The organism is Actinomyces radicidentis, assembly GCF_001553565.1.
In the GTDB taxonomy this organism is placed as follows: Bacteria; Actinomycetota; Actinomycetes; order Actinomycetales; family Actinomycetaceae; genus Actinomyces; species Actinomyces radicidentis.
Window position 1 is genome coordinate 2,874,086 of record NZ_CP014228.1, and the last position, 115,343, is coordinate 2,989,428.

General features: G+C 72.2%; 94 protein-coding genes, 2 tRNA genes and 6 pseudogenes (2 of these 102 running past the window's edge). 44 read left to right on the forward strand and 58 right to left on the reverse strand.

The genetic code is table 11. The features are described 5' to 3' along the window. Window positions 1–1,167, reverse strand: a pseudogene (locus tag AXF14_RS12160) (ISL3 family transposase) (its annotated part extends 22 nt beyond the left edge of the window); the annotation flags it as partial. 114 nt (window positions 1,168–1,281) lie between these two features. On the opposite strand from AXF14_RS12160, the pseudogene AXF14_RS12165 reads away from it, so the two are divergent. Both AXF14_RS12165 and AXF14_RS14935 read left to right on the forward strand, forming a co-directional pair. After that, window positions 1,282–2,043: pseudogene (locus tag AXF14_RS12165) on the forward strand (IS30 family transposase); the annotation flags it as partial. Then, window positions 2,040–2,393: an integrase core domain-containing protein gene (locus tag AXF14_RS14935; protein WP_211260095.1), complete on the forward strand. Its 354-nt coding sequence runs from the start codon at window positions 2,040–2,042 to the stop codon at window positions 2,391–2,393. The pseudogene AXF14_RS12165 and the gene AXF14_RS14935, both read left to right, overlap by 4 nt. 355 nt (window positions 2,394–2,748) lie before the next feature. On the opposite strand, the gene AXF14_RS12175 is transcribed toward AXF14_RS14935, so the two are convergent. Beyond that, a complete protein-coding gene (locus AXF14_RS12175) occupies window positions 2,749–3,126 on the reverse strand; it encodes a DoxX family protein (protein ID WP_084355563.1) in 378 nt (125 codons plus the stop codon). 355 nt (window positions 3,127–3,481) lie between these two features. On the opposite strand from AXF14_RS12175, the gene AXF14_RS12180 reads away from it, so the two are divergent. The 4 genes from AXF14_RS12180 to AXF14_RS14690 all read left to right on the forward strand — a co-directional run bounded on the left by AXF14_RS12180 (window position 3,482) and on the right by AXF14_RS14690 (window position 7,318). Continuing rightward, complete coding sequence (locus AXF14_RS12180) at window positions 3,482–4,747, forward strand: NAD(P)/FAD-dependent oxidoreductase (RefSeq protein WP_067943588.1); 1,266 nt, start codon at window positions 3,482–3,484, stop codon at window positions 4,745–4,747. Further along, window positions 4,744–6,144 (forward strand): cryptochrome/photolyase family protein, encoded by a 1,401-nt coding sequence (locus tag AXF14_RS12185; protein ID WP_067943590.1) that lies wholly within the window; start codon window positions 4,744–4,746, stop codon window positions 6,142–6,144. Before AXF14_RS12180 ends, AXF14_RS12185 begins: the two co-directional genes overlap by 4 nt. A 168-nt stretch (window positions 6,145–6,312) precedes the next feature. Next, the gene (locus AXF14_RS12190; RefSeq protein WP_067943592.1) at window positions 6,313–6,789 is read left to right on the forward strand and encodes a pyridoxamine 5'-phosphate oxidase family protein; all 477 of its coding nucleotides are present in this window, start codon (window positions 6,313–6,315) and stop codon (window positions 6,787–6,789) included. A 160-nt stretch (window positions 6,790–6,949) separates the two neighbouring features. Further along, entirely contained in the window at window positions 6,950–7,318 is a 369-nt protein-coding gene (locus AXF14_RS14690) for a DUF3253 domain-containing protein (protein ID WP_257721797.1), read from the forward strand. A 48-nt stretch (window positions 7,319–7,366) separates the two neighbouring features. Here the strand turns inward: AXF14_RS14690 and AXF14_RS12200 are convergent, their stop codons facing one another. Continuing rightward, window positions 7,367–7,978, reverse strand: coding sequence for a CPBP family intramembrane glutamic endopeptidase (locus tag AXF14_RS12200; protein WP_169798272.1), 612 nt, complete (start codon window positions 7,976–7,978; stop codon window positions 7,367–7,369). Between the two features lie 148 nt (window positions 7,979–8,126). On the opposite strand from AXF14_RS12200, the pseudogene AXF14_RS12210 reads away from it, so the two are divergent. Continuing rightward, window positions 8,127–9,371: pseudogene (locus AXF14_RS12210) on the forward strand (IS3 family transposase). Window positions 9,372–9,432: 61 nt separating this feature from the next. Here AXF14_RS12210 and AXF14_RS14940 read toward each other — a convergent pair. Then, window positions 9,433–9,771, reverse strand: a pseudogene (locus tag AXF14_RS14940) (VOC family protein); the annotation flags it as partial. A 120-nt stretch (window positions 9,772–9,891) separates the two neighbouring features. Between AXF14_RS14940 and AXF14_RS12215 the strand changes: the two are divergent. After that, window positions 9,892–10,173 (forward strand): hypothetical protein, encoded by a 282-nt coding sequence (locus tag AXF14_RS12215; RefSeq protein WP_067943602.1) that lies wholly within the window; start codon window positions 9,892–9,894, stop codon window positions 10,171–10,173. A gap of 203 nt (window positions 10,174–10,376) precedes the next feature. Here the strand turns inward: AXF14_RS12215 and AXF14_RS12220 are convergent, their stop codons facing one another. Then, a complete protein-coding gene (locus AXF14_RS12220) occupies window positions 10,377–10,718 on the reverse strand; it encodes an ArsR/SmtB family transcription factor (RefSeq protein WP_236755660.1) in 342 nt (113 codons plus the stop codon). Window positions 10,719–10,827: 109 nt separating this feature from the next. Between AXF14_RS12220 and AXF14_RS12225 the strand changes: the two genes are divergently transcribed. Genes AXF14_RS12225 through AXF14_RS12235 form a run of 3 tightly spaced genes read left to right on the forward strand, consistent with a single transcriptional unit; the run spans window position 10,828 to window position 14,128 of the window. Then, window positions 10,828–12,396, forward strand: coding sequence for a glycosyltransferase family protein (locus AXF14_RS12225; protein WP_067943604.1), 1,569 nt, complete (start codon window positions 10,828–10,830; stop codon window positions 12,394–12,396). Further along, window positions 12,393–12,932, forward strand: a complete 540-nt coding sequence (locus tag AXF14_RS12230; RefSeq protein ID WP_067943605.1) for a hypothetical protein — start codon at window positions 12,393–12,395, stop codon at window positions 12,930–12,932. Before AXF14_RS12225 ends, AXF14_RS12230 begins: the two co-directional genes overlap by 4 nt. A 41-nt stretch (window positions 12,933–12,973) precedes the next feature. After that, window positions 12,974–14,128, forward strand: a complete 1,155-nt coding sequence (locus AXF14_RS12235; RefSeq protein ID WP_067943606.1) for an MFS transporter — start codon at window positions 12,974–12,976, stop codon at window positions 14,126–14,128. A gap of 287 nt (window positions 14,129–14,415) precedes the next feature. On the opposite strand, the pseudogene AXF14_RS14635 reads toward AXF14_RS12235, so the two are convergent. The 9 genes and pseudogenes from AXF14_RS14635 to AXF14_RS12280 form a co-directional block, all read right to left on the reverse strand. Then, window positions 14,416–15,845: pseudogene (locus tag AXF14_RS14635) on the reverse strand (IS256 family transposase). After that, window positions 15,805–16,368, reverse strand: coding sequence for a hypothetical protein (locus tag AXF14_RS12245; protein WP_211260097.1), 564 nt, complete (start codon window positions 16,366–16,368; stop codon window positions 15,805–15,807). The pseudogene AXF14_RS14635 and the gene AXF14_RS12245 overlap by 41 nt, the downstream one beginning before the upstream one ends. Window positions 16,369–16,390: 22 nt before the next feature. Next, window positions 16,391–16,463 (reverse strand) — tRNA-Ala (locus tag AXF14_RS12250). Window positions 16,464–16,502: 39 nt separating this feature from the next. Further along, window positions 16,503–16,575 (reverse strand) — tRNA-Ala (locus AXF14_RS12255). Between the two features lie 134 nt (window positions 16,576–16,709). Continuing rightward, window positions 16,710–17,354, reverse strand: a complete 645-nt coding sequence (locus AXF14_RS12260) for a histidine phosphatase family protein (RefSeq protein WP_067943608.1) — start codon at window positions 17,352–17,354, stop codon at window positions 16,710–16,712. 10 nt (window positions 17,355–17,364) lie between these two features. Next, complete coding sequence (gene rsfS / locus AXF14_RS12265) at window positions 17,365–17,760, reverse strand: ribosome silencing factor (RefSeq protein WP_067943609.1); 396 nt, start codon at window positions 17,758–17,760, stop codon at window positions 17,365–17,367. Window positions 17,761–17,816: 56 nt separating this feature from the next. Further along, the gene (locus tag AXF14_RS12270) at window positions 17,817–18,653 is read right to left on the reverse strand and encodes a prolipoprotein diacylglyceryl transferase (RefSeq protein ID WP_067943611.1); all 837 of its coding nucleotides are present in this window, start codon (window positions 18,651–18,653) and stop codon (window positions 17,817–17,819) included. Continuing rightward, complete coding sequence (nadD, locus tag AXF14_RS12275; RefSeq protein ID WP_067943613.1) at window positions 18,650–19,363, reverse strand: nicotinate-nucleotide adenylyltransferase; 714 nt, start codon at window positions 19,361–19,363, stop codon at window positions 18,650–18,652. Before nadD ends, AXF14_RS12270 begins: the two co-directional genes overlap by 4 nt. A 126-nt stretch (window positions 19,364–19,489) precedes the next feature. Further along, entirely contained in the window at window positions 19,490–20,725 is a 1,236-nt protein-coding gene (locus tag AXF14_RS12280) for an MFS transporter (protein WP_067943615.1), read from the reverse strand. A gap of 356 nt (window positions 20,726–21,081) precedes the next feature. On the opposite strand from AXF14_RS12280, the gene AXF14_RS12285 reads away from it, so the two are divergent. The 10 genes and pseudogenes from AXF14_RS12285 to AXF14_RS12330 all read left to right on the forward strand — a co-directional run bounded on the left by AXF14_RS12285 (window position 21,082) and on the right by AXF14_RS12330 (window position 32,986). Continuing rightward, window positions 21,082–21,549 carry a lacto-N-biose phosphorylase central domain-containing protein gene (locus tag AXF14_RS12285; RefSeq protein ID WP_084355564.1) on the forward strand — a complete coding sequence of 156 codons (468 nt, stop codon included), beginning with the start codon at window positions 21,082–21,084 and terminating at the stop codon, window positions 21,547–21,549. 255 nt (window positions 21,550–21,804) lie between these two features. Continuing rightward, a complete protein-coding gene (locus AXF14_RS12290) occupies window positions 21,805–22,998 on the forward strand; it encodes a glycosyltransferase family protein (protein WP_067943624.1) in 1,194 nt (397 codons plus the stop codon). Then, entirely contained in the window at window positions 22,995–24,203 is a 1,209-nt protein-coding gene (locus AXF14_RS12295) for a glycosyltransferase family 4 protein (RefSeq protein WP_067943626.1), read from the forward strand. Before AXF14_RS12290 ends, AXF14_RS12295 begins: the two co-directional genes overlap by 4 nt. Window positions 24,204–24,205: 2 nt before the next feature. Continuing rightward, window positions 24,206–25,363: a glycosyltransferase family 4 protein gene (locus tag AXF14_RS12300; protein ID WP_067943631.1), complete on the forward strand. Its 1,158-nt coding sequence runs from the start codon at window positions 24,206–24,208 to the stop codon at window positions 25,361–25,363. 121 nt (window positions 25,364–25,484) lie between these two features. Beyond that, window positions 25,485–27,218 (forward strand): ABC transporter ATP-binding protein, encoded by a 1,734-nt coding sequence (locus AXF14_RS12305; protein ID WP_211260183.1) that lies wholly within the window; start codon window positions 25,485–25,487, stop codon window positions 27,216–27,218. After that, entirely contained in the window at window positions 27,215–28,357 is a 1,143-nt protein-coding gene (locus AXF14_RS12310) for a phosphotransferase family protein (RefSeq protein WP_067943644.1), read from the forward strand. Before AXF14_RS12305 ends, AXF14_RS12310 begins: the two co-directional genes overlap by 4 nt. Continuing rightward, window positions 28,354–29,445, forward strand: a complete 1,092-nt coding sequence (locus tag AXF14_RS12315) for a phosphotransferase (protein WP_084355565.1) — start codon at window positions 28,354–28,356, stop codon at window positions 29,443–29,445. The genes AXF14_RS12310 and AXF14_RS12315 overlap by 4 nt, the downstream gene beginning before the upstream one ends. Next, a pseudogene (locus AXF14_RS12320) lies at window positions 29,436–30,753 on the forward strand (UDP-glucose dehydrogenase family protein). Before AXF14_RS12315 ends, AXF14_RS12320 begins: the two are co-directional and overlap by 10 nt. Window positions 30,754–30,854: 101 nt before the next feature. Then, window positions 30,855–32,324: a sensor histidine kinase gene (locus AXF14_RS12325; protein WP_236755668.1), complete on the forward strand. Its 1,470-nt coding sequence runs from the start codon at window positions 30,855–30,857 to the stop codon at window positions 32,322–32,324. Further along, window positions 32,321–32,986 (forward strand): response regulator transcription factor, encoded by a 666-nt coding sequence (locus AXF14_RS12330; protein ID WP_067943645.1) that lies wholly within the window; start codon window positions 32,321–32,323, stop codon window positions 32,984–32,986. Before AXF14_RS12325 ends, AXF14_RS12330 begins: the two co-directional genes overlap by 4 nt. Before the next feature lie 82 nt (window positions 32,987–33,068). On the opposite strand, the gene AXF14_RS14230 is transcribed toward AXF14_RS12330, so the two are convergent. Together AXF14_RS14230 and AXF14_RS12340 are read right to left on the reverse strand one after the other, a co-directional pair. Continuing rightward, window positions 33,069–33,422 (reverse strand): hypothetical protein, encoded by a 354-nt coding sequence (locus AXF14_RS14230; RefSeq protein WP_067943647.1) that lies wholly within the window; start codon window positions 33,420–33,422, stop codon window positions 33,069–33,071. Window positions 33,423–33,440: 18 nt separating this feature from the next. Beyond that, window positions 33,441–34,736: a glutamate-5-semialdehyde dehydrogenase gene (locus AXF14_RS12340; protein ID WP_067943648.1), complete on the reverse strand. Its 1,296-nt coding sequence runs from the start codon at window positions 34,734–34,736 to the stop codon at window positions 33,441–33,443. Between the two features lie 204 nt (window positions 34,737–34,940). On the opposite strand from AXF14_RS12340, the gene AXF14_RS12345 reads away from it, so the two are divergent. Together AXF14_RS12345 and AXF14_RS12350 are read left to right on the forward strand one after the other, a co-directional pair. Continuing rightward, the gene (locus AXF14_RS12345; protein WP_067943650.1) at window positions 34,941–36,101 is read left to right on the forward strand and encodes an AAA family ATPase; all 1,161 of its coding nucleotides are present in this window, start codon (window positions 34,941–34,943) and stop codon (window positions 36,099–36,101) included. Further along, window positions 36,098–36,709 (forward strand): hypothetical protein, encoded by a 612-nt coding sequence (locus AXF14_RS12350; protein WP_067943652.1) that lies wholly within the window; start codon window positions 36,098–36,100, stop codon window positions 36,707–36,709. Before AXF14_RS12345 ends, AXF14_RS12350 begins: the two co-directional genes overlap by 4 nt. A gap of 12 nt (window positions 36,710–36,721) precedes the next feature. On the opposite strand, the gene proB is transcribed toward AXF14_RS12350, so the two are convergent. The 5 genes from proB to AXF14_RS12375 all read right to left on the reverse strand — a co-directional run bounded on the left by proB (window position 36,722) and on the right by AXF14_RS12375 (window position 43,587). Further along, a complete protein-coding gene (gene proB / locus AXF14_RS12355) occupies window positions 36,722–37,855 on the reverse strand; it encodes a glutamate 5-kinase (protein WP_067943654.1) in 1,134 nt (377 codons plus the stop codon). Beyond that, a complete protein-coding gene (obgE, locus tag AXF14_RS12360; protein ID WP_067943656.1) occupies window positions 37,852–39,426 on the reverse strand; it encodes a GTPase ObgE in 1,575 nt (524 codons plus the stop codon). The genes proB and obgE overlap by 4 nt, the downstream gene beginning before the upstream one ends. Window positions 39,427–39,569: 143 nt before the next feature. Beyond that, window positions 39,570–39,827, reverse strand: a complete 258-nt coding sequence (rpmA, locus tag AXF14_RS12365) for a 50S ribosomal protein L27 (protein WP_067943658.1) — start codon at window positions 39,825–39,827, stop codon at window positions 39,570–39,572. Between the two features lie 50 nt (window positions 39,828–39,877). Then, on the reverse strand, window positions 39,878–40,198 hold the full coding sequence (rplU, locus tag AXF14_RS12370; RefSeq protein WP_067943661.1) for a 50S ribosomal protein L21: 321 nt from the start codon (window positions 40,196–40,198) through the stop codon (window positions 39,878–39,880). Between the two features lie 206 nt (window positions 40,199–40,404). Next, entirely contained in the window at window positions 40,405–43,587 is a 3,183-nt protein-coding gene (locus AXF14_RS12375; protein WP_084355567.1) for an Rne/Rng family ribonuclease, read from the reverse strand. A 511-nt stretch (window positions 43,588–44,098) separates the two neighbouring features. Here AXF14_RS12375 and AXF14_RS12380 point away from each other — a divergent pair. The 5 genes from AXF14_RS12380 to AXF14_RS12400 all read left to right on the forward strand — a co-directional run bounded on the left by AXF14_RS12380 (window position 44,099) and on the right by AXF14_RS12400 (window position 52,625). Continuing rightward, window positions 44,099–45,607, forward strand: coding sequence for a cytochrome ubiquinol oxidase subunit I (locus tag AXF14_RS12380; RefSeq protein ID WP_067943662.1), 1,509 nt, complete (start codon window positions 44,099–44,101; stop codon window positions 45,605–45,607). 20 nt (window positions 45,608–45,627) lie between these two features. Then, window positions 45,628–46,761, forward strand: a complete 1,134-nt coding sequence (gene cydB / locus AXF14_RS12385) for a cytochrome d ubiquinol oxidase subunit II (RefSeq protein ID WP_067943664.1) — start codon at window positions 45,628–45,630, stop codon at window positions 46,759–46,761. A gap of 249 nt (window positions 46,762–47,010) precedes the next feature. After that, window positions 47,011–48,828 (forward strand): thiol reductant ABC exporter subunit CydD, encoded by a 1,818-nt coding sequence (gene cydD, locus AXF14_RS12390; RefSeq protein ID WP_211260098.1) that lies wholly within the window; start codon window positions 47,011–47,013, stop codon window positions 48,826–48,828. Continuing rightward, window positions 48,825–50,633, forward strand: coding sequence for a thiol reductant ABC exporter subunit CydC (gene cydC, locus AXF14_RS12395; RefSeq protein ID WP_067943666.1), 1,809 nt, complete (start codon window positions 48,825–48,827; stop codon window positions 50,631–50,633). Before cydD ends, cydC begins: the two co-directional genes overlap by 4 nt. A 3-nt stretch (window positions 50,634–50,636) precedes the next feature. Next, window positions 50,637–52,625, forward strand: a complete 1,989-nt coding sequence (locus AXF14_RS12400) for a GAF domain-containing sensor histidine kinase (RefSeq protein WP_067943668.1) — start codon at window positions 50,637–50,639, stop codon at window positions 52,623–52,625. A gap of 105 nt (window positions 52,626–52,730) precedes the next feature. Here AXF14_RS12400 and AXF14_RS12405 read toward each other — a convergent pair whose 3' ends face one another. From AXF14_RS12405 to coaD, 6 genes are all read right to left on the reverse strand, one after another. After that, entirely contained in the window at window positions 52,731–53,384 is a 654-nt protein-coding gene (locus tag AXF14_RS12405; RefSeq protein ID WP_067943670.1) for a response regulator, read from the reverse strand. A 153-nt stretch (window positions 53,385–53,537) separates the two neighbouring features. Beyond that, the gene (gene mutM / locus AXF14_RS12410; protein ID WP_067943671.1) at window positions 53,538–54,605 is read right to left on the reverse strand and encodes a bifunctional DNA-formamidopyrimidine glycosylase/DNA-(apurinic or apyrimidinic site) lyase; all 1,068 of its coding nucleotides are present in this window, start codon (window positions 54,603–54,605) and stop codon (window positions 53,538–53,540) included. A gap of 7 nt (window positions 54,606–54,612) precedes the next feature. Beyond that, a complete protein-coding gene (rnc, locus tag AXF14_RS12415; RefSeq protein ID WP_067943672.1) occupies window positions 54,613–55,407 on the reverse strand; it encodes a ribonuclease III in 795 nt (264 codons plus the stop codon). Then, window positions 55,407–56,003, reverse strand: coding sequence for a YceD family protein (locus AXF14_RS12420; RefSeq protein ID WP_067943673.1), 597 nt, complete (start codon window positions 56,001–56,003; stop codon window positions 55,407–55,409). Before AXF14_RS12420 ends, rnc begins: the two co-directional genes overlap by 1 nt. 150 nt (window positions 56,004–56,153) lie before the next feature. Beyond that, on the reverse strand, window positions 56,154–56,768 hold the full coding sequence (locus tag AXF14_RS12425; protein WP_067943675.1) for an ATP synthase subunit B family protein: 615 nt from the start codon (window positions 56,766–56,768) through the stop codon (window positions 56,154–56,156). Window positions 56,769–56,814: 46 nt separating this feature from the next. Then, window positions 56,815–57,297 (reverse strand): pantetheine-phosphate adenylyltransferase, encoded by a 483-nt coding sequence (gene coaD, locus AXF14_RS12430; protein WP_067943676.1) that lies wholly within the window; start codon window positions 57,295–57,297, stop codon window positions 56,815–56,817. A 121-nt stretch (window positions 57,298–57,418) separates the two neighbouring features. On the opposite strand from coaD, the gene AXF14_RS12435 reads away from it, so the two are divergent. Then, the gene (locus AXF14_RS12435) at window positions 57,419–58,423 is read left to right on the forward strand and encodes a LacI family DNA-binding transcriptional regulator (protein WP_084355569.1); all 1,005 of its coding nucleotides are present in this window, start codon (window positions 57,419–57,421) and stop codon (window positions 58,421–58,423) included. Window positions 58,424–58,566: 143 nt separating this feature from the next. Here AXF14_RS12435 and fucP read toward each other — a convergent pair whose 3' ends face one another. The 4 genes from fucP to AXF14_RS12455 form a co-directional block, all read right to left on the reverse strand. Next, the gene (gene fucP, locus AXF14_RS12440; protein WP_084355721.1) at window positions 58,567–59,847 is read right to left on the reverse strand and encodes an L-fucose:H+ symporter permease; all 1,281 of its coding nucleotides are present in this window, start codon (window positions 59,845–59,847) and stop codon (window positions 58,567–58,569) included. Between the two features lie 104 nt (window positions 59,848–59,951). Next, the gene (locus tag AXF14_RS12445) at window positions 59,952–60,380 is read right to left on the reverse strand and encodes an RbsD/FucU family protein (protein WP_067944436.1); all 429 of its coding nucleotides are present in this window, start codon (window positions 60,378–60,380) and stop codon (window positions 59,952–59,954) included. A gap of 39 nt (window positions 60,381–60,419) precedes the next feature. Then, window positions 60,420–61,898 (reverse strand): rhamnulokinase, encoded by a 1,479-nt coding sequence (locus AXF14_RS12450; protein ID WP_067943680.1) that lies wholly within the window; start codon window positions 61,896–61,898, stop codon window positions 60,420–60,422. Between the two features lie 10 nt (window positions 61,899–61,908). Further along, window positions 61,909–63,687, reverse strand: coding sequence for an L-fucose isomerase (locus tag AXF14_RS12455; RefSeq protein WP_067943682.1), 1,779 nt, complete (start codon window positions 63,685–63,687; stop codon window positions 61,909–61,911). Window positions 63,688–63,890: 203 nt separating this feature from the next. Between AXF14_RS12455 and AXF14_RS12460 the strand changes: the two genes are divergently transcribed. Continuing rightward, a complete protein-coding gene (locus AXF14_RS12460; RefSeq protein WP_067943684.1) occupies window positions 63,891–64,562 on the forward strand; it encodes a class II aldolase/adducin family protein in 672 nt (223 codons plus the stop codon). Window positions 64,563–64,585: 23 nt separating this feature from the next. Here the strand turns inward: AXF14_RS12460 and AXF14_RS12465 are convergent, their stop codons facing one another. After that, entirely contained in the window at window positions 64,586–67,909 is a 3,324-nt protein-coding gene (locus AXF14_RS12465) for a glycoside hydrolase family 2 TIM barrel-domain containing protein (protein ID WP_067943686.1), read from the reverse strand. A 72-nt stretch (window positions 67,910–67,981) separates the two neighbouring features. On the opposite strand from AXF14_RS12465, the gene rsmD reads away from it, so the two are divergent. Beyond that, window positions 67,982–68,581: a 16S rRNA (guanine(966)-N(2))-methyltransferase RsmD gene (gene rsmD / locus AXF14_RS12470; RefSeq protein ID WP_084355570.1), complete on the forward strand. Its 600-nt coding sequence runs from the start codon at window positions 67,982–67,984 to the stop codon at window positions 68,579–68,581. 21 nt (window positions 68,582–68,602) lie between these two features. On the opposite strand, the gene AXF14_RS12475 is transcribed toward rsmD, so the two are convergent. After that, window positions 68,603–70,951 carry an ATP-dependent DNA helicase RecG gene (locus tag AXF14_RS12475; RefSeq protein WP_084355571.1) on the reverse strand — a complete coding sequence of 783 codons (2,349 nt, stop codon included), beginning with the start codon at window positions 70,949–70,951 and terminating at the stop codon, window positions 68,603–68,605. 18 nt (window positions 70,952–70,969) lie between these two features. Beyond that, window positions 70,970–72,805 carry a DAK2 domain-containing protein gene (locus tag AXF14_RS12480; RefSeq protein WP_084355722.1) on the reverse strand — a complete coding sequence of 612 codons (1,836 nt, stop codon included), beginning with the start codon at window positions 72,803–72,805 and terminating at the stop codon, window positions 70,970–70,972. A gap of 393 nt (window positions 72,806–73,198) precedes the next feature. On the opposite strand from AXF14_RS12480, the gene rpmB reads away from it, so the two are divergent. Then, window positions 73,199–73,390, forward strand: coding sequence for a 50S ribosomal protein L28 (rpmB, locus tag AXF14_RS12485; protein WP_067943690.1), 192 nt, complete (start codon window positions 73,199–73,201; stop codon window positions 73,388–73,390). 168 nt (window positions 73,391–73,558) lie between these two features. On the opposite strand, the gene AXF14_RS12490 is transcribed toward rpmB, so the two are convergent. From AXF14_RS12490 to AXF14_RS12500, 3 genes are read right to left on the reverse strand one after another with little or no spacing between them, the layout of a single operon-like run. Then, window positions 73,559–74,542: an alpha/beta hydrolase gene (locus AXF14_RS12490; RefSeq protein ID WP_067943695.1), complete on the reverse strand. Its 984-nt coding sequence runs from the start codon at window positions 74,540–74,542 to the stop codon at window positions 73,559–73,561. Then, entirely contained in the window at window positions 74,539–75,315 is a 777-nt protein-coding gene (locus AXF14_RS12495; protein ID WP_067943697.1) for an alpha/beta hydrolase family protein, read from the reverse strand. Before AXF14_RS12495 ends, AXF14_RS12490 begins: the two co-directional genes overlap by 4 nt. Window positions 75,316–75,363: 48 nt before the next feature. Next, window positions 75,364–76,653 carry an MFS transporter gene (locus tag AXF14_RS12500; RefSeq protein ID WP_067943698.1) on the reverse strand — a complete coding sequence of 430 codons (1,290 nt, stop codon included), beginning with the start codon at window positions 76,651–76,653 and terminating at the stop codon, window positions 75,364–75,366. Between the two features lie 77 nt (window positions 76,654–76,730). On the opposite strand from AXF14_RS12500, the gene AXF14_RS12505 reads away from it, so the two are divergent. Then, entirely contained in the window at window positions 76,731–77,834 is a 1,104-nt protein-coding gene (locus tag AXF14_RS12505) for a LacI family DNA-binding transcriptional regulator (protein ID WP_067943700.1), read from the forward strand. 26 nt (window positions 77,835–77,860) lie between these two features. Here AXF14_RS12505 and AXF14_RS12510 read toward each other — a convergent pair whose 3' ends face one another. Together AXF14_RS12510 and AXF14_RS12515 are read right to left on the reverse strand one after the other, a co-directional pair. Beyond that, window positions 77,861–78,997 carry a thiamine-phosphate kinase gene (locus tag AXF14_RS12510; protein WP_084355573.1) on the reverse strand — a complete coding sequence of 379 codons (1,137 nt, stop codon included), beginning with the start codon at window positions 78,995–78,997 and terminating at the stop codon, window positions 77,861–77,863. A 34-nt stretch (window positions 78,998–79,031) separates the two neighbouring features. Continuing rightward, window positions 79,032–80,225 carry a D-alanine--D-alanine ligase family protein gene (locus tag AXF14_RS12515; RefSeq protein ID WP_084355574.1) on the reverse strand — a complete coding sequence of 398 codons (1,194 nt, stop codon included), beginning with the start codon at window positions 80,223–80,225 and terminating at the stop codon, window positions 79,032–79,034. 111 nt (window positions 80,226–80,336) lie between these two features. Here AXF14_RS12515 and AXF14_RS12520 point away from each other — a divergent pair, with 111 nt between their 5' ends. Together AXF14_RS12520 and AXF14_RS12525 are read left to right on the forward strand one after the other, a co-directional pair. Then, complete coding sequence (locus tag AXF14_RS12520) at window positions 80,337–81,095, forward strand: AMIN-like domain-containing (lipo)protein (protein ID WP_067943704.1); 759 nt, start codon at window positions 80,337–80,339, stop codon at window positions 81,093–81,095. A gap of 213 nt (window positions 81,096–81,308) precedes the next feature. Then, window positions 81,309–82,415, forward strand: coding sequence for an IS110 family RNA-guided transposase (locus tag AXF14_RS12525; protein ID WP_067939027.1), 1,107 nt, complete (start codon window positions 81,309–81,311; stop codon window positions 82,413–82,415). Between the two features lie 295 nt (window positions 82,416–82,710). Here AXF14_RS12525 and AXF14_RS12530 read toward each other — a convergent pair whose 3' ends face one another. From AXF14_RS12530 to leuC, 5 genes are all read right to left on the reverse strand, one after another. Next, a complete protein-coding gene (locus tag AXF14_RS12530) occupies window positions 82,711–83,733 on the reverse strand; it encodes an NAD(P)H-dependent glycerol-3-phosphate dehydrogenase (RefSeq protein ID WP_067944443.1) in 1,023 nt (340 codons plus the stop codon). Window positions 83,734–83,783: 50 nt separating this feature from the next. Next, entirely contained in the window at window positions 83,784–84,629 is an 846-nt protein-coding gene (locus AXF14_RS12535; RefSeq protein WP_067943706.1) for a lysophospholipid acyltransferase family protein, read from the reverse strand. Between the two features lie 117 nt (window positions 84,630–84,746). Then, window positions 84,747–86,069, reverse strand: a complete 1,323-nt coding sequence (gene murA, locus AXF14_RS12540) for a UDP-N-acetylglucosamine 1-carboxyvinyltransferase (RefSeq protein ID WP_067943708.1) — start codon at window positions 86,067–86,069, stop codon at window positions 84,747–84,749. Between the two features lie 262 nt (window positions 86,070–86,331). Continuing rightward, window positions 86,332–87,003, reverse strand: a complete 672-nt coding sequence (leuD, locus tag AXF14_RS12545; RefSeq protein WP_067943710.1) for a 3-isopropylmalate dehydratase small subunit — start codon at window positions 87,001–87,003, stop codon at window positions 86,332–86,334. Between the two features lie 22 nt (window positions 87,004–87,025). Next, window positions 87,026–88,447, reverse strand: coding sequence for a 3-isopropylmalate dehydratase large subunit (leuC, locus tag AXF14_RS12550; protein ID WP_067943711.1), 1,422 nt, complete (start codon window positions 88,445–88,447; stop codon window positions 87,026–87,028). A 296-nt stretch (window positions 88,448–88,743) separates the two neighbouring features. On the opposite strand from leuC, the gene AXF14_RS12555 reads away from it, so the two are divergent. The 3 genes from AXF14_RS12555 (at window position 88,744) to AXF14_RS12565 (ending at window position 92,248) form a co-directional block, all read left to right on the forward strand. After that, window positions 88,744–89,484, forward strand: coding sequence for an IclR family transcriptional regulator (locus AXF14_RS12555; protein ID WP_067943713.1), 741 nt, complete (start codon window positions 88,744–88,746; stop codon window positions 89,482–89,484). A 255-nt stretch (window positions 89,485–89,739) separates the two neighbouring features. Further along, the gene (locus AXF14_RS12560; RefSeq protein ID WP_084355575.1) at window positions 89,740–91,086 is read left to right on the forward strand and encodes a cytochrome P450; all 1,347 of its coding nucleotides are present in this window, start codon (window positions 89,740–89,742) and stop codon (window positions 91,084–91,086) included. Between the two features lie 22 nt (window positions 91,087–91,108). After that, window positions 91,109–92,248 carry a glycosyltransferase family 4 protein gene (locus AXF14_RS12565; RefSeq protein WP_067943714.1) on the forward strand — a complete coding sequence of 380 codons (1,140 nt, stop codon included), beginning with the start codon at window positions 91,109–91,111 and terminating at the stop codon, window positions 92,246–92,248. Window positions 92,249–92,385: 137 nt separating this feature from the next. Here AXF14_RS12565 and nrdR read toward each other — a convergent pair whose 3' ends face one another. Both nrdR and AXF14_RS14605 read right to left on the reverse strand, forming a co-directional pair. Next, a complete protein-coding gene (gene nrdR, locus AXF14_RS12570) occupies window positions 92,386–92,856 on the reverse strand; it encodes a transcriptional regulator NrdR (protein WP_067943715.1) in 471 nt (156 codons plus the stop codon). Window positions 92,857–92,941: 85 nt separating this feature from the next. Next, the gene (locus AXF14_RS14605; protein ID WP_067943718.1) at window positions 92,942–93,637 is read right to left on the reverse strand and encodes a LysM peptidoglycan-binding domain-containing protein; all 696 of its coding nucleotides are present in this window, start codon (window positions 93,635–93,637) and stop codon (window positions 92,942–92,944) included. Between the two features lie 210 nt (window positions 93,638–93,847). On the opposite strand from AXF14_RS14605, the gene lexA reads away from it, so the two are divergent. Next, entirely contained in the window at window positions 93,848–94,618 is a 771-nt protein-coding gene (gene lexA / locus AXF14_RS12580; protein WP_067943720.1) for a transcriptional repressor LexA, read from the forward strand. A 143-nt stretch (window positions 94,619–94,761) separates the two neighbouring features. Here the strand turns inward: lexA and AXF14_RS12585 are convergent, their stop codons facing one another. Further along, window positions 94,762–95,766, reverse strand: a complete 1,005-nt coding sequence (locus tag AXF14_RS12585; RefSeq protein ID WP_067943722.1) for an L-lactate dehydrogenase — start codon at window positions 95,764–95,766, stop codon at window positions 94,762–94,764. 426 nt (window positions 95,767–96,192) lie between these two features. Here AXF14_RS12585 and AXF14_RS12590 point away from each other — a divergent pair, with 426 nt between their 5' ends. Then, window positions 96,193–98,358, forward strand: a complete 2,166-nt coding sequence (locus AXF14_RS12590; RefSeq protein ID WP_084355576.1) for a glycoside hydrolase family 3 protein — start codon at window positions 96,193–96,195, stop codon at window positions 98,356–98,358. Between the two features lie 132 nt (window positions 98,359–98,490). Here AXF14_RS12590 and AXF14_RS12595 read toward each other — a convergent pair whose 3' ends face one another. Together AXF14_RS12595 and hflX are read right to left on the reverse strand one after the other, a co-directional pair. Further along, window positions 98,491–100,401 carry an ATP-dependent DNA helicase gene (locus tag AXF14_RS12595; protein WP_084355723.1) on the reverse strand — a complete coding sequence of 637 codons (1,911 nt, stop codon included), beginning with the start codon at window positions 100,399–100,401 and terminating at the stop codon, window positions 98,491–98,493. Between the two features lie 148 nt (window positions 100,402–100,549). Beyond that, window positions 100,550–102,100, reverse strand: coding sequence for a GTPase HflX (gene hflX / locus AXF14_RS12600; RefSeq protein ID WP_067944448.1), 1,551 nt, complete (start codon window positions 102,098–102,100; stop codon window positions 100,550–100,552). A 377-nt stretch (window positions 102,101–102,477) separates the two neighbouring features. Between hflX and AXF14_RS12605 the strand changes: the two genes are divergently transcribed. Further along, a complete protein-coding gene (locus tag AXF14_RS12605; protein WP_236755682.1) occupies window positions 102,478–103,932 on the forward strand; it encodes an MFS transporter in 1,455 nt (484 codons plus the stop codon). A 25-nt stretch (window positions 103,933–103,957) separates the two neighbouring features. Further along, the gene (locus AXF14_RS12610; RefSeq protein WP_067943723.1) at window positions 103,958–104,566 is read left to right on the forward strand and encodes a class I SAM-dependent methyltransferase; all 609 of its coding nucleotides are present in this window, start codon (window positions 103,958–103,960) and stop codon (window positions 104,564–104,566) included. A 24-nt stretch (window positions 104,567–104,590) separates the two neighbouring features. On the opposite strand, the gene AXF14_RS12615 is transcribed toward AXF14_RS12610, so the two are convergent. The 9 genes from AXF14_RS12615 to AXF14_RS12655 form a co-directional block, all read right to left on the reverse strand. Next, window positions 104,591–106,093, reverse strand: a complete 1,503-nt coding sequence (locus AXF14_RS12615; protein WP_084355577.1) for an MFS transporter — start codon at window positions 106,091–106,093, stop codon at window positions 104,591–104,593. A 154-nt stretch (window positions 106,094–106,247) separates the two neighbouring features. Then, on the reverse strand, window positions 106,248–107,651 hold the full coding sequence (gene brnQ / locus AXF14_RS12620; RefSeq protein ID WP_067943724.1) for a branched-chain amino acid transport system II carrier protein: 1,404 nt from the start codon (window positions 107,649–107,651) through the stop codon (window positions 106,248–106,250). A gap of 28 nt (window positions 107,652–107,679) precedes the next feature. Beyond that, window positions 107,680–108,639, reverse strand: coding sequence for a diaminopimelate epimerase (dapF, locus tag AXF14_RS12625; RefSeq protein WP_067943725.1), 960 nt, complete (start codon window positions 108,637–108,639; stop codon window positions 107,680–107,682). A 10-nt stretch (window positions 108,640–108,649) separates the two neighbouring features. Next, window positions 108,650–109,789, reverse strand: a complete 1,140-nt coding sequence (gene miaA, locus AXF14_RS12630; protein ID WP_236755684.1) for a tRNA (adenosine(37)-N6)-dimethylallyltransferase MiaA — start codon at window positions 109,787–109,789, stop codon at window positions 108,650–108,652. After that, window positions 109,786–110,511 carry a type III secretion system chaperone family protein gene (locus AXF14_RS12635; protein WP_067943726.1) on the reverse strand — a complete coding sequence of 242 codons (726 nt, stop codon included), beginning with the start codon at window positions 110,509–110,511 and terminating at the stop codon, window positions 109,786–109,788. Before AXF14_RS12635 ends, miaA begins: the two co-directional genes overlap by 4 nt. Further along, entirely contained in the window at window positions 110,511–110,912 is a 402-nt protein-coding gene (locus AXF14_RS12640) for a YbjN domain-containing protein (protein WP_084355726.1), read from the reverse strand. Before AXF14_RS12640 ends, AXF14_RS12635 begins: the two co-directional genes overlap by 1 nt. A gap of 198 nt (window positions 110,913–111,110) precedes the next feature. Then, window positions 111,111–112,181 (reverse strand): CobW family GTP-binding protein, encoded by a 1,071-nt coding sequence (locus tag AXF14_RS12645; protein ID WP_067943728.1) that lies wholly within the window; start codon window positions 112,179–112,181, stop codon window positions 111,111–111,113. An 88-nt stretch (window positions 112,182–112,269) separates the two neighbouring features. Then, the gene (locus AXF14_RS12650; RefSeq protein WP_067943729.1) at window positions 112,270–113,031 is read right to left on the reverse strand and encodes a response regulator transcription factor; all 762 of its coding nucleotides are present in this window, start codon (window positions 113,029–113,031) and stop codon (window positions 112,270–112,272) included. Then, complete coding sequence (locus tag AXF14_RS12655; protein ID WP_084355578.1) at window positions 113,028–114,383, reverse strand: sensor histidine kinase; 1,356 nt, start codon at window positions 114,381–114,383, stop codon at window positions 113,028–113,030. The genes AXF14_RS12650 and AXF14_RS12655 overlap by 4 nt, the downstream gene beginning before the upstream one ends. 120 nt (window positions 114,384–114,503) lie before the next feature. Between AXF14_RS12655 and AXF14_RS12660 the strand changes: the two genes are divergently transcribed. Further along, window positions 114,504–115,343, forward strand: a complete 840-nt coding sequence (locus tag AXF14_RS12660) for an ABC transporter ATP-binding protein (protein WP_084355579.1) — start codon at window positions 114,504–114,506, stop codon at window positions 115,341–115,343. Further along, window positions 115,340–115,343, forward strand: partial view of an ABC transporter permease gene (locus AXF14_RS12665; RefSeq protein ID WP_067943730.1) — the start only. The gene runs 1,376 nt beyond the window's last position; 4 of the gene's 1,380 nt are visible here — the first part of the coding sequence; the start codon lies at window positions 115,340–115,342; its stop codon lies off the right edge, out of view. The genes AXF14_RS12660 and AXF14_RS12665 overlap by 4 nt, the downstream gene beginning before the upstream one ends.

The following is a 115,343-nucleotide window of genomic DNA, read 5'->3' on the forward strand; positions in this document are numbered from 1 at the left end:
CTGGTGCCGGGCCGGTCGAAGAACGCGAGCACGTCGATGGCCCGTTGCTTCAGTGTCCGGCCGAGCTTGCGCAGTTCGACAAGTCCGGCCGGGATACCGCTTGTGAGGGAGTCGATGAGTTGCTGCATGACGAACTTCCCGAGTCCCCGGTCAGCTTCCCGGTAGGCGGTGACCATCCGCTGATAGATGCCCCAGGTCGCCTCGACCTCGACATGCTGCTCGTCGGCGAACAGCTCCTCGAGGCGGGTCTGCTGCTTCTCGGTGAGCAGCCCGGCTCCGGTGTGCAGGGTGCGGCGGGCCTTGTAGAGCGGATCCTCCTTCCTTCCGCGGCGCCCGAATGCGTCACGCTGGACGCGGCGGCGGCACTCGTCGAGCGCGTCGCCAGCCAATCTCACGACGTGGAACGGGTCCATCACCGCGACCGCGTCGGGGAGTTCCTCGACGGCAGCGGTCTTGAACCCGGTGAACCCGTCCATCGCGACAACCTCGACACCATCGCGCCAGGCCTGGGCACGGGCGGCGAGCCAGGTCTTGAACACGCTCTTGGAACGCCCCTGGACCATGTCCAGCAACCGTGACGGTCCGGTCTTGTCCCGCACCGGGGTGAGGTCGATGATCACGGTCACGTACTTGTCGCCGCGGCGGGTGTGGCGCCAGACGTGCTCGTCGACGCCGATCACCGCGACGCCGCACGGACCGGGCTGGGTCATCGATCAGTGCCCGCTTGCCCTGGGCGAGGACCGCGGTGTTCGCCGTGTGCCAGGACACCCCCAAGCCCGCGGCTACACGCGAGACCGTGAGATGGTCGACCACGATGCCCTCCAGCGCCCACCGCATCCCGCGACGAGACAGCTTCGCTCGCGCGGGCGCCGCCGCGGTGAGGTCTTCGCGCCAGGAACGCCCGCAGCCGGAACACTTGTATCGGCGGATCCGGACCAGCAGCGTCGTCGGGCGGTGTCCGAACGGCTCGTGCGCGAGCAACCGCGTATCAGTCCCGCGACAAAGCCCCTGGCTGCCACAACCCCGACACCACGGATCCGGCTCCGCAACCCGGCACTCGATCACCGCCCGGTCCGACTGGGGACACTGCCCCACCGCGACCAGACCAAGCTCGTCCAGTCGGCAGAACACGGTCAGATCAGGGGTCGCAAAGGTAGCGTGGAGCACGTCGAGGTCTTCCGGCAGATGGTCAGTGTGAGAACTTCCATCATCGGCAGACCTCGACCCTCACCCCCGCAACGACGCGCTCAACCACCTACCCCCTCAACTGCGAAGAGCCACTTTCCCTCTGATGAGTCGATGCGGATCAGTCACGAGGCGATCTACCAGGCGCTGTTCATCCAGGGACGCGGTGCTCTGGAGCGCGAGATGACCGCGTGCCTGCGCACGGGGCGGGCGCTTCGCAAGCCTCGCCAGCGACGACGCAGCAAGCCCCAGGGGCACGTCACTGCCGACACTCTCATCGCTCAGCGTCCCCAGGAGGCCTCGGACCGCAGCGTCGTCGGGCACTGGGAGGGAGACCTGATCATCGGCACGGGCCGGTCCGCCGTCGCGACGCTGGTCGAGCGCGTCAGCCGCATGACGATCCTCGTCCACCTGCCGCGTACCGAGCGCGAGGACCTCCATCAGGAGCCCGGGCGGGTGAGGTCCCGCCCCTCCGGCTACAGCGCCGACGCGGTCGCCACGGCCCTGGAGGAGGCACTCAGCCACCTCCCACTGGAAATGCGCAAGACCATCACCTGGGACCGGGGAGGGCAGATGGCCGCCCACGCCGCCCTCACCGCCGCCACCGGCACCAAGATCTACTTCGCCGACCCCCACAGCCCGTGGCAGCGTCCCAGCAACGAGAACACCAACGGACTCCTGCGCCAGTACTTCCCCAAGGGCACGGACCTATCACGATGGAGCGCCCAGGACCTCCAGGCCGTCGCCCACACCCTGAATGACAGGCCCCGAAAGATCCTGGGCTGGAAGAACCCCAACGAGGTCTTCAACCATCACCTACACTCCCTCCAACACACACGTGTTGCGACCACCGCTTGAATCCGCCCACTACCGATCCATCCGCTACAGACAGTCGCTCGCCGACTGCCAGGCCGTGGCGTCGGTGGGGCCCCGAGGGCGACTCCTACGACAACGCCCTGGCTGAGGCCCTGAACTCGTTGTACAAGGCCGAGCTCATCCGGAACAAGGGGCCCTGGACGTCCATCGACGACGTCGAGCTGGCGACCGCCGAGTGGGTCCACTGGTACAACACTGTGCGGCCTCACTCCGCGATCGGGATGCTCACCCCCGTCGAGCACGAGCACACCCACCACACCGCAACCGGAGCCGAGGCCACAGCCCTTGAGGTCGTCGACCGACCCCTACCCCAGACCACCACAACCAGATAAACGAGCCTCCACAAAACCCGGGGCTTGACAGGCTCCCCACAGCTGCGGTAGCGATCGTGCTTCGTGGCGCGCACCCGGCTGGGCACACTGGCACTGGACGACAGGATGACGCTGCGCGAATGGTCCTCACCCGCCCGGGCTCGGATCGATGAGACCGATCCGCTCCTGCTCGGGACCATCACCGTCGAGCTAAGCCCGACGGGGGCCGGTAGCCGCCCGACCTGGCGGCAGGGCTATGGCGCCCGAGGCCTTCCCGCCGTGCTGGCACTAGCCCTCGGGCCGTTCGCGGCCCGGGGCTACCGGGTGGCGCTGGGGCGCATCGCATCCTGTACTGACCGGCCAGGCCGTGGCGGACTCAGCCGTGGCGGGCCACCAGGCCGGCGCGTTGCACCAGGTCGGCCTGCAGGGGTAACCGCGCCCAGGAGACCAGCCGCTGCGGCCACGGGCGCCTGCGCCACCGCCAGGCCATCGTGAGATTGCCGGGGAAGACGCCGATGAACAGGGCCTGGGCCGCCCGGCCGCCGGCCCGGCGGGTGGCGGGCACCGCCAGCAAGGTTCCGATGGCCAGCTCCGCCATTCCCGAGCCGAACGTCCACTGCCGTGCAATCCCGGGCAAGCAGCGAGGGATCAGCGCATCGAAAGGCTCAGGCCTAGCAAAATGCAACGCGCCCATGCCCAGACAGAGACCTGCCAAGCCCCAGGCATTGCGATGTGCTTCATCGAGAGATGTCATGGTTTTCTTTTACGTCAATAGGCCAGTGGAATGCAAGAGCCAGGGGGGCTGGACGGCGATAGGGAGCACTTCAACGAGATGGAGATGGCTCGGACGAGCCAGAGATCCAGGCAGCGCATGGTTCCATGCCTGGACTTTCCCTGAACCGGCCCCAGTCGCCGAACGCTGTCCCGAGAGCCCATTCAGCGCACGCATCACGCGCATGTCATGCTCTTCATCCGCTGGTGGCGGACAGTCTTTTCGCACCACGTCTGGGACTCGGGCATGAAGCTAGGTTTGCCTCGGGTCCCCATCGAGGGATGTCACCATCCGTAGCGCCTGAGACATACGAACCCCGGAACGAGGAGGACACCCGATGAGCCATCATGACGTGATCGTGGTGGGAGCGGGCCTGGCTGGCCTGGCCTGTGCCGCCGCCCTGAAGGATGCAGGCTTCAAGACCGTGGTGCTGGAAGCCACGGACCGCGTTGGCGGACGGGCCACCAGCGACGAGGTGGACGGCTTCATACTGGAGCGCGGCTTCCAGGTGCTCAACCCCGCTTATCCCCATCTGCGCGCCACCGGGGTGCTGGCGGGCCTGGACCTCCAGCCCTTCCCCCGCGCCATCCGGGTGCGGCGCGGTGGGCAGATCGACGAGCTGGTCGACCCGACGCGCCACCCCCGGTCTGTCGCCCAGGACCTGCGCAGCGGGCTGGTCTCTCCTCGTGATCTGGCGGCGGCACGCCTCGCCCTGCAACTGACCAGCGCCGATCGTCGCCGGGGGGATGCCTTCGACGCCGCCGGTTTCCGGGGCCCGCTGCGCCGCCACGTCGTGGACCCCTTCCTCGCGGGGGTGGTGTGCGAGGCAGAGGGCTCCACCTCGCTGCGCTTTACCGCTTGGCTGGCGTCGATGTTCCTGCGGGGTACCCCCGGCCTTCCCAAGGGCGGTATGCGACGCCTGCCCGAGGTCTTGGCCGACGGGCTCGACGTGCGCCTCGATCATCGCGTGACAGCGGTGGACACCGTGGCGTCAGGGGTCTCGACCCCCCACGGTGATTTCACCGGGCGGGCGCTGGTCCTGGCGGCCGGTCCGATCGGCGCGGCCTGTCTGGTCGGCGAGCAGCCTCCAGTGACGCACCCGACCACCACGTGGTGGTTCGCCACGGACCGGGCCCCCAGTCACAGCGGCGCCATTCACGTCGACGGCGAGTCCTCCGGTCCGGTGATCACCACCGCGGTGGTGAGCCACGCCGCACCGGACCACGCACCTGCCGGCCAGCACCTCGTCACGGCACTGACCCTTGCCGAGGGTGACGTGACCGATGGTGATCGGGCCGGTGGCCAGGCGGCCGATCGCGGTGTTGACGAGCAGCAGGTGCTCGCACACCTGGGGCACATCTATGGCGCGGACACCGATGGGTGGCGCACCCTTGCAGCGCACCGGATTCCCCAAACGTTGCCCGCCGTCGTCCCGGGACAGTTCGCCCACGGCCGCATCGGGTATCGAGACGAGGCGGTGCTGTGCGGTGACCAATTCGGAAATGCCTCCATCGACGGGGCGGTCGCCTCCGGGCAAGCGGCCGCCAGCGAGGTCATCCGTCGCCTTCGCACCCAGATGCCTGAGGGGAGGACCGCGCGGTGACGACCCTGCTGTGGCTGCGCGACGACCTCAGGGTCCACGACCACCCGGCACTCAATGCTGCACTGCAGGACGACGGGGTCGTGGTGGCCCTGTGGATCCGCGAATGCAGCCCGCCCGAGCCCGAGGGCGAGGCGCGAGGACCGCGCCCGCTGGGAGCAGCGAGCCGCTGGTGGTACCACCAGAGTCTTGTGTCGCTCTCGCAGTCCTTGGCCGAACTGGGCATCCCCTTGCTCTTCGCCCAGGGTGACGCGCGCCAGATCCTGCCCGACCTCGCGCAACGCTTGGGAGCAGGCACCGTCAGGTGGACTCGCCGGTACGCCCAGCCGGCCCGCGCGCTGGACGCCGAGGTGAAGGCGGGGTTGCTGGCGGCTGGTCTGGCGGCGCACAGCCACCCCGGCAGCCTGCTGGTGGAACCTTGGACGCTCTCCACCACCACCGGTGGGCACTACACGGTCTTCACCCCCTTCCACCGCCGGGCCTCGGAGCTCGACGTGGGCGCCTGCCTGCCCGCCCCGGACACCCCGCCGCAGGACGCAGACAGCGCGATAGCGCTGCCCGACGACCTGGGTGAGGCCGTCACCCGCCAGGTCGACGACCTGGAGCTGCTCGACGACCACCCGCAGTGGTGGCGGGACACGGTCACACAGCACTGGTCCCCCGGAGAGGACGAGGCGCTGGCCCGCCTCGACGCGATCGAGCAATGGCTACCGGGCTACCACACCTCACATGACTTGCCCGCGGACTACAACTCCACCAGCCGCCTGTCGCCCCACCTGCGTACCGGGGAGGTCTCGCCGAGGCAACTGCTCGAGGCAACCAACCGGGTTGACGTCCCGGCGGCCGACCGTCAGGCCTGGCTGCGGCAGCTCTACTGGCGTGAGTTCTGCTGGCACCTGACCTTTCACCTCGACGACCTCTCGACCCGCCCGATGCGGCCCCAGTTCGAGGCCTTTCCCTACGAACCGGACGAGGAGCTCCTGCGGGCCTGGCAGCAGGGACGCACGGGATACGGCCTGGTGGATGCAGGCATGATGCAGCTGTGGCAGACGGGTTGGATGCACAACCGGGTGCGCATGGTCACCGCCTCATTGCTCACCAAGAACCTGCTGCAGCCATGGTGGCTGGGGGAGCAGTGGTTCTGGGACACCCTGGTGGACGCCGACGAGGCCAGCAATCCGGTCTCCTGGCAGTGGGTGGCCGGCTGTGGCGCCGACGCGGCGCCCTATTTCCGGGTCTTCAACCCCGAGCTCCAACGGCTCCGCTTCGATCCGGATGGCGCCTACGCCACCCGGTGGCTCCGCGATGCAAGGCCCGGGTCGCTGGCACCCGTCGTCGATCTGAAGCAGTCCCGGCAGGAGGCCCTGGAGGCCTACGAGGCGGTCCGTCAGGGGCGGTGAGGGGCCGACGGGGCCGTCATGACGGGTGACGCCGGGCCGCAAGGTGACCATTCGGTGGCCGCCACTTCCGCCGACGGCAGATTCACTGTCCGGCATGGGCGGTGACCTGTTGGATTGTGACGACGAGGTGCCGCGACGGTCGGCACCGACGAGGACCAGGAGACCGACATGACGCAGCACAGCGCAGACCAGCAGAAGATTCATGAACTGATCAAGGACATCCGTTTCGCCATGATGGCCACCTCCGAGAATGGACGTGTGGTCAGCCGCCCGATGACCCCATTGCTGATCGAGGACGACCTCACGCTCCTGTTCATCACCCAGCGCAGCACCGATGTTGCCCAGCAGGCCGACGGTCAGAGTGTCAACCTGACCTTCGTGGACTCTGGCACCTTTGTTTCGATCACCGGCACCGGTGAACTTCGCGACGACGTGGAGCTGAAGAAGCAGCTGTGGAACGTGGCCACCACCGCCCACACCGAGGGTGGTCCTGAGGACCCGGAGAACGTGGTGCTCGCCGTGTTGCCGGACAGCGCCAGCTACTGGGAGTCTGACGCAGCACCCGTGGCGGTCTTCTCGATGCTGAAGGCCGCCGTCACCGACGAGAAGGCGCACTCTGGCGGGCACGGCACCGTCGATCTGTGACGACTTGATGACCGTGTGCCACGATGATCTGCCCGACGCGACGCCTCCCCGGCCGCCTACCACCCCCGACGGTCACTACATCATCGTCAACGGGCGCAGATGGAGGACAAGTGACCCGTCCATTCCGGACGCGTTGCGCGCAGAACTCGTCGCGGAACTGATGCGAGCCCGCCGGGAAGTACGCACCCGCGGTGACGCCGCACGGCCCTGCGTCCACGACGCGAAGGTGGCCCTCGGAGAGCGGGGGGACCCGTGGTGGGAGCCCGCTCCCAAGGGGCGTCGGGCCCGCCTGGCCTCCACTATGCGCACCCTGCTGCGGCATCGCGAAGGCAGCACCATCTGTCCCAGTGACGCGGCCCGCGTCGTGGGCGGCCAGGACTGGCGCGGACTGATGGACATCGCGCGGGAGGTGGCGAGCGAACTCGCCGACCGCGGGGAGGCCAGGGTGCAGCAAAAGGGTGTCGACGTGGACCTGGCCACCGTGCGCGGACCGATCAGACTGGCAGCAGGGCCCTCCCTTGGCCGTTGAGTTCGCGCGGGCACGTCCGGGACCCCGCCTGAGGGGTTGTCGGCTTCGTCAGCCGAACAGCGCCGCCCCGAGCGAAAGGGCATCTGGCAGCATGAAGAGCATTCCCAGTGACCACACCAAGTGGGTGATCGTCGGCGCGAGGAAGCCCCCGGTGGCCCGGCGCTGCATCCCCACCACGGCCCCCAGCATGGCGGCCGCCAGCACCAGGAGCGGGATGCCGGAGAAGGCCGTCACGACGCTGTAGAGCACCGTGCTCAACAGCACCTGGCGGTGTCGGGGTAGCGCCTGGAACAGGGCGCCCCGGAAAAAGTACTCCTCCCCCACCCCGTTGAGCGCGGTGAGCAGGGCGACGATGGGCAGCGATCCCCGCGGCGCGTGGTTCAGAAGGTCCTGCACGGGCTCCGCCAACGGCGGCACCTGCGAGACCACCAACGCCCCGACCAGGAAGAGCACGAGCAACAGACCGCCCCAGACCAGCGACTGCAGCACTCCGTGGCTCGCCCCCTCGCCATGGCTGGAGCGAGCGTGGCCGGGCACGACTTGTCCCGACAACCGCGCGCCCGCCAGCCACAGCAGGGCGAGGGCCGCGGTGGCCGGGTAGAAGAGGCGGTCACCCGGTGCCACGGACAGCGAGGCACGCAACAGCAGTGCCCCTGCCACCAGGGTGATGAGGCAGACCAGGCGTCGCCTGAGCGGACTATCAGCTCCGGTTGGTGACGACTCCACGGCAGGGTCCAGCGGGCCCTGACCCCGGGTCTTGGACACGTGGAATCCAGCAGTTACTGGAGGAAGCGAGATGATCAGGACTATGGCCACGAAGAACTACTCCGATGAGTTCGGTCGGCGGGCCGTCGACTTGTACGAGTCCACTGCCGATGCCACGTTGAAGGGCATCGCCGCCGATCTGGGGGTGTCCCGGGGAACGTTGGCGCACTGGGTGAGGGCGTTCGGGACAGGTTCGACGGCTGCGCCACCACAACACTCCTCCAGCGGCGCGAAGTCGGCCGGTACCGAGTCCGCGGCGGTGAGGATCGCCCGGTTGGAGGCGCAGAACGCCCGGCTACGGGCCGACAAGGTCAAGGTCGAGACCGAGCGGGACATCCTGCGGAAAGCGGCCAAGTATTTCGCTGGGGAGACGAACTGGTGAACCGCTTCCAGTTCGTCGCCGACCACCAGCACGCCTTGGAGGTGAAGCGGTTGTGTCAGGCTGTGGAGGTCTGTCGGTCATCGGTCTACGCCTGGTGCGCCGCCGCACCGGCCCGGGCCGAACGGGTCGTGGCCGATGCCGAGCTCGCCGAACGGATCCGGACCGTCCAGGACCCGAAGACCGGTGGTGACCCCGCCTACGGGGCACCCAGGGTGACCGCTGAACTCAACGACGGCGTGCCGGCCCAGGACCGGGTCAACCACAAGCGGGTCGCCCGGGTGATGCGCCACCACGGGCTGGCCGGGATCCGGCCTTCGCCGCCGGGTCCGGACCACGCTGCCCGAGCCAGCCGACCAGAAGTACCCCGTCCTGCTCAGGCGGGACTTCACCGCACAGCGGCCCAACACCATCTACGTCGGCGACATCACCTACCTGCCGCTGCCTGAGGGCCGCAATCTGTACCTGGCCACCGTGATCGACTGTTTCTCCCGCAAACTCGCCGGCTGGGCGATCGCCGACCACATGCGCACCGAACTCGTCGAAGACGCACTCAAGGCTGCCCGCCGTGACCGGGGCAGCCTGGCCGGGGCGGTGTTCCACAGCGATCACGGGTCGGTCTACACCTCGGCTGACTACGCCAAACTCTGCGGCCAACTCGGCGTCACCCAATCCATGGGTGCCGTCGCCACCAGCGCCGACAACGCCCTGGCCGAGTCATTCAACGCCACCCTGAAACGCGAACTCCTCGCTGGCGCCGCCACGTTCACCGACGCCACCAGCTGCCGGCGGGCTGTGTTGCGGTGGGCCACCCGCTACAACACCCGCCGACGCCACTGCTGGTGCGGCCACCAGTCCCCGTCCACCTACCAGGCCCACCGGGCCGCTACGCTGCCAACCGCAGCATAATCAACCAACACCGTGTCCACGATCCGGGGCGAAGGCCCGTCTGACGACGACTAGGAAGGGGTCATTCGGGCACTGTGACGAGGCAAAGGGGATGGCCTGCGGGGTCAGCGTAGATGCGCCAGGCTTTCGGGCCTGGGTCCAAGACGTCAGTGAGTGGGTGGCCGCCTGCTGCTTCGACGGCGGCACATGCCTCCGAGAGGTCATCGACTAGCAGGTCAAGGTGAACCTGCAGCTCGCCTCTGTGGCCCGGCCACTGCGGGGGTTCGTAATCGGAGACGCGATGGAACGAGAGGCGTCCGACAGGCTCCCAGTCCAGCGTCAACCACTGGTCATCACCGGTGGCCGGTGCAAGATCAAGGACTTTCTGCCAGAAGAGTGCTTCCGCTGTGGGGTCCTTGCACTCAAAGACGAGTTACGTGAGGCGTCCGATTGCTGGCATCTCTCCATGTTAGCACGCATCACCTGACCAGCCGAACGGTTCTATCGGGGTGCAGGGTGCTCACCGCGTGCTGCCTGATCGATGGGCCCTGACCGCGTCGCCACGCATCTGATCGACCTTCCCTGTGCGGAGCTGCCGGAGGACTACGTCTTCGTGGCCTTGGACAATCTCGCCCGGATTGTCCAGGACAACGTCGCCGCCGAGATGGTCTTCCCCGCCGACCAGGAAGTCGCCGACGCCCTCAAGGGCACCGAGGACCTCCTCTCGGACACCATCCTCGAACAACTCGGGGAAGGCTCGTCACACGACAGCCGCGGCCACTTGCCGTCGGACGATCGGTCAGAACTGAGCGCCGCCGTCTGACCGGGGCACCGTCTCGATCTCGACCGCGCGAGTGCCCTTCCATGCTGACTGGCTTGGAAGGGCACCCACGCATCATGAGCGGTGATGCCGGAGTCGAGTACACCCGCGGGAGAGAGGGGCTCGGCCTCGGTGCAGAGCCGTCAATCCACAGGCGCCCGCGTCTCGTCAATGTGACCCGGAGAGCGGACCCAACGCCCTGGCTCTCAGCTCGCTTCGCGGGCGCCCGACTCCTGGGCCTCGGCAGGTTCCTGCCATCGACCCTCGCCGGGGGGGAGCCCAACCGACTGGAGCAGACCCGGGAAGAGGTTGTCGATCGCACTGTCGCGGCGCGTGATGCGGCGATGCTTCCCGATGGCTTCGGTGTGCATGAGGCCGGACTCTCGGAGGACCTTGAAGTGGTAGGACATCGTCGACTTGGCGACGTCGTACTTGAGGTCCAAGTCGCCGCAGAACTGCGGTCCGTCGGAGGCGATCCGCTGGAGGATGTCTCGCCGGATCGGGTCTGACAGTGCGCTGAGCACTCGGTCGAGTTCGATGTCACTCAAGGCGGGGTGATGCAACCGCTCTCTGCCCACTACCTGCCCTTTCGTTGATCGCCACCCCATCCTACCGCGAGCACCACGACCTGCCGTGACTGAGCTGGCTTGACAGGACATGGCGATCCGGACGATTCTTATTTCGTCGAACATCGAACTGAGGATTGTTATGCACCCACTTGACGAGTGGTTCCTGCACAGGTTCACAGCGGACGGCACCCGGCTGCCTGCGGCAACGTCTGCATCAGGCGGCGAGGCCGTGACCGCTGACCAGCGGCTGCTCGACGTGGGTCTCCTCGCGCTCGTTGCCTTGGAGACAGGCGACGCGGACCCAATTGCCCAGGCCCGGCAGGCGCTGGACCGCTTCGCTGCGGACGGGAAGGACGTGCCGCCGTCGCTGCTTGACGTGACTGGAGCCGTCCATCCTCTCGGAGGGGTCGTGAACGGTTTCGATCTTGCGGTGTGGGGCCTCGGGGTGCGGGCTCTGAATGCCGACGACAAGAGCGCCCGACGGGCCCTGGGCTTGTTGGAGTCGGTTGGATGGTCCGAGAACTTCACCAAGACCGGTGACGTCCTGGCTACCGAGCGCCGATTGGCGACTGCTGCGGCGGGTGTACTGCTGGCAGTCCGCATCGGCGAGGTTGCGCCGGTCGAGACCCTTGAGCTCTTCTGGGATGGCGCGCGGTTCTGGGATCGTGTCGATGCCGCAGGAACTACGTCGAGGGCCCTGGGCTCGACGACGCACTACCTGTCGTGGGCGCTCATGGCCTGCCGGGCTCTCGCGAATGGCAACGACGGCGGTAGCGAGTGGCAACGTCGTGCTGACAGCATCGTCACGCTGCTGCGCGATGCGGTCCTCCCCCAGGCCTGGCACCCGGGAGTATGGAGCCGCCTCGGACCCGACGGCCGTGTCTCGATGTCGCCGGAAGCCGCCTTCGCCCGCGGTGACTTCTCACCGTTCCCGGCCGTGCTCGCCTCTGACCAGGCCCTGCTGCTGGTGGCGCTTCGGGGACTCGATAGCGAGGAGGCCGGAGCCCTGCTGGACGCCGGTACGGCCCCCTATCCCCATCTGTCGGAGCCGAACATCACGTTCGTCGGGCCGATGACCCGACCGACTCCCGAAAACGTCGACCATGCTCAGGTTCGCCGCGACCTCGGCCTCGGTTCTGGGCCGCTCGTCGTGGCATCAGTCGGCGGCACCACGATGTTCATGGAGAACAAGCAGAACGCCGTCCAGACCTACCGGGCCGCGTTCGCGCGCCTTCGCGAGGATCATCCCGACGCGGAGATAGTCCTGATCGGTCGCGGGACCACGGGCATCGATGACGACGGCGTGCATACCCTCGATTACGTCCCCGACTGGATGCCGCTGCTCACCTGCGCCTCGGCGTTGATCGCGCAGCCCGGATGGATCACCGTCACAGAGATCGCCGCGCTCGGTGTTCCGACCATCTTCGTCCTCGGCGGGCGCGGCGAGTATCACGAGGTCGAAGCCCTGCGCCGACTCGATGCCCTGGGCTTCCCGACCTCCATCGAACCGACAGCTGAGGCGCTTCACGATCTGCTGGAAGACGCCGTCGCTGGCAGACTGGCCGACCGGTGCGCCAAGGCCTTGACCGCGCTCGCGCCCTCTGGTGATCGTGCAAGCGAAGCAGCTGCCAAGCTGATCGCGCAGGTCGCACCATGACCACGGTCGATCTGATCAGACTGCCTGCCGTCACGCGGGTGCTACTCACAAGCGATGGGTCAACGACCCGGTGCCTGCAAGCGATCGTCGGGTCAGAGGTGCGGCTCGATGTCATTGAGGATCGGGCACTCTGTGCCGGAGAGTTCGCCGTCGAGAGGGCCCATCTTGGCGCAGATGCGCCGGTGAGGCTTCGCCGTTCCCAGCTGTTCCTGGGAGACCACGCCCTCTCGAACAACATCGTGCTGTACCCGCCGGACACCACGGAGTGGAGCCCGGGCAGCCCGCTCCCGCTCGGCCTGCAACTGCGCGGCGCGCACACGCTGCAGCACCGGGAGATCCTCGCGGTCGGTATCGACGAGGAGTCTCATCAGGCGTTCAAGGAATACGTCATCGAGACCACGGCGAGCCCCGGACGGATCTACATCAAGGAACTGTTCTCGCCCCTTGTCGCACCCATCGCCGACACCCATGAGAACGCCCTGCTTAATTCTGCATCGATGACTCGACTCAGCGAGTCAGGAAGGAACAACCTATGACACCGGGCAATACTGCTTTGAGGACCGCATCCGAACCAACGATGCGGCTGATCTCCTTCGCCACCCTCTTCGTCATCGGCACGGACACGTTCCTCACAGCCCCGCTACTCCCGCTGCTGCAACGTGAGTTCGGCGTGAGCGTGTCGCAGTCGGGCTGGCTCGTCTCGGCCTACGCACTCGGATACGCACTGTTCGCCCTCATCGCAGGCCCCATCTCCGACAGGCTCGACCGCCGAAAAGTCCTCCTGGCCGGGCTCATCGGATTCACCGTCTTCACCGCCGCCTGCGGTGGCACCTGGGACTTCTGGTCGCTGTTCGCCACCCGCCTATTCGCGGGCATCGCCGCCGCTTTCGTCACCCCGCAGATTTGGGCATCGATCCCAGTGACGGTCGCCCCTCCCTCGATCGTGAAGACGATGGGCTACGCGACAGCTGGACTCGCCATCGCCCAGGTCGTAGGCATCCCGATCGGCTCATTCCTCTCATCACTCGGATGGCGCATCCCCTTCTTCGCGATTGCCGCCGCCAGCGTACTGCTGTGGATCCTCCTCTACGCCCGATTCCCGAACGTGCGACCCGCCAACGCTGCGGGGGGCCGGCTTTTCGCCCCGTACGCGCATGTGGGCCGCTCCCGGCCGCTGATGCTGTCCCTCGTGGCGTACCTGCTCTTCCAGACCGGCAACTTCGCTGCGCTGTCCTTCATCGGTTCCTGGTTCTCCCAGGACTTCGGTGCCACTCAGACGATGATCGGTGCCGCCATGATCGTCATCGGTCTCGGAAACGCCATCGGGTCACTGACCGGCTCCCGCCTGGTCGCTCGGCTCGGGCAGCAACGGTCTCTGCTGCTGGGAATCCTCGCCCTCGGCGCGATCTACCTCGTCACCGCCTTCGTCCACACCATGTGGATCGCCGTGGTCGTCCTCGCCCTGGGCATGCTCGTCGGTGGGTTCCTCTTCCCAGTGCTCATGAGCGAACTCCAAAGCCACACCGACCTCGCACGAGGCACCGTGTCCTCTCTGTCGAACGCGGCGATGTACGCGGGCACCACCATTGGCGGCGCCGTCGGCGGATACCTGCTGACGCAGTTCACCGGATACAGCGGCGTCGCGGTCTTCACCGTCGCTGCCTACATCGTTTCGCTCGGCGTGTACGCGTTCGGCGGCGCCTTCAAGAAGAGCACCGAAACCATCTCGTGACCATGGACAACGCACCCGCACCTGCGACGAGCAGCGGACTGCGACGTGAGCGATTCTTCGAAGGAAGTGAGAGCATATGAAAGGGATCATTGAGGTTTTCTCACCAGAACTGACCGTGGATCATCGGCGTTGATGCTGTGGCAAGGGGTGATGGTCGACTCGGGTGGGTGCATGCGGGTCGGGTGGTGCAGGATCGGTTTCTGCCAAGACTCCGTCCCTGTAACAGAACTGAGCCCGCATGCTGTCCTATCGTGGAGCCTGTCAAGGTTTTTGTGTAAGTGGGGTTGTCAGAGGTAGGGGTTGATGCGGTCGGGGTAGGCGGCGGTGAGCTGGGCGAGGGCCTGCTTCCAGCCGTTGGTGACCTGTCCTTGCACGAGGCGGCCCTTGGCCTTCCTCTTGTCCGCGGGCGTGCCGGTCTCCTTGGCCCTCTCAGCGGCGCGACGGTCCTCGATGTTGCAGACCTGCCGGCCACAACAGCTTCACGGCTGCGGCGTCACAGGGGAAGTGTCCGCGGTTCTTGGTGACCTTGCGCAGCTGGTAGCTCGTGCGAGCTCGATCGAGTTGGTCGAGGGGGCACCTCCCACGGGCGTGGGAGAGGAGATGACGCGCCGCAGGGCCGGAGGGAGGGCCAGGAACGGCGTGAGCCGCTCCCACGCCCGCTCCCACACCCCGACCGTGTCGGGGTAGCGGGTCCCCAGCGGTGAGGCCGCGAACTGGGCCAGGGCCGCCGCGGCGGCATCGGCGCTGGAGGCGGTGTAGACGGGCTTGAGGGCGGCGGCGACCTTCCTTGCGGTCCCCGTAGGACACGAACCCCCGTCCAGGAGCGGATCAGGTGCACCACGCAGGTCTGCACCATCGAGTCGGGCCACGTCGCCTCGACCGCTTCGGCAAGGCCCGTCAGCCCGTCGCATGCCCCCGCGCGCTGCGCTCCGTGCGGGAGGTGCCCCCTCTACGATCAGCACGTCCTGGATGCCGCGGCCCCGAGCCCGGGCGCACACGCCCCGCCCTTCAAGGAGGCGCCCCCTCGGCCTGCACCCAGATCCTTAAGGCACGTGCTTAACGCCCTCCATGTCGACCCCGACGGCGATGTGGGCCGCCCTGTTGGACACGCGCCCCTGGTCACGGATCTTGACGCGGATCGCGTCGAGGTAGATCACCGGGTAGAACTCCTCCAACGGCCGCCTCTGCCACTCCAGGACGGCGTCAGCGACCGCGTCGGTGATGTTGCTGATCGTCCCGGCCGACAGCCCCCGCCCCGAGGGTGGACTCCAGGTGGTGGCCGGTGCTCGCGCACGCATCAATCCCCGCCGGCGTACCAGGCATGGTGACTCACGCCTGTCCAGGCCGCCCCGTGCCCCGGCTGCCCCCTTTGCGCACCAGACGGGGCGTGAAGGTGCCGGCACGGTCCCGAGGGACCACAGGTCTCGAAGGGGCCCACCTCGGAGTCCATCGTCTTGACGCTGGATCCGTTGCGGGCGTTGCCGCGCGCCGCCGGGGCCCTCTGGCCCTCCTCGTAGCCCAGGTGGTCGGTCAGCTCGGCCTGCAGGCCCCGCTCCAGGGTCTCCTTCAGCAGTGCGGGCAGCAGCCCGTCCGAGCCCGTCAGAGCGACCTGCCCTGAGTTGATCTGCTCGAACAGGCCGTCCAGGCCACCGCAGGCCACCAGCGCCTCGACCGCCTCACGACCCGCACCACCCGAGGGCGCCTTCTGATCCGTCATGGTCATCAGTGTCAGTCCTTCCAGCAGGGCTTACACAAACCATTGAACGGGTCCTCTCAACGACGTGTTCGACCAGCTCGAAGGATCCAGCGAGGACGAACGCAAGCTCCTGACCGCCCAGCGCGACAAGCTCGAAGCCGAACGCCTCAAGCTCGTCCAAGCCCACTACGCCGACGCGATCCCCCTCGACCTCCTCAAGAGCGAACAAGACCGCATCCGCGCCAGCCTCGACCAGATCACCACCCGGCTCGACAACCTCACCGACACCTACGCCGAGGCCCGAACAGGCTTGGACCAGCTCACCGAACTCCTCGTCGACCTCGACGACCTCTATAACAAGTGCGACCCAGCCGAACGACGCATCCTCAACCGCGCCCTGTTCACCCGCATCACCATCGACGACGAAGAGAACGCCACCTACACACCCGAGCAGACCACCGCCAGCGTCCTCGCCCACACCAGCATCGATGCCCCGGCCCACGTCACCGCAGAAACAAAACTGCCCCGCCATCAGGCGGGGCAAGTTTCGATTTTCTCATCTTACGTGGAGCTAGGGGGATTCGAACCCCCGACCTCTTCCATGCCATGGAAGCGCGCTACCAACTGCGCCATAGCCCCGAGTAACGGGCGTCCTCACCGGCGGACCGGATCGGATCGTGGAGCTAGGGGGATTCGAACCCCCGACCTCTTCCATGCCATGGAAGCGCGCTACCAACTGCGCCATAGCCCCGAGTATCGGGTGCCGCCCGCGGGCGACGCGGATAACCATAAGGAGTTCCGGCACCCGGGGGCAAATCGGCCGCGCGTGCCGTACCTCACCGTTCCGGCGGCCGTCACCGCTGGGACCGCCCCTCGCCCGGGCGCTCAGGACACGAAGCCCGCCGGGGTGCCGGGCTCGGTGTCTCCCCCACCGGCGTTCCACTCGACGAGGACCCAGCCGGGCGCCCGGTCGGTGCGCCGCAGGGTCGCGTGGTGGCAGTTGTCGAGCCCGCGCAGGCCGAACCACCCGGCGGGGTCGAGGCCGAGCAGGTGAGTGGTTCCCAGGGTGATGGCGGCGCCGTGGGCGGCGACGACGACGGTGGCGTCCTCCGGGGCGTCGTCGGCGATGCGGGCCAGGGTCCCGCCGACGCGCTCGGCGGCGTGGGCGCGCGTCTCGACGCCGACGCCGGCCGGGTCTCCCCCGGCCCGCCACAGCGCGAACTCCTCGGGCCAGCCCTTCTCCATGGCGGCTCGGTCGAGCCCCTCCCACACGCCGAAGGACCGCTCGAGGAGCCCGTCATCGATGGTGACGGACAGCCCCGTGAGGGCGCCGAGCTCGCGGGCGGTGCCGTGGGCGCGCTCGAGCGGGGAGGAGACGACGCGGCTCGGTCCGAGGGCGGCGAGCCCGGGCGCGGCGGCGGCGGCCTGCGCGCGCCCGGTGTCGTTGAGGGGGATGTCGACGCGCCCCTGGACCCGGCCGGCGAGGTTGTAGTCGGTCTGCCCGTGGCGCCACAGGACGAGGGTCGTCATGGGCGCGGTCTCAGGCCTGCTCGGGGGCCTCGGCGGCGACGCGCTCGAGGTCGTCCGGCAGCTCGACGGCGGGACAGTCGGCCCACAGGCGCTCCAGGGCGTAGAACTCGCGGTCGTCTGCCTGCTGGGCGTGGACGACGACGTCGCCGTAGTCGACGAGCACCCAGTGGCCCTCGTCGTAGCCCTCGCGCGTGCGTCGCTTGGCGCCTGCCTTGAGCATCGCCTCGTCGATGGAGTCGACGATGGCGCGGACCTGGCGGTCGGAGCGGCCCGAGACGACGAGGAAGACGTCGGAGAGGGCGAGCCTGTCGGCGACGTCGATGGCGATGATCTCCTCAGCCTTGCGCTCGGCGGCGGCTCGGGCGGCGGCGTGGGTGAGGTCGATGGCGCGGGGGGTGGCGGGCACGGGGCTCCTCGGAGGGTTCGGTGGTCGGTGGTCGGTGGTCGGATCGGGATGGTGCGTCAGGCGCCGGCGAGCCCGGGGAGCGCGGAGGCGGCGTGCTGGACGCCGGCGGCGGACGAGGAGCCCGCCTGGTGGATGACAAACCAGCACACGACGCCGACGGCGAGGACCGCGACGAGGACGAGCAGCGCGATGACGGCGCGGCGGCCCCGGCCCTCGTCCTCCTGCGAGGCCGCGGCCGCGACCTCCGTCAGCCGGGTGCCCGGCTCGTCGGGCAGGCCGGCGCCGGTGGTGCCGGCGGCGGGCTCGGGGGCGGAGTCCGGCGTCGACGCGACGGGAGGCTCCTCGCCGGGGGCCGGTGCGTCGGGGGCGATGGCCTGCCACTCGGGCGTCTCGATGCCGTCGAACCCCTCGTCGACGGGCTCGATCGGGGAGATCTCACCGGTGGCGGCGTCGAGACGGCGCAGCCCCTGGGCGGCGGGGACGCGCAGAACGGCACGGCGGACGGGGGCGCTCGGCGCCTCCGTCGACTCGCCGGTCTCCACGGACTCGGCGGTGGAGGCGTCCCCGGCGGAGGGGCCGCCCTCGGCAGCACCGCCCTCGGTCCCGGCGGCGGCCGGGACGGCCCCTTCCTCGCCCTCGGCGGGCGCCGGGGCGACGGGGCCGTCCTCGTTGAGGTACGGGTTCTGGAGGGCGCGGGCCTCCTCCTCGGTGATCTCACCGGCGGCGATGGCGTTGCGCATGGCCTCGGCCTCGGCGCGCTGACGGCGGATCTCCTTGCGGGTGAGGACCGGCACCTGGCCGGTGCGCAGGAGCTCGCGCTCCACCTCGCGCTCGGCCTCACGGCGGGCGCGGCGGCTCACGGGTCCGTCGGCTCCGGCGTCCTGGGTCGTCACGATGGGCTTCCTTCCTCGGGGGCGGCACCGTCGTCGGCACCGGGGTCGGGTTCGGATGCGGCCCGGTCCGCGACTCGCGCCGTCATCGACGTCGTCGGGGCGTCGGGCGTGCTCACGCGGTAGAGGCCGTACTTGCGGATGTACTGGACGACGCCGTCGGGCACGAGGTACCACACGGGAGCGCCGCGGGCGACGCGCTCACGGCAGTCGGTCGAGGAGATCGCCATCGCGGGGACCTCGACGAGCGAGACGCCGTCGGAGGGCAGGCCCGAGTCGGTGAGGACGTGACCGGGGCGCGTCACGCCGACGAGGTGGGCGAGGTCGAAGATCTCCTCGTTGTCCTTCCAGGTGAGGATCTGGGCCAGCGCGTCCGCGCCGGTGATGAAGAAGAGCTCCGCGCCGGGATACTCGGCGGCGATGTCGTGGAGAGTGTCGATCGTGTACGTGGTGCCGCCGCGGTCGATGTCGACGCGGGAGGTCGTAAAGCGGTTGTTCGAGGCGGTGGCGATGACCGTCATGAGGTAGCGGTGCTCGGCCGGTGAGACTCGGCGGTCCTTCTTGAAGGGCTGCGCCCAGGTGGGCACGAAGATGACCTCGTCGAGCCCGAAGACGTTCTGGACCTCGCTGGCGGCCACGAGGTGGCCGTGGTGGATCGGGTCGAAGGTGCCGCCCATGATGCCTATGCGAAGCGGCCTCGTGCCCTCGCTCACGCGCTCTCCCCTGGTCGGTCCGTGCGCCGTCGGGCGGCGCTCCGGCGCACCGCGTCGCGCACCGGGTCCGCTCGTGGGAGTCGGACGGGGACATCCTGCCACGCGGCCCCCGGGCGCCGTCAGAGGTCACGCCCCTGCCGGCTCCCACTGGTCCGGTCGAGGAACGGCGCGCAGCGCAGGGGCGGTGAGGAGGAGCGGGACGGCGAGGGCCGACAGGAGCACGAGGACGATGAGCGTGAGGCGGAAGCCGACAGCGCCGAGCAGTGCTCCGGCCATCGCGGACCCGAGCCCGCCTGCACCGGCTCCGGCGAGCGAGCTCACCGAGAGCGCCCGGCCCAGGAGAGCGTCCGGGACGACGTGCATGAAGTAGGAGCCGAAGACGGCGTTCGTGACTGCTGTGCAGGCGGCGGCCGCTCCCATCGCGGCAACGACGACGGCGTCCTGGGTGAGGACGAGCATCGGCAGGTAGGCGACGCAGGTGAGGGAGGCTCCGAGGATCATCGCCCAGCCGCTCGGGACGCGCCGCGCGACGGCGGTGGCGACGAGGGCGCCGCACAGAGCGCCGGCACCCTCGGCGGTGCCGACGAGCCCGATGACGGGCGCGGGGGTCCCGCGGGCCTGGAGGTGGATGATGACGGCGCTCGCCACGCCTGCCATGCCCGCGCTCAGGGGCACGGAGACGGCGAGGAGTCGACGGACGACCCGGTGACGGAGAACCCAGGTGACGCCCTCGCGCAGGGCGGTGAGCGGGTGGAGCTCCTCGCGTGAGGGGGCCTCGTGCGGCCCCAGGTCCGCCTGGATGCCCGCGAGGGCGAGGAGCAGGACGAGGCTGGCGCCGAGCTCAGCGAGGAACGGAAGGGCCGGGCTCACGGCGAACAGCACGCCGGCGAGGGGGCCGGAAGCCAGGAGCACCACCTGGTCGCGTGCTTGGTTCGCGCCGAAGGCCTCGGTGAGGTTCGCGTCGGAGACGACGGACTTGAGGACGATGTTGGTCACGTCACCGAGCAGTCCGGCGCGCACGCCAGAGGCGACCGCGTAGACCATGACCCACCACGAGCTCACGGCCCCGAGGAGCACGAGGACGCCGAAGCCGCCGTGGACGAGCGCGCCGGTGACGGCGTACCACCGCATGAGCGCCCGCCGGTCATGCGTGTCGGCGAGGACGCCACCGAGGATGCTGAGCATGGCGGCGACGATCGCGGTCAGGCCCGTGGCGCCGCCCGCGAGCGCGGCAGAGCCCGTCGTGGCGTAGGCGATGAGCGGGATCGCGAAAAGCCGCATGGCGCCCGTGAGCGCCCCCGCCGTGTCACCGACGAGCCACGCCAGGTAGTCGCGGTCACGCCACAGCGCACGCGTCGCCACGATACGCCTTTCGCATTCCCTCCACGAGCCCCTCAATGAGGCCAATCATGTACTCGCACGATGGTGATTCCACCTGCATGATCACACCAGTTGAATCTAAAAGAGATCCAGGACAAGGGGCCTTCGCCGCAACTGTGCGGGGCAGCGTCGTCGCGACGTGACTCGATCAGGTCAATGACCGACGACACGATGACTCCGTTGCTCATAACATCTCACCTCCTCCTCGAGGCCTATATCGCTGATGTCGGCTCCCCGATCCGACGACTGAGACAGTATGTGCTCCATCTCACCGTAGCGACGGAGTAAAGTCCCATGGACGTCGCTGAGCGGGCTCATCGGCTCTTGGTGGTGTCAGGATCAATCAGCACTTCGTCCAGCGCACGGACCGCTACCCCACCGTCGTCAAGGACCACGTCATCACCGCGGACCTGGAGCAGCCCTTCGACGACGGCGAGGGCGCGGGCGGCGACGTCTACGCCGTCAGTGAGCGCACGCAGGTGCTGTCCTACGAGGACGGCACGGTGAGGATCGCCGTCAACACCTTCGGTGAGGGCCGCGCCGTCTACTTCTCCGGTCTGCCGTACTCCTTCACCAACTCGCGCACCCTGCAGCGCGCCCTGTACTGGGCGGCCGGCCGCGAGGACCGGCTGAGCCACTGGTTCAAAACCCACCCGGCCACGGAGGTCGCCTGGTACCCGGAGCACCGCAGGATGCTGGTGACCAACAACGCCTACGAGGCCGTGACGACGACGGTCCTGGGCGACGGGCGCCAGTGGGAGCTTGAGATCGGGCCCATGGGCTCAGTCTGGGTCGACGTCGACTGACCCCCGCCCCGCCTACGGGGCGGCGTCGGCACGCAGGGCCGGGCACCATGATCCGCATGGGGCTCGGCCCTGTGCCGTGCCTCACCCGCAGCGGCGTCGTTGCGCGGTTTGTCCTGCCTGAGACCCCGAGGGACCGCACCTTAAGAGCTCTCTCATTCTGTCCTCATCGTGACCTTGACCGGTCTCGCCACAGTATGAGGGGAACCCCAGTGGGGTCTTCCCCTCACCACTCCCGGTCGATCACAAGGAGGAGCCATGACCGCCGTGCCCATCAGGGTGATGCTCTACAGCCACGACGCCCAGGGCCTGGGTCACCTGCGCCGTAACCTCGCTCTGGCTCACCACCTGTCCCAGTCCCTTCCCGGGATCGCCGACGCGCCGGTCACGGGGCTGCTCATGGCGGGACTGACCCCCGGCGAGGGCTTCGAGGTGCCCGCAGGCTTCGACTGGCTGATCCTGCCCGGTGTCATGAAGTCCCCCGACGGCTACCGGCCCCGGCGCCTGCGCTCCACGCGCGCCCAGTTCCGCCGGCTGCGCTCCCAGGTGCTCGAGGCGGCCATGACCTCCTTCGCGCCCGACCTGCTCATCATCGACCGGCACCCCTACGGCGTCCGCCAGGAGCTGCTGGAGCCGCTGCGGGCGCTCAAGCGCCTCCACCCCCACACCCGCGTGGTCCTGGGGCTGCGCGAGGTCCTGGACGACCCGACCACGATGGCACGCGAGTGGGCCTCCCTGGGTCCGGGTGAGCAGCAGCGCTCGCTCATCGACCAGGTGTGGGTCTACGGCGACCCCACCGTCCACAACCTTGCGCGCACCGGGGAGGGCCCGCAGGTCCTGGCCGACCGGATGCGCTTCACCGGCTACCTGGCGCTCGGCAGGCGCGCCGTCGACGGCACGGGCGACGACTCCCCGCTCAAGCCCGAGCCCTTCGTGCTGACCACGGCCGGCGGGGGCTCGGACGCCATGCCGATGCTCATGCAGGCCGCCGCCATGGAGCCGCCCGCCGGGCACCAGCACGTGGTGGTCTGCGGGCCCCAGCTCAGTGAGCCGGACGTCGCGGAGGTCACCCGCCTGGGCGGGCCGCGCACCCGGGTCATGAGGACCTGGCCGGGAATGAGCCGCCACATCAACGACGCCGCGGCCGTGATCTCCATGGGTGGGTACAACACCGTGTGCGAGATCCTGTCGACCTCCACCCCCTCCCTCGTGATCCCCCGCGAGACGCCCCGCCTCGAGCAGCTCATCCGGGCCCGCGCCCTGGAGCGCCGCGGCGCCGTCGAGGTGCTGCGCTCGTCGGAGGCGGATCCCACCGCGCTGGGACAGTGGGCGGCCTCGGCCGTCCACCGCAGCGTCAACCGTAATCACATCGACCTCGCGGGACTGGCAGCCGTGCCTCAGCTGGCGCACGAGCTGCTCACCGCCGACGCCGGACAGGGGTGTGCAGCATGACACGCATCGGTTACGTCCTTAAGGTCTACCCCCGTTTCTCTGAGACCTTCATCGTCACTGAGATGCTGGCGCGTGAGGCGCTGGGCGACGACCTGTCGATCTACGCCCTGCGCCCCACCACGGACAGCCGCTTCCACCCGGAGATCGCACGGGTGCAGGGCCGCGTGAACTGGGTCAGCCGCCCCTGGAAGGGCATCGAGATGTGGGACCAGATGGCCCAGTGCCTGGACGGGGCCGACATGGACCGCTTCGCGCGGATCCTCCCGGCGCTGCTCACCCTTCCCGGGGACGAGGTCACCCAGGGCCTGGAGCTGGCCCGTCAGGTGCGTGCCGACGGCATCGACCACCTGCACGCCCACTTCGCCTCCCTGGCCGGCAGGGTGGCCTGGATCGCCTCGTCGCTGACGGGCGCGCCCTACACTGTCACCACCCACGCCAAGGACATCTTCCACGAGTCGGTGGACCCGACGTGGCTGCGGCGCGTGTGCGTCGACGCCGACCGGGTCATCGCCATCAGCAGGTTCAACGAGGACTACCTCACCCGGGTGCTCGCGGGCAGCGGGGCACGCATCAGCCTGCGTTACAACGCGCTCGAGCTCGACCGCTTCGCCTACCGGGACCCCGACCCCGTGGCCACGCCCCTGCGGGTGTGCGCGGTGGGCCGGCTTGTCTACAAGAAGGGCTTCGCCGACCTCATCCGGGCCACGCGCCTGCTTCTCGACGACGGCGTGCCGGTGCAGGTGGAGATCGCCGGCGAGGGCGACGAGTACCAGGCGCTGAGCGAGCTGATCCAGTCGCTGGGACTGACCGACAACGTGCGTCTCCTCGGTCCCATGACCCAGGCTGAGGTGCGCGAGTTCCTGGCCCGTTCCGACGTCTTCGCCGCCCCCTGCGTCGAGGCGCCGGACGGCAACCTCGACGGCCTTCCCACCGTGGTGCTGGAGTCCATGGCCTGCGGGACGCCCGTGGTGGCCACCGCCGTGTCGGGGCTGCCCGAGGTGGTGCGCGACGGTGAGACGGGCGTGCTGCTGCCCCCGGGCGTGCCCAGCGAGCTGGCCCGCGCGCTGCGGGACATCGCCTCGGGCGCCACCGACACCCGGGCGCTGGCCCGGGCCGCCCGTGGCCTCATCGAGCAGCAGTTCGACTCACGCCACCAGGCCGCGATCCTGTCGGGCTGGCAAGCACGACGACAGCAGGAGCAGTGAGAATGCGTATCGCCTACGTCTGCACGGACCCGGGCATCCCGGTGTTCGGCACCAAGGGCGCCTCGGTCCACGTCCAGGAGGTCATCCGCGAGATGCGGGCCCGGGGCCACGAGGTGACCCTCTACACGGCCCGCACCGGGGACCACCGTCCCAGCGACCTCGCCGACCTCGCGGTGCACCACGTCCCGGTCGACGCCGAGGACCCGGCCTCGCGCGAGCAGGCCCAGCTGGAGGCCTCGCGGCAGATCGCCCAGATGGTGCGCGACCAGGGAACGGACATGGTCTACGAGCGCTACTCGCTGTTCAGCGAGGCGCTGTCCGAGATCACGCAGGCGCTGGGCGTCCCGGGCGTCCTGGAGGTCAACTCCCCCCTCATCGACGAGCAGCGCCAGCACCGTCACCTGGCGGACGAGGACCTGGCCTGGCAGCTGCTGCGCCGCCAGGTGGCCGGCGCCACCAGCACCGTGTGCGTCTCGGAGCCGGTGACCCAGTGGGTGCGACGCGCCCTGGGCCCCGCCGAGCTCTACCCGGGCACCGATCCGGCCGAGCGCGTGCGCACCGTCCCCAACGGGGTGAGCGTGCGACGCATCCAGCCCCAGCCCGAGGACCCCGACGAGGTCGTGGTCACCTTCGTGGGCACCCTCAAGCCGTGGCACGGGGTCGCCGACCTCCTGGAGGCGGCGAGCCTGTCCCAGGGAGGATGGCAGCTGCGCGTCCTGGGTGACGGTCCCGAGATGGACTCCCTGAGGGAGCGTGCCGAGGAGCTCGGGGTGGAGGTCGACCTGCGCGGCGCCATCGCGCCCGACCTCATGCCCTCCCACCTGGCCGGCTCTGCCATCGGCGTCGCGCCCTACCCGGACCTGGGTGGGCAGGAGCACCAGTACTTCTCTCCCCTGAAGGTGCTGGAGTACATGGCGGCCGGGCTCGCGGTGGTGGCCTCCGACGTCGGGCAGGTCCCGCAGCTGGTGGGCGAGGTGGGCGTCCTGGTGCCGCCCTCTGACCCGCAGGCGCTGGCCGAGGCGCTCGACGCCCTGGCCGCCGACCCCGCACGGCGCACCGACCTGGGTCGGTTCGCACGCCGCAGCGCCGTGGAGAAGCACTCCTGGAGCTCCGTGGTGCGCACCATCCTCGAGCCTGTGGAGGCATCCCATGAGCAGTGATGACGTCATCGGGGGCGGTTCCGGACAGGATTCGCGCTCCCAGCAGGGAAACACCGACACCTCGGCGCTGCGCCAGACCCTGCGCCTGATTCGTCCCGACGCCACCCCGCACTGGCCCCTCATGGCCGGCGGCACCGCGGCGCTCCTGGCGGAGGTCGGCTTCCGCGCCCTTGAGCCCTGGCCCATGAAGATGGTCGTCGACTCCGTCGTCGCCTCCCTGGGCACCACAACCGGTGTCGCCCCGGCCGACTTCGGGCTGCTGCTCGTGCTGGGCGCCGCCCTGGTGGCGGTCGTGGCGGCGCGCGCCCTGTTCAACTACATGGCCACCCTGGCCTTCACGCTGGTGGGCTCGCGCACCTCCGCCTCCCTGCGGGCCCGGGCCTTCAGGCACGTCCAGGGCCTGTCCCAGCAGTTCCACGCCCGCAACCGCAGCGCCGACACCGTCCAGCGCCTCGTCGCGGACGTCAACCGCATGCAGGAGGTCGCGGTCACCGCGGGCCTGCCCCTGGCGGCCAACGTCCTCACCCTGGTCGTCATGCTCGTCGTCATGGTCGTGCTCGACCCGCTGCTGTCCGTCGTCGTGCTCCTGGCCGTGGGCGCCTTCTCCCTGACCTCGTCGGGCAGCTCCAAGCGGATCACCGCCGCCTCCCGGCGCAGCCGACGCTCCGAGGGAAACCTGGCCAACACCGCGCAGGAGGCCCTCGGCGCCATCAAGGTGGTCCAGGCCTACGGGCTTGAGCCCCTCCTGCAGGACCGCTTCAGCGGCGTCAACAAGGTCTCGCTGCGCGAGGGCGTCCAGTCCCGGCGCATCGCGGCGCGTCTGGAGCGTCGCACCGACGTCATCGTCGGGATCGCGACCGCCGTGGTCATGGTCGGCGGCGGCCTGCGCGTCCTGCAGGGCGCCATGACACCGGGAGACCTGGTGCTGTTCACGACCTACCTGCGCACCACCATGAAGCCCCTGCGGGACATGGCCAAGTACACGGGCCGCATCTCCCGGGCCACCGCCTCGGGCGAGCGCGTCGCCGCCCTCATGGCCATCGAGCCCGAGATCGTCTCGCCGCGCCAGGGCTTCACGCTGCGCGACGTGCAGGGCATGCTGCGCTTCGAGGGCGTCAAGGCCGCCTACGAGGACAACGAGGTGCTGCACGGCATCAACCTGACCATCCGCCCCGGCGAGCACGTGGCGCTGGTCGGACCCTCGGGATCGGGCAAGTCGACGCTCGCCTCCCTCGTGGTGCGGGCCATGGACCCCACCGCGGGCACCGTGAGCCTGGACGGCCAGCCGCTGACCGAGCTGAGCCTGAGCCACCTGCGGGCCCAGGTCTCGGTGCTGCACCAGGAGGCCGTGCTGCTGACCGGCAGCATCAGGGAGAACATCCGGCTCTCACGTCCTGAGGCAAGCGACCGGGAGGTCGAGCGGGCGGCGCGCGCCGCCTTCGCCCACGACTTCATCTGCAAGCTGCCCGAGGGCTACGACACCTCGGTCGGCGAGAGGGGCGGGACCCTGTCCGGCGGCCAGCGTCAGCGCGTGGCCATCGCCCGGGCCCTGCTGAGGGACTCCAGGATCGTCGTGCTCGACGAGGCCACGACGGGACTCGACCCCGACGCCGCCCTGGTCGTGCTCGACGCCATCGACCGCCTGGTCGAGGGCCGCACCACCCTGACCGTCACCCACGACCCGCAGGCGGCGCTGCGCGCCGACCGCGTCGTGTGGATCCAGGACGGCCGGATCCTCATGGACGGCACGCCCGACAGGCTGCTGGCGTCCTCCGAGGTCTTCCGCTCCTGGGCCGGGACGACGCCCGTCGGGTCTCCGCGCGCCACCCTCACGCACCTGAGGGCCGGAGCGTGAGCGTCTCCGTCCCCGGCGTCCTGGAGACCGTCCTGGGCGCCGACGCCCTGAGCGAGCTGGCCGGCCGGCCGGTGCGCGCCGTGCGGCTGCGCGTCAAGCCGGAGGTCTCTCTGCTCATGGGGCTGGCCGAGCGCGAGTCGGGGCGCACCGCGGGCTGGGCCCACGTCCTGTGGCCCGTATCCGCGTCCAAGGCCGCCAAGGTCCGGCACCGCGCTGAGCGCTACGGGGCGCAGGTCCTCACCCGCACACTGCCCGACGGGCTCATCTTCCAGGCCGGCCCCGAGCTCGCCGACCCCAAGCTCGCGAAGTACCTGGGCCGGGCCCGCGAGCGCGGCCTGCTGGAGGACATCGACCCCGACGCGGTGCTGCGCTACAACCCGGCGCGGCGCCTGGTGCTGCGGACGGCGGAGGGGGTGCTGCGCGTGCGCACCGGCGGCGGACGCCGGCTCGCGCAGATCCACCGCGCCGCCGGTTGCATCGTGCCCGTGCCACGGCTGAGCGACCTGGGCCGGTCCTGGGACCCCGAGCACTACAGCCTCCAGGAGCTGTGCGGCAGCACCGACCTGGAACAGTCACCGAGCCAGGAGGACACGCACCGGGCCGGCACTCTGCTGGCCCGTCTGCACGCCTCCACCTCCTCGCTGCCGACCGACGTCAGGAGCGGGCTGAGGAACACCCCCGTCTCGGTCGACAAGCTCGTCCGGGTCCACGCCCGCATCCTCGAGCCCCTGGCCCCCGCGCTGGCCAGGAGGACGCGCGCGCTGGTCCCCGTGCTGCCGGCACGGCTGGACGGAGCACCGGTCCTCCTTCACGGCGACGCCTCACCGGACCAGTTCCTCACGGACCCGGACAGCCGGGCCCTGTGGCTGACCGACTTCGACCGGGCCCGGCTCGGGCCGGCCGCCATCGACCTGGGCTCCTACCTGGCGGTCTGCCCGCCCGACGCGGGCGCCGCCCTGCTCGAGGGGTACCGGCAGGAGGCGGGGCGGGTGCCGGACAAGCACCAGCTGCGCGCCGCCACCACCCTGGCCGAGCTCTCCCGCCTGGTCGAGCCGCTCAGGCACGCGGACCCCGGCTGGGCCGACGCCATCGGCGTCCGGCTCTCACGCCTTGAGCAGGCAGGAGAGCCGCTGACATGAGTACTGACAACGAGAGGAGCACCGCCTCCGTGCCGCACCCCGCGCCCGGCGTCGACACGCTGCAGACCCTGTCCCGCCTGCCGGGCGTCCGGCGCGCCTGGCCCGCCCGAGACGGCTCGATCAGCATCGAGTGCCGCGACGAGCAGGGCCGGCTCAGGGCCGGGCACCTGGCCCCGGACGGCACCGTGAGCATGCTGCCCTACGCGACGGACCCGGCCCTGCCGGACCTGGCTCCGCCGCACGACGGTGAGCTCGTCGTCCACCGTGCGGGTCGACGCGCGGTGGTGCTGGAGCTCGAGCTGGTGCGCAAGGCCACCCGGCCCGGGCGCGCCGCGCCGTCGCCGGGCGCCCTGGCGGCCTTCGGGGCCTTCACCGCGATGGGCCTGCGGGTGCCCCGCGTCCTCGCCGTCGGCGACGCCCACATCGACTTCGAGCGGGTGCCCGGGCGCAGCCTGGCCGAGCTGGGCGACGACGGGCTGCAGGGCTGGAAGCACCTGGCGGGCGCATGGGGCGGGCTGTCGCGGCCCGACGCCGACCTCGCCGTCCACGGACCCCGGCAGGAGGCCGGCGTCCTGCGAGGCTGGTTCGACAACGCCAGCCGCCACGGGCTGCTGCGGGGCCTGGTCGACAACCCCGACGCCCTCGGGCGCGCGGTGGACGCGACCTGCGCCGAGCTCGTGCAGGGGACGCAGGGGCCGATGACCCTCAGCCACCGCGACCTGCACGACGGCCAGCTGCTGTGGAGCGGTGAGGAGCTGTCGCTCATCGACCTGGACACCGCCTGCCTGGCCGAGGCCGAGCTGGATCTGGGCAACCTCATCGCCCACGCCGAGCTCATGGGCGTCCAGGGCCGTCTGAGCCAGCAGGGCGCCGAGCGCCTCTCCCCCGTCCTGGAGCTCATGTGCGCCGCGTCGTCCGCACGCGCGGAGCGTCTGAGCCTCTACCGCCGCAGCGCTGCGCTGCGACTGATCTTCGTCCACGCCTTCCGCCCCGGCGCCAGGGCGTGGCTTGCGAGCTGGGTGCGCAGGAGCCTGGCACCCCTCCCGTCATCCTGCACCATCGACCTGAGGAGAACCTCATGCGTCTGACAGTTGTCGGCTGCGGCTACCTGGGCGCGGTCCATGCCGCCGCCATGTCGCACCTTGGCCACGACGTTCTGGGAATCGAGACCGCCCCCCCAGCGGGCGGAGTCCCTGGCCCAGGGCCGGGTCCCCTTCCATGAGCCCGGCCTGCCCGAGCTGCTCGAGGAGGGCGTCGACAGCGGCAGGCTGCGGTTCACCAGTGAGCCCACGGTCGAGGACGTGGCCGGGGCCGACGTCCACTTCATCGCGGTGGGCACCCCCCAGAGCCCCAACTCGGGCAAGGCGGACCTGTCGCAGGTACGTTCCGCAGTCGAGATGCTGGCGGCGCTCCTGGACGGCCAGCGCCAGCCGCTGGTGGTCGGCAAGTCGACGGTGCCGGTGGGAACGTCCGCCGAGCTGGCCGGGGTGCTGGCCGGGCGGGCCCGTCTGGTGTGGAACCCCGAGTTCCTCAGGGAGGGGTTCGCCGTCAAGGACACCCTCCACCCCGACCGCATCGTCTACGGCCTGCCCGACGAGCCCGAGGAGGCGGAGGCCGCACGGTCGGTGCTGGACGAGGTCTACGCCCAGATTCTCGACGAGGACGTGCCGCGCATCCTCACCGACTACGCCACCGCCGAGCTCGTCAAGACCTCCGCCAACGCCTTCCTGGCCATGAAGATCAGCTTCATCAACGCGATGGCCTCCATGTGCGACGCGGCGGGAGGCGATGTCACGGTCCTGGCCCGCGCCCTTGGCCTGGACGCACGGATCGGCTCTCGTTTCCTGCGGGCGGGGGTGGGCTTCGGCGGCGGCTGCCTGCCCAAGGACATCCGCGCCCTGGGCACGAGGGCCTCGGAGCTGGGGGTCGAGTCCCTGGCCCGTCTGCTCGCCCAGGTCGACTCCGTCAACCAGGGCCAGCGCGACCACATCGTGGACCTGGCCGTCGAGAGCTGCGAGGGCAACGTGGAAGGCGCGGCCGTGACCGTCCTGGGCGCCACCTTCAAGCCCGACAGCGACGACCTGCGCGACTCGCCTTCCCTGGAGGTCGCCGAGCGCCTGTCGCAGCTGGCCGCCCGTGTCACGGTCTACGACCCGCAGGCCGCCGAGCAGGTGCGACGACGCCACCCCGACCTCACCGTGGCTGAGGACCCGTGGCAGGCGCTGACCGACGCCGACCTGGTGATCCTGGGCACAGAGTGGCCAGAGCTGACCGGGCTGGACCCGCAGCGGGCCGCCGAGACCGTCTCCCGTCCGGTGGTCATCGACGCCCGCAACGCGCTCGATCCCGAGGCGTGGCGCTCAGCCGGCTGGTCCTACCGGGGCGTGGGCCGGTGAGCCTGACCGCGCTTGAGCACCCGAGCACAGCCGTGAGCCTCACGGCGCCCCGCGTCCACGGCACGGGCGTGCCCGGCGTGGGCGCGGGGCACACTAGTGACGTGGACGACGAGCAGATCAAGCCCTCGGCCACCGTCGGAGTACGGGTCATGGCCGCCATCATCCTGGTGTCAAGCATCGCCCTGCTCATCTCCGGGGCCATCGTGTGGGTGCTCGGGCGGCAGACGCTGCACGCCGACATCGACGAGCAGCTCAACCGCGGCCGCCAGCGGCTCGAGCAGCTGGCCACCGCGGGCATCGACCCCAGCAACGGGCAGAGCTTCACCGACGCCTCCAGCGTGGTGCGCGCCTACATCCGGCAGTCCGTGGTGGGTGCCGGCGAGAGCGTGCTGGGCTTCGAGAGCCAGACGCTGAGCTGGCACTACTCCTCCGCGGCGACCGACCGCCAGCCCCAGGAGGACAAGCAGCTGGTCGACCACCTTGCCTCCATGAGCACGGCGAGGGACTCGACCACCACCACGGTGCGCACCGCTCAGAGCACCTACCGGGTCATGGTCGTGCCGCTGCGCGACGGAACGACCCAGGTGGCGCTGGCACACATCATCGACCTGGACACCGCTGAGGCCTCGCTGCGGCGCACCATGATGCTGTACGGCGTGGCCGCGGTCTTCACCGTCGCCCTGGTGGCCGCACTGGCCTGGTTCGTCGTCGAGCGGCTCCTGGCGCCCATCGGCGAGCTGCGCATGGCCACCGAGTCGATCGGCAGCCAGGACCTGAGCGCGCGGGTTCCCGTGCACGGACGCGACGACCTCGGCATCCTGGCCCGGGCCGTCAACAGGATGCTGGACCGTGTCCAGCACTCGGTGGAGGCCGAGCGCAGCATGCTCGACGACGTCGGGCACGAGCTGCGCACCCCCATCACCATCATCCGCGGCCACCTCGAGCTGCTCGACCCCACCGACACCGAGGATGTCAGCCGGACCCGTTCCCTGGCCATCGAGGAGCTGGACCGCATGGGCTCCATGGCCAACGACCTGCTTGAGCTCGCCAGGACCAGCGGGACCGACTCCTTCGTCCCCAAGCCCACCGACGTGAGCGAGCTGACCGCCAGCGTCTTCGACAAGGCCCAGGTCCTGGGCCCGCGCGTGTGGGTCCTGGAGGAGTCTGCGAACACCGTGTGCGACCTGGATGCCCAGCGCCTGAGCCAGGCCTGGCTGCAGCTGGCCGCCAACGCCGTGAAGTACTCCGAGGCCGGCTCCCGCGTGACCCTGGGGTCACGGGTGAAGGACGACCACCTGCTCCTGTGGGTCACGGACCAGGGCATCGGCATCGCCCCCGAGGAGCTGGAGCTGGTGCGCCAGCGCTTCTGGCGCGGCTCCAACGCCGAGAGCATGGCCACGGGCACGGGCCTGGGGCTGAGCATCGTGGAGAACATCGTCAGCGCCCACCAGGGCACGTTGGACATCAACTCCGTCGCCGGGACCGGCTCGCAGTTCACCATGCGGATCCCCTGCGGGCGAGACCACGGTCATCACCCGCGGGGCCGCACCACGAAAGGACAGCTCTCATGAGCCGCATCCTGGTGGTCGAGGACGAGCCGCGCATCGCCTCGTTCCTGCTCAAGGGCCTCAAGGCCGCGGGTTTCAGCGCCCAGGCCACGGCCTCGGGCGCTGAGGCCATCGAGCGGGCGGTGAGCGACCAGGCCGACCTCATCATCCTTGACGTGGGCCTGCCCGACATCGACGGCTTCTCCGTCCTGGAGCAGATCCGCGGCCAGGGGGTGAGCGTGCCGGTCATCATGCTCACCGCCCGGTCCTCCGTGGCGGCCAGGGTCAAGGGCCTGGAGGGAGGGGCGGACGACTACGTGCCCAAGCCCTTCTCCTTCGAGGAGCTGCTCGCCCGGGTGCGGCTGCGTCTGCGTGACGATGCCGCGGCGCCCACCTCCGACCCCGTGCGCCTGCATCACGACGGCCTGGACCTGGATCTGCGGACGCGGACGATGGAGGTCTCGGGCTCCACGGTCGAGCTCTCTGCCCGCGAGTTCGCCCTCGCTGAGACCTTCATGCGTCACCCCGGCCAGGTCCTCAGCAGGCAGCAGCTGCTGAGCACGGTGTGGGGCTACGACTTCGACCCCGGCTCCAACGTGGTGGAGGTCTACGTGTCCTACCTCAGGGGCAAGATCGGCAAGGAGCGGATCCAGAACGTGCGCGGCATGGGATACCGGCTGGTGTAAGCAGGTTCCACGCGCAGACAAAGGCCGTGCGCACCGCCTATCGAGGCGGTGCGCACGGCCTTTCAGTGGGCGGCGCGGTCCGTCAGTCGTAGTCGTCGTAGTCGCTGGTGTCGCTGTCGTAGGCGTCGTCGTGGTCGTCGTGGTCGTCGTCATAGACCGGCGGGGCGGGCGGGGCCGGCGGCTGAGGCGCGGGGACGGCCGGCGCCTCGGCGGGCGCGCCCGTGTCCGGCGCCGTCGGAGTGGCGGTCTCGGTCGCGACGGGGGTGGGGGTGGGTGTGGGCGTGACGCTCGGGGTGGTCATGTCGATGCCCGGCTTGACGTTGCCCCCACTGCCCGAGCCGAGCACCACCGAGGCGACCCAGGTCAGCAGGATCGAGGCCACCAGGATGGTCAGGACGGCGATCAGACGTCCACGGGTGCGTACAAGGCGTGTCATTGGAGCTCCCTCAGCGTTTCACGGGCGCACGTGCCCGTCGCCCTCGACGACCCACTGGGTGGTCGTCAGCGCGGTCAGCCCCATGGGTCCGCGGGCGTGTAGCTTCTGGGTGGAGATGCCGAGCTCGGCGCCCAGGCCGAGCTGGCCGCCGTCGGTGAATCGCGTGGAGGCGTTGACCATGACGACGGCGCAGTCAACGCCCGCGGTGAAGGCGTCGACCACGCGCAGGTCCTGGGCGAGGACGGCCTCGGTGTGACCGGTGGAGTAGCGGCGCACGTGTGCGGCCGCCTCGTCGACGTCGGCGACGACACGCACGGCCAGGTCGAGGCTGCCGTACTCGGTGGCCCAGTCGTCCTCGGTCGCGGCGACGAGGCGGCCCGCCTTGTCGCCGAGCACGGCGCGGGCGGCGTCGTCGGCGTGAAGCGTGACGCCACGCTCCCACAGGGCACCGGCCGCGCGGGGCAGGAAGGCGGCGGCGACGGCCTCGTGCACGAGTAGGGTCTCGGCGGCGTTGCACACGCCCACACGCTGGGTCTTGGCGTTGACGATGATGCTCACGGCGTCATCCAGGTCCGCCGAGGCGTCGACGTAGACGTGGCAGTTGCCTGAGCCCGTCTCGATGACCGGCACGGCGGAGGACTCGACGACGGCATTGATGAGACCGGCGCCGCCGCGGGGCACGAGGACGTCGACGAGGCCGCGGGCCTGCATGAGAGCGGTGGCGCCGGCGCGGCCGGCCGGGTCGATGGTGGCGACGAGGTCGGCGGGGAGGCCGACGCCCTCGAGGGCGCTGCGCAGGACGTCGACGAGGGCCGCGTTGGAGGACTCGGCGGCGCTGCCGCCGCGCAGGAGGACGGCGTTGCCGGACTTGAGGGTGAGGGCGGCGACGTCGACAGTCACGTTGGGGCGGGCCTCGTAGATCATGCCGACGACGCCGAGGGGGACGCGGCGGCGGCGCACGCGCAGGCCGTTCGGGAGGGTCTGGCCGTCGACGAGCTCACCGACCGGGTCGGGCAGGGCGGCCACCTCGCGGACGGCGGAGGCGATGGCGGCGACGCGCTCGGGCGTGAGGGCGAGGCGGTCGACGAGACCGGCCCGCATGCCGCCGGCGCGGGCGCGCTCGAGGTCCTCGGCGTTGGCGGCGACGACGCGCTCGGTGGCGGCCTCGAGGGCGTCGGCGAGGGCGTGGAGGGCAGCGTCCTTCGTGTCGCGCGTGGCGACGGCGACGGAGCGCTGCGCGGTACGGGCGCGTCGGGCGAGGGCCTCGACGTACGCGGTCGCGTCGCTCGGGTCGGGGAGGGCGGTCGTGGACATGGCCCCATGCTAGGGCCCCGCGGTGCGGGGCAGCTCGGCCAGGTCGTCGCGGTGGACGACGGGCGCCGGGTCTGGTACCCGGCAACACGATCATCCACACGGTCGCGCACCCGAGGCGCCCATCATGCGGAGCAGCCATGACGCCACCGACTCTCGCTAGAATTCCTTCGACAACGACCACTCGACGACGGAAGCGGTACCGGCATGCGAATCGTGCGGCTCGAGGCGACCAACTGGCGCAACTTCAAGACAGTCGCCTTCGACATTGAAGACCGTCTCTTTATCGTCGGGCCGAACGCCTCCGGCAAGTCCAACCTCCTCGACGTCGTTCGTTTTCTGTCCGACCTCGCGGCTCCTGACGGCGGGTTGTCCTCAGCGATCGAGCGTCGCGGCGGGCTGAGCAAGGTGCGGAGCCTCTTCGCGCGCAACCACGCCAGAGGACGCCTCATCGTCGACGTCACTCTCAAGGAGGCCGAGACGACCTGGCGCTACCGGCTCGCGGTCCGCGGCGAGGCCGGCGGGAGAAACCGGCCCATCGTCGACGAGGAGCTCGTGGAGAAGGACGGCGAGGTCGTTCTCAGTCGTCCGGATGAAGAGGACAAGGAGGACTTGGAGCGCCTCACCCAGACCCATCTGGAGCAGATCTCCGCCAACCACGCCTTCCGCGACATCGCCACGTACCTGCAACGGGTCCAGTACTTCCATCTCGTGCCGCAGATCATCCGAGCCCCCCGGCACACCAACAACCTCGTGCATGACGATCCCTTCGGAAGCGACTTCATCGCCCAGATCAACGCGACTCCCATGCGCACGCGCGAGGCGTGGCTGCGCCGGATGCAGCAGGCCCTCCAAGCAGCCGTCCCAGGATTCGAGTCGCTCTCGATCGAGACCGACGCCTCAGGTCAGCCACACCTCATCGCCGGGTACAAGAACTGGCGGTCCCAGCCAGCCAAACAGAACGAGTCCGACTTCTCCGACGGGACTCTCAGGCTCATCGGGCTCCTCTGGTCCATCATTAAGGCACCGGCGAACCCAGGCGTGCTCCTCCTCGAGGAGCCCGAGCTCTCCCTCAACAACGCCGTCGTACGGATGCTGCCGACCGTGCTCGCGCAGGTGCGCCGATCCTCCGACCTCCAGATCCTCGTCTCCACCCACGCCCCCGAGATCCTCAACGACGAGGGCGTCAGCACCCGTGAGGTCCTCGTACTCCGAGCGACAGACGACGGCACGCAGGCCGACCTGCTCGCAGCCCTCCCAGAGGTCGCAGATCTTGAGCTCGGCCTGAGCATGTCGGACGTCGTGGACGGACTCATCGCACCACGAGATCTCAGCGGACTCACCGCGGCAGCGAGGAGCCCGCGATGACACAGGCGGCACCCGCGGTTAGCGTCGCCGTCGAGGGGGATTCCGACACGGGGATGGCAGAAGCCGTGCTCCGCGCGGTTGGCCTCACGCTTTCGCGTCCTGTTCTGGTCAAGCACGGCGTCGCCAAGCTCGACACACTGATTCCCGGTCTGGCGCGCACCGGCCCTCGTTCAGCATGGATCGTCTTCAGGGATGCCGATCAAGCTTGCCCGGTTGAGCTGCACAGCAAGCTGATTGGTGCGCGGCCACACGGCGCGGGATTCGAGCTCCGGTTCGCCTGCTCCATGACTGAGGCATGGCTGCTCGCGGACGGCGCAGGCTTCGCCAGCTTCTTCCGAGTCGCGCCGGCCAGACTACCGAGGACCCCCGATTCGCTGCCACACGCCAAGCACGAGCTGATCCGCTTGTGCCAGACGTCTCGGTCCCGCTCGATCAGGGGCGCGATGGCACGGCAGGATGGCTCCCCGGGTCCGCTCTACGTGAGCACGCTCAACGATTTTGCGCGCACCGCATGGAACGTCGAGGACGCTCGTGACTCGAGCCCGAGTCTGAGCCGGTCGCTCGAGCGACTCGTCGCGCTGCGCCGCGAGCTGGAGCACCTCACCTGAGCACGGTCGTACCTACTCCCCCGCGGTCCGGGGCAGCTCGGCGAGGTCGTCGCGGTGGACGACGGGCGCGACGTGGTCGGGCGCGGGCCGCCCGGCCGCCCGGGCCGCGAGCACCTCGGCGAGCTCAGCGGCCGAGTAGCGGCAGATCCCTCGCGCGACGGTCCGCTCGGGACCCACGACCTCGACGACGGAGCCGGACTCGAAGTCCCCGTCCACGCCGGTGACGCCGGGCAGGAGGAGCGACTTCTTGCCGACGGTGACGGCGCGCGCCGCGCCCGCGTCGACGAGGACGCGGCCCTCCGGCTGGGAGGCGTGCGCCATCCACAGGCGCCGGCTCGACCGGTGCGGTCCCGTCGGGAGGAACCAGGTGCCCAGGTCCGAGGGGACCCCGGGGCCGCCGAGGAGGCGCTGGGCGTCGTCGGCGGAGGCGATGATCGTGGCGGTCCCGGAGGCGCCCGCGATGGCGGCCGCCTGCGCCTTCGTGCGCATGCCGCCGGTGCCGAGCGCGCTGCCGCGGCCCGAGACGTTGACCCGCTCGAGGTCGGCGGGTCCGGTGACGAGCCGGACGGGCTCGGCACCGGGGTTGCCGGGGCGGTCGGTCCACATGCCGTCGACGTCGGTGAAGAGGACGAGGACGTCCGCGGTGACGAGATGGGCGACGAGGGCGGCCAGGTGGTCGTTGTCGCCGAGGTTGAACTCGGTGGTGGCGACGGCGTCGTTCTCGTTGACGATGGGGACGGCGCCCATGGAGAGCAGGGCCGCGAAGGTGGAGCGGACGGTGCGGTAGTGGCGCCGGACGGCGACGTCCTGGGCGGTGAGGAGCACCTGGGCGGTGACGACGCCGTAGGCGCTCATCGCGGTCTCCCACCGGGAGACGAGCCGCCCCTGCCCCACGGAGGCGGCCGCCTGGAGGAGGCGCAGCTCGCCGGGGCGCTCCTCGAGGCCCAGCGCCGGCAGACCGGCGGCGACGGCTCCGGAGGAGATGAGGACGACCTCGTGGCCGCGGCCCCTGAGACCCGCGATGAGGCGGGCGAGGATGTCGATGCGGTTGAGGTTGAGCCCGCCGTCGGGTCGGGTCAGCGAGGACGAGCCGACCTTGAGGACGACGCGCGCTCCCTCGGGCAGGCCCCCGGGCCGCTCGCTCACTCCTCGTCCCCGTCCCAGCCGGCATCGGTCCACAGGCCCTCGGCGGCCTCGTCACGGAGCTCCTGACGGGCGGCCTCCTTGGCGTCCATGCGGTCGTGGTACTGGACTCGGCGCTCGGCGTTGGTGCGGCGGCGGTAGTCCTCGACGCGGGCGTCGGTGCCGCGGGCGCCGAGGAGCTCGGCACCGGTGGAGACGGTGGGCTCCCAGGAGAACATGACGCCGCCCTCGAGGTCGCCGATGAGGACCGCGTCGCCGGCGCGGGCGCCGGCCTCGACGAGATCGTCCTCGACGCCGGCGGCGGCGAGGCGGTCGGCGAGGTAGCCGACGGCCTCGTTGTTGCCGAACTCGGTCTGGAGGACCCACTCCTCGGGCTTCTCGCCGCGGACCTGGTAGACGAGGCCCTCGGTGGGGTGGTGGACGGCGCGGACGGTCGCGACGGGCTCGTTCCTGCGGCGGCCGACGGAGGCCGGGCGGATGACGGGGCGCGCCTCCTGCTCGGCCGCCTCTGCGGCCTCGGCGGCCTCGCGGGCGGCCTCGACGCGCTCGGCGAGGGCGAAGGAGAAGGGGCGCAGGCCCGTGTGGGCGACGGCGGAGACCTCGAAGACCGGCAGGCCGCGGGCCTCGACGTCGGCGCGGACGAACTCGGCGAGCTCGGCGGCCTCGGGGACGTCGACCTTGTTGAGGACGACGACGCGGGGGCGCTCCATGAGCGGGACGCGACCGGTGACGGCCGGGGCGTCCTCGGTGTCGCCGAGGCGCTCGGAGTAGGCGGCGAGCTCGGCCTCGATGGTGTCGAGGTCGGAGAGCGGGTCGCGGCCGGGCTCGAGGGTGGCGCAGTCGAGGACGTGGACGATGACGCTCGTGCGCTCGATGTGGCGGAGGAACTCCAGGCCGAGGCCCTTGCCCTCGCTGGCGCCGGGGATGAGACCGGGCACGTCGGCGATGGTGTAGCGCGTCGAGCCCGCCTCGACGACGCCGAGGTTCGGCACGAGGGTGGTGAAGGGGTAGTCGGCGATCTTGGGGCGCGCGGCGCTCATCGCCGCGATGAGGGAGGACTTGCCGGCGCTGGGGTAGCCGACGAGGGCGACGTCGGCGATGGTCTTGAGCTCGAGCGTGACGTCGTGGGCCTGACCGGGCAGGCCCAGGAGGTGGAAGCCGGGGGCTCGCCGCTTGGAGGAGGCCAGGGAGAAGTTGCCTCGGCCGCCGGTCCCGCCGCGGGCGATGACGACGCTGGCGTCGGGCTCGACGAGGTCCGCGATGACGTCGCCGTCCGCGTCCTTGACGACGGTGCCCTGCGGGACGGGCAGGACGAGGTCCTTGCCGTCGACGCCTCGGCGCCAGTCGCCCATGCCGGGCGTGCCCTTGCCGGCGACCTGGTGCGGTGAGCGGTGGTAGGTGAGGAGCGTCGTCACCTGGGGGTCCACCGTGAGGACGACGTCGCCTCCGTGGCCGCCGTCGCCGCCGTCGGGTCCCGCCAGCGGCTTGAACTTCTCGCGGTGGATGGACGTGCAGCCGTTGCCTCCGTCGCCGCCCGCGACGTGCAGGACCACTCGGTCGATGAAGCTGGGCATGAGGGTCCTCCTGGACGTGCGTGCGGTCGGTGGCTGTGGTGGTGGCGTCCGCGCGCCCTGGTGCGCTGCAGGGCCCGGACGCGGCGCGAGGGCGGACGGCCGAAGCCGTTCGCCCTCGCGCGGTGGTGCTTGAGTTGTGAGGCTCAGGCCTCAGCGAGCACGACGTTGACGACCTTGCGGCCGTGGTGCGTGCCGAACTCGACGTTGCCGTCGGCGGTGGCGAACAGGGTGTCGTCCTTGCCGCGGCTCACGTTGTCGCCGGGGTGGAAGTGGGTGCCGCGCTGACGGACGATGATCTCGCCGGCGCCGACGAACTGGCCGCCGAAGCGCTTGACGCCGAGGCGCTGCGCGTTCGAGTCACGGCCGTTGCGGGAGGAACCAAGACCCTTCTTGTGTGCCATGGTGAGGCTTCTTTCTCTCGAGCTGAACGTTCAGGATGCCGCGAGGGCGGTCACTTGATCGCGGTGACCTTGACGGCCGTGAGCTTGGCGCGGTGACCCTGGCGCTTGCGGAAGCCCGTCTTGTTCTTGAACTTGAGGATGTTGATCTTGGGGCCCTTCTCGTCGCCGACGATCTCGGCGGTGACGGAGGCCTTGGCCAGGTCGGCAGCGGCGGTGGTCACCTTGTCGCCGTCCACCAGCACGACGGGGGCGAGGGAGACCTCGTCACCGATCTTGCCGGCAAGCTTGTCGACAACCACGACGTCGCCGACGGAGACCTTCTCCTGACGGCCGCCGGCCTTGACGATCGCGTAGACCACTTGAATGCTCAATTCTGTCGTATCTTAGGACGCTCTCCGCCGGGCTCCGCGCTCGTGGGCGGGAGGACGGGAGGGCTGTCTCCTGGGCTTCGGTGCAAGAACGCACCGGCGGACCACTTTATGCGATCGACACCGTGGGACCAACCCGGATCCCGGGCAGCCTCCTGTGTTCTTCCGCACGGCGACGGTGCGAACCGCCGCCGTGCGGAGTCACGGCGTCACTCACCCGCAGGGTCCTCGGCGGCGGGCGCCGTCTCATCCGTCACAGGAGCCTCAGCGGCCTCCTCGGACGGCTCGGACGCGGTGTCCGTCGGCTCTTCGGCGGGCTGCTCGCTGGGCTGCTCGGGCTCCACAACCGGCTCGGGCTGCTCCGCCTGCTCCTTGTGAGCCTGCTCGGCGGCAGCGGCGATCTGGGCGAGCGAGCGGCGCACGGCCTCGCGGGTCGCGTCGTCCTGCTCGTCGACGGAGACCTCGGCGCCCTCCTTCTCGGCGCCCTCGGAGCCCTTGCCCCCCTTGCGCGAGCCGGAGCGCTCCTGGCCGGACTGACCGCCCTTGCCGCGCCCGCGGCCCCGGCCGGAGCCCGAGCCGCGCGAGGCAGAGGCGGACATGTCGGCCTGCTGGTTCTCGACGGGGTTCTCGTGGACGATGAAGCCGCGTCCGCCGCACTCCTCGCACTGCGTGGAGAAGGCCTCGACGAGGCCCTGGCCGACGCGCTTGCGGGTCATCTGGACCAGGCCGAGGCTCGTGACCTCGGTGACCTGGTGGCGGGTGCGGTCGCGTCCGAGGCACTCGACGAGGCGGCGCAGGACGAGGTCGCGGTTGGACTCGAGGACCATGTCGACGAAGTCGATGACGACCATGCCGCCGATGTCGCGCAGGCGCAGCTGCCGGACGATCTCCTCCGCGGCCTCGATGTTGTTGCGGGTGACGGTCTCCTCGAGCGTGCCGCCGGCCCCGGTGAAGCGGCCGGTGTTGACGTCGATGACGGTCATGGCCTCGGTGCGGTCGATGATGAGCGTGCCGCCGCTGGGCAGCCAGACCTTGCGGTCGAAGCCCTTGGCGAGCTGCTCGTCGACGCGGTGGGCGGTGAAGACGTCCTCGGCGCTCACCCAGTGCTCGAGGCGCTCGGCGAGGTCCGGGCTGACGTCGGTGACGTACTCGCTGATCGTCTTCCAGGCATCGGGGCCCTGGACGATGAGCTTGCCGAAGTCCTCGTTGAAGACGTCGCGGACGACGCGCACCGCGAGCTCGGGCTCGCCCTTGAGGAGGACGGGGGCCTTGCCGGAGCCCTTGAGGACGGCGCTCGACTTCTTGTCGATGGACTCCCACTGCTTGGCGAGGCGGTCGACGTCGGACTTGAGCTGCTCCTCGGTGGCGCCCTCGGCGGCCGTGCGCACGATGACGCCGGCGTCGTCGGGGACGATGCGCTTGAGGATCCTCTTGAGGCGGGCGCGCTCGGTGTCGGGCAGCTTGCGGGAGATGCCCGTCATGGAGCCGCCGGGGACGAGGACGAGGTAGCGGCCCGCGAGCGTGATCTGGCTCGTGAGGCGGGCGCCCTTGTGGCCGATCGGATCCTTGGTGACCTGGACGAGGACGGTGTCGCCGCTCTTGAGAGCGTCCTCGATGCGGCGCGGCTTGCCCTCCATCCCGGCGGCGTCCCAGTTGACCTCGCCGGCGTAGAGGACGGCGTTGCGGCCCTTGCCGAGGTCGACGAAGGCGGCCTCCATCGAGGGCAGGACGTTCTGGACGCGGCCGACGTACACGTTGCCGACCATGGAGGTCTGCGTGTGGCGCGCGACGTAGTGCTCGACGAGGAGCCCGTCCTCGAGTACGGCGATCTGGTTGAGGCCGTCCTGCTCGCGCACGATCATCTGGCGGTCGACGCTCTCGCGGCGGGCGAGGAACTCGGCCTCGGTGACGACGGGACGGCGGCGCCCGGCGGCGCGCCCCTCGCGGCGGCGCTGGCGCTTGGCCTCGAGACGGGTGGAGCCCTTGAGGGCGGTGACCTCGTCGCGGACGTCGCGGCCCTCGCGGCCGGAGTCAGAGCGGGAGCGGGAGCGACGACGACGACGGCGCGAGGAGCCGGAAACGCTCCCCTGGTCGCCGGAGTCCTCGCCGGGCTCGCCGTCGTCGGCGGAGGCGTCGGCGTCGGGCTGCTCGGAGTCCTCGTCCTCCGAGGACTCGTCGGAGCCGCGGTCGTCACCGCGGGACCGGGAGCGACGGCCCCGTCCGCCGCGGCGGCGCTTGCGGCGGCCGGAGCCGCTCTCCTGGGCGTCGTCGGAGCCCTCGGAGTCGGCGTCCTCGACGCTCTCGTCCTCCTCGTCATCGGTGGAGGTGCTCTCGCCGTCGTCCTGCGCGTCGGCTGAACGGCCGGAGCGGGCCTTGCGGCGACGGCGGCCACGCCCCTTCGACGGCTCCTCCGCGGCGCCCGTGGAGCGGTCCTCGGCCTCGTCGGCGTCGTCGGAGGCCGGGGTCCCGGGGGCCTCCTCGACGTGCTCGGGGGCGGCGGCCTCGGCCGTGACCTTGCGGCGACGGCGGCCGCGGCCCTTGGGAGCCGACTCCTCCTCGACGGTCTCGGAACCGTTGTCCTGCGAGGAGGAAGCCTTCTCGCCAGAGGCCTTGCGCGACGAACGTCGCGCGCGCTTCAGCGCCTCCTCCTCGTCACCCTCGTCGGCGCCGGCGCCGAAGGAGGACTGCACGGCGGCCGGGGCGGCCTTGGGGCTGCCAGTGGCGGCGGTGGCGCGACGCCGACGGCGCGCGCGGGTCGGGTCGGGCGTCTGGAAGAGCAGGGAGGCGGCCGGGAGGACGGGCTCGTCACCACCTTCCTCGTCGTCACCATCACCCTCACCCTGCGGCTCGTCTTCCGCATCGACCTCGGCCTCGTCGTCCGACTCGTCCGCCGACCCGGCGGGGGTGTCGTCGACGGCCGGCTCGGACGCCTCGACGTCGACCGTCTCGTCAGCGTGACCCCGCTCGGCCGACTCGACGGGAGCCCCGGGCTCGGCCGCCGCGTCGGCGGACGCGAGGACGGGGTGCTCGTCGGCGGGGGCGGCGGCCTCGGGGGCGGCCTGGGCGGCGGTGGCGCGACGACGGCGCTTGGGGCGCGAAGGAGCGACCGACTCAGCCCCGGGCTCAGCCTGGGGCTCGCTCTCCGCCCCGGCGGCCTGCACGACCTCCTCCACGGCGGTCCCGGCGGCGGGGGCCGGGGCGAGCTCGACGGCGGGCGCCTGCGGGGCCTTCTCCGGCGCGGACTGGCTCGCGGTGGCCTTGCGGCGGCGCCGCTTGGGGCGCTCCTCCGCCCGGGGCTCGGACTGAGCCTCGGTCGACGGAGCGTCCGCGGCGAGCCGGGCGGCCTGCTCGTTCTCGGGCGCGTTCTCAGGGGTGCTGTTGTCAGGAGTCATGGTGCGTTGCACTCTCCGAGCGCCCCGCGACCGCCGTACCCGCGGCGCGTAGGGCGCGGTCTCGCTCCCCGCGCGGCGGGGAGCAGGGGGAAAGTCTGTGTGTGCGCCTGCGGGCGCCGGCCCCGGCGGCCTGACTCACGAGCCGGGACCGCGGCGACGCTCGTCATCGCGACGGCGGCGCAGGTTCCCGGACGGGTCGGCGTCGGGGTTCGGACACCGGGCGCCGGTACGAGGCACTCGGGGTCGGAAGGAGTATCCCACACGGCCGCCACTCCGGACCGTTCACGACCGCCTCGGCGGGTCCCGTCTCGCCACGGGCGTACGGGACCGAGGTCCCAGTTCGGTGCCGCCGAACGGTCTGAGTCGACGCTCACACCCGCGAATTCACCCTCCCTCGGAGGTTCTTACGCGGCGTCGCTTTACCTGCGCGGATAGACTCCGCATATCCCTCCGCGAGCAACATCGCGGAAGTTCCTATGATTCTCATCATCCCTTTCGAAAGGTGGCGCTGATGGTCATCGCACCGATGGCGCTGGACTCCCTCGACCTCGCTCGGTGGCAGTTCGGCATCACGACCGTCTACCACTTCATCCTGGTCCCGCTGACGATCGGCCTCGCGCCCCTCGTCGCCCTGATGGAGACGAACTACAACCGCACCGGCAACGAGCAGTGGAAGGTCGCGACGAAGTTCTTCGGCAAGATCCTCCTCATCAACTTCGCGCTCGGCGTCGCCACCGGCATCGTGCAGGAGTTCCAGTTCGGCATGAACTGGTCCGAGTACTCCCGCTTCGTCGGCAACATCTTCGGCGCCCCCCTCGCCTTCGAGGCCCTCCTCGCCTTCTTCCTGGAGTCCACCTTCCTGGGCCTGTGGATCTTCGGCTGGGACCGCCTCTCAGCCAAGATGCACAACGCCTGCATGTGGCTCGTCGCGATCGGCACCCAGTTCTCCGCGCTGTTCATCCTCGCGGCCAACTCGTGGATGCAGCACCCGGTCGGCGCCGTCCTCAACGAGACGACCGGCCGCGCCGAGCTCGACGGCGTCTCCGGCTTCTTCCACGTCCTCTCCAACTCCCTGCTGTGGACGACCTTCCTCCACACCCTCTTCTCCTCCCTCCTCACCGCCGGTGCCGTCGTCCTCGGCGTCTCCGTGTGGTGGATGGGCCGCGCCGCCCGCGCCAACCAGGAGTTCGAGGCCCGCGAGCTCTGGCGCCGCCTCACCAAGTTCGGCGCCATCGCGATGATCATCGGCGGCCTCGTCACCGCCGGCTCCGGTCACGTCATGGGCCAGATCATCACCCGCGAGCAGCCCTTCAAGATGGCCGCCGCCGAGGCACTGTGCGACACCGAGTCCGGCGCGGGCTTCACCGTCGCAGCCTTCGGCGACTGCGAGTCCGGCGTCACCAAGGTCATCACGGTCCCGAAGGTCTACTCCTTCATGGCGACCAACGACCCGAACGCCGAGGTCATGGGCCTCAACCAGGCCCAGCAGATGTACACCGAGCGCTACGGCGCCCAGGTCGGCTCCGACGTCGACTTCACGCCTGACGTCATGATCACCTTCTGGTCATTCCGCCTCATGATCGGCCTGGGCATGCTCTCCATGCTCCTCGGCCTCATCGCGCTGTGGCTCATCCGGGGCGACCGCCTCATCCGCGGCCCGGCGGCCGGCAAGACCGCCCTCGGCCTCATGTGGCTCCCCTTCATCGGCATCTCCTTCGGATGGATCTTCACCGAGATGGGCCGTCAGCCCTGGATCGTCGTCCCCAACATCTCCGACCCCGTCTCCCAGGTCCTCATGCTGACCTCCGACGGCGTCTCCACCGTCGTCGCCTCGGGCACCGTCCTGGCCTCGATGATCATCTTCACCCTCCTGTACGCCGCCCTCGGCGTCGTCTGGTTCGTGCTCGAGCGCCGCTACATCCGCGAGGGCGTCCGGACCCAGACCGCCGAGACCGTCGCGTCCGAGTCGAGGGGCAGTGAGGACGGCAAGCCCGCCCCCGCCCTGTCCTTCCAGTACTGAGTCGGAAGAAGGAACACACCATGACTCTCTCCATCCTCTGGCTCATCCTCATCGCGGTCCTGTGGACCGGCTACCTCACCCTCGAGGGCTTCGACTTCGGCGTCGGCATGCTCCTCCACGTCCTCGGAAAGGACGAGCGCGACCGCCGCTCGATGATGCAGGCCATCGGCCCGCACTGGGACGGCAACGAGGTCTGGCTCCTCACCGCCGGCGGCGCGACCTTCGCGGCCTTCCCCGAGTGGTACGGCACCCTCTTCTCCGGCGCCTACGTCGCCCTCTTCCTCATCCTCCTGTGCCTCATCGTGCGCGTGTGCGCCATCGAGTGGCGCAGCAAGATCAACGACCAGGCCTGGCGCGACCGCTGGGACTGGATCCACACCGTCGCCGCCTGGATCCCCTCCATCGTGTGGGGCGTCGCCTTCGCGAACATGGTCCAGGGCATGAAGATCGAGGTCGTCATGACCGGGACCGGTGAGGTCGTCCCGGCCTCCCAGGTCGCCACCGACAGCCTCATGGCCGGCGCCTCGAACCAGCTCACCGGCGGCTTCCTCAGCCTGCTGACCCCGTTCACCATCCTGGGCGGCGTCGTCACCTGCACGCTGTTCCTCACCCACGGCGCCCTCTTCATCGCGCTCAAGACCCAGGGCGACCTCCACGAGCGCGCCCTGGCCTTCGCCAAGAAGTCGGCCCTCGTGTCCACCGCGGTCACCGCCGTGTGGGCCCTGTGGGCGCAGCTCGCCTACTCCCCCAACGGCCTGTCCTGGCTGCCCCTCGTCATCGCGGCGGTCGCGCTCATCGCGTCCCTCGCCGTGACGTACCAGGGTCGCGAGGGCCTCGCCTTCGGGCTCCACTTCGCCGGCATCGGCGGGGCCGTCGCCTTCATCTTCGCCACGATGGCCCCCGACGTCATGCGCTCCTCCATCGACCCGGCCTACTCGCTGACCTACCAGCAGGCCGCCTCGACGGACACGACCCTCATCATCATGACGGTCGCCGCGATCGTCTTCGTCCCGGTCGTGCTCTTCTACACGATCTGGGGCTACAAGGTGTTCTCGCGCCGCATCGACCCGTCCAAGGTCAACCCCGCCGAGGGCGGTCTCGACCCGAAGCGAGTCCGCGACTCCGCCCAGCCGGAGGCCGCGATCGGCTACTGACGCCCACGTCGGCCGCCCGCCGGGCAGCCGCACCGTCAGGACCCACGAGGGCCCGTCCCGCCGAACGGCGGGACGGGCCCTCGCCCCGTTCGCGCGCCCGTCGCCCCGGGGCCCTCGACGCCCCTCGGACCACTGCTCCACGCCGATGGCGCCACCGCGTCACACCCTCCGGAACCGACCGGGAGAAATGAGGTGCGGGGCACGCCGTCACTGGCCGGAACACCCTTCGGGCGCGCATATCCTGACGAGGTGAAGCCACTGGACCCCCGGCTCATGCGCTACGCGCGCGCTGCCCGGCGCTACATCATCATCACGGCCGTGACCGGGACGCTGACCGCCCTGCTCGTCATCGCGCAGGCCTTCCTCATCTCGCGCTCCGTCTCCCCCGTCGTCGGCCGCACCGCCGACTGGAGCACGGTCCGGCCGCTCGTCATCGCGCTCGCCGCGGTGGTCCTCGGCCGCGTCCTCGTCCTCTACGTCCAGGAGGCCCTCGCGCACCGGGCCGCCGTCGAGACGACCATCGACCTGCGCGAGCAGGTCCTCTCCCACGCCGCCGCCCTCGGGCCGCGCTGGCAGGCCGTCCACGGCGCCGACACCGCCACCCTCCTCACCCGCGGCCTGGACGACTTCGAGCCCTACTTCACGCGCTACCTGCCCCAGCTGCTCCTGGCCGCCACGGTCACGCCGCTCACCGGCCTCGTCATGCTCACCCAGGACGTGCCCTCCACGATCGCCGTGACCTGCACGATCCCCCTCATCCCGATCTTCATGATCTTCATCGGCAGGCTGACGCAGAAGCACTCGGCGGACCGACTCGTCGCCATGGAGAAGCTCGGCGGACAGGTGCTCGACCTCCTCGCCGGCCTGCCCACCCTCAAGGCCCTCGGCCGTGAGAAGGGACCCGCCCGTCGGGTCAAGGAGCTCGGCCGCGCCTACAACCGGACCACGATGTCCACCCTGCGCGTCGCCTTCCTCTCCGGCGCCGTCCTCGAGTTCATCACCACTCTGTCCGTCGCGATCATCGCCGTCGAGATCGGCTTCCGCCTCATCTTCGGCAAGATGGGACTCGAGACCGGTCTCTTCGTCCTCATGATCGCCCCCGAGGTCTACGCGCCGCTGCGCCAGGTCGGCTTCCAGTTCCACGCCTCCGCCAACGGCGTCGCCGCCGCCGACGCCGTCTTCGAGGTCCTGGAGACCCCGCTGCCCGAGCACGGCGACGTCCCCGCCGCGGACCTGTCCCGCTCCGCCATCCGCGTCGAGGGCCTGTCCGTCGCCGCCCGCGGCGCCTGGGCGCCCCACGAGCTCACCGCCGAGATCCGCCCAGGCCGCCTCGTCGCCCTCACCGGCGCCTCCGGAGCCGGCAAGACCACGACGACGCAGGTCCTCCTCGGCCTCCTGCCGGCCGAGTACGGCCGCGTCCTCGTCGTCCCCGAGGACGGCGAGCCCGTCAGCCTCGCCGACGTCACCGCCGAGTCCTGGTGGGAGCAGATCTCCTGGGTCCCCCAGCGCCCCGTCCTCGTGCCCGGCACCGTCCTGAGCAACGTCCTCGGCGAGGACGCCGCCCAGGCGCCCGGCGCCGCCGGCTCCCCCGCGCTCGCCGCCGCCGCGCACGCGACCGGCTTCGATGAGGTCCTCGCGGTCCTCCCGGCCGGCTGGGAGACGCCCGTCGGACAGGGCGGCGTCGGTCTGTCCGTCGGCCAGCGACAGCGCCTCGCCCTCACGCGCGCCCTCGTCGCGACCACCCCGCTCATCGTCCTCGACGAGCCCACGGCCCACCTCGACGCAGCCAGCGAGAGCCACGTCCTCGACGGCGTCGCCGCGCTCCGGGAGGCCGGCCGCACCGTCCTCGTCATCGCCCACCGCGCCTCCCTCCTCGCCATGGCCGACGACGTCATCACCGTCACCTCCTCCCCCGCCCCCGAGCTCCTGAGCGCGGGCGAGGACGACCAGGACAGCCGGGACGGCGACGACGCACCGGCCCGCGGCTCCGTCGCCGCAGGCACCCCGAGCGAGCCCTCGCTGCTCTCCGAGCCCGCCGGCACCACTGACGAGGAGGCCGCCCTGTGAGCGCCCTGACCCCGACCGAGCGCCGCGCCCTGCGCCGCGCCGTCCGGCTCCTCGACCTCGACCGCGGCCGCTTCGCCGCCTCCGTCGCCCTGGGCGGCCTCGGGCTGCTCAGCGCCCTCGGCCTGTCCGGCGTCGCCGCCTGGATGATCGCCCGGGCCTCCCAGATGCCCGACGTCATCGCGCTCGGCGTCGCGCCCGTCATGGTGCGCCTCTTCGGCGTCTCGCGCTCCGTGCTGCGCTACTGCGAGCGCCTCGTCTCCCACGACACGGCCCTGCGCGGCATGAACGCACTGCGCACCCACCTCTACGAGATCCTCGCCGGCTCCCGCACGGACACGGTGGCGGGCCTGCGCCGCGGCGACGTCCTCGCCCGCGTCGGCGCGGACGTCGACGCCGTCGGCGACCTCGTCGTGCGCTCCTACCTGCCGATGGCCGTGGCCGCGAGCGTCGGTCTCCTCACCGCCGTCGGCGTCGGCCTCGTCTACTGGCCGGCCGGCGTCATCCTCGGCCTGTGCCTCCTCCTGTCCGGCGTCGGCGGCCCACTCATCACGATGCGCTCCGCCCGCGCGGCCGAGCTCGCCCGCCAGGAGCAGACCACCGACCTGTCCGCCACCGTCCTCACCGCCCTCGACGGCGGCAGCGAGCTCTCCGTCTCCGGCCGCATGCCCCGCGTCATGGACTCACTCGCAGGCGTCGAGGAGCACCTCGCCGCCACCCGCGACCGCGCCGCCCGTCCCGCCGCCGCCGCGGCCGCGATCGACGTGCTGGCCATGGGACTGTCCGTCCTCGGTAGCCTCATCGTGGGCGTGCCCGCGGTAACGAGCGGACGCATCGGCGAGGTCTGGCTCGCCGTCATCGTCCTCGTCCCGCTGTCCGCCTTCGAGGCCACCGCCAACCTCGGTCCCGCCTCCGTCCAGCTCATCAAGTCCGCGGGCGCCGCCGTGCGGATCGTCGAGCTCGTCGACCGGGCCGAGGCCTCCGCCGCCGAGGTCCCCGAGACCCACGACCTGCCCGCCGTCACGACGGGCGGCCCGCGCCTGCGCGCCCGCGGCCTCGCCGTCGGCTGGCCGGGGGGCCCGGTCGTCGCCGAGGGCATCGACCTCGACCTCGCCCCCGGCGACCGCCTCGCGATCGTCGGACCCTCCGGCATCGGCAAGACGACCCTCCTCCTCACCCTGGCCGGGCTCCTCGAACCCAAGGACGGCGAGCTCACCCTCGACGGCGTCAGCCCCTGGGCAGGCGAGCGCACCGAGGTGGCCGCCCGGATCACGCTCACCGCCGAGGACGCCCACGTCTTCGACACGACCGTCCTGGAGAACCTGCGCGTCGCCCACGGTGCCCTCCGGCCCGAGGAGGCCACCGCCCTCCTCGAGCGCGCCGGCCTCGGCGCCTGGCTCGCCGCCCTGCCCGACGGCCTCGACACGCCGCTCGGCTCGGACGGGACGACCGTCTCGGGCGGCGAGCGCCGCCGACTCCTCCTCGCCCGGGCCCTGGCCGCGCCGACCCCGCTCATGCTCCTCGACGAGCCCGGCGAGCACCTCGACGCCGAGACGGCCGACCGTCTCGTCGCCGACCTCCTCGACGCCGGCCTCGCGGAGGACCCGGCGTCCCGCCGCGGCGTCCTCCTCGTCACCCACCGCCTGTCCGCCCTCGCCCACGCCGACGAGGTCCTCATGGTGGGGCGGACCGAGGCCGGTCGGCCCGCCACCGTCCTGCGCCGCGGCTCGCACGCCGACCTGGCCGCCACCGACGCGGGATACCGTTGGTCCCTGGAGCAGGAGGAGCACGAGACCCAGGAGGTCTGAGGCATGAGCCAGCCGAGCACCACGAGCCGGTCGACGGAGCCCGAGCGCCGCGTCGCACCGACGGGCCCCAGCCCCGGCGACCCCGCGGGGATCGGCTCGCTCGCCTACGCCGTCCACGCCGACCACCTCGCCTCGACGCGCTCCGCCGCGGCGTCGGCGGGCGCGGACGCCGGCTCCGGGTCGCAGAGCGCCGCCGCGCTCCTCCAGGCCGCCCTGCGCCTCACCAGCTCCCTCGAGGTCCCCGAGGCGCTCCAGCGACTCGTCTCCTCGGCCTGCTCCATCACGGGCGCCGCCTGGGGCACCATCGCCGTGCGGCACCAGGCCGACGTCGCCGTCGACCCGGACGACCCCGTCTCGTCGGGGGCCGCCACGACGGACACGGACTCCCTCCACGACATGCTCCACGACGCCGTGCCGACGGGCCCGGCCGAGGGCGGCGTCGTCATCGCCAACGACCTCGGTGCCGCCTCGGCCTTCACCGGCGCCATCGAGGGCGAGGGCTCCGGCTCGCTCCTCTCGGCGCCGCTGAGCGCCCACGGACAGGTCTACGGCCGCCTCTACCTGTGCGACAAGGCGGGCGGCTTCGGCCCCGACGACGTCACGACCGTCCTCACCCTCGCCGAGGCCGCCGCCCTCGCCGTCGAGAACGCACGCCTGTACCGGGAGGCCCGGGACCGCGAGCAGTGGATGAGCGTCTCCCAGGAGCTCACCACCCTCCTGCTCTCCGGGGCCGACGAGGACGACGCCCTCACCCTCATCGCCCACCGCGTCCGCGAGGTCGCGCACGCCTCGACGAGCGTCCTCGTCCTGCCGAGCGTCGGGGACTCCTGGGTCTGCGAGATCGCCGACGGCGAGCGGGCCGACGAGCTGATCGGCGTCCCCTTCCCACGGGACGGCCGGGCCCTGTCCACCCTCGACCACCAGGCCGGCTTCCTCGTCCCCTCGCTCCACGACGCCTGGGGCGCCGACGACCTCAAGGTGTCCGCCCTGTCCGTCTTCGGTCCGGCCCTCTACGCCCCGATGATCCACCGCGGTCGCGGCGTCGGCGTCATGCTGCTGCTGCGCGAGGTGGGCTCGCCCGTCTTCACCGAGAAGGACCTCGAGATCGCCGAGCTCGTCGCGGGGCAGGCGACGATGGCCTTCGAGCTCGCCGACGCCAAGCACGCCGAGGAGATGGCGACCCTCCTCGACGAGCGCGCCCGCATCGGCCGCGACCTCCACGACCTCGCCATCCAGCAGCTCTTCGCGACCGGCATGCAGATCACGGCGGCGAAGCAGCGCCTGCGGGACCGCGCGCCCGGCGAGTCCCTCGACGTCGAGGCCGTGTGCGCGGCGCTGGACTCCTCGCTCGCCGCCGTCGACGACTCGGTCGGCCAGATCCGCTCCATCGTCCGCTCCCTGCGGGACCGCGACGAGGACGTGAGCGTCGTCGAGCGGCTCCGGCGCGAGGCCTCGCTGGCGCGCACCTCGCTCGGCTACGCCCCCTCGCTCGTGCTCTCGGTCGACGGCCAGGACGTGTCCAAAGCCGCCGAGCGCGACGCCGAGGACGAGCTCATCGACGCGGTCGAAGCCGCCGTCGACCCGGACGTCGCCGACGACATGGTCGCCGTCGTCCGCGAGGGCCTGTCCAACATCGCGCGGCACGCCCACGCCTCCTCGGCCACCGTCGATATCCTCCTCACCGGCGTCCTCCCTGGCGGCTCGGTCCTCGTCGACGGCGCTGAGGTGGCCGGCGGCGCGCCCGCAGCCCCTGACGTCGAGGGCTCGCTCGGGCCCGCGGAGCACCCGGTCGTCGAGATCGTGTGCCGCGACGACGGCGTCGGCGTCGACCCCGCGGTGACGCGCCGCTCGGGGACGGCGAACATGGCCGAGCGAGCACGCCGCCACGGGGGCACCTTCGTCATCGGCCCGCGCGCGCACTCGGACGGTGAACGCCGCGGCACCTGCTTCACCTGGCGGGTCCCGCTGGACACCTCGGGCCGCCGCCGCTAAGCGCGGGGCTCCCCCTCCGAGCCACGGACGCGGGCAGCAGCGAGGGCCCCCACCCGTGCGGGTGGGGGCCCTCGTCGTGCTGTGCGCCGGTGCTGCCGGGCGGTCTCAGCCGTTGCGCCAGCCGGAGGCGCGCTGCCCGGCGACCCAGGCGGCGACCTGGGTGCGGCGCTGGAGGCCCATCTTGGCCAGGAGCGAGGTGATGTGGTTCTTGACGGTCTTCTCGGCGACGCCGAGACGCTCCCCGATCTCGCGGTTGGACAGGCCGTCACCGATGAGCTCGAGGACCTTGCGCTCGGCGTTGGTGAGGTCGGCGGTGGGGTCGTCGTGGTCGGCGCGACGGCGGGTCACGGTGCGCTCGTCGAGGAGGACGCGACCGGAGGCCACGGCCTTGACGACGTCGGAGATCTCAGCGCCGTGGACGGTCTTGAGGAGGTAGGCGCGGGCACCCGCGTCGAGCGCTTCGGCGAGGGCCTCGTCGTCGTCGAAGGAGGTGAGGACGATCGGCAGGGCGTTCGGCACGGAGTCGTGGAGCTCGCGCATGAGCTCGATGCCGGTGCCGTCGGGCAGCTGGAGGTCGACGAGGACGACGTCCGGGCGCACGAGCTCGGCGCGGCGGACGGCCTCGGCGCGGGAGCCCGCCTCGGCGACGACGTCGAGGCCGTCGGCCCGATCGATGATCTCGGCGATCCCGCGGCGGACGATCTCGTGATCGTCCACGATCATGACGCGGACGTTCTCAGCACTCGTGGGGCTCGGCATGAGGACGATGGTAGCAGCGACACGGACCTACGTCACAAACTCGGCGTCCTGACGCGGTTTCGTGGCGGGCCTGAGGGCCGTTCTGCTGCCCGGTTGCCAGGGTCTTCCTGGCGGTTGGGTCAGTCCGCCGCACCCGGCGTGCCGTCCTTCGCGTCAGCGTCGTCGCAGGCGGGGGCGGGTCTGGCAGCGCGGGCAGGAGGTGTGCGAGCGCGCGGCGATGACCTCGCGGCGCAGTAGGGCGCCACAGCGTCGACAGGGCTGGCCGGCCCGCCCGTAGACGGCCAGGGAGCGCGCGAAGTAGCCCGGGGCTCCGTCGGCGTCGACGTAGAGGGCGTCGAAGCTGGTACCGCCGACGGCGAGGGCCCGCTCCATGACGGAGGCGGTCTCGGCCAGGAGGCGGGCGGCGACCCGCGGGCCGACCTCGGCGCCGGGGCGCAGTCCGTGGAGGCGCGCGGCCCACAGGCCCTCGTCGGCGTAGATGTTGCCGACGCCGGAGACGACGCCCTGGTCCATGAGGATCGTCTTGACGGCGCGGCGCGAGGACCGGATCCGGGCGAGGACGGCGGCGCGGTCGAGGTCCGTGTCGAGGAGGTCCCGGGCGAGGCCGGTGGCGTCGGCGGGCAGGAGCGGCTCGGGCGATCCCTCTCCCCCGGGTGCGCCGTCGTCGGTGGGGACGAGGTCGGTGAGGTGGAGTCCGCCGAGCATGCGCTGGTCGACGAGGTCGAGGAGGACGGCGTCGCCCGGGTCGCCCGCCAGGGTTGAGAGGCGGAGGCGCACGCGCAGGTGGCGGGGCCGCTGCGAGAGGTCGCGCACGAGGCTCGGGGCGCGGGTGGCCGTGAGGTCGACGGCGGGGGCGTCGGCGTCGGCGAGGTGCCGCTCGGCGTCCGCACGCGAGGCGCCGCCGTCGGCGCCGTGAGCGTCACCGGCGGCGGGCACGTCATCCGCCTCCGCGGGCGCGGTCCCGCGCACGAGGAGCTGGCCCGACATGCCGAGGTGGGCGGAGAGGGCCCGCCCGTCGTCGAGGGGCAGCCACATGCGCTTGCCGCGACGGACGGCGGCCGTGACGGTCCGTCCGGTGAGCTCCTCGGCGAAGGCCTGCGCACCCCCGACCTGGCGGCGCAGCGGGCGGGCGTCGAGGACCTCGACGCGCTCGACGCGCCTCCCGGTGAGATGGCGCGCCAGCCCGGCGCGGACGGCCTCGACCTCGGGCAGCTCGGGCACGGCGCGCTCAGGCCCGGCGGGTGAGGTCGGCGCGCAGGGCCTCGTTGACACCGGGGAGGCTCAGGCCGCCGTCGCCGAGCTCGGCGAGGATGGTGGCGTAGGCGGCCTCGGCCGCGTCGTGCTCGGCGGTCTTCTTCGAGGACCCGGTGCCCTCGCCGCGCACGGTCCCGTCGACGACGGCGCGGGCGGTGAAGACGCGCTGGTGGTCGGGGCCGACGCCCTCGACCTCGTAGGAGGGGTTGCCGAGACGGTGGGCGGCGGCGAGCTCCTGGAGGCTCGTCTTCCAGTCGAGGCCGGCGCCGCGGGTGCGGGCAGCCGTGAGGAAGCGGCCGACGAGGCGCTCGACGACGGCGCGGGAGGGCTCAAGGCCGTGAGTGAGGTAGGTGGCGCCGATGAGGGCCTCTACCGTGTCGGAGAGGATCGAGTCCTTGTCCCGGCCGCCGGAGAGGGCCTCGCCCTTGCCGAGGTGGATGAACTCGCCGAGACCCAGGTCGCGGGCGATCTCGGCCAGGGCCGGCTCGGAGACGGTGGCGGCCCGCATCTTGGCGAGCTGCCCCTCCGGCAGGTCCGGGTTGTCCGTGTAGAGCCGCTCGGTGACGACGATCTGGAGGACGGCGTCGCCGAGGAACTCGAGCCGCTCGTTGGTGGGCAGGCCGCCGTGCTCGTGCGCGTAGGAGCGGTGGGTGAGGGCGAGGTCGAGGAGCTCCGGCTCGACGGGCTCGCCCCAGCGGTAGACGAGAACCTCAGTGTCGGTCCGGGCGGGCTCGGCCTCGCGCCGAGCCTGCTTGCGGCTGCCCGCCATCAGGCGCTCTCCTCGGCGCCGGCCTCGTCGGCGCCGGTGTCGCCGTCGTCGGCGGAGCGCTCGGGCTGGAGGAGGCCGGCGAGGGCGTTCCAGCGCGGGTCGAGGTGGTCGTGGTGGTGGTCGTCCGGGAGGTCGTCGAGCCGATCGCCGCAGTCGGGGCACAGCCCGCGGCAGTCCGGGCGGCACAGGGGTCGGAAGGGCAGGTCGAGGACGAGGGCGTCGCGCAGGGCGGGCTCGAGGTCGAGCGTCGTGTCGCCGAGGAGGAAGAGGTCGTCGGCCTCCTCGTCGCCCTCGGCGGCCTGGGCCCTCGCGGCCTCGGGGAGGAAGTACATCTCGTCGAAGGAGACGGTGCGGTCGTCGTCGAGGTCGCGCAGGCAGCGGACGCACTCGCCGTGGACGTGGAGGTCCGCGCGGCCGCGGGCGAGGACGCCCTCGTCGACGGAGACGAGCTGGGCGTCGAGGACGACCGGGTCGCCCTCGGGGACGCCGATGACGTCGGTGCCGAGGTAGGCCGGGGCGGGCGTCTCGACGTGGACGTCCTTGAAGGAGCCGGCCTTCTGAGGGAGGTCGGTGATGTCGACGACGAGTCCGGGCATGGGTTCCTCCTGGTGGGAACGGTTCGGCTGCGGGGCGGGGCGCCCGCCGACCGTGGATCGGCCCTGAGCGGGCACGGGGCCGTCGGTGCGGCCGGGCGGCGGGCTCCCGTGGTGGTTGGGCCCGCGTGGCTCAGGGCGCGGGCCGGTGGATCAGTCCTGCTGGCCGGCGGGGTCGACGGACCAGCCCGGGAAGCGGCGCTGGAGGTCGGGCGAGGGCTGGGCCGGGCGTGCGGTCGAGGAGGCGGTGGAGCCGGAGCCGGCCTCGGTCTCCTCCTCGGCGGCGTCACCGGCCTCGGCGAGGCGCGGTGCGAGGGCCTCACGGCCGCGGCGGACCTGCTCGGCGATCTTGGCGAGCTCCTTCTCGAGGCCCTCGAGGGAGCGGTCGGAGTACTGGTCGGCGCCGGCGCGCAGGCGGGCGGCCTTGTCCTCGGCGGCGGCGACGATGCGGTCGGCGCGCTCGTGGGCGGCGCGGACGACGGCCTCGTTGGAGACGAGGCGGTCGGCCTCCTCCTGGGCGCGAGCGATGAGGCGGTCGGACTCGGCGCGGCCGTCGGCGACGACGGAGTCCGCCCCGGCGACGATGTCCTCGGCCCGGTGGACGGTGTCCGGGACGGCCTGGCGGGCGCGGTCGATGAGGTCGAGGGCCTCGTCGCGGTTGACGATGGCGGAGGCGCTCATCGGCATGGAGCGGGAGGTCGCGATGAGCTCGTCGAGCTCGTCGAGGATGGACAGGAGGTCGTCGCCGGCGTCGGGGGTGGTGGTCACGAGTGGTCCTTCCGGAGGTGTGGGCTGTGCGGGCTGGTGGGCGGCGTCAGGCGCCGAGGGCCTCGGTGAGGGCGGCGAGGACGCCGGCCGGGACGAGGGCGGAGACGTCGCCGCCGTGGCGGGCGACGTCCTTGACGAGTGAGGAGGAGACGTGGGCGTGCGCGGGCGCCGCGACGAGGAAGACGGTCTCGGGGGCGCCGAGGTCGCGGTTGAGGAGGGCCATGGGGACCTCGGCGTCGAGGTCGGTGCCAGAGCGCAGGCCCTTGACGACCGCGGTGGCGCCAGCCTCACGGCAGTAGTCGGCGAGGAGACCGGGGACGACGTCGACGCGGGCGCCGGGCAGGTTCGCGAGCGCCTCGCGGGCCAGGGCGACGCGCTGCTCGGCCGGGAAGAGGTGCTGGCCGGACTTGGCGGCGTTCTGGGCGACGCCGAGGACGACCTCGTCGAAGACCGTGAGGGCCCGGCGGACGACGTCGACGTGCCCGAGGGTGATCGGGTCGAAGGTTCCGGGGTACACGGCGAGCGTCATGAGCCCCAGGGTATCGACGTGCGAGCCGCGCGTGCCACACGCCGGGCGCGTCGGGCGCAGTGACGCGTCTCGCGAAGCGCCAAGCGGCTCGTGGCCGGGCGGTCCCGCTAGAGTGCCCGATATGCCCGCTCGTGCCACCCTCAGCGATGTTGCGGCCGCCGCGGGAGTGTCGTCCCAGACCGTCTCCCGTGTGCTCCACGACCACCCGTCGGTTCGTCCTGAGACTCGGAGCCGCGTCCGGGCTGCCATCGAGGCTCTCGGCTATCAGCCCAACCTCGCCGCGCGCGTCCTCGCGTCCGGCTCCTCGGGCGCGGTCGGGATCCTCCTGACCGCTGGTCTGTCCCACGGCATGTCCGTCGCGTTCTCCGCCCTTGCCCGTGCAGTGCGAGAGCAGGGGAGCAATGTCGTCCTCGCAACGGCTGACGGGAGCGATCCCGCCTCAGTCCGACGTGCACTCGCCCACCTCCACGGTTACCACGTCGACCGCATCGTGGTCCTGGCACAGCGCACCGACGTCCTCACGGTGCTCGCACTCGAGCACAACGAGAAGCCCGTCGTCGCGGTCATCTCCGGCACACACTCGTTCACGGGCTTCTCGACGCTGTCCATCGACCAGGCCCTCGGCGCTCGGCTGGCGACGGAGCACCTCATCGACCTCGGTCGAAGGCGGCTCGTCCACGTCTCGGGCGACCTAAGCTGGCAGGACGCCTCCGAGCGGCTGTTCGCCTACCAGAGCACCTGCGCTGACCACGACCTGCCGGCGCGGTGGATCGGTACCGAGGACTGGTCTTCCGCGTCCGGGGCGGCCGTGGCCGAGCGGCTGCTGGCCACCGGGCTGCCCGACGGGATCTTCGCCGCCAACGACGACATCGCCCTGGGCATCTGCCGGGTGCTCCTGGCCGCAGGAGTGCGGGTCCCGGACGACGTCGCGGTCGTCGGCTTCGACGACATCCCTCAGGCCGCGTGGATGACCCCGTCACTCTCGACTGTCGCCCAAGACTTCGATACTCTCGGCAGGACCGCCCTGTCCATGTCCGCTGAGCTCGCGTCTGGGCGGGATCCCCGCGCGTTGGCACTCGAGCCCGCCCTCATCGTCCGCGAGTCGACCGGCGGCGCCAGCGTCTGATCCCACGGGTTGGCCCAGCACGCGAGTGGGGCCGCTCGCCCCGCCGTGCGAGTTCGCGGCCCCGCTCGGTGCCTGACGCTGTGACACTCTGACGCTGACGAGACGATTCGTCGTCTGCGCCCGACGTGCGTGTGAGCGGCGGGTCAGACAGCCCCTTCCATGATCTCGTCGACCGTGTCGTCGTCCGCGGGGACGGAGTGACGCAGCGTGAACACGCCGTAGCCGGCGACGATGGCGAAGCAGACTCCCACCACGATGTAGGAGAACGCCGGGGAGGACCAGTCGATGACCCAGCCCTGGACCAGCGGGACGATCGCACCGCCGATGATCGCCATGACCAGTCCTGCCGCCCCGAACTTCGTGTCGTCGCCGAGCCCCTTGAGAGCCTCTCCGTAGATGGTCGGGAACAGCAGCGAGATGCACGCCGACAGGAGCACGATCGCGATCGCACCCGCCAGGTTGCGGGAGACTATGGCGAACGCGACCAGTGCCACGCCGACGCAGCACATGGTGACCATGAGCTTGCGCGCGTCGATACGCCCCATGAGCCCCACCATGATGAAGCGCGAGACCAGGAAGACAAGCAGGCTCGCCTGGAGCCAGTAGCCGGCGGTCTTGTCGGACAGTCCCAGGACGGAGGTGACGTAGTGGAGCGTGTACGTCCAGATGCAGGTCTGCGCGGCCACGTTGAAGAACTGGGCGACGACGCCGAAGCTGTAGCGCCTGTTCGTCAGGAGGCGGCTGAGGCGACCCGAACCGCCTGCGACGGCCACCGTGCCGGAGGCGCGACGCTCCGGGGATATCCGGACCCGGGAGATGGCCAGAGCCAACCCGAGGTAGAGGCATGCCAGGGCGACGAAGGGTCCCATGACGGCCTGGAGCTCGTGGCTCCTGGTGGCAAGGAGATCCTGCTGGCTCATGGCCGCCCGCTCGCTCGCCGACGCCGGGTTGACGTGCGGGAGGATGAACAGGGTCGCGATGAGGACGCCCAGGTTGGAACCGATGGGGTTGAAGGCCTGAGCGAAGTTGAGGCGCCGCGTCGCGTTGAGCTCGGGTCCCATTGCCATGACGAAGGGGTTGGCGCTCGTCTCGACGATCGACAGGCCGGCGGCGAGAGTGAACAGCGCTACCAGGAACATCGAGTACGTCATGAGGTGAGCGGCCGGGATGAAGAGCAGACCGCCTGTAGCGGCGAGCGTCAGTCCAATCACGACACCGCCCTTGTAGCCCAGGCGGCTGTTGATGAAGGCCGCCGGAATCGCCAGCGTGAAGTACGCACCGTAGTAGGCGGACTGCACGAGGGAGGACTGGACGTTGGACATCGAGAAGACTGACCGGAAGACCTTGACGAGAGGCGCCGTCATGTCTGTTGACATTCCCCAGGCCGCGAAGCACGACACGAGGAGGATGAAGGGCACCAGCATCCCCGGGTACACGAATCCGGAGGCCCGCCCGCTTCCGGGGGCGGCGTCGGAACGGTCCGTGCTCGGCACGTGAGCCGAGGCGGTGCCGGCGGTCGGGACAGCCATCACAGGACACCCTTCTTGAGGATCAGGTTGCCGTACAGGGCGGTCTCACCAGTGACCACGACGGCGCTGACAGAGGGCGTGTGCTTGTAGAACGCCATGCGCTCGATCGTGCGCACCGTGACGGGGCCGGCCTCCTTCTCCGCCTCGTTCCAGATCGACTCGTAGACGTCCCAGACCTCGGGACGGGGGTCGTCGCCAACGGTCTCCATGAGGGCCACCTGGTAGTCGCTGTAGCGGTCCAGGGGCATGAGAGTCAGGATCGAGCGCAGGAGGTCCGGGATGCCCAGCCCGTCCGCGCGCACCGTCGTGGGGTGCAGGTGGTGGCCCGGGAAGTTGGCGTCAGCAAGGAGGATCTCGTCGCCGTGCCCCATCTCCATGAGAATCTTGACGAGCTCGGGCGAGAGGTTCTTCGGGATGTTGCGGAGCATCATTGCCCCTTTCGTGAGTGGTGGTGGGTGGTGCGGGGCTCAGCCCGCGGTGACGGCGAGCAGGCGCTCCCGCATGGAGTCGAACGGGGCCGACGAGCCGGGCTCGACGACGCGCTGGTCGGTGCTGGCGCGCACGACGTCGCCGCGCTCGATGCTCGAGATAGCACCGGTCGCCTCGAGCTGGGCGAGGATGTTGCCTAGGGCGCTGGCCTCGACGGGGCCGACCACGACGGGGCGCCCGCAGGCGGAGGCCGTCATAGCGGCCAGCATGTCGTTGCGCGCGCCTCCTCCCATCAGGTGGATGGGCGAGTCGGGATCGAGCGCGTCGCCGACGACCCGCTCGAGCTGCTCGGCGTAGGCGGCGTGCGCGCAGGCGAGCGACTCGATGATGAGGCGGACGGTCTGGCCGCGCCCCTCGGGCCGCACGCCGTATTGCTCCTCACACCAGGTGGCGAGCCTGGCGGGCATCCCTCCGGGCCGCACGAAGGCGGGGTCGTCCGGGTTGACGACGACGCCCAGGGATGGGGCGCACGACGCCTCCTCCATGAGGCGGCCCGTGTCTGGCTCCTCCCAGGCCCGCTGGCACTCCTGGAGGAGCCAGAAGCCCGTGAGGTTGCGCAGCAGGCGAATGCCTCCGTCGGTGCGGACCTCGTTGGTGAGTCCGTTGTCGCGGGCGGCGGCACTCATGACGGGTTCTGGGACCGTGGCGCCGATGAGACTCCACGACCCACTCGAGATGAACAGGCGGACGTCCCGCGGCGCCAGACCGAGGGCGTGGACGGCGCAGGCGGTGTCGTGACCCGCCGGCCGGACGATCGCGGTGCCTCCTGGGGTCCGGCCGGCGACGGTGCCGTCGTCGACGAGCCCCGGCAGCCACGTGCGTGGCACCTCGAGCGCGTCGAGGACCGTTCCCGACCACGCGCTCGCACCCGGTGTGGCGAGGCCCGTCGTCGAGGCGATCGCACGGCCGACGGCCGGTGCCGCACCCAGGAGGTACGCGACGAGATCGGGCAGCAGGAGGACGAGCCCGACCTGCTCACGCAGGCGGGGTTCCTCACCGAGGTCGGCGAACAGCTGGTAGGACGTGTTGATCTCCTGCGGCTGGACGCCGGTGGCCTCCCAGGCCGCCTCACGGCCGAGCCTCTGCTCGAGGCCGGCAGAGACGCGGCTCATGCGCGCGTCGCGGTAGGCGCGCGGCACTCTGAGCAGGGAGCCAGACGGGGCCAGCAGGCCGTAGTCCACGCCCCATGTGTCGACGCCGACGCTCTCGGGCGCGTGGCCGAGGCGTTCTTCGGCGATCTCGAGGCTCCGACGGACGCCTTGCATGATCCGCTCGAAGTCCCACACGAGGTGGTCCTGCTGCGTCGTCACCTCGTGGCCGAGGCGGAAGATCTCCTCGGTGGTCACGACGCCGTCGCGCAGGGTCCCCAGGACCGCTCGCACGGAGGAGGATCCCAGGTCGAGCGCGAGCGCGTCGTGCTCGCCGGCCTGCACCGGGCGGCCGTCGGTGTGCCTCATATCCGTCGCCTCAGCGGTAGAGCGGGCCGAAGGCGGCGCAGGCGCGGAAGTCGGCTCCCTCGAGGTCGCTCGTCCCGAACGGGATCCACGCCTTGGGCCGCATGATGTGCTCGCGTGGCACGTTGTGCATGTAGACCGGGATGCGGAGCATCGAGGCCAGCGTGATGAGGTCGGCGCCGAAGTGGCCGTATCCGGTGGCGGTGTGGTTGGCGCCCCAGTGGGCCATCCAGTCGTAGACGGAGGTGAAGGCGCCCTCACCGGTGATCCGCGGCACGAAGAAGGTTGTCGGCCAGGTCGGGTCGGTGCGGTCCTCGATCTGGTGCCGGACCTCCTCGGGCAGCTCGACGGTCCAGCCCTCCGAGATCTGGAGGACGGGGCCCTGCCCCGCGACGAAGTTGAGGCGAGTGGCCGTCACAGGCATCCCGCCAGCGGTGGCGAAGTGCGTCGAGAAGCCACCGCCCGGGAAGTACTCCTTGGTCGCGGCGTGGAAGGTGGTCGCGGCGAGGTCGTTGGCGATGTCCTCGTCGGTGATCTCCCACCAGTGCTTGATGATGGCTTTGCCGTCCTCGTCCTTCTCCTGACCGGTCGCGTTGAGGGTCGTCGCGCCGGAGTTGCGCAGGTCGATGAAGCCGTCGGCGGCGTGTCCCTCGAGGGTGTAGCCGGTCACGCGCTTGACGGACTCCGGGCTCCAGTAGGTGCGCACGTCGCTGAAGAGCTGGGGGCGCTGGGTGAGGACCGAGTTGAAGAGCATGGCTAGGCCGTTACCGGCGTCGCCCTCAGTGGCGAAGACCTTCTCCTGGCGCTTGCCGTTCCAGTCGAAGGTGGTGTTGAGGAGGGTCTCCATGATGTCGCCGTTGGGCTTGTAGTCCGTCCACTGCCGCTGGCCCTGGAACCCGGCGGCGATGGCGTCGTGGCCACCCGCCTCCTCGGCGAAGCCGAGCTCGGCCAGGCGCGGGTTGCCCTCCATGAGGTCGCGGCCGATGAGGAGCATCTTGATGCAGTAGTCGAACTGCTCGTCGTACTCCTCCTGCGAGACGCGGTTGGCCTCGGGGTTGTGGTTCTCGCCGATCGTGAGGTGCTCTCGGGCCCACGCGACGGCCTTCTCGTACTCCTCCTGGTCGTAGATCCCCTGAGCGATGCGGCGGTCGATCTCGATCATGTCGATGTACTCCGCGCGCATGCCAAGGTAGTCGACCAGGAACTGCTCGGGAGCGCGGCACCCGGCGATACCCATGGAGACGGTGCCGATCGACAGGTAGCTGCGTCCCTTCATGAGGCCGACGGCGAGGGCGGCGCGCACGTAGCGCAGGATGTTCTCGACGACATCGTCCGTGAGCCCGGAGTCGTCCGCGTCCTGGACCTCGTGGCCGTAGATCCCGAAGCAGGGGATGCCGAGCTGGTTGTAGGCGGCGGCCGCGGCGGCCAGCGTGACGGCGCCGGGGCGCTCCGTGCCGTTGAAGCCCCAGACGGCGTGGGGGATGCTCGCGTCGAGATCGAGGACCTCCGTGATGTAGTTCCACGAGGCCGTGACCGTGAGGTCGGCGCAGACGTTCTCGGTGCGGAACTGCTCCTTGCAGCCGTTGGCCTCGGCGACGCCGCCGATCGTCGTGTCGGAGATGACGGTGCGCACGGGCGTGCCGTCCGGGTAGGTGACGTTCGCGGCGATGAGCTCGGCGACGTCGTGCGCGAGGCGCATGGTCTTGTCCTCGAGGGACTCACGGACCCCACGACGACGGCCGTCGATGAGGGGGCGGATGCCGATGGCCGGGTAGGTGGTGGCAACTGACATGGTGCTGAACCTTTCTGGGCGTCGATGACCAGGACTCACCGGGATGTGAGCGCACACAAATTATCTGCACATCATCTCTTCCACAGTCAAGCATCTAGGGATAGCAACTCTCTTCGTGGGAACTGTGGACGTGAGAGCGCAAACATGCGACCATAGGCGAGCCGGCAACGATGCCGCGCACGGCCCACGTGAAAGGAAAGCCGATGCTCCTGGAAGACGCCCGACGCCAGATCTCCGACGCCTGCTCCCACCTCGCCACCGACGGGCTGGTCGTCGGCACCGCGGGCAACCTGTCGATCCGGGCGGACGACCTCGTCGCCGTCACTCCATCGGGCCTGCCCTACGAGGACATGCGGCCCGATCTCGTCTCCGTCGTCGAGTACGCGACGGGCACCCAGGTCGACGGGCCCCTCAAGCCTGCCAGTGAGCTAGGCCTGCACCTGACGACGATGCGCGTGACCGGCCAGCCCTCGGTCATCCACACCCACTCCTACGCCGCCACAGCCGTGGCCTCACTCGAGGGCGTGACGGCCCTGCCCGCCGTCCACTACTACATCTCGATGTTCGGTGGCCCGGACGTGCGAGTGGCGGACTACGCCATCTACGGCTCCGAGGAGCTGGCTGAGAACGTCGCCCGCGCCCTCAAGGGACGCACCGCCGCCCTCATGAGCAACCACGGCTCCGTCGTGGCCGGCCCCGACCTGCGCTCGACGTACACCCTGGTCCAGGAGCTGGAGTGGGTGTGCGAACTCTACCTGCGCACCCGCACCGTCGGCGCGCCAAGGATCCTTTCCGACGAGCAGATCGACGCCGTCGCACGGAAGATCCGTGACACGGGCTACGGCCAGTCGGCGCCCACTGCGGACAAGGCGTAGGTCCGCCGGCAGGCGCGCCGTCGTCACGCCCGCTGTACCCCAATCCACGCCTCGACGACGACGGGCCGGGGCGCCGCGGCCGCCTCGGGGCGGACGTCGGGGCCGCAGGAGCGGGTGCCGATGCCGTGGTGGAGAGCGTCGAGGTGGAGCCACAGGCGCTCGTCGCGCTTCAGCTCCTCGACGTGCTCGGCGGCGGTGAGGTTCTCCGGGCTCCAGGGGCTCAACGAGAAGGAGGTCGGCAGACCGACCGGGACGAGGACCATGGCGCGCAGGCCCGGGCCGTCGAGCCAGAGGCTGCGCAGGCCGGTGCGGGTGCCGCCCTCCTGCGGGCGGACCGGCTGCTGCCAGAGCTCCTCGACCTCGCCGGTGAAGACGCCGTGTCGCAGCGCCCCGGTGAGGTCCGCGTAGGAGGGGGCGGGGCCGGTGCCGGTCCAGGTGGCGCGGCTGAGCGTGGCGGGCAGGCCCAGGCGCACGCCGAGGCGCGGCAGGACGGGAGGCAGCGGGCCGACCGGGACGATGCTCGTGCGCAGGCGCGCTCCCCCGCGCTCGGGGGTGACGCGGGTGGTGACGTCGAGGCGCCAGGCGGCGTTGGGGGCGGAGGCGCGGCTCGTGACGACGGCCGAGGTGACGGGGGCGCCGTCGGGGCCGGTGCTCGTCTCGAGGCGGGTGCCGACGTGCCTCTCGGTGAGGAGGTTCAGGCGCGCCTCCCGCCAGCGGTCGGCGGAGGAGGGCATGCCCCAGCCGCTGGCGCCGCCGCCGATTCCGAGGTCGCCGGGTGCCGGCGGCCTCGTCCAGTACTCGACGGGGCCGTGCCCCTCGTCGTTGTCCGTGGGGGCGCGCCACGCGGTGACGTCGGGACCGGCGAGCGCGACGCCGCCGAGGCTGAGGCTGCGGCCGTCGGCGCCGAGGACGAGCCCGTCGCCGAGGTCGAGGGCGCCGCCGGCGAGGCGGGCCGCGGTGCCCTCAGCGGATCCGGGCTCCACGACGCTGACGCGCGGGACGGCGGGCGCCGTGACGGGTCCCGTCTCGATGCTCGTCTCACGGGTCGACAGCACGCGCAGCCCATGGTCGTCGCGGCCCACCTGGGGCAGGAGCGCCGCGCCCGTGGCCGGGTCGACCTGGACGGGGCCGTCGTCGGAGGCGCCCGGAACGACCGGGTCGAGGACGGCGGCGAGGACGTGGACGGCCTCCCCACCGGCCCGCTCGCGCAGCTCCGCGATCGCCTCGGCGAGTCCCTCGACGGCGACGAGCCGGGAGTCCCCCGGCGTGATCACGGGCAGCGGGGTGCGCAGGACCCGCACGCCGTCGCCGGCGTTCTCGACGAGGGCCTGGACCACGAGGAGCAGCCGGTCCGTGGTGCGCGTGTGGAAGCGGTTCTCGACGAGCACCGTGCCGACCGCGCCGGGGGCGTCGGGTGAGTCGAGCCGGTCGAGCACCGGGGTGGCGACGACGGGTGCGACGGCGTTGGCCCAGGCGGTCGTGCCGGCGCTGGGCGCGGAGGTCGCGGAGACCATGCCGTCGCAGACGAAGCTCCCGTCGTGGACGGCCTCCCCGAAGTCGCCGCCGTAGCGCAGGGCGCCACCGGCCTCCGGGCGCGGGTCGACGAGGGCGTGGTCGCGCCACTCCCACACGAAGCCGCCGAGGTGGCGCGGGTTGGGCAGGACCTGGGCCGTGTAGCCCTCGATGCCGCCGGGGCCGGTGCCCATGGCGTGGAGGTACTCGCACATGACGTAGGGAAGGGTGCGGACGTGGGCGGCCTGCGCCGGTGTCAGCCGCGAGGCGGGGTAGCCGGGGCAGGCGATCGGCGTGGCGGCAGGAGCGCCGACGACGTCGCGGGAGGGGGCGCCGACGACGGCGTCGACCTCCTCGAGCGTCGGGTACATGCGGGAGCTCAGGTCCGTGTAGGCGCCGGCGAAGTCGGACTCGTAGTGGATCGGGCGGCGCGGGTCGCGCGCGCGGATCCAGGCGCTCATGGCAGCGAGGTTCCGCCCCGTGCCGGACTCGTTGCCGAGCGACCAGAAAACGATGGAGGGGTGGTTCTTGTCGCGCTCGACCATGCGGCGGGCGCGGTCGAGGAGGGCCCCGGTCCAGGCGGGGTCGTCGGCGGGGTTACCCTCCCAGCCGGCCGTCTCGAAGGCGTGGGTCTCCAGGTCGCACTCCTCCATGACCCAGAAGCCGAGCTCGTCGGCGAGCTCGAGGACGCGCGGGTGCGGCGGGTAGTGGGAGGTGCGGATGGCGTTGACGTTGTGGGCCTTCATGAGGGCCAGGTCGGCACGGACCCACGCCTCGTCGAGGACGCGGCCGCGGCGGGCGCTCACCTCGTGGCGGTTGACGCCGGCGAGGACGAGGCGGCGGCCGTTGGCGCGGACCTGCCCGTCGACGACCTCGACGCGACGGAATCCGACCCGGGCGCGCACGGTCTCGCCTGCCGCCTCGACGGCGAGACCGTAGAGGCGGGGCTCCTCGGCGCTCCAGGGCTCGACGGCGGGCAGGTCGAGGCGGGCTGTGCCGGGACGGTCGAGGACGGTGCGTGCGTCGAGCTCGGGGAGGCGGACGGTGACGGGGAAGGCGACCGCGGGGGCGTCGACGTCGACTTCGAGGACGCCGGCGCCGGTGGCCGGGTCGTAGTCGGCGCGTGCGAAGAGGTCGTCGACACGGCCGGCGAGGCGGTGCAGGAGGGTGACGTCGCGGAAGATGCCGGGCAGCCACCACTGGTCCTGGTCCTCGACGTAGGTGCCGGGCGACCACTGCGAGACGCGGATCGCGAGCGTGTTCTCGCCGGGGTGGAGGACGCCGGTGAGGTCGAGCTCGGTGGCGAGGCGGGAGCCCTGGGTGGTGCCGATCCAGGTCCCGTTGACCCACACGGAGGCGAAGGACTCGACGCCATCGAGGCGCAGGACGTCGAGCGCGCCCTCCTCGCCGATCCCCCAGTCCTCGGGGACGTCGACGGTGCGGACGTGGTCCGCCGTCGGGTTCGCGTCGGGAACGAACGGCGGGTCCAGCGGGATGGGCAGCTGGACGTTGGTGTAGATCGGCAGCCCGCGCTCGCCGTCGCCGGTGAGGACCCACGTGGCGGGCAGCTCGATGGTGCTCCAGGGGCCGAGGGCGTCGTCGTCCGTGTCGAAGACCGGCTCGACGGGGGCGCCGTCGGGACCGGTGCCCTCGGGCTGGGCGGTGGTGTGGAGGCGGAAGGCCCAGGTGCCGTCGAGGCTCAGCGACGGCGCGTCCGAGCCCGGGGTCCAGGCGCGCGGCGGGAGGTGGCGACCGCGCCCGGGACCGGGGACGAGGGGCAGGGCCCAGTCGGGGCGGTCCGGGGTGGCCTTCGGCGCGATCGTGGCGTGGGTCATCGGCGGCTCTCCTCGGGCTGCGGGCGTCCTTGCACGGAGAAGCCTATGACGGCCTCCGCTAGGGTCGGGGCCATGACGAGGATCGTGGCCGGGGTCGCCGGCGGACGCAGGATCGACGTGCCCCGCTCGGGCACGCGCCCCACCTCCGAGCGCGTCCGGGAGGCCCTCTTCGGCCGCCTCGAGCACTACGGGGTCGTCGACGGCGCCCGTGTCCTCGACCTGTGCGCCGGCTCCGGTGCCCTCGGGCTGGAGGCCGCGAGCCGCGGCGCCACGGACGTCACCCTCGTGGACGCCGCCCGCTCCGCCGCCCAGGTCTGCCAGGCGAACACGCGGGCGCTGGGCCTCAAGGGCGTCCGCACCGTGACGGCGAAGGTCGCGACCTTCCTCGCCGGCCCCGCCGGCGCCCCGGTCGACCTCGTCCTCATCGACCCGCCCTACGACGTCGACGAGGCGGGCATCGTCGCCATGCTCGAGCCGCTCGCGCGCACGCAGGACCCGTGGCTCGCACCGGGCGCCGTCATCGCCCTGGAGCGCTCGACCCGGTCCCCTGAGCCGAGCTGGCCGAAGGGCCTGCGGCGCTTCAGCGAGAAGAAGTACGGGGAGACGGCTGTCTGGTTCGCCGAGCCGGACGCCGAGGACGCTGACGACGCCCCTGCGGACGACCAGGTCTGAGCGACCGGAGTCCCTCCCGTCTCAGGCCCGCTCGAGGTAGGCCTGGGACTCCTCGTCGAGGCGGTCGGCGATGGCGGCGGCGAGGTCGCGGTGCTCGGTGAGCCCCGGGTCGTACGCGACGACGGCCTCGGCCTCCTGCCGCGCCCGCTCGATGAGCCGACCGTCCTTGGTGACCCGCAGGAGGGTCAGGTCGCTGCGGCGCCCCGACTGGGCGGCTCCGAGGACGTTGCCCTCGCTGCGCAGCTCGAGGTCCGCCTCGGCGAGCCTGAAGCCGTCGGTGGTCTCGGCGAAGGCCTTGAGGCGGTGGAAGGCGGGCGATCCGACCTCGACTCCCGTGACCGCCATGCAGATGCTGGGGCGCGAGCCTCGCCCGACTCGGCCGCGCAGCTGGTGGAGCTGGGACAGGCCGAAGCGGTCGGCGTCGAGGATGACCATCATCGTGGCCGCGGGGACGTCGACGCCGACCTCGATGACGGTGGTCGCGAGCAGGATCGGGGTCTCCCCCGAGGCGAAGGTCGCCATGGCGGCGTCCTTCTCCGCCTGGCTCATGCGACCGGTGACGGTGGCGACGGCGAGGCCCGCGAGCGCGGGCTCGGCGGCGAGCCTCTGCTCCCACTCGGTGACGGCCGCGAGGGGACGGGCAGGGGCGTCACCCTCAGCGAGGGCGTCGAGGAGGTCGTCGGGCAGGTCCTCTCCCCCGTCCTCAGCGCCCTCAGCGAGCCCTGGCTGTGTCTCCTCGGTGACGTCGATGCGGGGGCAGACGACGTAGACGCGACCGCCGGCGGCGACCTCCTGGGCGGCGCGGCGCCACACGCCGTCGACCCAGGCCTGACGCTCCCAGGGCACGAGGTGCGTCTCGACGTGGCTGCGGCCGGCGGGGAGCTCGTCGAGGACGCTCGTCTCGAGGTCCCCGAAGACCGTCATCGCGATGGTGCGCGGGATCGGGGTGGCAGTCATGACGAGGAGGTGCGGCGTGCGCGGCTCGGAGGCTGCCGGGTCGTCGGGGCGAGCGCCGGGGTCGCGGGCGTCGCCGCGCTCGCGCAGGGCGTCACGCTGGGCGACGCCGAAGCGGTGCTGCTCGTCGACGACGACGAGCCCGAGGAAGGGGATCTGCACCGTGTCGGACAGCAGGGCGTGGGTGCCGACGACGATGGCGGGCTCGCCGCCGGCGAGGGCGGCGAGGACGTCTCGGCGCTGGGCGGCCGGGGTGGAGCCGGTGAGGAGGTGCACGCGCGTGGCGCGCTCGGAGTCGGCGAGGGCGCTGCCGAGCAGCCCGGCCTGGCCGAGGGGCCCGAGGAGGGCCTCGAGGCTGGCTCGGTGCTGGGCGGCTAGGACCTCGGTGGGGGCGAGGAGCGCCGCCTGCCCGCCGGCGCCGACCACCTGCAGCATGGCGCGCAGGGCGACGAGGGTCTTGCCGCTTCCGACGTCGCCCTGGAGGAGGCGCTGCATGGGGACCGTGGAGGCGAGCGCCGCGGCGAGCTCGTCGCCGACGCGCCGCTGCCCCGCGGTGAGCTCGTACGGGAGGGAGGCGTCCAGGTCCGCGCGCAGGGAGCCGGTGGCCTCGGGGACGGGCCAGGCGACGGCGGTGCGGCTGGCCTCGTGGGCGGCGCGGCGCTGGGCGAGGGCGGCCTGGAGGACGAAGGCCTCCTCGTGACGGAGGCGGTCCCGGCCCGCGCGCCACTGCTCGGCGTCCTGGGGGACGTGCACGTAGCGGTAGGCGGTGAGGGCGTCGACGAGGTGGTTGGCCTCGCGGACCTCGACGGGCAGGGGCTCGGGGACGTCGCCCGGGCCGAGCTGGTCGAGGACCACCTGGACGGCCTTGGCGACGCGCCAGGACGGCAGGGCCTCGGTGGCCGGGTAGACCGGCATGGGGCGGGCGACGAGGGCCTCGCGCTCGGCCTCGTCGAGCTCGTCGAGGACCTGGAAGCGGGGGTTCGCGAGCTGGGTGCGTCCGTGGTGGGAGCCGACCTTGCCGGACATGAGGACGGTGGTGCCGGGGCTCAGCTGCTCGGCCTGGTGGGCGAGGAGGCCGACGGCGCCGAAGAGGACGACGTCCATGGTGCCGGCGCCGTCGGTGACGGTGGCCTCGAGGATGGCGGGTGGGCGACCGGACCGGGTGCGTCGGGTGGAGCAGCGCACGACCTGCGCCTGGATGGTGGCCTGCTCGCCCTCGACGAGGGTGCGCAGGTCGGTGAGGTCGCCCCAGGTGTCGTAGCGGCGGGGCAGGAGGCGGAGGAGCTGGCCGGCGGTCTCGACGCCCTGCTTGGCGAGCTGGTCGGCGGTGCGCTTGCCGAGGACCTTGGCGAGCGGCCGGTCCAGGAGGGGGACGGAGCCGCGGGGCGCGGGTGCGGCGGGGCTGGTGCGGGGCATGTCGCGGTGGGCTCGCTGCTACTCGACGGCGATGAGGACGTCGGGGGCGGCCTGGCCACCGGCGTGGACGACGACCTCGACGGCGTCGGCCTCACCGAGGACCTCCTCGCCGAAGCGGGCGGCGGCGTCGGAGACGAGGGCTCCGACGTCGGGCAGGGAGTCGCGGCCGAGGATGACGGTGAGGAGCTCGTCCTCGGGGCGCAGGATCTCGCCGACGGCGCGGGCGGCGGCGTCGGGGTCGGCTGCGGAGCCGGTGAGGGCGGTGGTGCGCAGGACGGCGGCGGCGTCCCAGGCGCGGCGCGAGAGGTCGGAGAGGTCCTCGGTCTCGCCGTGCCCGGCGACGGCGACGGCGGCGGCGAGGACGCGGGCCTCGTCGTCGGTGTCGGCGACGAGGAGGCGGGTGCCGGCGGCCGCCTGGCCGGAGGGCTGGGCGTCGTCGACGCTGCGGGCGCCGCCGGGCCCGCGGACGGTGGAGACGGCGGAGCGGGCGGCGAGGAAGCGGGCGGCCTCGTGGGCCTGGGCGGTGGAGGCTGCGTCGCAGGGCAGCACGAGGGCCTCGGGCAGGCCGAGGTCGCCGGCGGCGCGGACGATGCCCTCGCGCTCGGGGTCGAGGACGACGACGGCGCCGGTGCGGGCGAGCTGCTCGAGGAGGCCGGGTGCGCGGGTGCAGGCGATGACGCCGGTGCCGCGACGGCGGGCGTCCTGGTGGGGTCGGGCACTGCTGGCCTGGCCCAGCTGGGACGGGTGGACGCGGCGGGCGCTCTCGCGCTCGGCGGCGCGGCGCTGCTCGCGTCGGGCGGCGAGACGCTCGAAGGAGACGACGCGGCCATCGTCGGCGCCGGTGGTGCCCGCCCAGGGCAGGGGCGGCTCGTCGGCCTCCCAACCGGTGGCCACGGCGAGGGCCGTGGGATGAAGGTGGTGGACGCAGACCTGCCTGGCTCGGCCGACGGTCGGCAGGGCGGCGCGCGGGGTGTCGGTGTGGACGTGGACCTGGAAGAGGCCGACGCCGAGCGCGTCAGGGGTGCCGACGACGCCGACGGAGTCGCCGATGGCCTCGAGGCGGGCGCGCAGCTCGCGGGCCTGAGAGGCGGTGGCCTCGAGGAGGTACATGACCTCGAACTCGCCCTGGGAGGCGTCCTCGGCCGAGACTCGGTCCTCGCCCGCGTGGGTGACGCCGCCGGCGGCGAGGTCGGCGAGCATCTGCCGGGCGACCTGCGTGAAGGGCGCGGGCAGGGAACCGGCGTCCTGCCCGAGGGCGGGGTCGGGCAGGCTGGCGGACTCGACGGCGTCGGTGAGGCTCGTGAGCAGCAGCATGAGGGCCGCGCCGCCGGCGTCGACGGGCCCGTGGCCGAGGCCGGCGGTCTCGACGACGCTCTCCTGGGCGCCGAGCGCGGCGGAAGAAGCGATGAGGCCGATCGTGGCTGGCCGGGAGGCGGCGGCCTCCTCCAGGCTCGTGCGCGCGGCGGCCGCGGCGTCGTGGGCGACGGTGAGGAGGGTGCCGGTGACCGGGCGGGACACTGCCGCCCAGGTGGTGGCGGCCATGCGCTCGTAGACGTGGACGAGCTCGACGGGGCGCAGGCGGGCGGGGTCGGGGGCCTCAGCGGCGACGTCGGAGACGGCGGCGAGGGCCTGGGAGACGAGGAGGCCGGAGTTGCCCCGGGCCCCGCGCACGGCGCCGTCGGCGACGGCGCGGGCCGCCTGGGAGAGGTCGGCGCGGGCGGGCAGGAGGTCGAGGGCGTCGGCGGCCCAGCGCAGGGTGAGCCAGACGTTGGAGCCGGTGTCCGAGTCGGGGACGGGGAAGACGTTGAGGGAGTCGACGAGGCCGCGGGTGGCTCCGGCGGTGTGCTCGGCCATGCGGATCCAGCGGCGCAGGAGGGTCGCGTCGAGGGCGGCCTGGGGCGCGGGTGTCGGTGTCACGTGCCCTCCCCTGCTGTGCTGCACCACCGGGGGCGACCCGGTGCGTCGGCGGGTCCGGTGCCGTTCCCGACGCGGGGACGAGGACCCGTGCGGCCAGGGTACCCTGGCGCGGCCGCGCTCTCCTGCGGGGGCGGGCCCGCTGTGGACGCGGGGGCCTCCTCCGGACGGTGCGGCCCCCGTGTGCCTCAGCCCACGCCCGACCCGCTTGGGGCGAGGTACCGCCGTCGGCTATTGTGTTCGGGTTGCTCGGGACGGTTGTCCCTGGGCGGTGGACCTGGCGCCGGACCGGATGGTTCGAGCGTTGAAGCAAGAAGATTTCAGGAGTGAACCGTGGCTGCTGTGTGCGACGTCTGCGGCAAGGGCCCCATCTTCGGCAAGAGCGTCTCGCACTCCCACGTGCGGACCAACCGCCGGTGGAACCCCAACATCCAGCGTGTGCGTGCTCTCGTGAACGGCGCCCCCAAGCGCCTCAACGTGTGCACGTCCTGCCTCAAGGCCGGCAAGGTCACGCGCAACGTCTGAGCGCGTACCCGCCGATCAGGCACTGGAGGGCCGTCACCCGAGAGGGTGGCGGCCTTCGTCGTGTCGGTCAAGCGTCGAGAGCGCCCATACGAGCCCCGAGTGAGACGACTTGGACCCTCCCAGCCTCAAGCCAGGAGGGCCCAGTCATCCATCGCGGAGCGGAGCCGCTCAGCGACCGAGGTGACGAGCCATCGCCGCGTAGCGGTAGGAAAAGATCCGTTCGCTGGCCCGCGCATCGGGTGCGACGTTCTCGGCCCCGTGGAAAAGGCCGGGAGTCAGGTGCAGCTCAACCGGCACGCCAGCCGCGCTCAGCCGAGCTGCGAGAGCAAGATCCTCGTCCCGGAAGAGGTCGAGCTCGCCGACATCGAGGTACACGGGCGAGAGGCCCCTGAGCTGATCGACTGACGCGCGCGCCGGAGCGGCGTAGATCGAGGGATCCTGTCCGTCCAGATACCACCCCCAGCCCTCGACGTTGTTCGCACGGCTCCACACGCCGGCACCGTGCCGAATAACCTGGTACGACGACGGCGTGCTCGAGGTGTCGTCAATCATCGGATACAGGGCCTGCACGAAGCAAACGGATGGTCCACCCTCATCACGGGAGCGGAGGGCAGCACCGAGCACGAGCCCTCCTCCGGCGCTCCCGCCGTAGAGGGCGATCCGCGCAGGATCGACGCGAAGGGCACAGGCCTCGTTGGCGAGCCACCTGAGCCCAACCATCACGTCGTCGAGCCCCGCAGGGAATGGATGCTCAGGTGCAAGCCGGTAGTCGACGGAGACGCAGACAGCATCGTTCCGGTCCGCGATCCCAGCAAAGATCGTGTGCTCGGACTCGATGGTCCCCGCCCACATACCACCCCCGTGCACACACAGCACGGCGGGCCGCTCGTGCTCACCGGTGCGGGGCTGATAAACGCGGAGCCGCACCTCACGTCCTGGATCTGGCGAGGGCACCCAGACGTCGTGCCAGGTAACACGTTCAGCAACCCACTCCGGTTCAGGTAGGAAGGTCGTTGCCTGTGCAGCACGTCGACCTTCCGCGTCTAGATCGTCGATCGACGATGGAACCAATGTCTCGAAGGCATCCAGAGCTGCGCGATACGCGGGATCTAGGTGGGCATCGAACCACTCCGGCCCAGCGACGGCGCTCACTGGACACCCCGCGCGTGCCGTGCGATGAAGTTGACGATCTCAGACTCCACCAGGTCGCGGTCGGAAACGTTGGTCCAACCATGGTCAGCCGTCGGGCTGACGGTCAGGTCCGCCTGATCACCGTAGACATCGAGGTACCGGCGCACGTACTCGACCGGGATGAAGTCCTTCTCACCATGAAGCAGCCGAACGGGTCCCTGGAATCCCCTGGCCGCCTCGAAGAGATCGATGTCCTTCGAGGCCTCGACGATCGCCGGCCCGAGGCGGTGCCCGTAGAAGTCGAGGTATCCCTGCTCATCGATGACGAACAGAGGCATGCCCTGGAGCTTCCCGCCGCGGATCTCGTCCGCGAACGAGCACGCCGTTGACATGAGACTGAGGCTGCGGACCTGGTCCGGCCGAAGAGCGGCGACGATCGTCGCGACGACCGCTCCGAGGCTGATTCCCATCAGGTGGACATCCTGAGGGTCCATCTCCTTGAGCGACCGGGCGTAATCGAGGATGTGCTCGACGTCGTCAACGTCCCGCTGCACCGTCACATCGAAGAATGAGCCGTCGGACTCGCCCTGGCCCGTTCGATCAACCGCGAGGGCGGCGACACCCTTCTCTGCGAGTGCTCGACCAATATCGGGGAGCAAGCCCCCCTCCCACCGCGTCCCCCCGAAGCCGTGGCACAGGACCGCGACGGGCCTCGGCTCTCCTGTCTCTGGGAGATATGCGGTACCTCGAAGGATTCCGGAACTCCCCTGGATCTCGACGTACTGCTGGTGCATGAAGATCTCTCCTTACTATTTCTCAGACCTGGACGGAGCATCAGCCCCTCACACTTCGGCGGGCACCGCAGTCTCACTCAGCGACTCGGGCTCAGCCTCAACGTCGAACACCGTGCCACGCACGTTGCGGAACCCGAGATAGCCGACGAGGAATCCGACCCCGACTACGACGGACAGCACGCCATAAAGCACCCGAGCATTCATCCCCAGGAGCGTCGGCGTGAAGATCGCGAGAATCGCGGCCGCAAACCGAGCGACCGAGTAGACGACTCCCTGAGCGGTGGACCGAAGCAGTGTCGGAAACGACTCCTGCGTCCAGACCTTCATGATGATCTCGTAGCAGAACGCACCTGCGAACGTAGAGAGGACAAGCGACGTGATCACTGTGACCGGAGTGAAACCGAGCAGTGCGGGAATTGCGTTCGACGCCACAACCCCAAGCGAGCCTGCGACGTAGTACCGAATGCGCTTGGGCGTATCAGCGATCTTCATGAACCACAGCGCCCCGATGATCGCAGCAGGCAACGCCAGCATCGAGACGCTCGAGTAGCTCTGCACCGACATGCCGGCAAGGTTGACAGCCACATAGGTCGAGAACTGACCGGCCACCAGCACAGCAATAGTCGCAAGCGTGTAGTACGTGAGGAGGATCCATAGCGGACGGACGTACTCGCCCGTCAGGAGATCGCGGACGGAACTGTGCCGGGCTCGGACGGTGAGGGCTCCGCGCTCCGACTCGGCGCGAGCCTGACGCCACGCAGTGGACTCAGGCACAGTCAGCCGGAGGAGGAGCCCTACCACGGCCGAAGCACACGCCACGCCGAAGATGATCCGGCCGCCGACGATTCCAAGGCCCCCGAAGAGGATCCCACAACCGATTGCCGTTGTAATACCCAGCGTCCCGAGCAGGTTCGAGAAGGTGACGAGCCGCGCACGATTGTCGTCGCTCGCTGCCTCCGAGATCGTCGCAAGCGCGACCGGTAGGTCCGCGCCCGTGCCCACTCCGAACAAGATGAAGCTCAGCACGAGGGCAGGGAAACTGGTCGACCACGCAGCCAGACCGGTACCGACCGCAATGAGAACCATCGTCAGCAGAAAGATGGTGCGTCGACCGAAACGGTCGCCTAGACGCCCACCGGTGAGCGCCCCGATCGCCAGCGCGATCGTCGAGAGCGAGGTGAGGACACCAACGTTGCTCGGAGTGATGGCTCCGGCAGATTGGTAGAGGACGAGGGCGGTGCCGAAGCCCATGATGGCGACCTGATCGACGAAGGTTGCCATTCCGGCCGCGAACGCGACCCACCACGGGGAAGGCGTCCTGATTGCTGATGAGGTCATGAGTCATCGCCCCTTCGCGATACCACTGCACTTGCACGAGCGCTAACTGGTGTTAGCGCCCCCAATGTAGACTTGACATGGCCGTGCGTCAACACCTGTTAGCACACATCCACACGGAGGCGACCCCGATGTCGAGATCTCAACGAGTCACCCAGGCGCAGGTCGCCGCCAGGGCGGGTGTCTCCCGCACCATCGCCTCGTTCGTCCTCAACGGTCGTAAGGACCAACGTGTTGCCCCCGCCACAGCCCAACGAGTCCTCGAGGCCGCCGCCGAGCTGGGTTACCGTCCCAATGTCATCGCGACCATCCTTCGCACGGGCGAGTCCGGCACTATTGCGCTCATCTCGGACTACATCACCACGACGGCCGGTGCTAACGGTCTGGTCAAAGGCGTCATCGACGGGGCGCATTCCAAAGGCACTCTTCTCTTCACAACAGAGACACTCGGTGACTCCAGCCTCGAGCAGCAGCTGATCGCGAATCTCATCGACCGCCAGGTGGACGGCTTCATCTACGCCTCGATGTTCACTCGTGAGGTCGTGGTGCCAGAGGTACTTCTGAAGGAGCCGACTGTTCTCCTCAACTGTCTCGACACGCGCCAGCGGCTACCCTCAGTGCTCCCCGACGAGGAAGGCGCTGGCCGTGATGCAGCCGACCTTCTCATTAAGGCCGGCCGGGCTGACGACATCGCTTTCATCGGTGTCCTCCCGGGCGGTGCGGTGGCGAGTACCCAATGGCAGGGCACCAAGCCGCTCGCCCTCAGCCGACGACTCGCGGGGCTGACGGATCGCCTCAGTCGCGCTGGCGGCTCGATGACGATGGATCCGATTGACGCTCCGGCTTGGGACGCACCGACGGGGCGGCGAGCCATGAGCGCAGTGCTCACCGCTGGGCGGAGGCCGACCGCCGTCGTATGTGCGAATGATGCGCTCGCTCTCGGCGGGTACCAGGCGATAGCCGAGGCCGGACTGCGGATCCCGGACGACATCAGCGTCGTCTCATTCGATGGCTCAGAGCTCTCGTCATGGATGCATCCGGAACTCACCTCGCTGACGCTGCCGCACTTGGCGATGGGGCGATCCGCGGTCCGTCTGCTCCTCGCGGGTGAGGATTCTCCGGAAGCCACGATGAACGAGACGCTCCTCATGCCGATGCCCGTGCGCAAGGGGGCCTCTATCTAGCACTGAGTGGCCTGGCGCCTCAACGGTCAGGCGCTGAAGTGGTCCCAGCCGACGGAGCCCTCCCAGGGGCGGCCGCCGACGACGACTCCAGGGCCGCCCTCCCCCGGCTCACTGACGCGGCCGATGACGGCGGCGCCCTGCGGGAGGCTCCCGACGGCGTCGGCGGGGACGGTGGCGAGCATGCCGTGGTCCTCTCCGCCGGTCAGGACCCAGCGGCGGGCGCGCGCCCGGGCAGCGTCGTCGTCGGTCTCGAGGAGACCGGCGACGGGCGCGAGGGCGAGGAGGTCGGCGTGGAGCGGCGAGCCCGGGTCGGCCGGGTCGTCGACGTCGATGAGGACGCCGGAGGCGCGGGCGATGCGACCGGCGTCCCGCAGGAGCGAGTCGGAGACGTCCATCATCGCGGTGGCTCCGGCGCCCGCGAGCGCGGGGCCGGCCGCGAGCGGCGGCCGCGGAGCGCGGAAGAGGTCCTCGCAACGGCGCGCGGTGTCGGCGGCGCTCACGGATCCAGGCTGCGAGGCCGTCCCACTTCCACCGGCCGCACCCGTAGCAGGACCGCCGGGCTCGGGCTCCCAGCCGGCGGCGAGCAGCTCGTAGCCGGCGAGCGAGCGCCCTGGGGCGCCGACGTGGACGAGGAGGTTCCCCGGACGCGCGCCGGAGCGCAGAACGGGGGCGCGCCCTTCGAGGTCCCCGTGGACGGTGACGGCGAGGACGAGGGACTCCCCGCCGGACAGGTCGCCCCCGACGACGCCGGCGCCGACCGGAGCGCAGGCCTCGGCGAGCCCCCGGGCGAGGTCCTGCACCCAGGCGACCGGGGTCGTGCCCGGCAGGACGAGGCTCATGACGAGGGCGGTCGGCCTCGCGCCCATCGCGGCGGCGTCTGCGAGGTTCTGGGCGGCGGCGCGGGCGCCGATCTCGCGGGCGCTCGACCAGTCGGTGCGGAAGTGGTGGCCCTCCACCAGGACGTCCGTGCTGACGGCGTAGCGCCCGTCCGGGGCGGCGAGGACGGCGCAGTCGTCGCCGTTGCCGACGAGGGCGTGGTCAGAGCCCGGCAGGAGCGGGGTGAAGGCGGCGAGCAGCGCCTCCTCGGACAGGTCCGAGACGACGGCGTCGGCGGGGTCGGCTCCGGGAGCCCCGGTCCCGGCGGCTCCCCGAGCGGTGCCCACTGCGGCGCTCTCCTCCACGGCACTCACGACTGCCTCAGCGGTTGACGCCGAGCGGGCGCTCGAGGGCCAGCTCGATGAGCTCGGTGACGAGCTCGGTGTAGCCCATGCCGGAGACCTGCCACATGTAGGGGTACATGGAGAAGGGCGTGAAGCCGGGCATCGTGTTGACCTCGTTGACGACGGCCTCGCCGCGCGGGGTGAGGAAGAAGTCGACGCGGGTGAGGCCCTCGCCGCCGATGGCCTCGAAGGCGCGGGCGGCGGTGGTCATGAGGAGCTCACGCTCCTCGGGGGTGATGCGCGCCGGGCAGACCATCTGGACGGCGTCGTGCGCGAGGTACTTGGTCTCGTAGTCGTAGAACTCGCCGGCGCCGTGGTCGGCGTCCATGGCGATCTCGCCGGGCTCGGCCACGCGCGGCGCGTCGTCGCCGTGGCCGCCGAGGACAGCGACCTCGACCTCGCGGCCCACGACGCCGGACTCGACGAGGACCTTGGGGTCGACGGCGCGGGCGGTCTCGATGGCGGCCTCGAGGTCCTCGGGGCGCTCCACCTTGGTGATGCCGAGGGAGGAGCCGGCGCGGGCGGGCTTGACGAAGAGCGGGTAGTCCAGGGAGGCGCAGGCGTCGAGGACGAGCTCGCGGTCGCGGTGCCACTGGTGGGGGCCGACGACGACGTGCGGCGCGGTGGGGATGCCGGCGGCGTTGAGGAGGACCTTGGTGACCTGCTTGTCCATGCCGGCGGCGGAGGCGAGGACGCCGCAGCCGACGTAGGGCAGGTCGAGCATCTCGAGCATGCCCTGGATGGTGCCGTCCTCGCCGTAGGGACCGTGGAGGAGCGGGAGGACGACGTCGACGGTGCCGAGGATGCTCGGACCGGTCGGGGTGAGGGCGGTGAGCGCGCCGCCGCCGAGCTTCATGGTGAGCTCGCCGCGGCCGAGGCCCTCGGCGGTGATCTCGACGGGGGCGCCGTCGGTGAGCTCGAGCGGGGCCGGGTCGTCGTCGACGACGACCCACTGGCCCTTCTTGGTGATGCCGACGGGGACGACGTCGTAGCGGTCGCGGTCGATGGCGGACAGGATGCCGGCGGCGGTGGCGCAGGAGATGGTGTGCTCGCCGGAGCGGCCGCCGAAGACGACGGCGACGCGGGTGCGGCGGGGAGCGGGAGCGCCCTCCTGGCGCTCGGGGACGGTCACGGGGGTGCTCGCGCCACGCGGCGCCGAGGTCTCAGACATGCGGCCAACGCTACCGCCGCACCGGATACGCTGAGGCAACGTCCCCCGCGGGTCGGCGCCGACGCCGACCGGGGAGGCGAGTCAGGAACCCCACGTCCCCAGGAGCCCCCGATGCGACGCCAGCGCAGCACGTTCCACCCCTCCCCCGCGATCCGCCGTGCGGCCGCACTCTCCGCGGCCACCGCCCTGTCCCTCGGCCTCGCGGCCTGCGGGGGCGGCGGGTCGGCCTCGAGCAGCGCCGCCTCCACCGGCTCCGGGGCGACGACGGCCGCGGCCACCGCCGCCGGGTCCTCGAGTGCCGCGGGCTCCGCCGCCGCGACGTCGGCCGGGAGCACCGAGGCGAGCTCCGGCACGCCCGCGCCGCTCACGAAGGCGGACGACGCCGCCGCGGCCACCTCTGCCCCCACGGACGACGAGGTGTGGGGCGGTCTGGGCGCCGTGCAGGGGATGGACCCGCAGGGCTCGGACAGCGCCGGGGTGGAGACCGACCTGCGCTTCGGGCGCCATGACGGCTACGACCGGATCGTCGTCGAGACGAGCGGCGAGGGCACGCTGGGCTACCGGGCCGAGTTCGTCGACGAGGCCGCGACCCTCGGCAAGGGGGACGCGATCAGCCTCACCGGCGGCGCCTACCTCCTCCAGGTCATCGGGACGAACACGCAGATGCCCGTGACCGAGGACCTCCAGAAGGTCGCCTACACCGACCTCGGCGTCCACGACGTCGACGGCACGTGGACCAAGCAGGTCTACCTGGACGGCACCTTCGAGGACCAGTTCCAGGTGGTCATCGCCACCGACGCGCGCCAGTACCGGGTCACGACGCTGACGAACCCGACCCGCCTGGTCATCGACCTGCGCGACCCGTCCTGAGGGCGCGCCCGCGCGAAGCCCGCCCGCCGCACGGGGTCTCACGTCGAGCGCGTCCCCGAGCACGGGTCCGACCTCGCCCTCAGACGCTATGGGGGTGCGCGAGGCCGTCGTGGTCTTGTGGGCCAGGGCCTCGCGTATGCAACCTTCGTGGATCACCACCGAGGCGGTCGTTAGGGGACCGCTGCGGGGTGCCGACATGCATAGGAGACCCTGGTGATTACTGAGCGTACAAGCCTGGGGCTGGACGTTCACGCCCGCAGCGTGAGCGCCGCCGCCATCGATACCCTCACCGGCGAGGTGATCCAACGCCGCCTGGACGGCGAGTACAGCCACACCATCGACCTGGCCTCACGCCTGGCCGCCGAGCACGGACCACTGCTGATCACCTACGAGGCAGGCCCCACCGGCTTCGGACTGGCCCGCGAGCTGACCGCCGCGGGCCACCGGGTGCAGGTCGCCGCACCCTCGAAGCTGGCCCGCCCCGCCGGACAGCGGGTCAAGACCGACCGCACCGACGCGATGTTCCTGGCCGAGTGCGCCCTGAACGGCACGATCACGCCCGTGCGCATCCCTACCCTGGCCCAGGAGGGCGCCCGCGACCTGGTGCGATCCCGCGACGACGCCCGCACCGACCTCATGGCCGCCCGCCACCGCCTGTCCAAGATGCTGCTGCGCCGCGGATGGGTCTACCCCGGCAAGACCACCTGGGGACCCGCCCACGACGCTTGGCTGCGCGCACTGCGCCGCGAGGACGTCCCCGCCCTGGGCGCCGGCGCCACCGCGGCCTTCGACGACGCCTACGACACCGTCACCCACACCCTGGCACGACGCGACCGCCTCGATACCGCCATCGCCGCCCTGGCCGCCGACAGTGAGTTCACCCCCGTCACCGCCCGCCTGTCCTGCCTGAGAGGCATCTCCACACTGACCGGCTTCGCCCTCGCCGTCGAGATCGGCGACTGGCACCGCTTCACCGGCGCGACCATCGCCTCCTACCTCGGACTGGTCCCCTGCGAGCACTCCTCGGGCCAGACCCGCACCCAGGGCGGCATCACCAAGACCGGCAACACCCACGCCCGACGTCTCCTGACCGAAGCCGCCTGGCAGCACAAGAGCCCCTACCGCCCCGGCCCCGCCCTGCGAGCCGCATGGGCCAAGGTCCCCGGGGACGTCGCCACCCGGGCCGACACCGGCAACAGGCGCCTGAACAGGCGCTGGCAGACCCTGGCCAGCCACCACAAACGTCACACGATCGCCAACACCGCCATCGCCCGGGAGCTCGCAGGCTGGTGCTGGTCCCTGGCCGTCATGGACCACTAGAACCCCCGCAGACCGCGCTGACCGGCACCACCAGGGCCCAGAGGGGAAGCAGCGTGAGGAGGACACCGGCGATTCGACTGTGAGCACCCCCAAGGGCACGCTCGACCTCAGACAAGCCAGCTCCTCCCACCGAAACCAGCGTCATGCGGCACACAGACCCGCGCATATCAGACTGACCACGCGTCAACACCAGACACGCCACCCCCACCCCACCGGCCAACGCCGAAGAGGGGGCACCCACCGGCCAGTGGATGCCCCCTCTTCACCCTGCCACTTGACAGGAAACCCCTACATATCAGTCGAGGGTGGCGCCGTGGACGCCCTCGGTCTTACGGGGGCGGGAGAGCAGGGCGTCGGTGATCTCGTCGACGCTGGCGGCGCCCTCGACCACGGCGACGACGCCCGCGGTGATGGGCATCTCGATGCCGTGGGCGGTGGCGAGGTCGAGGACCGCGCGGGCCGAGCGGGCGCCCTCGGCGACGCCGCGCGAGGCGGCCGCGGCCTCCTCCACGCTCATGCCCTCGCCGAGGTGACGCCCGAAGGTCTGGTTGCGGCTCAGCGGCGAGGAGCAGGTGGCGACGAGGTCGCCCATGCCGGCCAGGCCCGCGAAGGTCTCCGGGCTGGCGCCGAGGGCGAGGCCGAGGCGGGTGATCTCGACGAGGCCGCGGGTGATGATCGTGGCCTTGGAGTTGTCGCCGAAGCCGCATCCGACGGCGCAGCCCACGGCAAGGGCGATGACGTTCTTGACGGCGCCGCACAGCTCGACGCCGAGGACGTCGGCGTTGGTGTAGGGCCGGAAGGTGCTCGTCGCGCAGGCGGCGGCGACGCGGGCGGCGAGCTCCTGGTCGCGGGCGGCGACGACGGTGGCGGTGGGCTGCCCGGCGGCGATCTCGTCGGCGAGGTTGGGACCGGAGACGACGGCGACCCGCTGCTCGGGCAGGGCGAGCGCCTCGCCGAGGACCTGGCTCATGCGCAGCCCGGTGCCGAGCTCGACGCCCTTCATGAGGGAGACGGCGTCGGCGCCGTCGGCGAGGCCCCCGGCCAGCGGCGTCAGGACGCCCCGGGCGGACTGCGAGGGCACGGCGACGACGACGAGGCCGGCGCCGTCCACGGCGGCGGCCATGTCCGTGGTGCCGGTGACCGCCTCGGGCAGGCGGCGTCCGGGAACGTAGCGCTCGTTGGTGCCGAACGTGATCTCGCGGGCGACCTCCTCGCGGCGCGCCCACACGGTGGTGGGGATGCCGACCTCTCCGAGGAGGCAGGCGAAGGTGGTGCCCCAGGCGCCCGAGCCGATGACAGCGGCGCGCTCGAAGGGCAGGGGCTGCCCGGATGAGGTCGGGGCCGACGTCGTCCTCTCCGCGGCGGCGCTCACGCGGGCTGCCCCGGCTCGTCGGCGGCGACGTCGGGGCCGACGGGCGGCTCGTCCTCGTCGCGTGCCGGAGCCGCGCCGGTGGCGGCGTCGGGGGCGGTCTCCCCCGTCCTCGGGTCGGGGCGGCGGGTGCCGAGGCGGCCCTTGCCGGGGTCGCCGTCGTACTTCATGTCGAAGGGGCGGGGCGCCTTCTGCCCACGGATCTCCTCGACGAGGGCGGTGATGGCCCGCATGATCTCGGCGGTGCAGGCGCGCACGGCCTCCTTGTCCTCGACGTCGGAGCCGCAGCGGGTGAGGTCGAGGGGCTCGCCGATGCGGACCTCGACGTCCTTGCGCGGGAAGGGCCTGAAGCTCTTGTTGTAGGTGTCGAGGATCTCGTGGGCGCCCCACTGCCCCATCGGCAGCACGGGGACGCCGGTGCGCATGGCGAGGCGGGCGGCGCCCGTCTTGCCGGTCATGGGCCAGCGCAGCGGGTCCCGGGACAGGGTGCCCTCGGGGAAGATCATGATCGGGTCGCCCAGGGCCAGACGGCGCTCGGCCTCGACGAGGGCGTCGCCGGCCTTGGCGGTGCCGCGGTAGACGGGGATCTGACCGCCGGCCTTGAAGACGTGCCCGAGGACGGGGGCGTCGTAGAGGCCGGACTTGATGAGGGAGTAGATCGGGACGTCCTCGTCGACGAGGGCGCGCATGGCGGTGAGGGAGTCCAGGTCGGAGAGGTGGTTCGCGACGGCGATGAAGCCGCGGTCCCTCGGGATGTTCTCCGCGCCCGTGACGTGCTGGCGGCTCACGCCCTTGAGGAAGGGGATGATCGCGCCGCGGGCGGCGAAGCGGTAGAAGGGGGTCATGCGTCGAGTGGCCACCGCACCAGGGTAGCCGCCGGGCCCCGGACGCGACGACGCCGCCGCACCGGCGGGCGCGACGGCATCGGCCGTGAGCGCGGGGAGGGCTCCCCGCGGGAGGGCTCAGGCGAGGCGCGTGACGTCCGCGTCGAGGGCCTGGAGCTTGCCCATGAAGTTCTCGTAGCCGCGGTCGATGAGGTTGACGCCCTCGACACGGCTGGTGCCCTCGGCCGCCAGGGCCGCGATGAGGTGGGAGAAGCCGCCGCGCAGGTCCGGCACGACGATGTCGGCGCCGTGCAGCGGCGTCGGGCCCGAGATGACGGCCGAGTGGTAGAAGTTGCGCTGCCCGAAGCGGCAGGCGGTACCGCCGAGGCACTCGCGGTAGACCTGGATCTGGGCACCCATCTTGTTGAGGGCCCGGGTGAAGCCGAAGCGGTTCTCGTAGACCGTCTCGTGGACGATCGAGAGGCCCTCGGCCTGGGTGAGGGCGACGACGAGCGGCTGCTGCCAGTCCGTCATGAAGCCGGGGTGGACGTTGGTCTCGACGACGGCGGGCTTGAGGTCGCCGCCCGGGTGCCAGAAGCGGATGCCGTCGTCGCGCACGTCGAAGGCGCCGCCGACCTTGCGGAAGACGTTGAGGAAGGTCGTCATGTCGCTCTGGTGGGCGCCGCGCACGAGGACGTCGCCGCGGGTGGCCAAGGCCGCGGAGGCCCAGGACGCGGTCTCGATGCGGTCCGGGAGGGCGGCGTGGTTGTAGCCGACGAGCTCGTCGACGCCCTCGACGTGGATGGTGCGGTCCGTGTCGACGGAGATGATCGCGCCCATCTTCTGCAGGACGTCGACGAGGTCCATGATCTCGGGCTCGACGGCGGCGTTGCGCAGCTCGGTGAGGCCCTCGGCCCGCACGGCCGTGAGGAGGGTCTGCTCCGTGGCGCCGACGGACGGGTAGGGCAGCTCGATGACGGTGCCGCGCAGCCCGGTGGGGGCGTTGATGTGGATGCCGGCCTCGAGCTTGTCCACCGTGGCGCCGAACTGGCGCAGGATGTTGAGGTGGAAGTCGATGGGGCGGTCGCCGATGCGGCAGCCGCCGAGGTCGGGGATGAAGGCCTCGCCGAGGCGGTGCAGGAGCGGGCCGCAGAAGAGGATCGGGATGCGCGAGGAGCCGGCGTGGGCGTCGATGTCGGCCATGTGGGCGGTCTCGACGCTGGAGGGGTCGAGTCGCAGGACGCCCTCGGTCTGGTCGTAGTCGATCTCGACCCCGTGCAGCGACAGGAGCCCGGAGACGACGTCGACGTCGCGGATGACGGGGACGTTGCGCAGCACGGAGGGCGTGGTGCCCAGGAGCGCGGCCACCATGGCCTTGGGGACGAGGTTCTTCGCGCCGCGCACGGTGATCTCACCGGTGAGCGGGCGCCCGCCCTGGACCTGGAGCAGACCGTCGACCATGCGTACCTCCCGTGGAGCCGTGGTGCGCGCGGGGTGGGTGGGTCGGCAGGTGCCGGTCCGCGCGCGGCCCCGGGTGCAGGTTCCCAGGGCCGTCCCAGCATAGGGGGACCTCGGTCCGGGTGTCGGCGGCGGACGGCGCGCCGTGGGCGAACGGTCCGTGGCGTGCACCTCAGGTGCGACGCCGCCCCGCCGTCGGCGTACGACGGCGGGGCGGCGGTGCGTCGACCGGGTCGGCCCGGTCGGTTGGCGAGCGGCTGCGGGCTCAGGCTCCCGGGCGGAGCGTCGGCGTGCCGAGCTCGACGGCGCGGGCCGGGACGACCTCGGCGGGCGGCAGGTGCTTGGCTGGCAGGGTGCGCGGCTTGAAGGCCGGACGGGCCTTCTCGTAGGCGGCGATCTCGTCCTCGTGCTGGAGGGTCAGAGAGATGTCGTCGAGGCCCTCCATGAGGGTCCAGCGCACGTAGTCATCGATCTGGAAGGTGGTGCGGAAGCCTCCGGCCGAGACGGTGCGCTCCTCGAGGTCGACGGTCACCTCGGTACCGGGCTCGGTCTCGAGGATCTTCCAGAGCTGCTCGGCGTCCTCCTGGGTGATGACGCCTGCGACGAGGCCCTGCTTGCCCGCGTTGCCGCGGAAGATGTCCGCGAAGCGGGGGGCGAGGACGACCTTGAAGCCGTAGTCCTTGAGGGCCCACACGGCGTGCTCGCGCGAGGAGCCGGTGCCGAAGTCGGGCCCGGCCACGAGCACGCTGGCGCGCTTGTAGGCGTCCTGGTTGAGGATGAAGTCGGCCTCGTTGGCGCGCCAGGCGGCGAAGAGGGCGTCGTCGAAGCCGGTGCGGGTGATGCGCTTGAGGTAGACGGCCGGGATGATCTGGTCGGTGTCGACGGCGCTGCGGCGCAGCGGCGCGCCGACGCCGGTGTGGCGGATGAACTTCTCCATGACTGGGTTCCTTCTCTCCGGCTCAGGCGGCGGGCTCGCGGGCGGGCAGGTCGGCGGGGGTGGACAGCGTCCCACGGACGGCGGTCGCCGCGGCGACGACGGGCGAGACGAGGTGGGTGCGCCCGCCCTTGCCCTGGCGGCCCTCGAAGTTGCGGTTCGAGGTGGAGGCGCTGCGCTCGCCGGGGGCGAGCTTGTCCGGGTTCATCGCCAGGCACATGGAGCAGCCGGCGTTGCGCCACTCGGCGCCGAAGTCCTTGAAGACCCTGTCCAGGCCCTCCTCCTCGGCCTGGATGCGGATGCGGGCGGAGGCGGGGACGACGAGCATGCGCAGGCCCTCGGCCTTGGTGCGGCCCTTGACGACCTCGGCGGCGGCGCGCAGGTCCTCGATGCGACCGTTCGTGCACGAGCCGAGGAAGACGGTGTCGACCTTGATGTCGCGCAGCGGGGTGCCGGGCGTCAGGCCCATGTACTCGATGGCGCGCTCGGCGGCGAGGCGCTGGGTCTCGTCGGCGATCTCCTCGGGGACGGGGACGGAGCCGGAGATGGGCAGGCCCTGGCCGGGGTTGGTGCCCCAGGTGACGTAGGGCTCGATGTCCTTCGCCTCGAGGACGACCGCGGCGTCGAAGACGGCGTCGTCGTCGGTGCGCAGGGAGCGCCAGTACTCGACGGCGGCGTCCCAGTCCTCGCCCTCGGGGGCGTGCGGGCGGCCCTTGAGGTACTCGAAGGTGGTCTCGTCGGGGGCGATCATGCCGGCGCGTGCGCCGCCCTCGATGGACATGTTGCAGATGGTCATGCGGGCCTCCATCGAGAGCTGCTCGATGGCGCGGCCGCGGTACTCGATGACGTGGCCCTGGGCCCCGTTGGTGCCGATCTTGGCGATGATGGCCAGGATGATGTCCTTGGCGCCGGCGCCGGCGGGCAGGTCGCCGTCGATGCGCACGCTCATCGTCTTGAAGGGGGCCATCTGGAGGGTCTGGGTGGCCAGGACGTGCTCGACCTGGCTGGTGCCGATCCCGAAGGCGAGGGCGCCGAAGGCTCCGTGGGTCGAGGTGTGGGAGTCGCCGCAGACGACGGTCATGCCGGGCTGAGTGAGGCCGAGCTGGGGGCCGACGGCGTGGACGATGCCCTGGTCGGCGTCGCCGAGGGAGTGGATGCGCACCCCGAACTCCTCGCAGTTCTTGCGCAGGGTCTCGATCTGGGTGCGGCTGGTGACGTCGGCGATCGGGAGGTCGATGTCGAGCGTCGGGGTGTTGTGGTCCTCGGTGGCGAGGGTGAGGTCGGGGCGGCGGACCTTGCGGCCGGCGAGCCGGAGGCCCTCGAAGGCCTGGGGGCTGGTGACCTCGTGGACGAGGTGGAGGTCGATGTAGAGCAGGTCGGGGGCACCGTCGGTTCCCTGGGAGACGACGTGGTCGCGCCAGACCTTCTCTGCGAGGGTGAGTCCCATCGCTTCGCTTCCTTCTTTCGAGGGGTGCCCGCGCTGCGGGCCTTGCAAGACGGCGTGCGTCCCGCGCCGCTGGGGCGGGGGCCGCGAGGCTGGAGGGGAGGCTACCGACGCCGCCTGCGGGCGGGCCGGCGACGTCGACGTGTGAGACGGAGTGTGACGATCCGGGCGCGGTCGGGCGGCGTCCGTCGCGGGCGCTCCCGGTCTCGCCGACTCGTGGCCTCCTTCAAGCACGGTGACGTCGTTTCTGGGGAGACGCTAACTTGATATCTCACTGCGTGGGATGGCAATATCAGAGTATGGACGCTTCGAGCGAGACCGAGAGCAGCAGCGGCGTTGGCGTCATCGACAAGGCCGCCCTTGTCATGAGCGCGCTGGAGGCAGGGCCCGCCACCCTGGCCCAGCTGGTCGCCTCCACCCACCTGGCGCGCCCCACCGCGCACCGCATCGCGGTCGCCCTGGAGTTCCACCGCCTCGTCTCCCGCGACTCCCAGGGACGCTTCATCCTGGGGCCGCGCCTGTCCGAGCTGGCCACCGCCGCCGGCGAGGACCACCTCCTGTCCGCCGCGGGTCCCGTCCTCGCCGCGCTGCGGGACAAGACCCACGAGTCCGCGCAGCTGTACCGCCGGCAGGGCGACGTCCGCATCTGCGTGGCGAACGCCGAGCGCCCCATCGGCCTGCGCGACTCCATCCCCGTGGGCGCCACCATGTCCATGCTCGGCGGCTCCGGCGCCCAGGTGCTCCTCGCCTGGGAGGAGCCCGACCGCCTCCACCGCGGCCTCATCGGCTCCCGCTTCAACGCCACTATGCTCTCCGCCGTGCGCCGCCGCGGCTGGGCCCAGTCGGTCGGCGAGCGCGAGCCCGGCGTCGCCAGCGTCTCCGCGCCCGTGCGCGGGGCGAGCGGCAAGGTCATCGCCGCCGTGTCCATCTCCGGCCCCATCGAGCGCATGGGCCGCCAGCCCGGCCGCGTCCACGGCCCCGTCGTCATGGCCGCCGCCCGCCGCCTGAGCGAGGTTCTCCGCAACTCCGAGGAGGGCTGAGGACACGGGGCCAGCCCCGCCCAGCCCGTCCAGCCGACCGCCCCGGTCGAGCCAGCGCGCTCGACCGGGGCGGTCGCGCGTTCTCGACGTCGTCGGGCACGTGCCGCTCACCGCGCTGCCGAGGCCACCGTCGGCGCCGCGCGTCAACCGGAACGCGACCGGCTGCGCGCTGGGCCGAAAGGGCCCCCCTCGCCGAGCGCGGCCGGCGTCGGGACCGTAGCGTGGAGGAGAACGCACGGACGGAAGGAGCTCCCCATGAGCACGACGACCACCTCCCCGAGCACCTCGACGACGGGAGGCTGCCCCTTCCACCGCGGCGAGGACGACACGATCTCCCTCCTCCGCCTCGGCTACCGCTTCCTGCCCACCCTGCGCGCCGAGCGCACCGGCGCCGACGACGACCGCCCCTTCGGCTTCGGCCTCCTCGGACGAAAGGCTCACGCGCTGCGCGGCTCCGGCGCCGTCCCGACCTTCTACGACCCGGAGCTCATCGAGCGCCACGGGGCGATGCCGAGGCCGATCCAGGGCTCGCTCTTCGGCAAGGGCTCGGTCCACTCCCTCGACGGCGACGCCCACCTGGCGCGCAAGGAGCTCTTCGTGGCCGTGTGCTACGAGCAGGAGCAGGTCGACCGCATCAAGCCGCTCGTCGAGGCCGAGGTCCGCGAGGCCGTCGCCCGCTGGGCCAAGTACCCGGATCGCGTCTACGACTCGATGGTCATCGCCTACGGGCGCGCCTCGCTGCGCTGGGCCGGGATCGAGGGCCCGGACTCCGAGCTCGACGTCCAGGCCAAGCGCCTGGGCGATATCGTCGAGGGCTTCGGACACCTCAACCTCGACCACGCCCGCGCCTGGGTGGACCGCTACCGCACCGACGCCTGGTTCGCCCGCCTCATTCGCGAGCAGCGCTCGGGCCGTCGCACGGCCGCACCGGGCACCGCCCTGCACGAGTGGGCCGTCTACCGCGAGCCCGACGGCTCGCTGCTCGACCCGCGCACGGCGGGGCTCGAGCTCCAGAACTGCATCCGGCCGCACGTCGCCGTCGCCCGCTTCGCGGCCTTCGCCGCGAAGGACCTCGTCGAGAACCCGCAGTGGCGCGAGCGCGTGCGCGAGGAGACGCTCGCCCACGGCGGCTCGCTCACGGACGGTCCCGTCGCGCAGGCGGTCGCCCAGGAGGTGCGACGTCTGTCCCCCTTCGTGCCGATGCTGCCGGCCTTCGCCCGCACCGACTTCGAGGTCGACGGCGAGCAGGTCGCCGCCGGAGACCGCGTGGTCCTCGACGTGCTCGGCACCAACACGGACCCGACGTCCTGGAGCGCGCCGGAGGACTTCGACCCGGAGCGCTTCCTCGGCACGTCCAAGGCCGAGGCCGAGGCGAACGCCTCGTTCATCCCGCAGGGCGGTGCGGACGTCCGCTCCGGCCACCGCTGCCCGGGCGAGCGCATCGTCGTCGACTCGCTCACGACGACGGTCGCGGCCCTGTGCCTGCCGGAGGTCGAGATCTCCGAGAAGGACCTCGACGTCGACGTGGAGACGATGCCGACGATGCCCCGTTCAGGGGCGGTCGTACGGACGCGGCGCGAGGGCGTGACGGCCGGCGCCTGAGGGCGCCCGTAGACTCGTGGGCATGCGCACGACACTGTTGGTGACGAACGACTTCCCGCCCGTCGTGGGCGGGATCCAGTCCTACCTTGAGGACTACACGCGGCGCCTGCCGGCGGAGGACCTCATCGTCCTGTGCTCCACTCCCCCGGAGGGCCCGGAGGCGGCGGCCGCCTACGACGCGACCGTCCCCTTCGAGGTCGTGCGCATGCCCACGCACGTGCTCCTGCCGACGCCGGACGCGCGCGCCCGGATGCAGTCGATCATCCATGAGCGCGGCGTGGAGACCGTGTGGTTCGGCGCTGCGGCGCCGCTGGGCCTGCTCGGGAGGGCGGCTAAGGCGGCCGGGGCGACGCGGGTCATCGCGACGACGCACGGGCACGAGGTCGGCTGGTCCATGATCCCGGGGGCGAGGCAGCTCCTGGAGCGGATCTTCGCGAGCGCGGACGTCATCACCTACATCTCGGAGTACACGCTGGGTCGCCTGCGCCCCTTCATGCCGACGGGCGCGCGGACGCTGCGCCTGCCGAGCGGCATCGACGTCGAGCGCTTCCACCCGGACTCCGAGGCACGCACACGGCTGCGCGAGCGCTACGGACTGGGTGACGCGGCGACGGCCGTGTGCGTCTCGCGGCTCGTGCGGCGCAAGGGGCAGGACTCGCTCATCGAGGCCTGGCCGCGCGTCGTCGAGCAGGTCCCGGACGCCCGGCTCGTCGTCGTCGGCGGGGGGCCGTACGCGAAGCACCTCGCGCAGCTCAAGCGCCGCTCCCCCGTGCGCGACCACCTCATCCTCACCGGCAAGGTGCCCTACGAGGAGCTGCCGTGGCACGTGGCCATGAGCGACGTCTTCGCGATGCCCTGCCGGACGCGGGGCGGCGGGCTGGACGTCGAGGGGCTGGGGATCGTCTTCCTCGAGGCCTCGGCGGCGGGCGTGCCCGTCATCGCGGGCACGAGCGGAGGCGCGCCGGAGACGGTGACCGAGGGCGTCACGGGCCTCGTCGTGGACGGTCGGGACGAGGACGCGCTCGTCGCGGCGCTCGTCCGGCTGCTCACCGACCCGGAGGAGCGGGAGCGCATGGGTGCCGCCGGCCGGGAGCTCATGGAGGCGGAGTGGACGTGGCCGGGGCTCGTGGAGAGCCTCGTGAAGACGATCGACGCCCGCTGAGGCGGACTGATCTCCGGCTGGGCAACCGCTCAGGCAGAGCGCCCGCTGAACCGGTGCGCTCGTTGGGTCCGCGGATGCTGCGCCGCCGCGGTACGCGCACGACCCGTGCGGGCCGTCCCGGGTGCGCCGGAGGGGGCTCAGGCCTCGCTGGCGCCCTTGTCGGCGTGGGCGGCGCGCAGCTCGGTGATGGCCTTCTCGAAGTCGTCCAGCGAGCCGAAGTCGGAGTAGACGGAGGCGAAGCGCAGGTAGGCGATCTCGTCGAGGTCCCGCAGGGGGCCGAGGATCGCGAGGCCGACGTCGTGGGAGTCGATGATGGCCTGGCCGTTGGAGCGGATGGTCTCCTCGACCGTGTGCGCGAGGAAGGCGAGGTCGTCGTCCGAGACGGGTCGGCCCTGGCAGGCGCGGCGCACGCCGACGATCACCTTGTCCCGGGAGAAGGGCTCGACGGCTCCGGAGCGCTTGCGCACGGAGAGGCTGGCCGTCTCGGTGGTGGTGAAGCGGCGCCCGCACTGGGGGCACTCCCGGCGGCGTCGGATGGACAGGCCGTCCTCGGAGGTGCGTGAGTCCACGACGCGCGAGCCGTCATAGCGGCAGAAGGGACAGTGCACGCGTCGGTCCTCTCCGGGGATGCGGGGTCAGTCCCTCGGAGCGTAGGCGCGGACCACCCGGCCCGCAAGCCGTCGGAGCGGCCCCTCAGCGCGCGGGGACGACGAGGGTCTGGCCGGCCTCGACGGTGGAGCCGTCGAGGGAGTTGAGCTCGGCGATCTGGGCCATGGTCTCGCGCACGTCCGAGGTGCCGGTGGCCTCGGCGACGTCCCAGAGGGACTCGCCGGACTGGACCGTGGCGACGGCGGTGCGGGCGGGGGTGGCGGCGTCGGACTGGACGGCGCCCGAGGCGATGATGCCGACGGCGGCGAGGGCGACCGCGGCGAGGACCACGGCGCCCGCGACGATGGCGCGGCGCACAGCGGCCGGCAGGGCGGCGAGGCCGGTGGCCGGGGAGGCCGGGGAGGCCGGGGAGACCGCAGCGACGCGCTGCGCCGAGCGGGCCGGAGCGGAGGGGACCGTCTCCGTGCGGGCGGTCGTTTGGTGCGCGCGGGCCTCGACCGCGGCGTCCTGCGACGGGACCGAGACGGCCCGCAGCGCGCGGCGCGGGCGGCGCTGCGAGCGCGGGAGGGAGCCGTCCGCCGGGCGGGCGGCGACGGGAAGGGCGGGGCGGCGAGTGAGCTCGACGGGGAGCTCGACGGCGGCGTTGCGACGCGGCTCGGGGACGAAGCCGGGCGTCACGAGGCGGAGGCGCGGGCGGCGCGGGGAGCCGGCGCGGCCCGGACGGGAGGCCGCGGGGACGGCGCGAAGGCGGGGCGCGGGGGTGGCAGCGAGAGCACTCATGGGAATCCTCCTGGGGAACACGTGTTCGACGAACACCTGTTCGATACGATATCCGTCCGGGGTCGACACGTCCAGAGCGTTTTCGAACACATGTTTGAACGCTCGGTCGATCGCCCGTAGGCTTGACCCGTCAAGACCACCACCGGCCACCGACACGAACTCGGCCCCCTTAACCACCAGGGGCCTCCGGAACCTCCGGACCGGCCCCGGATGGAGGACACCGCCATGACCACCCCGCTCACGGACACGGACGACGCCGCGCAGGCCCTCCAGGCGCTCGACGCGCGCGCACGGGCCGTCTACGAGGCCGTGCGCGAGGCGGTGACGACCCACGGCTACCCGCCCTCCATGCGGGAGATCGGCGCCCGGGTCGGCCTCACGAGCCCCTCGTCGGTCAAGCACCAGCTGGACAAGCTCGAGCGCCTCGGGCTCGTCCGCCGCGACCCCAAGCGCCCGCGCGCCCTCGAGGTCATCGTCCCGGGCGACTCCGCGGAGGAGGCGCCGAGCGCCGCCGTCGTCGACCTCGACGCCCACCGCGCCGCCGGCGCCGCCGAGGCAACGCCCCTCCCGCAGCTGCCCGGCGTCGGCGAGGGCGAGGCCGTCGCCGTCCCGCTCGTCGGGCGCATCGCCGCCGGCTCGCCGATCCTCGCCGAGCAGGACGTCGAGGACGTCATGGCCCTGCCCCGTCGTCTCACGGGCGACGGCGAGCTCTTCATGCTCGAGGTCCACGGGGACTCGATGATCGACGCCGCCATCTGCGACGGCGACTGGGTGGTCGTGCGCGCCCAGGCGGACGCCTCGAACGGCGACGTCGTCGCCGCGATGCTCGAGGACGTCGACGGCGCCTCCGCGACCGTCAAGGTCCTCTCGCGGAGGGACGGTCACCAGTGGCTCCTCCCCCGCAACCCCGACTACGCGCCGATCCCCGGCGACGAGGCGACCATCATGGGCAAGGTCGTCACCGTGCTCCGGGCGCTCTGAGACCGCCGCGGGAGCCCCGCTCCCGGGGCACGAGCCGGAGCGCGACGAAGGAGGCCGGAACCCCGATGGGGTTCCGGCCTCCTTCGTCGTGGTCGGTGCTGCGCGCACCGACGTCGGTTCAGGCCGGCGCCGGTGCGGGAGCCTCAGTAGCCCAGGCCGCGGGCGGCCTCGCGCAGGCGCGTGGCGGACTCGGTGAGCCGGTCGCGCTCGTCGAGGGTGAGCGGGAGCTCGAGGCGACGACCGGCGCCGTCGCGTCCGACGATCGTCGGGACGGACATGCAGACGTCGGAGATGCCGTGCCAGTTGCTCAGGAGCGGCGAGACGGTGAGGACGCGCTGCTCGTCGTTGAGGACCGCGGAGATGATGCGCTGGACGGCGAGGCCGACGGCGTAGTTCGTGACGCCCTTGCCCTCGATGATCCGGTACGCGGAGTTGACGACGTCGGAGGCGATGCGGTCGCGGGTGGCCTGGTCGAACTGGCCGCCGGTGATCGTGTCGCCCCACTGCGTGATCGGCACGCCGCCGATCTCGGTGGAGGACCACAGGGCGACCTCGGAGTCGCCGTGCTCGCCAGCGATGTAGCCGTGGATGTTCTGGGTGGCGGTGCCGGTCTCGAGGGAGACGAGGTAGCGCATGCGGGCCGTGTCGAGAACCGTGCCGGAGCCGAAGATCCGGTTGTCCGGGAGCCCGGTGATCTTCTTGGCGCAGTAGGTGACGACGTCGACGGGGTTGGCGACGAGGATGAAGATGGCGTTCGGGGCGACCTCGACGAGCTTGGGGAGGATCTTCTCCATGATGCCGACGGTGGCGCCGGCGAGCTCGAGGCGGGACTGGCCGGGCTTCTGCTTGGCGCCCGCGGTGATCGCGATGACGTCCGCGTCGCGGCAGATCTCCGGGTCGTCGGAGCCCTGGACGGAGCCAGCGGAGGTGAACTGGATGCCCTGGGCGATGTCGAGGGCCTCGGCCTCGACCTTCTCCTTGGCGATGTCCTGGAGGACGATCTCGCGGGCGACACCCTTGGTGACGCACGCGTAGGCGAGCGTGGAGCCGACGGCGCCCGCTCCGATGATGGCGACCTTGGAGGGACGTCCACCCGGGTTGACGGGGTAGGAGCCCTGCGCGGAGTTGGTGATGGCGGCCTCGGACACTGTTTCCTCCGGTATCGGGATCGGGTAGCACGTTCGCGTGCTCGTCCGTGACGGAGTCTACGCGGAGGCACCGGCCCTGAGGGGCCGCCTCGAAGGATCCGACCGACCTGGCGTGTGAGGAGTCAAACGTTCGTCAGACGTCCTGGGCCCAGGGTCCCGCGTGACCGATCGGTCAGTCGCCCGACCGGCGCGCAGCGGCCGGCCCGGGGAGCCCACCTCCCGTCGCACCGCCGTCGACTCCTCCGCGCACCACGGCCGCACCCCCGCGAAACAGGACGCCACAAATTCCCCTCCTTGTGGCACGTCGTTACATTCTCGTAGCCTCGTGACCTGGACCATACGGTTCAGGACGTCGGCGTCACGGACGACGTCGGCGCTCCCCGGCGCCGCACGACGGCACCGGCCCGCCAACCCGAAGGAGACGACATGCCCCTCACACGACGCGCGTTCGGCCGCCTCAGCGCCGCGGTCATCGCGGCCGCGGCCGCAGCCCCCGCGACGACCGCGGCCGCCGCCCCCTCCTCGAGCACCGGGGCCGACGCCTCCCAGCGCGCCACCGACCTGCTCGCCGCCATGAGCCAGGAGGAGAAGCTCGGCCAGCTCCTGTGGACGCACGTCTACGGAGCCTCCGCCGACGACGCGACCTACGCGGAGCAGAACCAGGACGTCTTCGGCACCGACGTCTCCACCCCCGCCCAGGCCGTGAGGAAGTTCCACCTCGGCGGCGTCCTCTACTTCAACTGGTCGCACAACGTCACCACCTCCCCCACCGACCTCGAGCAGGTCGCCGCCCTGTCGAACGGCCTTCAGGACGCCGCCCGCGACAACGGCGCACGGGTCCCCCTCGCGATCACCATGGACCAGGAGGGCGGCCTCGTCGCCCGGGTCCGCGCCCCGGGCACCGAGGTCCCCGGCAACATGGCCCTCGGCGCCACCGGCTCGACCGACCTCGCCTACGAGCAGGGCGCGCTGCTGGGCTCCGAGCTCAAGGCGCTCGGCGTCAACGTCGACTTCGCCCCCGACGTCGACGTCAACACCAACGCCGCCAACCCCGTCATCGGCGTGCGCTCGATGGGCGACGACCCCGACGCCGTCGGCGCCCTCGGCGCCGCCCAGATCACCGGCATCCAGGACCAGGGCGTCTCCGCCGTCGCCAAGCACTTCCCCGGACACGGGGACACGGACACCGACTCCCACACCGGGCTGCCCACCGTCACCTACGACCGGGCGACCCTCGACCGGCACCTCATCCCGTTCCGCTCCGCCATCGCGGCCGGCGCCGACATGATCATGACGGCGCACATCATCGTCGACGCCATCGACCCGGACCGCCCGGCCACCGTGTCCAGCAAGGTCCTCACCGACCTCCTGCGCGGCGAGCTCGGATACACGGGCCTGGTCACCACCGACGCCATGGACATGGAGGGCGCCCAGCTCTCCGTCATGACCGAGGAGGAGAGGACCCGCTACCAGGAGCTCAAGGACGCGGAGGACGCCGCGAAGTCCGACGCGGAGAGGGACCCGACCGCCGAGGACTCCTACACGAAGGCCTCCGCCGAGCTGAAGTCCTTCCTCGCCCCGATCCGCGGGCGCGTCGCCGTCGCGGCCTTCACGGCCGGCAGCGACGTCCTCCTCAACACCTACGACGCCCCCGCCGTCATCGCCGCGATGACCGCCGCCCTCGCCGACGGCACCGTGAGCGCCGAGCGGGTCGACGAGTCCGTCCTGCGGATCCTGGAGTGGAAGGCCCGCCGCGGCGTGCTCGACACCGAGCCCACGTGCGCCCGGACCGTCTCGACGACGGTCGGCTCGGACGAGCACCGGGCCACGGCCGCCGCCATCGCCGACGCCGCCATCACGATGACCCGCAACGACGCCGACGCCGTCCTCCCGCTCAGCGCCGAGGAGCAGCCGAGCCTCTTCCTCGTCGGCTCCTCCTTCGCCGCTCCGGAGGTCCTCGAGTCCCAGCTGACGTCACTCGGCTTCCAGGTGACGCACTTCGCGACCTCCGACGCGCAGGCCGACCCGACGCAGGAGGAGGTCGACCGCGCCGTCGCGCAGGCGCGCTCGGCGGGCGCTGACGCGATCATCGTGCCGACCTACTCGATGGCGCCGGACTCGACCCAGGCCGCGCTCGTCGACGCCCTGGCCGAGCTCGGCACGCCGCTCGTCGTCGTCGCGACCCGCAACCCCTACGACGTCAACGCCCTCGTCGAGCCCGTGCCCGCGAGCGCCGAGGGGACCTGCGTCGTCACCGTGGCCGACGACGGCACCCGCACGGCGTCGGCCACGGCGAGGAGGGCGAGCGGGGGCGCCGCGGGTGTCGCCGTCCTCAACGCCTACTCGACGACCGAGGTCGCCCTGGGGGCAGCCGCCCACGTCATCGCCGGGCAGGCGCCCACCGGGCTCCTCCCGGTCCGCGTCCCCACCGCTGACGGCGCCGGGACCCTCGAGGAGACCGGCTTCGGCCTCACCTACCCGACCGTGTGCGCGCCCGGCTCGAACGGGCTGGGCCACGACCGGGGCAACGGCCGGGACAAGGACAAGGGCACCTGCCAGACGAACCCCGGCAAGGGGCACTCGAAGGGCTGAGAGAGGGGCTGACGAGTCCTGCCTCCCGGGGCGAGCGGCCCCGTCGCGGTGCTTCACCGCGACGGGGCCGCTCGCCCGTCGTGGGGGCGGGACGCGCACCGGGGCCCCTGAGGCACCCGTGCGCCGGCCCGTTCAGTGCTCCGACTGCGCGAGGCGCCCCAGGGCTGCGAGGACCGTGTCCTGGTCCCGGGTGGGCCACAGAGCCGGCATGGAACGGGCCAGGAAGGAGCCGTAGCGGGCGGTGCGCAGCCGCGGGTCGAGGACGGCGACGACGCCGCGGTCGTCCGCGCGGCGGACCAGCCGTCCGGCGCCCTGGGCGAGCAGCAGCGCGGCGTGGGTCGCCGAGACGCTCATGAAGCCGTTGCCGCCCGCGGCGGCGACCGCCTCGGAGCGCGCCTGCGCGACGGGGTCGTCGGGGCGCGGGAAGGGGATGCGGTCGATGACGACGAGGCGGCAGGTCCTCCCGGGCACGTCCACCCCCTGCCACAGGGACAGGGTCCCGACGAGGCAGGCGTTCTCGTCGGCGGCGAAGGCCTCGACGAGCGTGGGCAGCTGGTCCTCCCCCTGGGCGTAGACGGTGAGGTCGGTGGCCTTGCGCAGAAGCTCGGCGGCGTCCTCGGCGGCGCGGCGCGAGGAGAAGAGGCCGAGCATGCCTCCCTGGGAGGCCTCGGCCAGGGCGAGGACCTCGTCGAGGGCCGCCTCGGAGATCCCGAAGCCGGGCTTGGGCAGGTGGGTCGGCGTGTAGAGGATCCCCTGGCGCGCGTAGTCGAAGGGCGTGCCGACGTCGATGCCGTCCCAGGGCGCGTCCGAGAGCGTGAGCCCCAGGGCGTGGACCATGGAGTCGAAGGAGCCGCCCAGCGCCAGGGTGGCGGAGGTGAGGACGGCGGCGCGGTCCGCCAGGAGCGTGTCCGCCACCGAGCCGGCGACGTCGATGGGGGCGAGCGTGAGCCGCGGCGGCTCCTGCCCCATGCGGGGCCGCTCGATCCAGGCGACGTCGCGGTGCTTCCCCACGGAGTCGGAGGTCATGCGCTCGACGGCGTCGACCATGTCCCCGATGGCGGTGCGGGCGAGGGCGACGGCTCCGGCTGAGTCGGCGGAGTCTCCCTTCTTGGCCTTGGCGGCCTCCCGGACGTCGCTCGCGACCTGGCGTCCGGCGGTGTCGAGCAGGACGAGGGCGTCGCGCAGGGCGGGCGGCAGGCCCTCGGCGAGGCGGCCGTCGGGCAGGTCGGCCAGTGCCAGCTGGAGGGACTGCCCGGCGGACTCGAGCTCGGTGGCGACGACACCGGCGTCGCGGCGCACCGTGGAGGCGACGCGGGCGACGGCGGAGGCCGACAGCGACACCGTGCCCTGGGAGCGGACCCGGTCGGCGAGCTCGTGGGCCTCGTCGACGACGAGGACGTCGTGCTCGGGCAGGACGTTCGGGTTGCCGGCGGCGGCGATGCCGAGCATGGCGTGGTTGGTGACGACCAGGTCGGCCTCCGCGGCGGCGGCGCGGGCGAGCTCGGGGAAGCACTCGTCGTGGAAGGGGCACGAGGAGCCGAGGCACTCGGCCTTGGACACGGAGACCTGGGCCCAGGCGCGGTCCGAGACGCCGGGGACGAGGTCGTCGCGGTCGCCGGTCGTGGTCTCGGCGGCCCACTCGCGCAGGCGGACGACCTGCTCGCCGAGGGTGGCGGTGGTGGCCTCGCCGACGCGCTTGCGGGTGGTGGCGTCGGAGGCGGAGAAGAGGGCGTCGGCGTCGTCGGCCGGGTAGCCGCCGTCGACGCGGTGCTTGCAGACGTAGTTCTGCCAGCCCTTGAGCAGGGCGACGGTGGGGCGCTTCCCGGTGACGGCCTCGACGGCGTCGGCGGCGAGCGGCGCGTCCTTGGTGAGGACCTGCCGCTGGAGGGCGAGGGTCGCGGTGGAGACGACGGTGCGCTCCTCGGCGTCGACGGCGTGGACCATCGAGGGCACGAGGTAGCCGAGCGACTTGCCGGTGCCCGTGCCGGCCTGGACGAGGAGGTGGCTGCCGGTCCCGACGGCGTCGGAGACGCGGCGGACCATCTCGAGCTGGCCCTCGCGGGGGGCGCCGCCGAGGCGGGAGACGGCCTCGGCGAGGGCCGCCTCGGCGCGCTCGAGCTCGGTGTCCTTCCCGCCGCCGCTGACGCGGCCGGAGGAGCTGCCCACGGGCCGGCTCTTGGTCGCCACGGGCTCAGGCCCGCGTCTCGTCGTCGGAGCCGCCGGCGACGTCGGCGGCCTCGAGCTCGGCGGCGAGCGGCGCGTCGACGCGGGCCCGCACGCGCGTGCCGGCCTCGACGTACTCGACGGCGTCGATCTCCCCGTCGGCGTGGACGCGCGAGACGAGGTCGCCGCGCGAGTACGGGACCACGACGTCGACCTGGACGTCCGGCCGGGGCAGCATCTCGTCGATCCGGGCGCGCAGCTCGTCCAGGCCCTCCCCCGTGTACGCCGACACGGTGAGGGCGCCGGGCAGGCGGGTGCGCAGGGCGGCGAGCGTGACGGGGTCGGCGAGGTCGGCCTTGTTGAGGACGATGAGCTCGGGGACGTCCAGCGCCCCGGGGATGTCGGCCAGCACCTCGCGCACGGCGGCGACCTGGCTGAGCGGGTCGGGGTGGGCGGCGTCGACGACGTGGAGGACGAGGTCCGCGCCGGCGACCTCCTCCAGCGTGGAGCGGAAGGCCTCGATGAGCTCGTGGGGCAGGTTGCGGACGAAGCCGACCGTGTCGGTGAGCGTGTAGACGCGGCCGTCGGAGGTCTCGGCCTTGCGCACCGTCGGGTCGAGGGTGGCGAAGAGAGCGTCCTGGACCATGAGGCCGGCGTCGGTGAGCCGGTTCATGAGGGAGGACTTGCCGGCGTTCGTGTACCCGGCGATGGCGACCGAGGGGATGGGGCCGCGGCGGCGCGAGCCGCGCTTGACCTCACGGGAGGGGGCCATCGCCTTGATCTCGCGGCGGAGCTTGGCCATGCGGTCGCGGATGCGGCGGCGGTCGAGCTCGATCTTCGTCTCACCGGGGCCGCGCGAGCCGATGCCCTGACCGCCGGCGACGCGGCCGCCGGCCTGACGGGACATGGAGTCGCCCCAGCCGCGCAGGCGCGGCAGGAGGTACTCGAGCTGGGCCAGCTCGACCTGGGCCTTGCCCTCCCGGGACTTCGCGTGCTGGGCGAAGATGTCGAGGATGAGGGCGGTGCGGTCGACGACCTTGACCTTGACGACGTCCTCGAGGGCTCGGCGCTGGGAGGGGGCGAGCTCGCCGTCGACGATGACGGTGTCCGCGCCGTGGGCGGAGACCATCTCGGCGAGCTCCTTGGCCTTGCCGGAGCCGAGGTAGGTGGCGGGGTCGGGGTGGTCGCGCTTCTGGATGAGGGCGTCGAGGACCTGGGAGCCGGCGGTCTCCGCGAGCGCGGCGAGCTCGGCCAGGCTCGTCTCGGCGTCCTGGGCGTCGGCGAGCTCGACGGCGCTGCCGTGGCGGGCCCCGGCGGGGCCGGTGGTGCCGGCGTGGGCGGTCGGGAGCTCGAGGCCGACGAGGACGACCTTCTCGAGGCGGATCTGGCGGTACTCGACCTCGGAGACGTCCTCGAGCTCGGTGGACAGGCTGGCGACGCGTCGGGTGCCGGCGCGGGCCTCCCGCTCGAGGGCGCCGGCGTCGACGACGTCGCGGCGCTCGTGCTCGCCGGCCGTGGAGGCCAGGGCCGTGCCGGTGCGCGACAGGATGCGGCTGACGATGTCCTCGGGGCTCGGCACCGGGGCTGACGGGGCGGCGTCGTGCTCGCCGCTGGTCGCGCCGTCCTCAGCGGTGGCGTCGTCGGCGGACTGGTCGGGGTCCTGCGGGAGGTCCTCGTCGGCGGCGTCGGGGGCGATGCCCTCGGGCTCGGAGTCGTGGCGGACACGGGCGGGGGTGCGGTGGGCGTGGGCCAAGAAAGTTCCTTTGCGTATGCGTGCGGGGGTCCGGAGCGAGGCTCGACGGACCCGCCCGGTCGGTGCCGGGCGTGGTGTCAGGGGGCGGCGCGGGCCGTCACCGGCTCAGCGCATACGGAGGATCCACATGAGGGGGATGGTAGCGCCGGCGCCCGGCCCGGGCCAGCGCCCGTCCCCAGGGCCCGCACCGGTACGCTCACGGCGTGAGCAGCGGGGACGATCAGGCGCGGGCCGAGGGCAGCGGCGCAACCACCGACGGCGAGCCCGTCGAGGGCCGCTCCTGCCCCGCGGGCACCACCGCCCCAGCTGTCTCGGTGCGCGCCGTCCTCACCACCCCGCTCGGCCACCTCGCCCTCGCGATGCTCGTCGTCGAGCTGCTCGCCGGGATGCAGACCTACCTCAACCAGACGGTCCTTCCCCTCGTCGCCACCGACCTCGGCGCGCGGGCCCACTACGGGCTCATCACCGGCGCCGCGATGGTGCCGACCTTCCTCACGATGCCGCTGGGCGGCGCGATGCTCGCCCGCTGGCGCGCCGACCGGCTCATGACCGTGCTCACCGCGGTCCTCGTCGTCGGCGCCATTCTCGGGGCGACCGCTCCGGTCGTCGCCGTGTACGTCGCCGGAGAGGTGGTGCGCGGCCTGGCCTCCGGGGCGCTCGCGACCGTGACGGCCGGCGTCCTCGTCGCGGGACTGCCCGAGGCCTGGCGGCGCCTGTTCCTCGCGGCGTCCTCGGCGACGTGGATCGTCTCCTCGCTCGTCGGCCCGGTCTACGCGGCCGGCGTCTCCGCCGCCTGGGGCTGGCGGTGGGCGCTCGTCGTCTACGTCCCCGTCCTCGTGGCGGCACGTCTCGTCATGGCGTGCGAGATCCACGGGCTGAGGGTCACCGACGACGGCGAGGCGCGACCGCCCGTCGTGCCCGCGATCGTCATGGCGGCCGGCGTCGCCGTCATCGGGCTCGTGCCGGCCGGGACGGTCGGCTTCGCGGTCGCCGGGCCGGTGGGGCTCGCGGCCGTCGCCTGGGCCTGCCTGCGGGTGCTGCCCCGTGGCGTCGCACGGCTGGTCCCGGGACGGCCGACGGCGATCGCGACGCTCGCCTGGGTGTGCGGCGCCTACTTCGCGCTCGACTTCCTCGTCTCCCCCGCCGGGCACGACGTCCTCCGCCTGTCGGCCGGGTCGCTGGGATGGGCGCTCACGACTGCGGGCGTGCTGTGGAGCGCCGTCGCCCTGCACTGCGGGGCGCACCCGGCCCGCGAGCGCCGCGCCTACCTCGCGCGCACGAGCGCGGGCGGGCTGCTCTTCGCCGTCGGCGGTGCGCTCAGCGCCGGGGCCCTCGGTGGGCTCGTCCCGTGGTGGGGGCTGCACGCGGGTTGGGGGCTGGCGGGCCTCGGCATGGGTCTCACGCACCAGGACACGATCATCCGCTGCGTCACGGACCCGGCCGAGCTCGGCAACCCCGCGGACGGGATCTCCCAGGCGGCCGCGGCCACGTCTGTGACGGTGGCGGTGAACGCGGGCGGCGCCGCGCTCGGCACCCTGGTGACGAGCCTCGTGGCGCCGACGTCGGCGGGGGTCCAGGCGGGGATCGTCGTGCCGACGGTCCTCGCCCTCACGGCGGCCCTCGCGGTCACGCCGCTGCTGGCGCGGCGCGCCGCCTGAGCGGAGCGACCGCTAGCCTGGCGCCGTGAGCGAGCACTACTTCACCGCCTCCCCCGCGACGCCCGCCGAGGAGCGCAGCCACGTCTTCGAGATCCGCGGGCGCGAGCACCGGGTGACGACGGCTTCGGGCGTCTTCTCCGCGGATCGCCTCGACAAGGGCACGCAGGTCCTGCTCGGCCACGTCCCCGAGCCGCCCGAGTCCGGCACCCTCCTCGACCTGGGCTGCGGCTGGGGCCCGATCGCCCTGGCGCTGGCCGACGCCGCTCCGGCGGCGACGGTCCTCGCCACGGACGTCAACGAGCGCTCCCTCGTGCTGGCCGCGCGCAACGCCGCCGACGCCGGGCACAAGACGGTGCGCGCCGTCGAGGCCGGGGCCCTCCTGACCGAGCTGCGCGAGTCGGGGCAGCGCCTCGACCTCATCTGGTCGAACCCGCCGGTGCGCGTCGGCAAGGAGGCCCTCCACCGGCTCATGCTGGACTGGCTGCCGCTGCTCGCCGAGGACGGCGAGGCCTGGCTCGTCGTCGGGAAGAACCTCGGGGCGGACTCGCTCACCACCTGGCTCGGCACCCAGGGCTACCAGGTGGAGAGGGCGGCCTCCTCCAAGGGCTTCCGCGTCCTGCGCGTCACCCGCTGACGGGGCCGCGGTCCCGGCCCAGGCTCACTCCCCCGGCGCGGGGATGCGGGGGCGACGGCGGTCGCGCCGCGCCGCGAGGATGTCGACGAGCGCCACGAGGGCGGCGAGCAGCATGATGACGGCGATGAGCTCGAAGGAGCCGATGAAGGCCCTCGCCCAGCCGTTGCCCGGGAGCACGGAGTACATGAGGTTCGTGATGGCGGCGACGCCGACGGCCGTCCCGATGCGCTGACCGGTCTGCATGACGCCGCCCGCGGCGCCCGCGTACCGCAGCGGCACGTCGACGAGGGTGAGCGTCTGGTTCGGGGAGACGACGAAGGCGCCGGCGGCACCGATGACGAAGGTGGAGGCGAGCATCCACCACTGGCTCCAGCCGGCCGTGTCGACCATGTGCACCACCCAGGCGGTCGAGAGGACGCCGAGGGCGACGCCGACCATGCCCCACATGACCATAGGGCGGCCGAGGCGCAGGACGTGCCGCCCGAGCAGCGGGGAGATGACGGCGCCCGCGACCGCGGCCGGGATGCCCATGAGTCCGGACTTGAGTGCGGAGTCGCCGAGGCCGTTCTGGAGGTACTGGGCGATGACGAGCCACACGGAGGTCGAGCCCATGAAGTACAGGGCGATGAGGAGGGTGCCGTTGGCGAAGGACTTCTCGGTGAAGAGCTCGAGCGCCACCATGGGCTCGCGGCCGCGGCGCTCGTAGGCGCGCTCCCACAGGACCCAGCCGAGCAGGAGGAGCCCGGCGGCGGGCAGGGCGAGCCAGCGCAGGACGCTGTCCGAGGTCCCGATGAAGGGCATGAGGACGAGGAGGATGGTGACCCCGAGCAGCACCATGCCGACCGGGTCGAGGTCGAGGCGGCGGCGCCGGGGGCTGCCGGGCTCGGGCGCCTCAGCGGTCCCGGTCCAGGCGCTGGACGGGAGCACCTTCCAGGCGGCCCAGGCACCACCCAGCGCGATGGGCACGTTGAAGAGGAAGCTCGTGCGCCAGCCCCAGTCGGTGCCGAGGACCTGGACGAGGAGCCCGGCGAGCACCGGCCCGAAGGCGACCGACACGCCGACGACGCCTCCGAACATGCCGAAGGCCTTGCCGCGGACGACGCCGTGGTAGTACCGCTGGATCATGCCGGTGACCTGCGGGTTGAGGAGCCCCGAGCCGATGCCCATGACGACGCGCGCCATGTTGAGCAGGAGGATCGAGGGCGCCAGGCCGGCGCCCAGGGAGCCGAGCCCGAACAGGGTGAGGCCGATGACGAAGAGCCTGGCGCGGCCGACGACGTCGCCGGCGCGTCCCGCGGGCACGAGGAGGATCCCGAAGACCAGCGTGTAGCCGGAGATGATCCACTGGATGCCCGCGGTGGAGGCGTGCAGGTCCGTGCGCAGCGTCGGCAGGACGACGTTGATGCTGGAGACGGCCAGCAGCGCGACGAAGGTCGGGATGAGGAGCACCGTGAGGACGCGCTTCTGCTCGCCGGTCATGGCGACGTCGCGGGAGGCCGCGGGCTGGGGCTGAGGGGGCGTGGGCACGAGTCGCAGGCTATGCCTCGCCGTGTCCGGGGCCCCGGGCGCACCGTGGTGAGATCGGCGACCCGGCGCAGCCCCGGACGGGACCGAGCGGCGCGGGCGGAGGCGGAGCGTGCGGCCGGAGCAGTCCGCCCAAGGCCCCGCCGCCGCAGATCAGTCAGTCCATGCCGGCGACGGCGCGGGCGACGTCGCCGTCCGCGCCCGACAGGTCGGAGGCGGGCGTGCTCCAGCGCCCGGCGCGCACGTCCACGACGAGCGCGACGGCGCCGACGACGAGCGTCGGGACGATCCAGCCCGTCTGGTCGTTCCAGAGGCCCGTGGCGGCCAGGAGGTCGCTCGGCGCGTGCAGGCCGAGGTCGCTCAGCGCGGAGACCGCGCCGAGGAACCCGGCGCAGACGACCGGCCACACGTAGGTCGTGCACAGGTGCCCGGGGGCGGCGGCGTCGACCAGGGTGACGGCGACGAGAGTGATGGCCACCGGGTACAGCAGGAGCGTCAACGGCGAGACGATCGTGAGGATCGTCTGGAGCCCCAGGAGCGCCAGGGCGAAGGAGACCGCGGTGGCGCCGAGGAGCTGGGGGCGGTAGCCGGTGCGCGGCCAGGCCGTCGAGGCGTAGCCGGCCCAGGAGGACAGCAGCCCGACGGAGGTCGTGAGGCAGGCGAGCACGACGATCGCGGCGAAGACGACGACGCCCGTGCTGCCGAGAGAGGCCTGGGAGGCGGTGCGCAGGAGGGCGGTGCCGTCGGAGGGATCGGAGCCGGGGGTGCGCCGCCCGATGAGGGCGAGGCCGACGTAGACGGCGGCGAGGAGGACGGCTGCGAGCAGGCCGGCGAGGCTCGCGGACCGGGCCACCTCGCCCTGGGAGGAGCGGCCCTGCTCGCGCAGCGCGGAGATGACGACGATGCCGAAGACGCTGGCGGCCAGGACGTCCATCGTGAGGTAGCCCTGGGTGAGGCCGGTGTCGACCGGCGAGGCGGCGTACTCCGGGACCGGAGCGCGGTCGACGACGGCCTGGCCGTGGATGGTGACGGCGCACAGCACGGCGAGGAGCACGAGGAGGGCCGGGGTGAGCCACCGTCCGATCCGGTCGGCGAGGCCCGTGGGGCTCAGCGCGACGGCGATGGTGAGGCCGTAGAAGACGAGGCTGTGGACCGGCAGGGCCCATCCGCCGGGGTCGACGCCGAGGAGTGCGAGGACGGGGCGCGTGGCGAGCTCGTAGGAGACGGTCGCGACGCGGGGCGCGGCGTAGAGGGGGCCGAGCGCGAGGTAGACGGCGAGCGGCATGACGACGCCGAAGCGCGGACCGACGCGCCGCGCGAGCCCGAGGATCCCCTCGCCGGAGGTGCACACCGCGATGACGGCGAGCAGCGGCAGGAGGACGCCGGTCGCGAGGAAGCCCGCCAGGACCGCGGGCAGGTGGTCGCCGGCGGAGGCTCCGAGGACGGGCGGGAAGATGAGGTTGCCCGCTCCGAAGAAGAGGGCGAAGAGCATGAGGCCCGTGGTGAGGGTGCCGCCGTGGGAGGTCCTCCCGGGGCGGGCGGCGTGGGTGTGGGAGGTCATGGAGGCTCGGGGTCGGGGAGGGCGGGCGTCAGGAGACGGTGACGCGCCCGGTGATCTCGGCGGGGCCGGTGAGCAGGACGGTGGCGCCGTCGGCCCAGGGGTCCTCGCCGACGTGGACGCCGATCTCGCCGCCGGGGACGAGGAGGCGGTAGTCGGTGGGCGCCTGGGGGCCGACCCACTCGTGGAGGGCGACGGCGACGGCGCAGCAGCCGGTCCCGCAGGAGAGCGTCTCCCCCACGCCGCGCTCGAGGACGCGCATGCGGGCCACGCCGATCCGCTCGCCGGTCTCCTCGTCGACCTCCTCGCCCAGCGGCACGACGAGCTCGAGGTTGGTGCCCTCGGGCGGGAGCGGCTCGTAGCCGGGGGCGTCGGAGTCGGTGAGGCCGGCGAAGAGGGCGGCGTCGAGCTCGTCCTCGTCGGCGAGGGCGACGACGGTGTGCGGGTTCGGCATCTCGATGCTGAGGGCGGCGCGCTCGCCGTCGAGGCCGGGGACGTCGACGGCCGTGTCCCAGCCCTCGGTGTCGACGTCGGCCTCGGCGCCGGCGGGGCGGGTGAGGCGGGCCGGCCCCATGTCGACGGTCCAGAGGTCACCGATCCGCGTGATGGTGCGGGCGCCGCCGCGGGTGCCGATGGTGAGGGACTCGCCGTCGGCGGTGGGGCGCAGGCCCTCGGCGTCGAGGACGGCGGCGAAGAGGCGCGAGGCGTTGCCGCACATCTCGGCGACGGAGCCGTCCGCGTTGTAGTAGTCCATGAACCACTCGGCCTCCGGGACCGCCTGCGCGAAGTCCTCGGCGCCGGGCAGGGCGGCGGTGCGCACGACGCGGACGAAGCCGTCGGCGCCGAAGCCGCCGTGGCGGTCGCAGACGGCGGCGACGTCGGCCGGGGACACGGCGACCTCCCGCTCGGGGTCGACGAGCAGGAGGAAGTCGTTGCGCGTGCCGTTGCCCTTGATGAGCTCGTGGCCCACGAGGCCGGGGGCGGTGGTCATGGCGCTCAGCCTAGGCGTTCACGGCCGCGGGTCCGGCCCCGGCTCGTCCGGCGGTGGATGCGGCGTGCGCCTCGTGCTCGCCGTCGGCGTTCCAGGGGGCGGCCGGGAGGGGCTCGCCGGCGTCGGCGGCGGTGACGATCGCGAGGGCCTCGTCGGTGATCCGCTCGCGCTCGCCGGGCAGCCAGGCGCCGTCGGCGCTGACGCGGGGGCGGAGCCAGCGGATGCGGGGGTCGCGGCGGAACCACTTGATCTGGCGGCTGGCGAGCTTGCGGGTGGCCTGGGCGGTGTCGGCGACGGCCTGCTCGAGGCTGAGATCGCCGTCGATGACCCCGATCGCCTGGGCGTAGCCGATGGCGCGGCGGGCGGTGGCGCCCTCGCGCAGGCCGAGCTCGAGGAGGGCGCGCGTCTCCTCGACGAGGCCGGCGTCGAACATGGCGGCGGCGCGGGCGTCGATGCGGGTGTTGAGGGCGGCGCGTCCGGCGCCGGTGTCGCCGTCGGCGTCGACGGGGCGCAGGGCGAGGTGGGCGGTGGGGACGAGGTCCTCGTAGCGGGGCAGGGTGGCTGAGAAGGGCCGGCCGGTGACGGCGATGACCTCGAGGGCGCGGACGATCTTGCGGGTGTTGGCGCGGTCGATCCGGGCGCCGGCCTCGGGGTCGGCCTCGCGCAGCTCCTCCCACAGGCGCCGGGTCCCCTCGGTCCCGGCGCGGTCCTCGAGGGCGGCGCGCACGGCGGGGTCGGCGCCGGGGAACTCGAGGGCGTCGGTGACGGCGCGCGTGTAGAGGCCGGAGCCGCCGACGACGAGCGCGCGGTTCCCGCGGGCTGCGACGGCGTCGAGGTCGGCGAGGGCGTGGGTCTGGTAGGCGGCGACGTTGGCCTCGTCGGTGACGTCGAGGACGTCGACCTGGTGGTGCGGGTAGCCGCGGCGCTCGGGCAGCGGCAGCTTGGCGGTGCCGACGTCCATGCCGCGGTAGAGCTGCGAGGCGTCGGCATTCAGGATCTCGGAGCTGACCTCGGCGCCGGATCCCATGGGCATCCCCTGCGCGGAGGCGAGGGCGTCGGCGAGGTCGAGGGCGAGCTCGGACTTGCCGGTGGCGGTCGGACCGACGACGGCGACCCGCACCGGGGGGCGCCCGGCGGTTCCGGTGCTCACAGCTCGGGCAGGAGCGGGCCGATGTGGGACAGAGCCTGCGTGCAGGCGGACAGCGCGGTGTCCAGGTGGAGGCGCAGCTGCTTGTCGCTCACCCCTGCGGTGAGGTCGGTGAGGTAGGTGGCCCGCACGAGGGCGCCGGCGTCGGTGTCGACGATGGCGACGGTCGGGAAGAACTTGTCGCGGTTCCAGTCGTTGACGCTGGCGGCGATCTCGTCGCGCTCGCCCTCGCGGGCGGGCTCCTGCCAGTCGCCGGAGACGAGGAGCCAGCCCTCGTGCCCGTCGGGGACCTCGATGACGAAGGGGAAGCCGTCCCAGGTGCCGAGCAGGCAGGGGTGCCCGCCCTCGACGTGGCGCTGGACGCCGTAGCCGAGCGGGCCGGTGAGCATGGCCTCGACGCGGTCGAGGGTGAGCGGGGCGGTGAGGTCGGGGCGCTCGGCGCGGTTCGGTCGGGCGTCGCGGCCGACGGTGGCGAGGAGGTCGTGGACGGAGCCGCGGACGGTGACGACGTCGTCGTCCCCGAGGAGCTCCTCGTCGTTGGCCTCGACGCCGGCGCCGGGCTGGGGTCGCTCGGCCCCGTCGCGCGCGGCGCGGCCGGAGTCGGCGGTGGAGCGGTCCTCGGAGGCGGGGACGCGCTGGTCCCACTGCTTGCCGAGGAGTCGGGCGATGAAGGCGCTCAGGCCCGGGCGGCGACCGCCGGGGCTTCCGTTGCCTCGCTGGCTCATCACGGCTCCAGGGCTCCGCGCAGGGGGTCGGGGAAGAGCTCCTCGGCCTCGCGCATGAGGGCGACGATGAGGCGGCAGCCGGTGAAGATGAAGTCGCCGAGCTGGGCGTCGGTCATGCCGGCCTCGAGGGGGTAGGTGACCTCGCCGTGGAGGCGGACGACGCCCCCGTCGGCGATGGTGAGGTAGGCCTTGGGGCCGATGCGGGTGGCGTTCCACTCCTCGACGAGGCGCCGCAGGGCGGCGAGGTGCTCGGTGTCGGCGATGCGGTGCCAGACGCCGCGCATCTGGAGGGCGCGGGTGTCCTGGAAGATGGCGTGGACGGTGACGTAGCGCCACGGGATGCCGAGGTCTCCCTCGTCGTCGAGGAAGAAGCGCAGACCGAGGTTGCGCACGCAGTCCATGACGCGGTCGAGGTCGACCGGCGTGGGTGCGGCGGGGACGGGCGCGTCGAGGCTCGTCGGTTCGGTCTGGGGCACGGGGCCACCCTAGCCAAGTGGGGCGGGGAGCCGTCATGGGCGCCGTCACGCGCTCACGGTGAGCGGAACCGGGAAGGCCTCCGGCGGCGGGGCCCGGATGGGCCGCGGAGGAGGCCGGGCGGCTCAGGCGCTCCGCCGGCGCAGGCGCTCGAGGCGAGCCGTGCCGGCCGCGGCGGAGGGAGCCGCGGCCGGTGCGAGGGCGTCGGCGAGGCGGTCCTCGACGTCGTCGGCGAGGGCGGTTCCGATGGCGACGAGACCCGTGGGAGGGTCGCTCACCGGTGAGGCGGCGGGCTCGGCGGTGAGGTGGACGCGCCCGGCGACGGCGTTGACGACGTAGCGGCGCACGCGGTGCTCCCCTGCCGCCGGGCCGGCGACGTCGACGGTGCCCTTGAGCCGGTAGGCGCTGGCGGGCGGGGTCTCGAGGAGGTCGGCGAGGCGGCCGGCGTCGACGGGCGCGCCCGCCGGGACGCCGGCGGAGCGTGCGTGGACGTGGTCGTGGTGGTGCCCGCCGTGGTGCTCGTGCTGCTCGGCGCGGGCCTCGCGGACGAGCTCGGCGAGCGGGAGCTCACCGGGCGGGGTCGGGCGCTGCGCGACGTCGAGGACGAGGAGCGGGTCGAGGCGCCCGCCGGGGGCCTCGACGACGTGGGCGCGGCGGTTGCGGGCGGCGACGCGCTCGCGTACGCGCGCCATCTCGGTGTCGCGGTCCGCGGGCTCGAGGTGCTCGGTCTGGGTGACGGCGACGAGGGTGGCCGCGGCGTAGCGGGCGGGCGGCTCGGAGCCGGCGTCGATGGTGGTGGACTCGTGGAGGGCGTCGACGACCTCGATGAGACCGGCGAAGCGGGTGGAGCGGGAGGCGGAGGAGCGCAGGAGGCGGGCGAGGTTCTCGGGCTCGGCGACGCCGGAGGCCTCGATGATGATGGCGTCGAGGTCGGCGCGGGCGCGCACGAGGCGAGCGAGGCTCGCGTCGATGCCGCCGGCGTCGGGCAGGCAGCACAGGCAGCCGCCGGAGATCCCGACGGGCTCGTCGACCTCCCCGGCGACGAGGGCGGCGTCGACGTTGATGTCGCCGAAGTCGTTGATGATGACGCCGAGGCTCGCGCCGCGCGTGCGCAGGAGGTGGTTGAGGAGGGTCGTCTTTCCCGCGCCGAGGTACCCGGAGACGGCGATGACGGGGACGGGCCGGCGACTGCTCACGGGCGCATGGTGCGACGCGGTGGCGGGCGCGGGCAAGACGGGTGAGCCCGACGTCCACGGCCGACCGGCCGCACCGGACGGCGCGTGCTCAGGCGCGGGCGCGCAGGAAGGTGAGGACGGCGCGCACACGGCGGTTGTCCTCGCCGGGCGGGAGGTCGAGCTTGGCGAGGACGTTGGCGACGTGCTTGGCGACGGCCCCGTCGGACAGGACGAGACGCTCGGCGACCTGCGCGTTGGACAGCCCCTCGGCCATGAGGGCGAGGACCTCCTCCTCGCGGGGCGTGAGGCGCGCGAGCAGCCGGGCGGCTGCGGGGTCGCCCGCGCCGGGCTCAGAAGCAGGTCTGCGGTCGGTGGGGACGCCGTCGTCGTCTCGGTCCTCCGCGTCGCTCGCCGGGCGGACGAGGCGCGCCATGACCTCGGGGTCGACGACGACGCCGCCGGCCGCGACCAGCTCGAGGCTGCGCAGGAAGTCGGCGACGCGCCCGACGCGCTCCTTGAGCAGGTAGCCCACTCCCCCGGCGCCGGCCGCGGCGGACTCCCCGGCGCCGTCGAGCAGGTCGCGCAGGTAGGGGCCGGCGACGTAGGCGGACAGGACGACGACGGCGAGCCCGGGGTGCTCGGCTCGCAGGTCGACGGCGGCGCGCAGGCCGTCGTCGGTGCCGGTGGGAGGCATGCGGACGTCGGTGACGACGACGTCGGGCAGGTCACCGGCGCTCGCGAGGCGGGCGACCTCGGCGCGCAGGGCGTCGGCGTCGGCGGCCTGGGCGAGGACCTCGTGCCCGGCGGCGGCCAGGAGGCTGGCGAGGCCCTCGCGCAGGAGGGCGACGTCGTCGGCGAGCACGATCCTCATGGGCGCATCCTCGCACCCGGCTCGGCGCTCTCCGGGGCGGCGCCGGAGCCGACCGCGGCCCACGGCGGGGTGAGGGGCGCGGTGATGGTGAGGGTGGTGCCGAGGCCCCTCGGGGAGCTGAGGGTGAGGCTCCCGCCGACGGACTCGACGCGCTGAGCCATCCCGGCCAGGCCCGTGGAACCGGACGCGTCCGGGTCGGCGCCGCCGACGCCGTCGTCGGTGACTCTCGCCGTGAGACCCGCCGGGACGACGTCGAGGCGGACGCGGGCGGTCGCGTCGTCGCCAGCGTGACGGGCGGCGTTGGTGAGGGCCTCGGAGACGGCGAAGTAGACGGCGGTGGCGACCGGGGAGGTGACGGCGTCGAGGTCGGCCGCGGCGCCCGTGATCGTGACCTCCGTGGGCAGCGGGGCGCGCGCAGCGAGGTCGCGGAGGGCCGGTGCGAGGCCGCGCTCGGTGAGGACGGCCGGGCGGATGCCGTGGACGGTCTCGCGCAGGGCCCGCAGAGCGGTCTCCGCGCGGTCCTGGGCGGCGTCGAGGTCGGCGAGGAGGGCGGTGCGGGCGTCGTCGGCGCCGTCATCGGCCGCACCGTCGGGCCTCGCCGCGGCGAGCCGCTCGGCGTGCAGGCGTGCCATGCCGATGCTCAGGGTGAGGGCGACGAGCTCCTGCTGGGCGCCGTCGTGGAGGTCCCGCTCGATGCGGGCCCGCTCGGCGTCGAAGGCGTCGACGAGGGTGGCGCGCCCGGCCGTGAGGTGCCCGACCTCCGCGGAGAGATCCTCGAGGCGCTCCTCGTCGTCGGGGCGGGACAGGGCGCGGGCCATGAGGGCGCGCAGCCGTCCGATCGCCAGGAGCAGCACCGCGGTCAGCGCGAGCACGAGCAGCCCGGCGGGGACGAGCCACCACACCTCGGCTCCGCCGACGGCCTCGTGGCGGTGAGGGCCGAGGTCCACGCTGACGGGGTGCTGCGGCGAGGCGAGGAAGGGGCTTGCGATCATCGTCGCGGCGCCCGCGAGCCCGACGCCGACGACGAGGAAGGAGCCGGCTCCGAGCAGCGCGCCGCCGAGGACGAGGGGCAGGTCCTGGCGCCAGAAGGCGGCCCGGGCGACACGCCCGGAGAGCCAGGGCCAGCGGTCCTCGTCCGGACGCCGTCCCGCGGGCGCCCCGGCCCCGGTCGCGCGGACGAGGGCGCGCTCGCCCTCGGCGAGGAGCGGCACTGCGAGGTGGAGGACGGGGATCGCGAGCCAGCCGACGACCGCGAGCGCGGCGATGGCGAGGGCGTGGAGGAGCTCGCTCGCGAGGGTCCTCCACGGTCGTGGGCGTCGCGCGTCTCCCTGCTGGTTCGGGGCCGTGGTCATGACGGCGACCCTACGGTGGCGCGCGCACGCGCCGCACGGGTGCTGGCACCACCCTCGGCGCGCCCGTGACGGGCCCCAGGGCCAGTGACCGTGTGAGGGCCCAGCGGGTGGACTGCCGCCATGACACCCGCAGCACGCACCGCACCGCACCGGGTCCCGATCCCCGATCACCCGCGTTCCGTCCCCGCCACGAGCCCCGCCACCGACGGCAGTCGTCCGCCCGCGATCGAGGTCCGCGCCCTGCGGCGAGACTTCACCGTCCCCGGGCGCCGCCGCGAGCGCGTCACCGCCGTTGACGGCGTCGACCTCGCCCTGCCCGCCGGGTCCTTCACGGCCCTCGTGGGAGCCTCGGGCTGCGGGAAGTCGACGCTGCTGCAGTGCGTCGCCGGTCTGGACCGCCCGACCGACGGGGAGGTCCGGCTCCTCGGCGCCGTCACCTCGGCGCTGCGGCCCCGGGCGGCGGCCCGCTTCCGCGCGGACCACGTCGGCTTCGTCTTCCAGGACGACAATCTCGTCACCGCCCTGTCCGCGCGCGACAACGTGGCGCTGCCGGGCCGGCTCCGCCATCGTCCGCTCCCGCGCGCTGAGGTCGACGCGGCTCTGGAGCGCGTGGGCCTGACGGACCGGGCGCGGCAGCTGCCGGACCGGATGAGCGGTGGTGAGCGCCAGCGCGTGGCGGTCGCCAGGGTGCTCGCCTCGCGGCCCGGGCTCGTGCTCGCCGACGAGCCCACCGCGGCCCTCGACGTCGACGCCGGAGCCCGCGTCCTCACCTGGTTCCACGAGCTCACCCAGGCGGGCACGACGGTCCTCATGGTGACGCACGACGCGACGGCGGCTGCGAGCGCGGACGCGGTCCTCGTCATGGCGGCCGGCCGCGTCGTCGGCTCCGTGCCCGGCGGGGACCCGGACGCCGTCTCGCGAGCGGTGCTGGCGACGCGCCGCGGGGGTGAGGGCCGATGA

Coding starts and splice junctions, on each gene's coding strand:
- AXF14_RS12175 (WP_084355563.1), bottom strand. CDS start 3,126: ATGACATCTCTCGATGAAGCACATCGCAATGCCTGGGGCTTGGCAGGT.
- AXF14_RS12180 (WP_067943588.1), top strand. CDS start 3,482: ATGAGCCATCATGACGTGATCGTGGTGGGAGCGGGCCTGGCTGGCCTG.
- AXF14_RS12190 (WP_067943592.1), top strand. CDS start 6,313: ATGACGCAGCACAGCGCAGACCAGCAGAAGATTCATGAACTGATCAAG.
- AXF14_RS14690 (WP_257721797.1), top strand. CDS start 6,950: ATGCGAGCCCGCCGGGAAGTACGCACCCGCGGTGACGCCGCACGGCCC.
- AXF14_RS12215 (WP_067943602.1), top strand. CDS start 9,892: ATGGGCCCTGACCGCGTCGCCACGCATCTGATCGACCTTCCCTGTGCG.
- AXF14_RS12225 (WP_067943604.1), top strand. CDS start 10,828: ATGGCGATCCGGACGATTCTTATTTCGTCGAACATCGAACTGAGGATT.
- AXF14_RS12230 (WP_067943605.1), top strand. CDS start 12,393: ATGACCACGGTCGATCTGATCAGACTGCCTGCCGTCACGCGGGTGCTA.
- AXF14_RS12235 (WP_067943606.1), top strand. CDS start 12,974: ATGCGGCTGATCTCCTTCGCCACCCTCTTCGTCATCGGCACGGACACG.
- AXF14_RS12260 (WP_067943608.1), bottom strand. CDS start 17,354: ATGACGACCCTCGTCCTGTGGCGCCACGGGCAGACCGACTACAACCTC.
- AXF14_RS12290 (WP_067943624.1), top strand. CDS start 21,805: ATGACCGCCGTGCCCATCAGGGTGATGCTCTACAGCCACGACGCCCAG.
- AXF14_RS12295 (WP_067943626.1), top strand. CDS start 22,995: ATGACACGCATCGGTTACGTCCTTAAGGTCTACCCCCGTTTCTCTGAG.
- AXF14_RS12300 (WP_067943631.1), top strand. CDS start 24,206: ATGCGTATCGCCTACGTCTGCACGGACCCGGGCATCCCGGTGTTCGGC.
- AXF14_RS12305 (WP_211260183.1), top strand. CDS start 25,485: ATGGCCGGCGGCACCGCGGCGCTCCTGGCGGAGGTCGGCTTCCGCGCC.
- AXF14_RS12315 (WP_084355565.1), top strand. CDS start 28,354: ATGAGTACTGACAACGAGAGGAGCACCGCCTCCGTGCCGCACCCCGCG.
- AXF14_RS12330 (WP_067943645.1), top strand. CDS start 32,321: ATGAGCCGCATCCTGGTGGTCGAGGACGAGCCGCGCATCGCCTCGTTC.
- AXF14_RS14230 (WP_067943647.1), bottom strand. CDS start 33,422: ATGACACGCCTTGTACGCACCCGTGGACGTCTGATCGCCGTCCTGACC.
- AXF14_RS12340 (WP_067943648.1), bottom strand. CDS start 34,736: ATGTCCACGACCGCCCTCCCCGACCCGAGCGACGCGACCGCGTACGTC.
- AXF14_RS12345 (WP_067943650.1), top strand. CDS start 34,941: ATGCGAATCGTGCGGCTCGAGGCGACCAACTGGCGCAACTTCAAGACA.
- AXF14_RS12350 (WP_067943652.1), top strand. CDS start 36,098: ATGACACAGGCGGCACCCGCGGTTAGCGTCGCCGTCGAGGGGGATTCC.
- obgE (WP_067943656.1), bottom strand. CDS start 39,426: ATGCCCAGCTTCATCGACCGAGTGGTCCTGCACGTCGCGGGCGGCGAC.
- rpmA (WP_067943658.1), bottom strand. CDS start 39,827: ATGGCACACAAGAAGGGTCTTGGTTCCTCCCGCAACGGCCGTGACTCG.
- AXF14_RS12375 (WP_084355567.1), bottom strand. CDS start 43,587: ATGACTCCTGACAACAGCACCCCTGAGAACGCGCCCGAGAACGAGCAG.
- AXF14_RS12380 (WP_067943662.1), top strand. CDS start 44,099: ATGGTCATCGCACCGATGGCGCTGGACTCCCTCGACCTCGCTCGGTGG.
- cydB (WP_067943664.1), top strand. CDS start 45,628: ATGACTCTCTCCATCCTCTGGCTCATCCTCATCGCGGTCCTGTGGACC.
- AXF14_RS12400 (WP_067943668.1), top strand. CDS start 50,637: ATGAGCCAGCCGAGCACCACGAGCCGGTCGACGGAGCCCGAGCGCCGC.
- AXF14_RS12405 (WP_067943670.1), bottom strand. CDS start 53,384: ATGCCGAGCCCCACGAGTGCTGAGAACGTCCGCGTCATGATCGTGGAC.
- rnc (WP_067943672.1), bottom strand. CDS start 55,407: ATGGCGGGCAGCCGCAAGCAGGCTCGGCGCGAGGCCGAGCCCGCCCGG.
- AXF14_RS12420 (WP_067943673.1), bottom strand. CDS start 56,003: ATGCCCGGACTCGTCGTCGACATCACCGACCTCCCTCAGAAGGCCGGC.
- coaD (WP_067943676.1), bottom strand. CDS start 57,297: ATGACGCTCGCCGTGTACCCCGGAACCTTCGACCCGATCACCCTCGGG.
- AXF14_RS12435 (WP_084355569.1), top strand. CDS start 57,419: ATGCCCGCTCGTGCCACCCTCAGCGATGTTGCGGCCGCCGCGGGAGTG.
- fucP (WP_084355721.1), bottom strand. CDS start 59,847: ATGCTGGTGCCCTTCATCCTCCTCGTGTCGTGCTTCGCGGCCTGGGGA.
- AXF14_RS12445 (WP_067944436.1), bottom strand. CDS start 60,380: ATGCTCCGCAACATCCCGAAGAACCTCTCGCCCGAGCTCGTCAAGATT.
- AXF14_RS12450 (WP_067943680.1), bottom strand. CDS start 61,898: ATGAGGCACACCGACGGCCGCCCGGTGCAGGCCGGCGAGCACGACGCG.
- AXF14_RS12455 (WP_067943682.1), bottom strand. CDS start 63,687: ATGTCAGTTGCCACCACCTACCCGGCCATCGGCATCCGCCCCCTCATC.
- AXF14_RS12460 (WP_067943684.1), top strand. CDS start 63,891: ATGCTCCTGGAAGACGCCCGACGCCAGATCTCCGACGCCTGCTCCCAC.
- AXF14_RS12465 (WP_067943686.1), bottom strand. CDS start 67,909: ATGACCCACGCCACGATCGCGCCGAAGGCCACCCCGGACCGCCCCGAC.
- rsmD (WP_084355570.1), top strand. CDS start 67,982: ATGACGAGGATCGTGGCCGGGGTCGCCGGCGGACGCAGGATCGACGTG.
- AXF14_RS12475 (WP_084355571.1), bottom strand. CDS start 70,951: ATGCCCCGCACCAGCCCCGCCGCACCCGCGCCCCGCGGCTCCGTCCCC.
- AXF14_RS12480 (WP_084355722.1), bottom strand. CDS start 72,805: ATGGCCGAGCACACCGCCGGAGCCACCCGCGGCCTCGTCGACTCCCTC.
- AXF14_RS12495 (WP_067943697.1), bottom strand. CDS start 75,315: ATGCACCAGCAGTACGTCGAGATCCAGGGGAGTTCCGGAATCCTTCGA.
- AXF14_RS12500 (WP_067943698.1), bottom strand. CDS start 76,653: ATGACCTCATCAGCAATCAGGACGCCTTCCCCGTGGTGGGTCGCGTTC.
- AXF14_RS12505 (WP_067943700.1), top strand. CDS start 76,731: ATGGCCGTGCGTCAACACCTGTTAGCACACATCCACACGGAGGCGACC.
- AXF14_RS12515 (WP_084355574.1), bottom strand. CDS start 80,225: ATGTCTGAGACCTCGGCGCCGCGTGGCGCGAGCACCCCCGTGACCGTC.
- AXF14_RS12520 (WP_067943704.1), top strand. CDS start 80,337: ATGCGACGCCAGCGCAGCACGTTCCACCCCTCCCCCGCGATCCGCCGT.
- AXF14_RS12535 (WP_067943706.1), bottom strand. CDS start 84,629: ATGACCCCCTTCTACCGCTTCGCCGCCCGCGGCGCGATCATCCCCTTC.
- murA (WP_067943708.1), bottom strand. CDS start 86,069: ATGGTCGACGGTCTGCTCCAGGTCCAGGGCGGGCGCCCGCTCACCGGT.
- leuD (WP_067943710.1), bottom strand. CDS start 87,003: ATGGAGAAGTTCATCCGCCACACCGGCGTCGGCGCGCCGCTGCGCCGC.
- leuC (WP_067943711.1), bottom strand. CDS start 88,447: ATGGGACTCACCCTCGCAGAGAAGGTCTGGCGCGACCACGTCGTCTCC.
- AXF14_RS12555 (WP_067943713.1), top strand. CDS start 88,744: ATGGACGCTTCGAGCGAGACCGAGAGCAGCAGCGGCGTTGGCGTCATC.
- AXF14_RS12560 (WP_084355575.1), top strand. CDS start 89,740: ATGAGCACGACGACCACCTCCCCGAGCACCTCGACGACGGGAGGCTGC.
- AXF14_RS12565 (WP_067943714.1), top strand. CDS start 91,109: ATGCGCACGACACTGTTGGTGACGAACGACTTCCCGCCCGTCGTGGGC.
- AXF14_RS14605 (WP_067943718.1), bottom strand. CDS start 93,637: ATGAGTGCTCTCGCTGCCACCCCCGCGCCCCGCCTTCGCGCCGTCCCC.
- lexA (WP_067943720.1), top strand. CDS start 93,848: ATGGAGGACACCGCCATGACCACCCCGCTCACGGACACGGACGACGCC.
- AXF14_RS12590 (WP_084355576.1), top strand. CDS start 96,193: ATGCCCCTCACACGACGCGCGTTCGGCCGCCTCAGCGCCGCGGTCATC.
- AXF14_RS12595 (WP_084355723.1), bottom strand. CDS start 100,401: ATGGTCCGCCGCGTCTCCGACGCCGTCGGGACCGGCAGCCACCTCCTC.
- brnQ (WP_067943724.1), bottom strand. CDS start 107,651: ATGACCTCCCACACCCACGCCGCCCGCCCCGGGAGGACCTCCCACGGC.
- dapF (WP_067943725.1), bottom strand. CDS start 108,639: ATGACCACCGCCCCCGGCCTCGTGGGCCACGAGCTCATCAAGGGCAAC.
- AXF14_RS12635 (WP_067943726.1), bottom strand. CDS start 110,511: ATGAGCCAGCGAGGCAACGGAAGCCCCGGCGGTCGCCGCCCGGGCCTG.
- AXF14_RS12640 (WP_084355726.1), bottom strand. CDS start 110,912: ATGGACTGCGTGCGCAACCTCGGTCTGCGCTTCTTCCTCGACGACGAG.
- AXF14_RS12650 (WP_067943729.1), bottom strand. CDS start 113,031: ATGAGGATCGTGCTCGCCGACGACGTCGCCCTCCTGCGCGAGGGCCTC.
- AXF14_RS12655 (WP_084355578.1), bottom strand. CDS start 114,383: ATGACCACGGCCCCGAACCAGCAGGGAGACGCGCGACGCCCACGACCG.
- AXF14_RS12660 (WP_084355579.1), top strand. CDS start 114,504: ATGACACCCGCAGCACGCACCGCACCGCACCGGGTCCCGATCCCCGAT.